Source organism: Myroides sp. C1519 (assembly GCF_038039755.1).
In the GTDB taxonomy this organism is placed as follows: domain Bacteria; phylum Bacteroidota; class Bacteroidia; order Flavobacteriales; family Flavobacteriaceae; genus Flavobacterium; species Flavobacterium phaeum_A.
In genome coordinates, this window is sequence record NZ_JBBPHM010000009.1 from 1 (window position 1) to 115,343 (window position 115,343).

Below are 115,343 nucleotides of genomic sequence, written 5' to 3' on the forward strand. Positions count from 1 at the left end.
TAGCGACACAAATTTCTATAACCCTTTTTTATTTTACAAAAGTCAAGACGACTTCAATAAGTGGGGACAGAATGAAGCTTCTTCAGAAAATAGTATTCAGATAACAAGTACTCAAAGAAGTACTTTACAGCTTACTTCGTTAGGACGCAATTTTTATGTTTTTCAAGATCCTAATTCGGTAGGGCAAATTTCTTCTTCAGGAGGTAGCGCTGGTCTTGAATTCTCATCTAATGTTTCAGGTAATGCTACTAATAGCGGAATCAGATTTAGTTTAGATAGAAGAGTAAGAATGTCATTAGATAAAGATGATACTTTTAAAGTAGGACTATTAAATTATGGAGCTGGAGAATTACAAGAGGATAAAAGAGAGACTTCTAAGTACAATGCATTAAATGTAGTTCATGGACACGTTAAAATTGATGAAATCAATGAAATAAAAGGTACAGCTACGGATAATATTGTTGTTGCTGATAGTAAAGGTGTTTTAAAAACAATTAAAGCCTTGAAAGCAGCAATGCCGAAGTTTTTCTATATGCCATCGGTTATGGTTCCAACTGCAGCGAGTGGTGTAATGCAGGAAGGAGTGTCATTTGATAATTCAACAAGGAAAGGAAAAATTGACTTGTATGCTATATATAAACAACAATTTGGTACTCCTGTGAAGAGTAGTAAAGGAGCAGGTACTCTTCCTGTATTACCTGCAACGGAATTAGGTTTTCATATTACTTATGCTACTCCAGGAGTTTTTACGATAGATTCTATAACTGAAGATGGAAAGATGACTTATACAGTTAGTTCTACAGGAGACGTTAATATTGGTAGTTTTATAAATATTGTATTTTCAGTAAAAGAGGATTAATTATGATTAGAAAAAACATATTTTACGTCACAATGATTTTGTTTTTGTGCTTTAGTTTTAAAGCACAAGCTCAAAATATTACAATTAAAAACTTCAATGAAGTTCTAAGTAACTTAAAGGAATCTGATAAAGTTATTTTTGATGATTATTTATTTAATTCAGATATTCAAACAATCATTTCAGACTATTCTACTTCCACTAAAGATGTAAAAGTATTGATAGTGAGTGATTTTAAAGAATTAGTAGATTTGGAGAGTGTTGATGTTTTAGATAGTATTGAGGCAATGATTTTTACGAATAATTTGAAATTGGAAAATGTTATTAACTTAAAAAAATTCACAGCATTAAAATATATTTTTTTAGGACTTGAAGGAGATTTGAATAAGGATATGGTATTAAGTCAGTTTGAATCTTATAACGGTAAAGAATTAGTTATTGTGTATAATCAGGTTTTACAGCCTAATTAAAAACAAGTCGATGAAAAAAAATATAGTTAAACAAGTGTTATTATTTGGAAGTGTTTTTTTGTCTTTTTTAACTAATATGAGTGTATCTGCACAAGTGAAGAAAGATTTTAAGCAGAGAACTTCAAGTCAAGCGCCCAAACCTTTTAAAAATGAAAAGGTTTATTCGCTACAAGGTGATTTCACAATGATTGGTAATACTAATCTTACGTTAGTTGAGTTTAATGGAGGATCAAATGCAGGGACTATGAAATATGTAGACATAGATAATGATCCAAGCACAATAAACTCTTCATCGAGTACATTAGTGCTTGAAAATCCTGAATGTTCTGAAATCGTTTACGCGGGGTTGTATTGGACTGGTCGTGCTCACGATATTGATAAAAAAAGCATAAGAGAAAGTCCTGATGTCTTTAGTGTTGATAGTTTTTCTGATAGTAGATGGTTTACTTTTAGCAATAGTGATTTTTTTAATAATTATAGATTGTATATAAGTACACAGCATTCCCTATTTGGTAGTAATTTTCCACAATACGATTTTGACATAAATGGAAAGAAACTGTCTATTAGATTTGATTCAAATGGTAGGGTTTCTTATCAAGAAAATGGGTATGGTGTTTTTATAAGTGCTGAAGGTCAGATGTTCAATGGTGGTGGAAATACTGTGATATTTACATTTGATAAACCTTTAGTTGTAAGTGGTGTAGAAATTCACCAAATAACGAGAGATAGTAGAAGTTTATCTTCTTACACTAATAAAAATAACAATGTTCGTCTAAAAATAAATCAAGGCAAATCGTCAGTAAAGACACTTGATAAACGTAGAGTGAAGTTCAAAAAGGATGGTAATAAATATATTGATATAGTAGCAGATCCAAATGATATTTATTATCCAAAGACTACTGAAGGAGCAATGTATGCCGCTTATGCAGATGTCACTGATTATGTTCGTAAAAATGGTGTAGGAGAGTATTTTGTAGCAGATATGGCTTTAAATGAAGGTAATGGTGGAGGAACTGGATATTATGGAGGTTGGGGTATGGTTGTTATTTATAAGAATCAATCTATGAATTGGAGAAATATTACTGTTTTTGATGGTTATGGATATATGTCTAAAGCAGTTGGTTCTGCTACTTTACGTGTTGAAGGTTTTAGGGCAGTTCAAAAAGGAGATGTTAAAATAAAAATGGGGATGATGGCAGGTGAAGGAGATGAAGATATATCTGGGGATTATTTTTATATATGGAATAATTCTCAATGGGGATGGAATGCGTTACAGCATGAAAAGAATTCAAAAAATAATTTCTTTAATTCCTCTATTTATACTGGAGGGAATCCAAGAAACCCAAATATTGATAATAATACAGGTATTGATATTGCAATGTTTGAATTGGATAACAGAGGTAATCAATTAATTGGGAATAATCAAGAATCAACAACATTTGCTTTTGGTTCAAACCAAGATACTTATATTATTCACAATATTGTTTTTGCTGTTGATGCATATGTGCCTGAGGTAATAGGGGAAAATAAAGCTACTACCTTTAAAGAATTTACTCCAAAGCATAATGGCGAGTTAAGACCTGGGCAAGAAATGGAGTTTCAATTAGATATGTATAATAAAGGTAGTGAGGTTGTTAATGATACACGAATAGAAATACCAGTTCCCTTTAATCTTCATTTCGCAGGAGCTGAAATAGCGAAAAATCTTCCAGTAAAAGGTAATGTTAGATGGGTACCACCGATAGGAGGTACAAGCGATCCTAAAGAAACAGCAGGAGGTATGATTGTTTGGGAAATAGGTAATTTACCACTATATATGGATAGAGAAAGATTATTAGGTCAGTTAAAATACAGGTTTGCTGTATCTAATAATTGTGTACTTTTGTCTACAAATATGTGTGGACTTGAAGTTCGTATAAATGGTGATATTACTGGTGTTGGAGCGACTTCAGGAACTAAAGTTAAGTCGGCATTAGTAAAGGATTATGGAAGTAGTTTTTGTTCTGGTCCAGTCTATGACGATTTTATTTCTACAATTCAAATTAGTTCTGAATTTGCACAGCAATGTAATCCACCAGTAGAAAATGGAATAATGCAATTTAAAGCTTTTTGTTCGTTAGCGAATAATGTATTTACAAGAGAAGATATTGTAGCAAATTATCCTATAGGTACTAAATTTTATAAGCAAGTTCCATTAGGAAATAATTTAGAAAGTAACTTAGTAAAAGGTAATTTCCCTGTTTCAAATATTAGTGGAGAGAAAACGATGTATTACGCTGTTGTGCCAGGAATGGAAGATGGTTGCTATGTGAGGTTTGAGACAAGCTTAGATAAAATTGATTCAACTCCTGTTGTACATGATGTATCATATTGTTTTGGCGAAAATATATCTTTACCTGTGGAACTTTCTAAATTAGGGAAAGAGAATAACTACTCATTAATATATTTTGATGTAAAAGGGAATCAATTGAAAGATTTTGTTTTGCCTTTTGAAATAGGTGATTATCAATATTATGTTGCGGAAACTAAAAATGGTTGTACGGGAAAATTAGTGCCTTTTAAAATCACAATAAATCCTTTACCTAATGTAGTTAAAGATGTAAAAAGGATAATTGTTTGTGAAAACTTTAACAAGGAAGTAATTATACCTTCTTCTTCGGGAAAGGAGATTAAATATATATGGGAATATTCTATAACTGGTAACAATTGGAATGTTTTGACTAATAATAGTTTTAATGGTGTTGTTGGAATTGACAATAATAAATTAAACTTGACACATGTTACGAAGGAAATTAATGGAACCTTTGTTAGGTTGAAAGTTGATAACGAAAAGTGTTCAGACACGTCAAACGATGTTATTATTGAAGTTAAGACTTGTAATACAATGACTAACCCAATGTTGCCAAATAAAAGTAGATAAGTTAATAAGTTTATAAATAGAATTATGCAATCAAAAAAATTATTTAAGGTTGCGCTTGTTGGGTTAATGGCTCCAAGTGCAATTGTTGCACAAAAGGATAAGAAAGATCAGGTGTTGCTAAATGAAGGGATAATCTCTATTGCTGAAGGTGGAGTATTATCTACTATTTATGACTTTGACAATACAAAAGGAGGAAATGTAATAAACGACGGTACAGCTTATTACTATAGTAACTTTAACAATGATGATTTATATTATCATAGTGATGGAGCAAAAGAGTCTAAAGCAATCTTTACTCGTTACGAAGATGAAAAAGGAAAGCAAGTAATTTCTGGGTCAAAACCAACAGAGTTTTTTGATGTGGTTTTGGATAATGCAGAAAACTACGTTGCCTTTGATCTTAAAAACGAAATGAACGTAAATGGTTCTATGGATTTTAAAGATGGGATTATTAAAGTGGACTCTCTAAAAGGGGCACTTACATTTCATCAAGGTTCTAAAGCGTTACATCCAAAGGATAGAAGTCACGCTGAGGGGTTCGTAGAGAAAAAAGGAAATGAAGAATTTCAATATCCAAAAGGAGACAAGGGAATTTATCGTTATGCACGTATAAGTGCTCCAGAAAATATAAAGGATGCCTTTGAAGGGAAATATTCACTTGATGACAAGAATTTCTTTAGAGCTCGTTCAGGAAAATCTGGAGTAATTAATTTACTTGATGAACGCGAGTATTGGACTGTTGAAAAAGGGAATGACAATAGTGAGCGTGGTATTATGCTAACGTTGAGTTGGGATGAACGTACAACACCAGCTGAGTTGTTAAAAGATCCGGAAAAGGAATTACACATTGTTCGTTGGGATGCAAGACAGCAAGTTTGGGTTGATGAAGGAGGAGTAGTTGATATGGATAAAAAAGAAATTACTACTGCTGCATCTGTAAAAGGATATGGATTCTTTACCCTTGCTACTGTAAAAAAAGAATTGCTATTGGATGGTGATATAGTTATTTATAACTTAGTAACGCCTAACGGAGATGATAAGAACGATTATTTCTTAATTGACAATATCAATAAGTTTCCAAATAATACAGTGGAAGTGTACAACCGTTGGGGGGTGAAGGTTTATGAAACTAAGGCGTATGATAGTAACGGAAACGTTTTCCGTGGATATTCAGAAGGTCGTGTTACTGTAAACAAAAACGAAAAGTTACCATCAGGTACGTATTTTTACATTGTTAGCTACGAGCATAAAGATGCTAATGGCTCTAAAATGATTAAAAAATCTGGATATTTGCATTTAGATAACAACTAAGAAAAGAATCTATGAGTATTCATAATAAAATAAAGAAGATTGGAATTAGCCTACTTGCAGTAGGCTGTTTCAGTCAAATGTATGCGCAACAAGATCCTCAGTTTACGCAGTATATGTACAATACGAACAATATTAACCCTGCTTATGCTGGGTCGAGAGGTGTTCTTAGTGTATTTGGAATGTATAGAACACAATGGGTAGGATTAGAAGGTGCACCTAAAACAGCTAATGTTTCTGTTGCAACTCCTTTAGGAGAAAGCGGATTGGGATTAGGTGTTAATTTTACTAATGACCGATTGGGTGCAATGGATGAAAACAATATTTCTGTTGATTTATCGTATGCAATCGATTTGAACAGAGATTATAAGTTGGCCTTTGGTATTAAAGGAACAGCTAATTTATTGGATGTAGATTATACGAAATTGAACATTCACAATCCTTTGGATCCTGTTTCTCAAACTAATATCAACAATAAGTTTACGCCAAATTTAGGGGCTGGTCTTTATTTGTATTCAGACAGAGCTTATCTTGGATTGTCAGTTCCGAACTTTTTAACTTCGGATAGATATGACGATAACGATTTAGAAACAATGCGTCAAAAAGCAAACTTCTACTTAATGGGAGGTTATGTTTTTGAATTAAACCCGAGTTTGAAGTTCAAACCAGCTTTCTTAATGAAGGCGGTAGAGGGAGCTCCTTTACAAGTTGACTTAACGGCGAACTTCTTAATCGTTGATAAGTTTACAGTAGGTGCTGCTTATCGTTGGGATGCTTCAGTAAGTGCTTTGGCAGGTTTCCAAGTGAATGATAATCTGTTTGTAGGTTATGCTTATGATGCAGATACAACATCGTTGAGAAATTACAACTCAGGTTCACATGAGATCTTCTTACGCTTCGATATTTTTAGTCGCACAGGAAGAATTAATACTCCTCGTTTCTTCTAATATTGAAGAGTAAAGGATGTTAGAATAATTCTTTTGTAAGGAAAAAAAAGAGTAAAACATAACGTGTTAATATACAGAGCTTCTTTCGGGGAGCTCTTTGTAATAGAAATAGAATCAAATAAAATAAGTGAACTACTTAGTCGGTTTCACTTACAGCAAAGCATCCCCAACTATATGTTTTGCTAATTTTTAAATAAATCCCCACATCAAATTTATGCAGTTAAAGCCCGAGAGATCTATCTCTCAATTTAGGTTATTAATAGTCTTTTCAATAGTTATTTTTCTTTATAGTATTGTAACAAAATTTATAGGTGCACCTTTGTACTTTATTTATTTGGAAGGCTTTTTATTATTGTTCTTTTTAAAACGTAGAGCGAGAAAGCATCACAATGTGCGCTTCGGTGTTTTGTTATTGGTCTTTTTCAGTGCCTTGTTTTATATGTTGTACTACAATCAGATGTATTTACTTATAGCGGTAGTTTGCTGTAATGTAACTAATTTGTCTTGTCTTTTAAAAGAGATTAAGGAAGTACAAGAACGCAAGGATGTTGTAACGTCAATGGAGTTGAACTATATATTGGTAGTTTCACTTGTTTTAATAGCAGCGACGACAGTTAACTTTTCAAAATTGACCTACATTTATCACGAGTTAGAATACAATACTGTCTTTGAGTATTTCTTTTTTAGTACTGTGGGAGTTGGGTTAATTTATTCCATTGTTACTTTAGTTAGACTGTCATACTGTGATTGTCACGAGGTAATTGGAATTAATCAATCAAACTTGGTATTGGAAAAAGTAAAGCCAATGTTACAGTATGATACTTTGCCAATTTGTACAGAAGATAGTCGTAAGGTAATTGAGTTTTTTGAGAAGAGTACGTTGTATTTAGATCGTGACTTTACAGTTGAAATGTTAGCAAAGGAGCTTAATTTTACCAAGGCGCAGTTGTCAGATACACTCAATAGAACAATGGGAGTTAATTTTTACAACTTAGTAGCGAGTTATCGTATTAAGTATGCTAAAAAAATTATGCAAGAACGCCAAGATTTGTTGATTGATGGTGTTATTGTAAATTCCGGTTTTAATTCGAAAACAACGTTTAATAAGTACTTTAAACATTTTGTAGGAATTACACCAACGGAGTTTAAAAATAAGGTGATAAACGGAGAAATATAATTTTTCTGTTTGTGATACAAAGGGATTTTACATTAAGTAAGGTCCCTTTTTTTGTGTAAAAAACTTGTGTTTATTACCTTAAATTGGGTCAAAAAGGTATTTTTAAGCCTATTTTTTATTAAAAAAGTAGGGAATGCTGCTGCTTTGTAAAAGTATGAAAGTAGTTGTTTTTTAAAGTGTAAAATATTGATTATAAGTATTTTATATTTTTAATTATTGCTTTTTTTTCAGTAATTATTTAGTTTTTAGGCGTGTCTTAAAAGGGGTTTGTCCGACAATAGTCCGACAATCCTTCGAGAATACTGGGCTGAGGGTCATTTTGTCGGAGAATACTCAGAGGGCTCTCAGACGACACTCATAGAAGTGTTTGAAGAGGAGGCAATAATTGTTTTTTAGTGCATTTGATATTAAAATAATCACTTTGGCATTTTTGAGGTGTGAGAGAGTTTATTTTGCATTTTCGAGTTATGCTTAAAGAGGAGGGAATAAGTTATATGAAAGAATATAAATTACTTTATTATTAAAACTTCTGCTGTTTGAGTTTCTGTTTTGCGAATGCGTAAATGTGTGGGGTTGATTTTCAGGGTGTTGTGTTTTTGAGGTAAAATGATGTTTGCGAGTAATTAATTTAAGAAGGTTTAGTATTGTTATCTTAAAGGACTGTAGTACTATTGTTTAAGTGTATAAAATATTGTTAATGCTATATAAATTAGCGAAAAGGTGTCTCTGCAAAATATGATATTTTAAATACTTACCCTATATTTGGGAAGCATAAAAAAGAAAATATGAAAATTTTAATATCGCCAGCAAAGAGTTTAGATTATACAAGTGAGGTGCCTGTGCTTACAAGTACAAAACCCATTTTTATAAAAGAATCGAAAGAGATTAATGAAGTGTTGAAATCAAAAACTCCAATGGACTTGGAGGCATTGATGAAGATTTCATCGAATTTGGCTGAATTGAATTGGAAGCGTAATCAAGAGCGTGTTTTTGTGAAGAAGGATGGAAATGAGGAAGATTTTAGACAGGCGGTTTTTGCGTTTAATGGAGATGTTTATGGCGGACTTGATGCTTATTCGTTGAAAGTTGAACAAATAGAAGAATTACAAAATAAGCTTAGGATTTTATCTGGTTTATATGGTATTTTGAAACCGTTAGATGAGATAGAGCCTTATAGATTAGAAATGGGAACTAAGATGCCTGTAGGTGCTAATGCAAACCTGTATGAGTTTTGGAAACCAGTGATTGCAGAATCGCTAAATAAAGAAATGAAGCAAGGAGAGTTATTGGTAAACTTGGCAAGTAATGAGTACTTTAGTGCTGTAGATAAAGCAGCGTTAAAGGCTACATTGATTACTCCGGAGTTTAAAGAACTTAGAGATGGGAAGCTAAAAGTGATTAGTTTCTACGCTAAGAAAGCAAGAGGAATGATGGTTAGATATATCATTGATAATGGTATTGAGGACTTAGATGGCTTGAAAAAGTTTAATGTAGATGGATATGCTTGGAGCGAAGGAGATTCGAAAGGAAATAAATTAGTGTTTACAAGATAAATTTATATTATACCACCAACAAAAACTTATGGAAGCAGTACATTATATTAGCTCAGATGTATTTACAATTGAGAAATTAAATGAAATATTAACACAGGGTCAAAAGATCCAATTGTCAGAGGAAGCACGTGCAAATATTGAAAATTGTCGTACTTATTTAGACAATAAAATGGCGGAGCACAAGGATCCTATTTATGGAATTAATACAGGATTTGGTTCTTTGTGTAACGTGAAAATTGACAATGAAAACTTGTCTAAATTACAAGAGAACTTAATGAAGTCTCACGCTTGTGGAACTGGAGAGTTGGTTCCGGAAGAGATTATTAAAATTATGTTGTTGCTAAAAGTTAAGTCTTTGAGTTATGGTAATTCAGGGGTTCAATTAGCTATAGTAGAGCGTTTGATTGATTTTTATAACAACGATATTTTACCTGTTGTTTATACACAAGGTTCTTTAGGGGCATCTGGAGATTTAGCTCCGTTAGCTCACTTGTCATTGCCTTTAATTGGTGAAGGTGAAGTGTATGCAGATGGATTCCGTCAACCTGCTGCTAAAGTGCTTGAGAAAAACGGATGGGAACCAATAACGATGAAGTCTAAAGAGGGATTAGCTTTGTTGAATGGAACACAGTTTATGAGTGCTTACGGTTGTTATGTAATGATTAAATCTAAGCGTTTGTCTTATTTAGCTGACGTAATTGGTGCAGTTTCTTTAGAGGGGTTTGACGGTAGAATAGAGCCTTTTAACGAGTTGATTCACTTTGTAAGACCTCATAAAGGGCAGATTGAAACAGCGCAGTTTTTCAATGAAATGTTAGATGGATCGGAGTTGATTAAACGACCAAAAGAACACGTACAAGATCCGTATTCTTTTAGATGTATTCCTCAAGTTCACGGTGCGTCAAAAGATGCAATTGACTACGTAGATCGCGTGTTTAAAACAGAAATAAACTCGGTAACAGATAATCCGAATGTGTTCTATAAAGAGGATATTATTGTGTCAGGTGGGAACTTCCACGGACAGCCATTAGCTTTAGCATTAGACTTTTTAGGAATTGCATTAGCTGAATTAGGTAGTATTTCTGAAAGAAGAACATACCAGTTGATTTCTGGTTTAAGAGGATTACCTGCGTTTTTAGTATCTGATCCAGGATTGAATTCAGGATTTATGATTCCGCAGTACACAGCAGCGAGTATTGTTAGCCAAAACAAGCAATTAGCTACTCCGTCAAGCGTTGATAGTATTGTTTCAAGTAATGGACAAGAAGATCACGTGAGTATGGGAGCAAACGGTGCTACAAAGGCATTGCGTATTGTTGAGAACTTAGAGCGTATTTTAGCTATTGAGCTTATGAATGCTTCACAAGCTTTAGAGTTTAGAAGACCTGCTAAATCAAGTGATTTTATAGAATCATTTGTAAAAATATACAGAGAAGAAGTGCCATTTGTAGATGCAGACCGTATTTTACATTATGATATTGAGCGTTCAATTGCGTTCTTAAACTCTTTTCAAATCGATTTAGACGCTTAAAACGTTAAGTAAATCGTGAATTAATTAATAAAAGCCGTATCTTTTCGTAGGAAATAGGTACGGCTTTTATTATATTGCTATATTTGTAAGTGTTTATCAAAAAAACAATAATCATTGAGTAAATTAAATAAACTTAAGATATTGAATGACCCTATTTATGGGTTCATTACGATTCCGAATTCTTTAGTGTACGATTTAATCGAACACCCTTACTTTCAACGCTTGAGAAGAATATCTCAGATGGGGGTATCTTATCTTGTTTATCCAGGAGCTCATCATACGCGTTTTCACCACGCTTTAGGTTGTATGCACTTGATGCAAAAGGCAGTGCAAGTACTTCGATTCAAAAATGTTTCTATTTCTGAAGAGGAAGAGAATGCGCTATATGTGGCTATTTTGCTACACGATATTGGACACGGGCCATTCTCTCACGCAATGGAAGAAAGTATTGTGGAAGGAGTTCATCACGAGGAGATTTCTATTTTATTTATGAATCGCTTGAATCAAGAGTTTAACGGACAATTGAGTTTGGCGATTGAAATATTTCAAGGGAGATATCACCGTAAGTTTATGTTGCAATTGATTTCAGGTCAGTTGGATATGGATAGAATGGATTACCTAAAACGAGATAGTTTTTATAGTGGGGTAGCGGAAGGGAATATCAACTCAGAGCGATTAATTCAAATGTTGAATGTAGTCAATGATGAATTAGTTGTAGAGAAAAAGGGAATTTATTCTGTAGAGATGTTTTTGATAGCACGTCGTATGATGTATTGGCAAGCGTATTTACATAAAACAAGTGTATGTGCTGAGCTAATTTTGGTGCGCATTTTGAAGAGAGCAAAAGAGTTAACGCATAAAGGTGTTGAGCTTTGGTGTAGTGAGTCGCTATTGTTCTTTTTGAAAAATCACATTGATCACGATGATTTTGATACAATGGCATTAGAGAAGTTCGCTTTGTTAGATGATTCTGACATTATGGGAGCTTTGAAGTCGTGGCAGTTTCACAAAGACTTTATTTTAGCAGAATTGAGTAAAATGATTGTGAATCGTGAGTTGTTGCGAATTGAGATTGTTTCTGATAAAGAAGAGACAAAAGCCAAGATGAATGTGATGTTAGATAAAATTACAGAAAAGTATGGTATTTCTAATGAAGCAGCAAAGTATTTTGTGTTTAAAGGCAAGGTTGAAAACCAAGCGTATAGCAAGAGTAAAGAACCGATTATGATTTTGAAGAAAGATGGCTCTGTAAAAGATGTTTTATCGATTTCAGATGAATTAAACTTAAAGTCATTAACTAAATTAGTAACAAAGTACTTTGTTTGTTATCCAAAAAACGTTTTTGAAAGTTAAGTTTCAATTATATTTTATATTTTTGCCACAATGAAAATAGCAGCAGAACAAATAGCGTCAGTATTAGGAGGAGATATTGTAGGAAATCCTGCAATCGAAGTAAGTACTTTAGCTAAAATTGAAGAAGGAACTGAAGGGTCTATTTCTTTTTTAGCAAATCCTAAATACATACATCATATCTACACTACCAAAGCTTCGGTAGTAATTGTTAATAAAACATTTGAACCAGAACACCCAATTGAGGCTACTTTAATTAAGGTAGATGATGCGTATAAAGCATTTTCTAAATTGTTGGAGTATTACAATCAAGTTAAATTAATGAAGTCTGGTATTGAACAACCGTCAGTTATTTCTGAAGGTGTTGAATACGGGGAAGAGTTATATTTAGGTAGTTTTTGCTATTTAGGTAAGAATGTTAAGATTGGTAAAAACGTAAAAATATATCCGAATACATTTGTTGGTGATAACGTAAGAATAGGAGATAACACTGTGCTTTTTGCAGGTGTACGTATCTATTCTGAAACTGTTATTGGTAATAATTGTACAATTCACGCAGGTGTAATTGTTGGATCAGATGGATTTGGATTTGCACCCAATGCTGATGGAACTTATAGTAAAGTGCCACAGATTGGTAATGTAATCATTGAAGATAATGTGGAAATAGGAGCAGCAACGACAATTGATCGTGCTACTTTAGGTTCTACTATTATCCGCAAAGGTGTTAAATTAGACAACCAGATTCAAATCGCTCATAATGTAGAGATTGGAGAAAATACAGTAATCGCATCACAAACTGGTGTTGCGGGATCAACTAAAATTGGGAAACATTGTCTTATTGGAGGACAAGTTGGTATCGTAGGGCATATTGTGATTGGAGATAATGTAAAGATTCAAGCACAAGCAGGTGTGAGTAAAAGTATTGAAAGCAATACTGCAGTTCAAGGAACTCCTGCATTTGCACACGGTGATTTCTTACGTTCATATAGTCATTTCAAGAATTTGACTAAGATAGTAAGTGATGTAGAAGATTTAAAAAAGAAGATATAATTATAGTCTATCAAAATATTTAAAGAGATTTAATTATGGTTAAACAGAAAACCATCCAGAATGAAGTAACATTAAAGGGTGTTGGATTACATACAGGTCAAGAGGTTACTATGACTATTAAGCCAGCTCCAGTGAACAATGGTTTTACGTTCGTTCGTATGGATTTGGAAGGGCATCCTGTTATTGAAGCAGATGCAAATTATGTTGTGACAACACAACGTGGTACAAACCTTGAAAAAAAAGGTGTTAAAATTCAAACAACTGAGCACGTTTTAGCTGCTTTTGTTGGATGTGATTTAGATAATGTTATTATCGAATTAAATGCATCTGAGCCACCGATTATGGATGGGTCTTCTAAATACTTTGTTGAAGCTGTAGAAAAGGCTGGAGTTGTAGAACAAGATGCGGAACGCGATGAGTATATCGTAAAAGAGGTAATTTCTTTTGTAGATGAAACTACAGGAAGTGAGATTATCGTAATGCCTTGTGATAGCTACCAAGTTACAGCAATGGTAGATTTTGGAACAAAAGTGTTGGGTACTCAAAATGCTACTCTTAAATCAATTCACGATTTTAAAGAGGAGATTTCTGAAGCGAGAACATTTAGTTTCCTACACGAATTAGAAGCTTTGTTGGCTCACGGGTTAATCAAAGGAGGAGATTTGAATAATGCTATTGTTTACGTGGATAAAGAGATTTCTCCAGAGACAATGGAACACTTGAAAAAGGCGTTTGGAAAAGACGAAATAAGCGTTAAACCAAATGGTGTTTTAGATAACCTTACTTTACATTATCCTAATGAGGCAGCTCGTCATAAATTATTAGACGTTATCGGTGATTTAGCATTGATTGGAACTCGTATTAGAGGGAAAGTAATTGCTAATAAACCTGGGCACTCAGTGAACACAAGTTTTGCTAAGAAAATGTCTAAGATTATTCGCAATGAAAAGCGTAATCAAGTACCTACTTATGATTTGCATAAAGAACCTTTAATGGATGTGAATCAAATTATGGCCTTGTTACCACACAGACCTCCATTCTTGCTTGTAGATAAGATTTTAGAAATGTCTGAATCTCACGTAGTAGGATTGAAGAACGTAACAATGAATGAGCAGTTTTTCGTTGGTCACTTCCCAGGAGCACCAGTTATGCCAGGGGTTTTAATCTGTGAAGCAATGGCGCAATCAGGAGGAATCTTGATTTTAAGTACAGTACCAGATCCTGAGAATTACTTAACTTATTTCATGAAAATGGATAATGTTAAGTTTAAACATAAAGTTACCCCAGGTGACACTTTAGTCTTTAAGTTAGAATTAATCACGCCTATACGTCGTGGAATTTGTCATATGCAAGGATATGCATATGCAAATGGAAAACTTGTAGCTGAAGCAGAGCTAATGGCTCAAATTTCAAAAATTAAAAATTAAATAAAGAGATAATATGAATCAGCCTTTAGCATACGTTCACCCAGGAGCAAAAATAGCACGTAACGTAGTGATTGAGCCGTTTTCTACAATTCACAATAATGTAGAAATTGGTGAAGGAACTTGGATTGGGTCAAATGTGACTATTATGGAAGGGGCACGCATTGGTAAAAATTGTAAGATATTTCCAGGAGCGGTAATTTCAGCAGAACCACAAGATTTAAAATTTGAGGGAGAAGTTACTACAGTAGAAATTGGAGACAATACAACAATTCGTGAATGCGTAACTATAAATAGAGGTACGAAAGATAGATACAAAACTGTAGTTGGAAAGAATTGTCTTATCCAAGCATATAGTCATATTGCTCACGATTGTATCGTAGGTGATAACTGTATCTTTTCAAATTCAAGTACTTTAGCTGGACACGTAACAGTAGGGGATTTTGTAGTTTTAGCAGGTCTTGTTGCTGTACACCAGTTTTGTACAATTGGTTCTCATTCATTCATTACAGGTGGTACATTGGTTCGTAAAGACGTTCCTCCGTATATTAAAGCAGCTCGTGAGCCAATTTCATATGCAGGTATTAACTCAGTTGGATTGAGAAGAAGAGGGTTTACTCCAGATAAAATTAGAGAAGTTCAAGAAATTTATCGTCTGTTATATCAGAAAAACTATAATACAAGTCAAGCTTTGGAAATTATAGAAACTGAGATGGAGGCTACTCCAGAGAGAGACGAGATTATTATGTTTATCCGTAGTTCTTCAAGAGGAATTATGAGAGGATATTCAGGAATTTATTAGAATTAAGTATTAAACTAAATATATTTAGAAAATGGCAACTACAGCTGATATTAGAAATGGTTTATGTATTAAGTACAACAATGATATTTATAAAATTGTTGAATTCTTACACGTTAAACCTGGAAAAGGACCTGCTTTCGTTAGAACAAAAATGAGAAGTTTGACTAATGGTAGAGTATTAGAAAACACTTTTTCTGCTGGACACAAAATTGATACTGTGAGAGTAGAAACACATAAATTTCAATATTTATACCCAGAAGGGGATCAGTTCCATTTTATGAATGTTGAGAACTATGAACAAATTACTTTATTAAGAGATATCTTAGATGCTCCTGATTTATTAAAAGAAGGAGAAATGGTAATGGTTCAAATTAATACAGATACTGAGTTACCACTTTCAGTTGATATGCCAGCTTCTGTTATTTTAGAAATTACATATACTGAGCCAGGTGTAAAAGGTAATACTGCAACAAATGCAACTAAGCCTGCTACTGTAGAAACTGGAGCTACAATCAACGTTCCTTTGTTTATCAATGAAGGAGATAAAGTTAAGATTGATACAGCTACAGGTGCTTACATGGAGCGTATCAAAGAATAATTTTTTAGAAGATATATCATGCGTTTTGCAAAAGTTCAAGATTTACAGACAATAGCGGAAATTATTGGCTGTAAATTTGTTGGAGATTCTAACTTCCCTGTTTATGGTATAAACGAGATTCACGTTGTACAAGAAGGAGAGGTAGTGTTTGTGGATCATCCAAAATATTATGATAAGGCATTAAACTCTAATGCAAGTATCGTTTTGATTAATAAAGATGTACCTTGTCCGGAAGGAAAGGCTTTATTGATTTCTGACGATCCGTTTAGAGACTTTAATAAATTGTCTAAATTCTTTAACCCTTTTAAACCAGCTACAGAAGTTCGTGCAAAAGATGCTGTAATTGGTGAAGGTAGTGTTATTCAACCAGGTGTGTTTATTGGACACAACGTTGTTATCGGAAAGAACTGTCTTATTCATCCAAATGTTGTTATCTATGATGGTACGGTAATTGGTGATAATGTAGTTATTCACGCAGGTACTATTTTAGGTGCTGATGCTTTTTATTACAAAAAACGTCCAGAAGGATTTGATCCTTTAGTTTCTTGTGGTAGAGTAGTGATAGAAGATAATGTTGGTATTGGTGCCGCTTGTACAATTGACAGAGGGGTAACAGGAGATACTACTATTAAAGAGGGGGCAAAAATTGATAACCAAGTTCATATTGGGCATGATACAGTTGTAGGTAGTCGTAGTTTGATTGCTGCACAATGTGGTATTGCTGGTTGCGTGGTTATTGAGAATGAAGTAACCTTATGGGGACAAGTAGGAACTACAAGTGGTATTACTATTGGTAGTAAGGCTGTTGTATTAGCTCAATCAGGAGTTTCTAAGTCATTAGCTGGAGGTAAAGTTTACTTTGGATATCCTGCAGAGGAGTCAAGAGATAAATTGAAGCAAATGGCTAATATTAAAAGAATTCCAGAATTACTTGCAAAAACTAAAAATATATAGGTTATTTTCTCTAATAGTTGTTTGATTTTTTAGTCAAAATGACAAAATTGAGGTAATGTAATTAATTAATCAGTTAAACTCACTTATAAAGGGATAAAAAGTTTTATAGCTTAATAGAATTGTTTATTTTTGTGTAAGTAAGTTAAATAAATAAAAACAAGATCATGAGTGTTTTAGTAAATAAAGATTCAAAAATAATCGTTCAGGGATTTACTGGAAGTGAAGGTACATTCCACGCTTCTCAAATGATTGAGTACGGAACAAACGTTGTTGGTGGTGTTACTCCAGGAAAAGGTGGTAGTACTCACTTAGATCGTCCAGTATTTAATACAGTTTCAGAAGCAGTTGAGAAAGCAGGTGCTGATACATCTATTATCTTCGTTCCACCAGCATTTGCTGCAGATGCTATTATGGAAGCTGCTGATGCAGGAATTAAAGTTATTATTTGTATCACAGAAGGAATTCCTGTTGCTGATATGATCAAAGCTTACAACTATATCAAAGGTAGAGATTGTAGATTAGTAGGACCTAACTGTCCAGGTGTTATTACTCCAGGTGAAGCTAAAGTTGGTATTATGCCAGGTTTCGTATTCAAAAAAGGTACTGTAGGAATTGTTTCTAAATCAGGAACTTTAACTTATGAGGCTGCTGACCAAGTTGTAAAACAAGGATTAGGAGTTACTACTGCTATTGGTATTGGTGGTGATCCAATTATCGGAACTACAACTAAGGAAGCTGTACAGTTATTAATGGCTGACCCAGAAACTGAAGCAATCATTATGATTGGTGAAATTGGAGGTCAATTAGAAGCTGATGCTGCTCGTTGGGTAAAAGAAAATGGTAACAAAAAACCTGTTATTGGATTCATCGCTGGAGAAACTGCTCCAAAAGGAAGAACAATGGGACACGCTGGTGCTATCGTAGGTGGTGCAGATGATACTGCTGCTGCTAAAAAACGTATTATGGCTGAGTGTGGAATCCACGTTGTTGATTCTCCTGCTGAAATCGGTAAAAAAGTAAAAGAAGTTTTAGGATAGGTCTTTGACTTACTAAAATATATTATATAGGAAAGCCAATACATTTATTTGTATTGGCTTTTTTATTTTCTATATTTTCAATAAATTATTTAGATTATTTTACTGTTTAAATAAGAATAGAAAGTTTACTTATTTTTAAGTGCTTTATGTTTAATATTTTTTCTTTTCAATATAGGAATGTAGTAAGTTAATTAAGGCTAAAATTCTATAATTATAGTGGCCTTATAAGTAATGCTATTTTGTATATGTCTTAAAATAACAAAAGCCTAAACTATTTAGTTTAGGCTTTTGTTTATAATGTATAAATATGAATCTTGTTATTATCTCAATTGAGCACCAACGTTGTTTTCAAGTTGGTATTGGATTTTACCCATTATCTTTTCAACTTGACTATCAGTTAATGTTTTACTTGAATCTTCCATTAAGATAGAAATAGCATAAGATTTTTTACCATCTTCTATTTTGTCTCCTTGGTAAACGTCAAATAATGTAACATCTTTAATAATGTTTTTATCAACTTGTTTAACGATATTGTAGATTTCTCCAAAAGTAACGTTCTCATTGATTAAAAGAGCATAGTCACGTTTAACAGAAGGGTATTTATTAATATCAGTAAATTTAATTTTAGCAGACAACATTTTAATTGTGTTGTCCCAATTAAACTCTGCATAGAATACCTCTTGTTTTATGTCAAACTCTTTAAGAACACCTTTCTTAAGAATACCAAATTCAACAATTAGATCTTTACCTAAGTAGTATGCGATACCTTCAGAGAAGATGTCAGATTCAACAGGTTGAGTTGTTGTTTTTGTTAATCCTAAACGTGCTACAATAGCGTTGATGTAAGCTTTAAATTCAAAGAAATCAACAGGTTTTTGTGTTGAGTTCCAACTTGCTTTAGTAATATTACCAGTTGCAAAAACAGCGAAGCGTTTGTATTCTTCATAACTGTTTAGCATTTTGTGGTAAGTTTTACCAAATTCAAAGAATTTTAAATCTCCACGTTTTCTATTGATGTTGTAAGAAATAGACTCTAAACCTCCAAAAAGTAAAGATTGTCTCATTACACATAAGTCGTGACTTAATGGGTTTAAGATATCTACTTGGAAACTTGAATTGATATTCTCAGATAAATTGCTGTAATCAGGAGTAGTTAATGAGTTATTCATAATCTCATGGAACCCTTGAGCAACCAATTGGTTAGCAATAATATTCTGTACTTTATGATCTTCAGTACGAGAGTTTGCCGCAATTGTAGCGTTTAATTTAGAAGAATAAGTGATATTATTGAAACCATATACACGTAATACTTCTTCGATGATATCAATTTCTCTTGTTACGTCTGCACGGTAAGCAGGTACAGTAATACCAATACCAACGTCAGACATACTATGTACTTTAATGTCTAAAGACACTAAGATTTTCTTGATTGTATCCTTTGGAATTTCTTCTCCAAGTAAGCGAGTAATATTGTTGAAGTTTAAGAATACTGAGTTGTCTTCAATTTTCTTAGGGTATAAATCAACGATATCAGAAGTGATTTCACCTCCAGCTACTTGTTGAATCAATAAAGCTGCGTGCTTTAAAGCATATTCTGTAATAGACGGGTCAATTCCTCTTTCAAAACGGAAAGATGAATCAGTATTTAAACCGTGTCTTTTAGCTGCTTTACGGATAGTTACTGGGTTAAAGTAAGCACTTTCTAAGAAGATTGTTGTCGTGTTTTCAGAAACAGCTGACTTTAATCCTCCAAAAATACCTGCTAAACACATTGGACCGTTTTCGTCACAAATCATCAAGTCATCTTGGTGAAGAGTTCTTTCAACTCCGTCAAGAGTTGTGAATTTTGTTCCAGCGTCAACAGTTTTAACAATAACTTTTCCACCTTTGATTTTAGCTGTATCAAAAGCGTGTAACGGTTGTCCTAAATCGTGTAGTACATAGTTTGTAACGTCAACGATATTGTTTTTAGGAGCAATTCCAATAGCTTTAAGTCTGTTTTGTAACCACTCAGGAGATTGTTTTACTTCAACTCCAGAAATAGTAACTCCGCAGTATCTTGGAGCTTTTTTATAATCATTAACGCTTACGTCAATTTTTAACGTTCTACGTTCTACTTTAAATTTACTAACAGAAGGAGTAATCAACTCTTTGTGTTGAATTTCCTCTTTTGAGTTTTGTAAAAGGCCAGCTCTTAAATCACGAGCAACCCCCCAATGACTCATTGCATCAGAACGGTTAGGAGTTAATCCAATTTCAAAAACTTCGTCAGTTACAACATTGAAAATAGTTGCAGCAGGAGTACCTGGTTCCCATTTGTTATCAAGAACTAAAATACCACTACCGTCTGTTCCAATTCCAAGTTCTACTTCAGAACAAATCATACCAAAGCTCTCTTCTCCACGAATTTTACCTTTTTTGATTTGGAATGCAATTCCTTCTGCATCGAATAATTCTGTACCAATTGTAGCAACAGGTACTTTCTGTCCTTCAGCAACATTAGGAGCACCACAAACGATTTGTACTGGTTCACCCGTTCCTAAATCAACTTTTGTTACGTTTAATTTGTCTGCATTAGGATGTTTTGTACAAGACAATACGTGTCCAACAACAACTCCTTTTAAACCACCTTTTAAACTCTCATAGTGAGTGATTCCTTCCACCTCAAGACCTAAGTCTGTTAAGATTTCTGAAGTTTCGTCTGGTGTAATGTCTAATTTAATGAATTGTTTTAACCAATTGTATGAAATCTGCATTCGAGAATAGTTTTTTATAAGTACGCAAATATAAGCAATGCCTAAGTTTAAGTGAAATTATTTGCGATTAAAAAATCACAAAAAAGTATTAAGATTAGAAATTATAGAAATTTCTGTTTAATTGATTCATTAGGAATCATACAACTTTCCTTTTTTCCATACCATTTATAACGATTTTTAGCTATAAAATCATAACCAATATCTGTAAGTGCTTTGGGAAAAACGGAAAAGATATTTATCAGAGAGTAGGGAAGTCCTAAGTATGAAGCTATCTTAAAAGCTGCTTGGGATTTTAGGTAGTAAGAAATACCTGGTTGGTAAAGCACAATGCTATCCATTTTTTGTCTATCCACACCAATGTAATCCAAAATCTGTTTACCGATTTCAGAATCTAAAGAAGCAAATCTAAACTGATCGTTTTTATCTGCTTTAATAACCTTTTGAACGGTGTTGTCGCAAAGGTTGCAAACACCGTCAAACAAGATTATTTTTTTATTTCGTGGTATATCTAACATTACTTTTTACGTTGTACCATTTCCAATTGATCTAAACTTACTTTAGAAGTAAAGAAACCATAGTTAACAGTAGCTTTATTTTTTTCAATAACGTCAATTGTTCCAACAGAACGACCGTCTATCATACGAACTCTATCTCCAACTTTTAGAGGGAAGTTCGTTTTGTTTTTAACTTGTTCTTGTTGTTTTTTGACCTTCTCTTCTTTCTTTTCTTGGCGAATCACCTCAACTTTTTGCTCTACCTCTTTGATAAGCTCTTTCTGTTGTTGTTCTTTCTCCTTTTTCTCTTTTATGGTAACTTTCTTACGCTTAGAGTTTTCAATTTCAACAACTTTTAATACTTCTCCAAACAGAGTTTTCTTGCTTTTATTGTTGAAGTATTTTTCTGATAGATCATCTAAACGTTGTCCAAGAGAAACTAAGCGTTGATTTGAGTCGAAAAGCTCTTGGTATCTCTCCAATTTTTCTTGAATCTTCGTGTTGATAGATTCCATTTTCTTACTCTCTTCTCTTGCTTTTGTTTCTTCCTCTTTTAGGTTTTGAGAGGTACGTTCTAACTTATGACGCTCTTTTTGCAAATTAGCAATTGTTTTGTCAAAGCGAACTTTATCACCTTCCACTTTTTTCTTAGCTCTATTGATTAAGCTAAAAGGAATACCGTTTTTCTGTGCTACTTCAAAAGTAAATGAACTACCAGCTTGTCCCACGTTTAACTTATACATTGGTTCAAGTGATTTCTCGTCGAACAACATATTGGCATTGGTGGCATTAGGTAATTCATCTGCTAATATTTTTAAATTAGTGTAGTGAGTGGTAATGATACCATAAGCCTCACGATCGTAAAACTCTTCTAAAAATACCTCAGCTAAAGCTCCTCCTAATTCAGGGTCAGACCCAGTACCAAACTCGTCAATTAAAAATAAAGTACGGTCGTTACACTTTTTCAAGAAGTAATTCATATTCTTTAAGCGGTAACTATATGTACTTAAATGGTTTTCAATTGACTGGTTGTCTCCAATGTCAGTTAAAATTCGATCAAATAAGAAGGTTTTACTGCGTTCGTGAACAGGAATAAGTAAACCTGACTGTAACATAAGTTGAAGTAATCCAACAGTTTTTAACGTAATACTCTTTCCTCCAGCGTTTGGTCCAGAGATAACAATAATACGACTATCCTGTTCTAAACTAATTGTTTGAGGATAAGTTGGTTTTCTTTTCTCTTTGTTGTTAACCAATAGAATAGGGTGGTAGGCTTCTCTGAAATACATTTCTCTTTCAGATGTTATTTCAGGTAACAGACCATTAATTTTATTAGCATATTTTGCCTTAGCAGCCGTAATATCAATAAAAGTCAAGAAGTTTTGATAGTCAAACAACAACTCTCTAAATGGGCGAATTGTATTCGTTAATCTTTTTAAGATGCGCACTATTTCTTCTCGCTCTTCGTATTCTAAGTTGTTTAATTCTCTTGAAAAACGGAGTGTAGCCTCTGGTTCAATATAAACGATGCTTCCCGTTTTAGATTGACCAAGTACACTACCTTTCACTTTACGTCTGTGCATTGCCATTACAGCTAATACACGTCTGTTTTCAACCACAGTTTCACGGATATCATCTAAATACCCTGCACTGTTGTATTGCGATAAAGCAGCACCAAAGCTTTGGTTGATTTTTCCTCTTACTAAGTTAATGTTCTTGCGAATATTCATTAAGTCAAGAGAAGCATTATCCTTGATCTCTCCGTATTTGTCCAATACATTTTCAATATCTTTTAAGATACTTTTTTCAAGGGGATAATCAACTGCTTTACTATATAAATTAGGGTAATATTCCTCAAATTTCTTTAAGTAAACAAGTAAGTTCAGTGTTGTTTCTGTCAGTGTAAATATCTTTTTAAAGCTACTTACTTCAAGAAAACTATCTTCAATTCCTAAAAACTTTAATTCGTAGTCAATGCCGTCGAAATAATGATTGGGAATTATATTGTTATTAGTGTATGAAGAAACATATTCAGACGTTTGTTTTAACGCTCGAATAGTAGATTCTTCTGTTTTATATGGTCCGATTTCCAAAGCAGCTTCTTTACCTGCTTCTGTTACACAAAGTGCAGAAACAGTTTCTAAAACTGTATGGAATTCTAAATCTTGTAATGTCTTTTTATTAATTGATGTCATTCTTTGTAAATGAGATTGAATACAAAAATAATACTATTTGGATTAATAATCCTTTTCAAATTAAAAGTTGTACAAAAGGCTGGTAAATATTGTCAGTGTTGCCTTACTAAATGATACTATATAGGCGTAAAAGTGATGAAGCTATTTGGTTGGCAAGTCATATCGTCTTGTTTTATGCAATTCAGGCTATGTGTGATATGTAGAAAATAAAAACATAAGATGCAGACATTTTTCTATAGTAACTCTTCAAATTAGATTAAATGTGGAAAAAATTAGAACAGGTAATCGTAAGAATCACTCAATATGTACATAAGCGATAGATTTATTTACCTAAACCCAACATCTGTCATATAATCATAAACTGAAAAGTTGTATTTTGTAAGCTGTTTAATCAAGCCAGCGATAACATCAATAGGTTGTACTAAAAGAAAATATTATGAAGTATGTTTCAGCGTCAGAAGCGGCAAAAGTAGTCAAGTCCGGAGATAGGATTTATGTACAAGCAGCAGCGGCAACCCCCAATGTTTTAACAAAAGCTATTTCAGATAGAGCAGATGAATTGAAAGGAGTGGAGTTTTGTCATATTCATACAGAAGGAGCGGCACCATATGCAGACCCAGTGTTAGCTGAGAGTTTTCACGTAAATTCATTCTTTATCGGAAAAAATGTACGTCATACTATTGCGGCTGGCAATGGTTCATATACCCCAGTTTTCTTGAGTGAAGTGCCTAATTTGTTTAGAAAAGGAGCTGTTACATTAGACGTTGTTTTAATTCAAGTTTCACCACCAGACGAACACGGTTTTTGTTCGTTGGGAGTATCTGTAGAAGCTACAGTTGCAGCGATGGAATGCGCTAAGGTTGTTATTGCTCAGATTAACTCTTTTATGCCACGAACTTTTGGTGATAGTGTGTTACATATTTCAAAGATTGATATGGCGGTAGAACACAATTGTCCGCTTTATGCTTCTAAGCCTACTGTAATTACGGACACAGAAGCTAAGATTGGTGGTTTTGTGGCCGAACTTATTGAAGATGAAAGTACTTTGCAAATGGGAATTGGGAATATTCCTAATGCGGTATTAGCTCAATTGACAAATCATAAGGATTTAGGATTGCACACAGAAATGTTTTCAGATGGTGTGATTGATTTGATAGAAAGTGGTGTGATAAACTGTTCTAAGAAGGCAGTTACCAAAGGAAGAGCATTAGCAACGTTTTTGATTGGTTCAGAGCGACTATATAAGTTTGTTGACAACAATCCCTTTATCGTTTTGAAAGAGTCTAACTATGTTAATGATACTTCTGTTATTCGTCAAAATCCTAAAGTAGTTGCTATTAACTCAGCTTTAGAAGTTGATTTAACAGGACAAGTATGTGCGGACTCGCTTGGTACAAAAATGTATTCAGGAGTAGGAGGACAGATGGACTTCGTACGCGGTGCATCGTTGAGTAAAGGAGGTAAGGCAATTATAGCGTTGTCTTCTGTTAGTAATCGCGGTGATAATCGAATTGTACCTTTCTTAAAACAAGGAGCTGGAGTTGTTACTACACGTGCTCACGCGCAATATATTGTTACAGAATATGGTGTTGCAGATTTGTATGGAAAGACTTTAAAACAAAGAGTGGAGGCAATGGCAAGTATTGCACATCCTAATTTTAGGGAAGAGGTTTTACGTACGTACTACAATAGTATAAAATAATTAAACTATACGATAGCAAAAAGGAGGTCATTGACCTCCTTTTTTAGTTTACAACTTACATTGTAAACTTATTATTAACCAATAATAATACTCTAAACTTATGCTATCTATTAATTACCCAAACTTTTTACTTCCAGCTACACATAAAATGACTCCAATAGTTACTAGTATCATATTTGGACTTACATATTCGTTTAACAATGTAGCTGCTAATGCTAAACCAAAGAAAGGTTGAAGTAATTGTAATTGACCTACAGATGCAATACCACCTTGTGCTAATCCTTTGTACCAAAATACAAACCCAAGAAACATACTAAATACTCCTAAGTACGCAACGCCAATCCACGCGTCTACACCTACAAATTCGGGATTAGAAGGAGCTGTTAAAAACATAAGAGGTAGTGATACTGGAAGTGATAATACAACTGCCCACGAAATCACTTGCCATCCTCCTAATGCTTTTGATAATTTAGCACCTTCCGCATAACTTAGTCCACAAAGTAAAATGGCAATTAGCATTAGGATATTTCCGATTGTAGAACTTGTTCCTCCTTGTAAAACAGCAAATCCAATTACAATTAAACTACCTACTATTGAGAACAGCCAGAATATTGGTTTAGGTTTTTCACCTCCTCTTATTACTGCAAAAACAGCTGTTGACATAGGTAGTATTCCTAAATAAACTAATGAGTGTGCTGATGTAATATGTTGTAAAGCCAATGCAGATAGCAAAGGAAAACCAATTACTCCGCCTATTGCTACAATAGCTAAAGGTGTTAATTGTGCTCTTGTTGGCTTCTTTTCTTTAAATAATAATAAACAAGCCAATGCTAAAATTCCTGCAATTGCAGCTCTTACAGCAGTTACAAAAATAGGGTCTAAAGCAATAACAGCAGCTTTTGTTGCTGGCATAGAACCACTAAAAAGTAATACGCCTATAAAGCCATTAATCCATCCACTTGAAGTAGAGGTTTGTTTTACGGTGCTTAATGCAGTAGCTTGTTTCATGTCTAACGATTTATTTATAAGACAAAAATACAAGGATACAGTTGATAAGCACAGTAACAATTTTGTATATTTGAATGGATACAGTTTAGAATATTATGGAGCACAATTATTTATATATTGGTATTGCTGAGGCTATAGCTAAGCAAATAAAGAGTGGTGTATTGCGTGAAGGTGATAAGTTAGCTTCTGTACGTATGCTGTGTAGTGAACACAAAGTAAGTATGAATACAGCTAAACGGGTGTATCTTGAATTAGAGTCGCAAGGGTTGATAGAAGCAAAACCTCAGTCGGGGTATTATGTAAGCAATCGCTATTATGATGATATTCCATTGCCCCAAGCGAGTAATCCTATTTTATTAGCTAACAATAAAGAGCCAAAGGAGATAATTAGAAAGGTATATGCTAATATGGGAAACAGAGCATTAACCTTATTTTCTTATAGTACTTTATATGATGATTTTCTGCCATTAGCTAAGATGAAGAAAGAGATTATAGCGGCTTCTCGAACAGTAGCTTATGGAGGAGTAGAATATGATTCTGTGCAAGGAAATATTAATTTAAGAAGAATGATAGCTCAGCGTTCTATTAGTTGGGGAGGGAGTTTGACAGAAGATGATATTATTACAACAAATGGGAGTATGAGTGCTATTTCCTTGTGTATGTTAGCACTTGGCAAACCAGGTGACACAATTGCAATTGAGAGTCCGTGTTATCCAGGCATATTTCAGTTAGCTATTGATTTGGGGTTTAAGGTAGTTGAATTACCAACAGATCCGGTAACAGGAATAAAGATTGATGCATTAAAAGAGGCCTTAGCTTGTATTGATATGTGTTTGTTAATCTCCAATTATAATACTCCTTTAGGAAGTTGTATGCCAGATGAAAATAAGAAAGAGATGGTGGAGTTATTAGATAAACATAATATTCCGCTTATAGAGGATGATGTTTATGGAGATATGTATTTTGGCAATCAACGACCAAAGTGTTGTAAAGCCTTTGATAAAACAGGGAATGTTTTGTGGTGCAGTTCTGTGTCAAAAACTTTAGTGCCGGGTTATCGCGTGGGTTGGGTTTCTGCAGGAAAATATAAGGATAAGATAATACACCAAAAGTTGGTTCACTTAATATCTACTCCCTCTTTAATGCAGGAGGCAGTTGCGAGTTTTATGAAATCTGGCAATTATGATAAACACTTACGTAAGTTAAGGAAGGATATTTATAGCAATTACCAAAAATACTTGAATACTATTATTAATAGTTTTCCTTTGGGAACAAAGGTCAATAGACCACAAGGAGGTTTGTCATTGTGGATAGAGTTTGATGAGCGCATAGACGCAATGGATTTGTACGACTTGGCAATTTCAGAGAAGATAAGCATAGCTCCTGGGCGTATGTTTACAGTACAAGAGCAATTTCAGAATTGTATTCGCCTGTGTATTGGTTTGCCTTGGTCAGATGATGTAGAGATAAAATTAAAGAGGATAGGGGTTTTGAGTAAACAATTACTTAAAAAATAAGGAGGCTGTCTGAAAAGGTTGCATTATTTCCTTAGGACTTAATATTTGTAAGCTTGTACTTATGGGGTATAAATCTAAAGCGTAGTAATCTAAAGAAAGATATCTTTTAAGATAAACTGTAATAAAAAAAGGAGGTCATTGACCTCCTTTTTTTATAAGCTGTTGTAAAGACAACATCTAATATTATTTCTTTTTATAACCGAAAAGTTCTTTTTCTTTAATGATTTTAGAAATACCTTCAGGTAATTTATCTTCCCAGCCATCTGTGTTTTGTTGAAGAAGCTTAAGGACATCTCTTGAGAAGATTGATAAATTCTCTTTTTGATAGTCATCAATATCAATGATTTGTTCTGTTTTCTTAAAGAATTTGTATAGCTCTTTAATGTGTAAAGCTACTTTTAAGTTTGTAGAATCAACGATTTCTCCTTCTTCATTTAGCATAGGATATAAGAAAATCTTCATATCATTTCTAAATAACTTACCAAGTCCTTCTAAAATACCCCCTGTTAAGTTTTTGTAATATTTCTCTTCAAAAATGTTTAACAAGCTACTAACTCCCATTGCTAATGCAATTTTTTGGTCAGTGTATTTAGAGTAGTACTCTGTTAATTTGTAGTACTCTTGATAGTTAGAGATCATTACTGTTTGCCCTAATGAGCACAATAAATCAGCTCTGTGTAAGAAGTCTATTTCATCTAATTCACCTTCAGACAATAAGTTAGAAAGCGTAATTTCAAAGATTACTTTTGTGTTGTTTTCAGACAAGTTATTTGTACTTAAAAACTTAGCAAGAGATTTTCTGTATAAGTTCATATTTACAATTGTAACTGGTCTGTAACTACCTCTTAACGTAAGAATGTTTTGTTTGTACAATGCATTAGCAGGTAAAATACTTCTTCCGTCAGGACCAAACATAACAGCCTCTGTCATTCCATTTTTAACCAAAAGTAAACTCATCAAACGATTGTCTACTTTATCAAACATAGGACCAGAGAAGTTGATACTATCAATCTCGATTTGGTCTTTGTCTAAGTGGTCGTATAGACTATAAATTAATTTCTTAGGATCGTGATGTTGGTAAAAAGCACCATAAATTAGGTTAACCCCTAATATTCCTAATGTTTCTTGTTGTAGTTTAGAGTCAGTTTCTTTGAACTGGATATGAAGAACAATTTTACTGTATTCTTGATCTGATTTTCCTTGGAACATAATTCCAACCCAACCGTGACCTTTGTTCTTTTTAGCGTAGTCAATTGTAGCTACTGTATTGGCATAACTAAAGAAAGTTTTTGTAGGGTTTTCTGCTCTTACCAAGCGGTCCTCAATCTTCTTAGTCTCGTAATCTAACATTTTAATCAGACGGCTTTCCGTTACATATCTTCCGTCATCTTCAACCGTATAAATAGCGTCACTAAAAACTTTATCATAAGCAGACATTGCCTTTGCAACTGTTCTTGAAGAACCACCAGCTCTAAAGAAATGGCGCACTGTTTCTTGTCCTGCCCCAATTTCAGCAAATGTTCCGTATATGTTATTGTTTAAGTTAATGCGAAGAGCTTTGTCTGATATGGCAGGCTGATGCTCTATAAATCTATCTCCTTCTAATACTAAATCTTCTGCAAAATTTTTCATCTGTAAGCTATTTTAAACAAACCTAACAAATATCGTACAACAAAAAAAGATAAACCTTATTTTTGTGGAAAATTATAGCATTTTGGAAGTATATTTTTTGGGAACAGGTACCTCACAAGGTATTCCTATTTTAGGGATTGATCATCCGGTAGCTAAAAGTGAAGATCAAAGAGATAAAAGATTGCGAACTTCTGTTTTAATCAAATGGGATGATACTACTATTTTAGTGGATTGTGGTCCTGATTTTAGACAACAGATGCTAACGGCTGAGTGTAGTTATTTAGATGCGATATTGTTTACGCACGAGCACGCTGATCATATTGCAGGTCTTGACGAAATACGACCTCTAAGCTACCTTTATGGACCAATGCCTCTCTATGCTTCTGAAAGGGTAATGACTGCTTTAGAGAAGAGATATGAGTATATATTCACACAAGAGAATAGATATCCAGGTGCTCCGAGTGTATTAGAACATATTGTGAACTCAAATGAAGCGTTTCAGGTTAAAGATAAAACTATCGTTCCTATAGATATTATGCACGGACCATTGCCTATTTACGGGTATCGCTTTGGAGATTTAGTCTACATAACAGATGCAAAATACATTGCAGAAGAAGAAATAGAGAAAATAAAAGGGTGTAAGGTTTTGATAGTAAATGCCTTGAGGATAAAAGAGCACCCGACTCATTTTAGTTTAGCCGAATCCTTAGCGTTTATTGAGAAGATAAAGCCAGAGAAAGCTTATTTAACACACATTGCGCAAGATTTAGGTTTTCACAAAGAAGTCTCTGCAATTCTCCCAAATAATGTATATTTGGCATATGACAATTTACGAATAAATATTTAAATTTACTTTTCATTATGAGACATAAGGCTTTCTTCTATTTATTCCTTTTTTCAATTGTAATCATGGTATTGTTTTATGCAAACAATAAAAATATGTATCAAATGGAGGAGAAGAAGATAGAAATTGCACACAAGAGAATTGATATTGTACGAGATTCTTTAAAGCAAGTGATTAAAGAGTACAATGAGGCAAATTACTTTTCAGTAGAAAATAACGAAGATGCGCAAGAGTATTTCGATTATAAAAAGATTGATGATAATTTAATTCAAATTAAAGAAGAGATATTAGCTTTAAATCACCAAGAAAATGGTAATCCATTAGTGCCTTACGGTAAAATCAACGAAGATAAATGTATAATCAATAAAGTTAAGATTATCAATCACAGATGGGCTATTGCTGATTTTTATGCGGGGGCTATTCACGGAGAAGTATTGATAAAGTATTTCTTTACAGAAGGTAAGCCAACAGAGTTTAAAACAATTGATACGATTTTATATCCAACAAAATAAACCATAACACTTATTAATATGAGAATATCTTTAAGTTTAACAGCATTGTTATGCTTTTTGTTTGCATCGTGTGATTTTATATTAAAGGAAGATAAAGGTGATACTGCGAAAGAAGTAGTAAATACTAACGGTAGTAGAACAATTGTTTCGCACGATGAAGATGAACACGGTTGTGCTTACACGGCTGGTTATAAATGGAGTTCGATCGAAGAAGATTGTATTCGTATTTTTGAAAAAGGCTTTCGTTTAAATCCGATAGGATTAGGTGAAGATAGTGTAGAGGAGAATGAACTTGAAGACAACGATGTTAGTTGTTTTGTATTATTCTCTGACAACAAAAAGGAAGCGGAGATTTTTTTACCTAATGAAACAGGTGGTTTGTTGTTAGAACAAACAAAGCAGAAAAAGTTATATACAAATGAAGGGTGGGAGTTAGAAACAGAAAAAGACTTAGTTTTAAAGTATAAAGGAGAAGTTAAGTTTACTGCTGCTAAAACAATAGAATTAAAAGTTATTAATTCTGATTTACTACCTGAAGAAGATGAATAAGAAAAAAGGCTGATATAATATTATATCAGCCTTTTTTATATTTATTTCAATAAGAACTTTTTGAAGTCTGCAAAGTTCAATGGGTGAACTCCGTGTCCTACAGGGTATTCTTTATACTCGTGTTCAATGTTTAAACTCTTCAAAATAGTAGGAGTTTGTCTTGCCCAATCTACAGGGATAACTTGATCTACTGTTCCGTGAGAGGCAAAGAACTTTAATTTGCCAAGATTACCTTTTTCAAAACCTTCTTTAATGATGTTACTATTGAAGTATCCACTTAAAGCAACTACTTTATTAATCTTTTCAGGATAAGAAAGTGCAATAGCATAACTTAATATAGCACCTTGACTAAATCCTACAAGATTGATGTCATTGGCATCAATTGGATATTTAGCAATTAGTTCATCAATAAATTTAACGATTAAGTCTCTTGATTCAATAGCCTGATTATCGTCAGAGAATTTATTAGCATCTGCGTCAAAGTGTATAGCATACCAAGCATTTCCGTAAGGAGGAACAGGGTAGGGTGCACGTGCAGAAATTACATAATAATCTTCAGGTAATTCAGAAGCAAAAGAAAATAAGTCTTCTTCATTACTTCCATATCCGTGAAGTAATAAAATAAGAGGGTTCTTTTCTTTCTTAACTTTTGGCTCTTGAATTAAGTATGCAATTGATAATGATGTATCCATAATAATTAAGCTGATAATTTATTAAACCATTTTTGGAAATATACGCCAATTTTTGGAAGTGGCTTAATGTCATTGCTTAAAGCTCCTACAAAGCTGTAAATCCACAGCACGAAGAAACTCAAGTAAAAAGCATAGAAAGCCATTTCAGAAGCGATTAAAGATGCAAGAGTCATCATTATAAAAAAGAACAAGTGTAAACCAATAGTTTGCTTTACATAAAAACCAGCAAAGCGATTTTTAGGTTCTAAGTTCATAAATACCGCAATAATACATCCTACAAATGTTAGGTGTGCTATAATAGCAGTGATTTTTCCCTCTTTAATTTCTTCTTTCGTAAATTGTTTCAGCATTGTAATTTATGTGTTTTATTTTTTGTTGAAGATAGCATTATTACCGTTAATAACACCTATAACTTTTCCTTTCATTGGTTGATTTAAGAAAGCAGAGTTTTTAGATTTTGATAATATAGCCTCTTTTGTGAATGTCCATTCGCTATTTGGGTCAAACAACGTAATATTTGCTTTTGCCCCCTCTGTGATAGTTGCTTTTTCAACTTTAAATATCTCCCTTGCTTTCGTAAGTTTTTCAACAATTACTTCAGTTGGTAAAATAGTTCCTAAAGCACCTAAAGCAGACTCTAATCCAACAGTACCATCTGTTGCTTTTTCAAACTCTAATTTTTTGTGTTCAATATCAAGTGGATTGTGCTCTGATGTAATACAATCAATAGTACCATCAAGAACTCCAGCGATTAATGCTTTTCTATGCGCTTCATCTCTCAATGGAGGTAATACTTTATATCTTGTATCAAAGTCGTTTAATACATCATCTGTCAGAATCAATTGGTGAACAGAAACACTACAAGTAACGTTTAATCCTTTGCTCTTAGCTTCTTTGATTAATTCAACTGATTTTGCAGTAGATATAGTAGGAATGTGCATTTTACCACCTGTGTATTCCAATAAGAATAAGTTGCGTGCAATTTGTAATTCTTCAGCAAGTGCAGGAATACCTTTTAATCCAAGTTTAGTACTTTCAATTCCTTCGTGCGCTACACCTTTTCCTTTGATGCTGCTATCTTGTGAAAAAGCGATAACTAATCCATCAAAATCTTGTGTGTATTGTAAAGCGATTTTAAGGATATTAGCATTTTGTATTGCTTTTTTATAGTCTCCAAATGCAACTGCTCCTGCATTTTGCATATCATATAATTCAGCTAAGTCAACTCCCTCTGATTTTACAGTTAATGCTCCGATAGGGAATACTTCTGTAGCTTTATTAAAAGCTTTATGCTTGATAAAGCTAATGATACTTTGTGTATCAGGAATAGGATTAGTATTTGGTTCTACTGCAATTTGTGTAAAACCACTCTTTGCAGCCACGTCAAGACCATTAGCGATAGTTTCTCTATCTTCAAAACCAGGCTCTCCTAAGCAAACAGAACTATCAAACCATCCTTGAGAAATGTGTAAATTTTCAGCATTGATAACATCACAGTTTGCAACGTTGATATCTTTTGCAATTTTAGTAATTACACCATTTTCAATCTGTAAATCAATAGTTTGGTTGTGGAAAGGACTCTGAGGGTCAATAACTTTGGCAGCTTTTAGAACAATATTCATCTTTGGTATAGTAGTTTATAATTAATGATGTGTTGTTATTTGTACAAAAATAGTTTTTATTTCTATTTTCCATAAGGGAAAACGGGGAAAAAGTGCAAAAAAAAATACATCTATTAATTAGATGTATTTACTTTTTTAGTAGCAAGAACTTTAGAGTTTTCAAAACAATCGCTAAGTGCTTGATATATTTGAAAATCAGTAGCCGTATAGATGAATTTATCACTATAGTTGCAATTTTGTAATGATTTAACGATGTCCTCTCTTGTGATATCTAAAAGTCCACAAACGATTTCACGGTCATACCTTGTTTGCATTAAAGCAATCATATTCTGATCCTCTTTAATAGCTTCAAGTTTTTTAAGTTTTTTAGATTTTCCTTTAAATAGATTATAAACCACATCAACAGGGCTAAAGAATGTACCCATTGCAGTTCCGTAATACGGAGTTTGGTTTCTTCTGTAGAAGTCAAACTGCATTTTTTCGTTTAATGCAATAAGTTTAGTGTCAACTTCCAAATAACCAGTTAGGTCAAACTTCTTGATAACAATTTCATCAAGTTCAATACTTTGTTCAGTAAAGTACACTTTTAAGTTGTCATTGTTAATCCAGTCGTTTGTAACTTTTAGTTTAATTGGTACATAACCAGGAAAAGAAAAATGAATAGAGTCATTAAGACTTGCTTCTACAGAGAAGCTACCATCGCGTTTACTGATGGTTCCTTTGACTTTAGTGATGTTAATTACATTTACATCATCGATCGGTAGAAAAGATTTATCATTTAGAATAGTACCACTTACAGTTGTCTTGTCTTGCGCCAAAACACCCACAGTAGTAAGTATTAGAAATAAAAAAACTGTAAAATTTCTCATAGTTTTTAAGATTGCTTAAAAATAAGAGATATTTTACAGTTTTGTATGTTATTTTAAAAAAATTAACAACTTAGTCTCTTCTTGATCTTCTTGAAGAATCACCGTCATTACTTCTTCTTGATCCTCTTTCATTTCTTGGAGAACGATCAGATGATCTTCTTTCTCCACGTCCTTCAGATGATCTTCTTTCTCCGCGACCTTCAGATGATCTTCTTTCGCCACCGAAAGATCTTCTCTCTCCGCCACGACCTTCAGATGATCTTCTTTCACCACCGCGTCCACGTCCACCACCACGGTTTCCATGATCACGTCTTCCGCTGTTACGTCCACCATCATTATTAGAGATTTCAACGTTAACACGTCTTCCGTTGTAAGTAACTCCGTTAAGAGTTTCCATTACTTTTTCAGCGTGTTCAGCTTCAGTATTAAAGAAAGAGAAACCTTCTTTTACATCAACTTTGAATAAGTCATCACGACCTAATTCTAAAGTATCACGTAAATAATCTTTTAAAGACATCCAATCTAAATCATCTTTAGCACCTAAGTTTACGAAGAAACGTACAGCACCATCAGTAGGAACCTCTTTCGAGTTGTTACGGTTTGCACCACCTACAGTAGATAAACTGTTAGAAGCTTTTTGGTAGTACTCTAAGAATTGGTTAAACTCTACAGAAACTACTTTTTTAATGATTTCTTCTTTGTCGAAGTCTTGTAATAATTCAGAGATAGCAGGTAAGTAAGCCTCGATTTCAGGGCTAACTTCTACTTCTTTGATTCTGTTAGCTAAGTGGAATAATTGAATTTCGCAAATTTCAATTCCAGAAGGAATTGGTTTCTCTTCGAATTTATTTTTGATAATTCTTTCGATTGCAGAAATTTTTCTTAATTCACTTTTGGTAACAATTACCATAGAAACACCTGATTTACCAGCACGTCCTGTACGTCCACTACGGTGAGTGTAAGTTTCGATTTCGTCTGGTAATTGATAGTTGATTACGTGTGTAATGTCATCAACGTCAATTCCACGAGCAGCAACGTCAGTAGCAACTAACATTTGAATTTGCTTAGCACGGAAAGACTTCATAACACCATCACGTTGAGCTTGCGATAAATCTCCATGAAGAGCAGCAGCATTGTAACCATCTTCAATTAATTTTTCTGCAATTGCTTGTGTATCTCTTTTTGTTCTACAAAATACAACTGAGAAAATATTTGGATTTGCATCTGCTAAGCGTTTTAAAGCTAAATAGCGATCTCTTGCAGATACTAAGTAAAACTCGTGACTAACGCTTTTGTTACCTTCGTTTTTATGTCCAACCGTAATTTCTTCCGGTGTTTTCATAAATTCTCTTGCGATTCTCGCAACTTCAGCTGGCATTGTAGCTGAGAATAACCAAGTACTTTTTTCTCTTGGTGTATCCGCTAAAATAGCAGTGATATCTTCGTAGAAGCCCATATTAAGCATTTCATCCGCCTCATCTAATACACAGTACTCGATGTTCTTGATGTTCACCATACCACGGTTGATCATATCTTGCATTCTACCTGGAGTAGCAACAATGATATGAGCACCACGTTTGATGTCTTTTGCTTGTTCTGTAATGCTTGCCCCACCATAAATAGCTACAGTATGAAGTCCTTTTACGTACTTCGAATACTGTTTGATTTCGTTTGCGATTTGCAAACATAACTCTCTAGTCGGCGATAAGATAAGAGCTTGTGTGTTTTTATTAGACACGTCTATCTTTTGAATCAAAGGGAAACCAAATGCTGCGGTTTTCCCAGTCCCCGTTTGGGCTAACGCAACAATATCGGTATTTCTTTCTAATAGTAATGGAATCGCCTTTTGTTGGATCTCAGATGGATTTTCAAAACCTAAATCTTTAATCGCTGATAAAAGAGATTCATTTAATCCTAATTGTTCGAAATTGTTCATATAAATATTAAATAGCCGCAAATGTACTACTATTCTGCGTAAAAAGATACTTTTGATATGGTTATTATTTTTAAAAATTCAAATTTTATGGTTTTAGTGGGAAAAATGTAATATATTAAGTGCTTTGTTTAGAACTTAATAGTCTGTGTTTGTTGCTCTTTTTGAGGCTTTTGTAATTGTTTTCCCTTATCTATAAGGGAGTTGTGATTTAACACTTTTTGGGAGAATCATTGAATATTTTACTTTAAAATATTACTACGTTTTACAAATATTGCTGTTTTTAGAAGCTATTTAATCCGACTTTTTGCTTTCAATAGAGGTTATTTGGTCCTTTTTTTAAAGAAATTTATATTAGAGGTAAAAACAGTGAAATTATTTGTCATTCTATTTTATATTCAACAATGGTGCATTGGATATAGTTTAGATAATTTGATAATAGGTCTTTTAAGTAAATTATTACAATTATTATTCTGTAGTATATGTAATCTGACTTGTGATTTTGGGTATGGTTGTTATACTTTAAAAAGAGTTTAGTAAAAGTTTTGTTTGGAACTTGTTCGGAAAAGATGCCTTTTTTACGAAGGTGATACGAACGATTTCCGAACAGCTTCCGAAGAAAGTACGTTTTAAAGTTATCTATTTTGGAATTTGAAGTGGAATTTGGAGAGATAATTTCTTGAAGAAGAAATGAAATTCTCTGCAAGTTAATCAAATTATTTTTCGAATAGGTGTGAAATAAGAGAAAATGTATTGCTTATCAGTTGGTTAGGGGAGTAGTGTAATGTTGGTTGATTTGATTTTAAGGTAGTGTAGTGCAGCAGATTAATAGGAGAGATTTTAGCATAAAAAAAGCTATCATTTCTGATAGCTCTATATTTTTATTCTGCTTGTAATAAGAATTCTACTAATTGTTTAACAGCTTTTCCTCTGTGACTAATAGCGATTTTTTCTTCCATACTTATTTCTGCAAAAGTTTTATCCATTCCATCTGCTTGAAAAATTGGATCGTATCCAAAACCATCTGTTCCTTTGCGTTGGTCAATGATTTGACCGTTTACAATACCAGTAAAATTATACGTTTCACCTTTGATATGTAATGTAATGACAGTTTTAAAGTTGGCTTTTCTATTGTCTTTGTCTTTCAATTCACGTAACAACTTGTCCATATTGTCCTCGTCGTTTTTTTGTTCCCCTGCATAACGAGCAGAGTAAACACCAGGCGCTCCGTTTAAAGCGTCAACTTCAAGTCCTGAGTCGTCAGCAAAACAATCATAACCATAGTGACGTTTAATAAAATCTGCTTTTAAAAGAGCGTTTCCCTCAATTGTATCAGCTGTTTCTGGAATATCAACAACACATCCGATGTCTTCCAAACTTAATATTTCGATAGAATCAGGTAGTTGATTTTTGATTTCTTTAATCTTGTTTTTGTTGTTTGATGCGAATACTAATTTCATTGTGTTATTGTTAGCTTATGTAATTCCAAATGGTTGTTTTGCTATTTAATAGCTCTATTTTTTGTTTTATATATTGGTTTTCAGGATCTTCTAATGAAGGGTCTTTCTTTAGAAGTTCAACTGCGTGATGTCTTGCATAATGCATTATCTCTTGGTCCTTAACAAGGTCGGCAATTTTTAATGGCAACGTACCACTTTGTTGTGTTCCCATTATATCACCAGGTCCACGAAGTTTTAAATCTACTTCAGATATTTCAAAACCATCATTAGTTCTACACATCGTTTCCATTCTAATTTTAGAATCGTTGCTTAGTTTATCTCCCGTCATTAATATACAATAACTCTGTTCGGCACCACGACCAACACGACCTCTTAATTGGTGTAATTGCGATAAACCAAAACGCTCAGCACTTTCTATAATCATAACAGAAGCATTCGGAACATTTACCCCAACTTCAATAACGGTAGTAGCTACCATAATATTGGTTTCTCCTTTTGCAAAACGCTCCATTTCACGGTCTTTTTCAGCAGGAGTCATTTGCCCGTGTACAATACTCACGCTGTATTCAGGTAATGGGAAATCACGTGATATACCTTCATATCCTTCCATCAAATTCTTGTAATCTAATGTTTCACTTTCATCAATTAAAGGATATACGATATATACTTGTCTGCCTTTAGCGATTTCTTGTTTGATGAAATGCCAAACTGCGAGTCTTTTACCCTCAAAATAATGAGCTGTACTAATTGGTTTTCTTCCAGGTGGTAATTCATCAATTACAGAAATGTCAAGATCTCCATATAAACTCATAGCAAGCGTTCTTGGAATTGGAGTAGCAGTCATTACCAGTACGTGAGGAGGAATAATGTTTTTCTTCCATAATTTCGAACGCTGTTCTACACCAAAACGGTGTTGTTCATCTATAATGGCTAAACCTAAGTTCTTAAAGATAACCTTGTCCTCAAATAAAGCGTGTGTTCCTATTAAGATATGTAGGCTACCTTCAGCAAGCTCTTGGTGAATTACTCTTCGCTCAGCTGTTTTAGTAGATCCTGTTAATAGTTTGACGTTTAAACCTAATGGTTCTGCCAACTCACTTATACCAATAAAGTGTTGAGTAGCTAAGATTTCCGTAGGAGCAACAATACACGCCTGAAAACCATTGTCTAAGGCTAAAAGAGAACTCATAAACGCAACTATGGTCTTACCTGATCCCACGTCACCTTGTAGTAGGCGATTCATTTGGGCAGGCTGGCCAACGTCATTTCTGATTTCTTTAAGCACACGTTTCTGTGCGCCTGTTAGCGGAAAGGGTAGGTGGTTCTTGTAAAATGTATTGAAATAATCACCTACTGTTTCAAAAGGGAAACCTTTTATTTTTCCTTTTCTCGCAATATTCTTAATAAGTAATTGCATTTGCAAGTAGAACAATTCTTCAAACTTTAATCTGAATTGTGCTTTATTCAGTATGTCGTGATCTTTAGGAAAGTGAATGTTAATCAATGCTTCTGGCATTGATATTAACGTTAGTTGCTTTCTGAAATCAGGAGATAAAGTATCAATAAATGAAGTGTGACTCTCATTTAAGAGTTGCGTCATCAACTTAATTAAAGTTTTATTAGAAATTTTAGAGCCAAACTTTTCTGTAGAAGGATAAACCGCTTGCATAGTAGAAGCGATGTTTTTTTTGTGTTCTTCTAAGAGTTCAAGCTCAGGATGAGGCATTGAAAATGTGTAGTTGAAACTATTAAGCTTACCAAAAGCAACATAAGGGGTATTAAGTTGTAAGTTTTCTTGAATCCATTTGAATCCTTGAAACCAAACTAACTCTATTTGCCCTGTACCATCAGTAAAAGTAGCCACTAAACGCTTACCTCTTTTTTGTTCTACTGTTTTTATATGAATAATTTTCCCCACAATTTGTACCTCACTACTGTTACTTTGTAGTTCGTTGATTTTGTAGTATTGCGTACGATCTATGTATCGGTTGGGATATAAGTGTAGCAAGTCTCTATAAGTAAATATACCTAACTCTTTCTTAAACAAGTCTCCACGATGTGGTCCAACGCCTTTAAGGTATTCGATAGGGGTGTCAAGGATATTTCTGCTCATCATTATTCTTATAAATACTGCACTAAGATAAGAGTTTTTGGTTTAGTGGGAAAATAGAGTGTGGAAGAGTTAAGCGGAGAAATAGCTATTTAATCATATTACTATTCTCAGGGGTCTTTTGTATTTTATTAGCTATGAGCAGGATGTAAAAAAGCCATTATTAGGAGCTTATTTTATTCGAAGGTAGGAAAGAAAGACTAATTAGAATAATAACAAATAAGTTGAGTTCACTTGGTTAATGAACTATTTTATTAATGTAATGACTTGTGTTTTAGTTAGGTAAAGGTATTCATTGTAACTGAATGTTAAGCATAGTTTACACTGAGGTAATATAGATAAGAGTGTAATGTTTGGTTTGGTAACACTTTGATAATACTATGTTAATATGTTGCTAAGGCAGTAATTCTAAGTTTGTTAAAACTAAAATATAAAATTATGAAACTTAGTAACAAATTGCCTAAAATAGCTTTAGGTCTATTATTAGCAACATCTTTTGTTGGTTGCGATGAAGACAATTCTTCTAAGGTAGAATTACCAGGTGAAGAAAAACCTGAAACGTCAATTGATTTAAAGAATTTTTCAAAAACGCCAGCTTTTGTATTTGCGATGCCTGGATTTGAGAATTTGGAGATTTTTTCACTTATTTCAAGTGAGGATAAATTAGAACAATCGCCAGATTTTGTTTTTGGAGGACAACCAGATGGTGCAGGTTTTATGAAAGACCCTAATGGTGATGGCTATTTGATGATTACAAATCACGAGATTATGAAGTCTGTTTCACGTGTGTATTTAGATAAAACGTTTAAACCTGTGAAGGGAGAGTATATTGTTGATGGAATTGGAGGAATAACAAGGTTGTGTTCTGCAACATTAGCAAAACCAGAGGTACATGGTTTTGGTCCTGTTTTTTTGACAGCTGGGGAATCAGGTGAAGAAAGTATGGTACACGCTATTAACCCGTTGGGAGATGTTTCATTAAAATCAAGTGTTGACCGTGTATTACCTGCTTTAGGAAAAGCAAGTATGGAGAATGCTGTACCTCTGCCAATAGATGTTTCACTTGGAAAAACGTTTATACTTATTGGCGAAGATCAGGGATATAGTTCAAGTCATCAAAGTGCTGGGCAATTGTTGATGTATGTTGGAAGTAGAGGAGATTTACATAATGGAAAGTTATATGCTTTAAAGCGTAAATCAGGTGGGTATACTGAAATGGATATGGTAAAAGGAAGTGAGTATGATGTTGAATTTGTTGAAATACCAAACGCTAAGAATTTGACAGGAGCACAGATTAATCAAGTGAATATGGATTTAGGTGTTATTCGCTTTTCACGTGTAGAAGATGTTGATTATAGAAAAGGAGCGAAAAAAGGTAATGAAATTTACTTTACAGCTACAGGACAGGCAAGTGGTGGAAACCCAGTAAAAGGGTTTACTATGTGGGGACGTGTATATCGTTTAGTTCTTGATCCTGCAAATATGATGAGTGGTAAACTTGCTGTTATAGCAGAGGGGGATAGTAATCCTGGAAGAGATTTGATTAATCCAGATAACTTGGCTGTAACAGAGAATTATGTATATATCCAAGAAGATGGAGATTCTTACTACGCAGCAGCACAACACGATTCATATATCTGGCAATATAAAATGTCAGATGGTAGTTATAAGCCTTGGTTGAATATGAAACATAATCGCGATGATGCAGAGTGGCAAAAGAATTATAATCAATCTGGTAATTTACAAAAGTTTGGTTCGTGGGAGTTTGGAGCTATGGAAGATATTTCAGAGTTAGTAGGAATTCCAAATACTTTTTCAGTAAATATTCACTCTCACACTTGGCAAAAAGACGAATTTGCTGATGCTGATAAGGCAGGGGTAAATAAAAATAAAGAAGGTGGGCAGGTAGTAATTATCCGCAATGTAGAAAGATAATTTAAAAGATGTGTATTATCCCCTGGTATTGTATTGTGCTTTATCAGGGGAAAATTTTTAGCCTATGTTTAAAATTAAGTATATAGTTTTTTTGTCTTTGTTTATGCTAATTGTAAGCTGTAAACAGTCAGAAAATAGTTATGATAATGTTTCTTTTAATAAGTATTTGCTTGAAAAGGTTGCTGTTTTAGAGCAAGAAGTAGATCATATGCTTGATGCGGTGGAGTTACAAAAGGATAGTATTTATATTCGAGAAGCATTTGTAAAAAGTAGAATAGCCTTTAAAGAAATAGAATGGGCTGTATCTTATTTTTTACCCCATACAAATAAGTCAATAAATGGACCTGCATTGGATCAATTAGATTTAGATGAAAATAAGTTTATACCAGCAGAGGGCTTTCAAGTGATAGAAGAAATGATTTATAGTGATTTTAAAGAGGTCGATTATAAGGAATTGTTGACAGAAGTAAAAATCGTTAAAAATAATGTAAACAGTATTCGTAAGAATTTTGATGTTATTACTATTTCAGATACATCTGTTTTAGAAGCTTTAAAAATGGAGGTGTTTCAGGTTACAACTCTTGGTATAACAGGGTTTGATACTCCAGAGAGTGGATTGCGATTTATTGAAGCTGAGGCGAGTTTGCGCGGTGTTCTTGAGGCTTTATTGTTAACAGAAAAATGGAGAGAGACAGAGAGATTTGCTGAGTTAAACAAGTTGTTGGTTGAAGCTATTGCTATATGTGAATTAAACCCTGATAAAAATGAGTTTGATTACTTGGATTATATTGTAACTTATTTAGATCCAATTGCAAAAGGTGTAGTAACCTTACAAAAGGAGTTAGGTATTCCTTTTAATCAAGGAAATCAAGTGGTAAAAGGAGAGGTAGGATCTTTGTTTGAAAAAGATCTTATTAATTTGAATGCTTTTTTGCCAGATGAATCATATTATATGACACCTGCAAAAATAGCATTGGGTAAGGAGTTGTTTTTTGAACGTAAGTTGTCAAAAAATCACGTGCGTAGTTGCTCTGATTGTCACCATTCAGATAAGGCATTTTCAGATGGGTTAAAAACATCTTTAGATTTGCAAGGAAATCCATTAAAACGAAATACTCCATCTTTAAACTATGCTGCTTATTATCACGGTCAGTTTTGGGATATGAGAAGTGTTACATTAGAGAGCCAATCTTCGGATGTAATTACTAATGAAGATGAGATGCATGGAAACTTAGAAGAAATAGTAGAACATTTGCGAGATTCTGAATCATATAGACATAAGTTTAAAGAAGTTTTTGTAGGTAGTGAACAGATTGAAGTTTGGCAATTAGAGAATGCTTTGGCGTCTTATATTCGCTCGCTATCTGTTTTTAGTTCTCGTTTTGATTTGTATATGAGAGGAGATCAGACTGCCTTGACAAAAAAAGAAAAGAATGGGTTTAATCTATTTGTAGGCAAAGGAGAGTGTGCTACTTGTCATTTTATTCCTGTATTCAATGGAACAGTACCTCCATATTTTACTAATTCAGAACAAGAGGTATTGGGGGTTCCTATGGATAAAGAGGGAACAAAATTAGATATGGATTTAGGTAGATATGTATTTAATACAGATTTAGAGCAGCTAAAATATGCATTTAAAACACCAACTGTTAGAAATGCAGGAGAAAGTGGTCCGTATATGCATAATGGTGTGTATGAAACTTTGGAAGAAGTAATGGATTTTTATAATAAAGGAGGAGGAATAGGGTTAGGGCTTGATGTACCAAATCAAACGTTGCCTGAGTCTCCCTTAGAATTAACAGATGAAGAGATGAGTGATGTAATTACTTTTATGAAAGCATTGAGTGATAGGAAATAACTTTATGTATAAAGACAACTTTTAGGATTGATTCACTTTTCACCTTGTTCCCAAGTTTTGAACCTGATTTGAAATAAATAGGAAGTGATATAAAACAAAAAAACTCTTGCGTATACAAGAGTTTTTTTGTGGGCGATGAGGGATTCGAACCCCCGACCCCCTCGGTGTAAACGAGGTGCTCTGAACCAACTGAGCTAATCGCCCCTATTTGTTTTTTTAAGGGAGTGCAAAGATAGACTTTCCGATTAAAGTAACAAATGTTTTAGTAACTATTTTGAAACTTTTTCAATGTCGTATAACTTAACTTTATTCTCATAGTTAATCATCTTAACTATAATAGGCTCATTTTCACTGTTTCTACCAGAAATAACGTATAGTTTACCTTTTTCAAGTTCAACTTTACTTTCAGAAAAGTCAACTTTCCCATACATTAATGTTTTACGGATATCGTCTTTAGTAACCCATCCTTCTGTAAGTTTTACCTCTGCATCATTTGAATATAGTACAGGTTTACTTCTCAAATCTTTTAAAACTCTACAATTTGGTAAGTAACAAAAGTCTGTTTTCTTTTCACCAAAGAAGAAGAATAAAAACATGGCACCAATTAATAGTCCAAATAAGTAATAAGCTAAACGTTGTGGAAACTTCATTTTTAATTTGTTTTGTGCAAAATTAGTAATTCAACAATGGAAAACTAATCATTTATAAAAAATTTAAAATGCGAATAGATGTATGTCTTTATAATCAAGATTGAACCATTCTGCTACATTGCGATTTGTGATTAATCCTTTATAGCTATAAATTCCTGTTTGCAACACAGAGTCAGAATGTACAGCACCATCTAAATCTCCATTTTCAGCGTATTCAATTAGCATAGGAGTAATGATATTGCTCAAAGCCATTGAAGCAGTTTTACTATAACGAGAAGTAATATTAGGAACTCCGTAGTGTATTACACCAGACTTAACTATCGTAGGGTTTTCGTGCGTTGTTAATTCAGAGGTTTCAAAACATCCGCCAGAATCAATAGAAACATCAATAATGACAGCTCCTTTTTTCATATTTTCAACCATTATTTCACTAACAACGATAGGAGCTCTATTTTTACCTCTTATGGCACCGATAGCAACATCACAACGCATTAATGCTTTTTGAAGTATTTTTTCTTGAATAGTAGAAGTTGAGATTTGTTGAGGAAGGTTGTTTTGTAGTCTGCGCAATTTTTGAATAGAGTTGTCAAATACCTTGACGTTAGCTCCCATTCCTAATGCTGTTTTAGCAGCGTATTCAGCTACTAACCCAGAACCTAAAATAACTACTTCTGTAGGAAGTACACCAGTTACATTACCAAATAATAGGCCTTTACCATTGTTTGTAGTAGTCATTAATTCGGCCGCAATTTGAATAGAAGATATACCTGCTATTTCACTAAGTGTACTAATTGCAGGGTATGCTCCATATTTGTCGTGAATAAAATCAAAACCAATAGCGGAGATTTTCTTTTTTGATAATGCATCAAAATACTCTTTGCTAAGCGTTTTTAGTTGTACAGTGGACCAAATTACAGTATAAGGAGCCATTAACTTGATTTCATCAAGAGTAGGAGGTACTACTTTTACAATAATCTGACAGCTATACACCTTTTTAGGATCACTTGTTAATTCAGCACCCGCTTTACTGTATTCTAAATCGCTATAACTTGCGGCTTCTCCAGCCCCTTTTTCAATAAGTACACGATGTCCGTAAGTGCTTAAGGTTTGCACTGCCTCTGGGGTAATACAAATGCGTTTCTCTGTAGTGAAGTTCTCTTTAGGAACTCCGATAAACATATCACTTCGTTTGCGTTCTACCATTAGACATTCTTCTAAAGGTATAAGGTCTTTCTTTGAAAAAGGAGTTGTCATCGCCATAGTCTTTTCAGTATTTAATTATTTCGTAATACAAGTTTTCTGTTGCCGTTTTCTAATATTTCTATTTCAATTTCAGCGTGTTCGTCTGGTATTATTGTTGGCGTTTTCTCAGGCCATTCAATAAAGCACCAGCTGTTAGAATCAAGGTATTCGTCCATTCCCATATCATAAGCCTCTTCTTCATCATTTAAACGATATAAGTCAAAATGATAAACTCTTTCGTTTGTAGTCTCTGACTTGTATTCATTTACAATAGAGAAGGTAGGGCTACTGGTCATATCCTTAACTCCAATATACTCACTTAATTCTTTAATTAATGTTGTTTTACCAGCCCCCATAGGAGCATTGAATAAAACAATTTTATGTTGTAAGTTGTCAATTACTTTTTTAGCAACTTCTTTGATATCTTTTAACGAGTATACAATCTCAGTCATCTTTACGATTTAGGTGTTAAAACAATAAATGGTACGATTACTTCTTCTAATGAAATACCTCCGTGTTGGTAGGTGTTTTTAAAATAAGAAGCGTAATAGTTGAAATTATTCTGATACGCTAAGAAGTAATCATTTTTTGCAAAAATATAAGAACTACTGATATTAATGTTTGGTAATTGTATTTTTTTAGGGTCTTTTACGTGGTAAACATCTTTGTTTTCAAAGGTAAGGCTCTTGCCAGTTTTGTAACGTAGGTTTAAACTTGTATTTTTATCACCAATTACTTTTGAAGGTGTTTTACAGTTGATAGTACCGTGATCTGTAGTAATAACAAGTTTATAACCTAACTGTTGTGCTTGCTGAATCATCTCAAAAAGAGGAGAGTTTTTAAACCAACTAACAGTTAAAGAACGGTAAGCTTTGTCATTTGACGCAAGCTCTTTAATTACTTCCATTTCAGTTTTTGCGTGAGAAATCATATCTACAAAGTTGTAAACAATAGTAATCAGTTTATTGTCTTTCAGTGATTTAAAGTTGTCTACAAGTTTTTTACCTTCACGTTGGTTAGTGATTTTGAAGTATTCGTTTTTAATATTTAAACGCAAACGTTGTAATTGTGCTTGTAAGAATTCATTCTCAAATAAGTTCTTTCCGCCTTCATCTGTATCATTTTTCCAATATTGAGGCAATTGCTCAGACATCTGCAAAGGAGTTAAACCAGAGAAGATTGCATTACGTGAATATTGAGTAGCCGTTGGTAGAATAGAGAAGAAGCTGTTTTCTGATTCTACTTTATAGTGATTGGTTACGACAGATTCAAAAGCTCTCCATTGGTCATATCTTAAGTTGTCAATTACAACAAACAGAATTTTAGAGTCTTCTTTCTTTAAATCAGGAGCTACCCATTTACGAAATATTTGGTGGGAAAAAACTGGACTGTTTTCAGGATCATTAATCCAGTCTTCATAATTTTTTTCAACAAACTTTCCGAAGAGTGAATTGGCTTCAGCTTTTTGAGTATCTAAGATTGAAATTAAACTTTGATCTTCAATATTTTCCAGCTTTTGTTCCCAATACAACAGTTTTCTATAGATAGAGATCCAATCTTCATAATCACGCGCTTGCATTAAGTCCATAGAGATATTTCTAAACTCTTTTTGGTAACTTAGAGATGATTTTTCAGAAATAAGTCTTGAATCATCTAAGTTCTTCTTTAAAGAAAGTAGAATCTGGTTAGGATTTACAGGTTTGATTAAATAATCTGATATTTTAGCACCAATAGCCTCTTCCATAATGTATTCTTCCTCACTTTTTGTGATCATTATGATAGGTGTATTGTTTTTAATAGCTTTAATTTCATTTAATGTTTCAAGACCTGAAAGTCCAGGCATATTTTCATCTAAGAAAACGATATCAAAATCGTGTTCCTTAAACATTTCAATTGCATCTTGTCCGTTAGTACAAGTACTAACAGCGTAGTTTTTCTTTTCTAAAAAAAGGATGTGTGGCTTTAATAAATCAACTTCATCATCAACCCACAGTATATTAATTTTATTCATAGAAATCATTTTGAGATACTTTGCTGTTTAAAGGTTAGGATGCCTTTTAAACATAAAGTATATTTGAATTTTTAAATAGTATTGATAAATATAGTGATGTATTTTCTTATTACAATACTTAACGATATTTTTGTCAAAGTATTATAAAAACTTTATAAATGTATTTTTCTTTTATTATTCCGGTATATAATCGTCCAGACGAGATTGATGAGCTATTAGAGAGTTTGACTCAACAAACTTATACTAAGGAATTTGAGGTGGTGGTGATTGAAGATGGTTCAAAAATTGATTCCCGTGAAATAGTGAAGAAATATGAAGATAGATTAACTATCTCTTATTTCTATAAGAGCAATTCAGGTCCTGGTGATTCAAGAAATTACGGAATGAGTAGAGCAAAAGGAGAATATTTTATTGTTTTAGACTCAGATTGTATTATTCCAAAGCAATATTTAACTGTAGTTGATAGTTATTTACAAGAGGAGTATGTGGATTGTTTTGGAGGACCAGATGCTGCTTTAGACAGTTTTAGCGATGTGCAAAAAGCAATAAATTTTTCAATGACTTCCGTATTAACAACTGGAGGAATACGTGGTGCAAGTGAACGTATAGGGAAGTTCCAACCCCGTAGTTTTAATATGGGAATTTCTAAGAAAGCTTTTTTAGCATCTGGAGGATATGGAAAAGTACATCCAGGAGAAGATCCAGACTTGACAATCCGCTTGTGGGAATTAGGATTTGACACACAATTGTTTTCAAAAGCATATGTATATCACAAACGCAGAATAGATTGGGATAAGTTTTATACACAAGTTAATAAGTTTGGGAAAGCACGCCCTATTTTAAATCAGCGATATCCATCCTATGCAAAGTTGACCTATTGGTTTCCTATTTTATTTATAGGAGGACTTGCACTTAGTGTATTATTGTTATTCAAAGGTATTTATCTAATCGGCTTGTATATTATATACTTTTTATTGATATTTTTGAGTTGTCTTGTGAAAGAAAAGAGTTTTAAAATAGCTTTTTTTGCAATTATAGCAACTTTTTTACAATTTGTAGGGTATGGTACGGGATTTGTTAAATCAAATTATATATTATTTGTCTTACGTAAAAAAGCAGAAGAGGGATTACCTGAAATGTTTTTTAAATAAAGGATTAAAATATGGCATTAGTAGTAGGATTGACTGGAGGTATAGGTAGCGGAAAAACTACTGTAGCAAAAATGTTTGAAGCAGAAGGAGTTCCAATTTATATTGCAGATGAAAGAGCAAAAGCAATTATGGATAGGTCAGATATTGTTTTAGCAGTTCAAGCATTGTTTGAAGAGGATATAACAGATAGTGGAGTAATAGACCGAAAAAAATTAAGGAGTATAGTTTTTAATAATAAAGAACTTCTTGAAAAGTTAAACGGAGTAATTCATCCTGAAGTAAGAAAAGATTTTATAGACTGGTTAGAAGTACACAAAGATTTTAAGTTTATAATTAAAGAAAGCGCTATTCTTTTTGAGCAAGGATTAGACAAAGAATGTGATTTTGTAGTGTTAGTTACTGCTCCTGAAGAGGTTCGAATAGCCAGAGTAGTTAAAAGAGATGGTGTTTCTTCACAAAATGTACAAGCAATTATGGCAAATCAAATGAAGGATTCATTAAAAGTTCTTAAAAGTGATTACGTAATTGCGAATATTAGTAAAGAACAAGTAAAAAAAGAGGTTAAAATGATAATTGAAGATATTAATTGTAAAATTTAAAGAAATTTAATGGTTAATATTGTGTTAACAAGTATTTAAAGTGATTTTTTAATGTTAATTTTGAAATAAGAATGAGTAAAGTCAGATTTCGGCTTTTAGTGGGAATAATGAGTTTTTCTCTAATAGGAATAATCATTGTTCAGTTATATTGGATTATTAGCTCTTATAAGAATAATGAAGAGCAGTTCAAATACCACGTACAACAAGTGATAGGTAACGTAGCAAATACACTACAACAGGATGAAGCTACAGAATTTTACCGAATGTATAATCAACTTAGAGATAGTATAGGTACGCCACCTAAGCAAAATGAGTTGAAACAATACTATGTGGTAGAAAGAAACCCAATGACCAATGAGCAAATAGTTTACTCTAATATTTTAGTTTTAGAAGACTATAATATAAAGAGTTCGTTCTTTGATAAAAAGTCAGATAGTTTAAAAGTCAAAAACTTTGTATCTAAAAGAAAGACAGAGATCTATAAAGGAGATGACTTTGATAGGAATAATTTAAAGCAGAATTATCCTGATGAGGTTATTGAGAAGACAGGAGATCTGGATGTATTAGATAAAGCACAGTTTGATATTTATTTTAAAGATATTGTAGCTTTAAGAAGTGTAGATGAGCGTATCTCTAAAGCCAAATTGAAAGAACTTCTTGAAAAAGAGTTAAAACAATACGGAGTTAATGCTAAATTTGAATTCGGAGTTTACAATAGAGGATTGGCTACTAAAATTAAATCGGATGAATTTGAGTATGAAGATGATTCTACTTATGGAGTTCCGGTTTTGGTAGATAATGAAAATAAGAGTAAGTATCAATTGTATATTACTTTTCCTGAAAAGAGTAAATATTTATTCTCTTCATTAATAGGAATTACATTTTTATCTATTTTGTTTACAATTGTAATTATCGCAGCTTATTTAAATGCAATAAATCAGTTGATCAAACAAAAGCAAATTTCTGAGATAAAAACAGACTTTATCAATAATATGACCCATGAATTTAAAACACCTATTGCTACTATAAATTTAGCCTTAGATGCAATAAAAAATCCAAAGGTTATAAATGATCCAGAGAAAGTAGACCGCTATCTGCAAATGATTCGTGATGAAAATAAGCGTATGCATGCACAAGTTGAAAATGTGCTGCGTATTTCAAAACTTGAACGTAGAGAGTTTGACGTTGACAAAGAGGCTATGGATGTTCATGAGATTATAGAAGATGCAGTAGAACATGTTAGTCTAATTATTCAAGATAGAGGAGGGGAGATAAATCTTCACTTAGATGCCAGACGTAGTGATGTATTAGGAAATGACTTCCATTTTACAAGTGTTATTGTAAATATCTTGGATAATGCAATTAAGTATTCAGCAGATATTCCTGTTATTGATGTTTATACGGAAAATGTTAAAGAGTACATCCTTATTAAGATAAAAGATAATGGTGTAGGAATGAGTAAACAAGCTCAAAAGCGTATCTTTGACAAGTTCTATAGAGAGCACACAGGAGATTTGCACAACGTTAAAGGACATGGTTTAGGATTAGCTTATGTTCAGCAAATAGTCGAAGTTCACAATTCACAAGTATATGTGGAAAGTGAAAAAGGTAAAGGAAGTACCTTTATAATTAAAATGCCATTAATAAATTAATTGATATATGGAAACAACAAACAACAAAAAAATTTTATTAGTAGAAGATGATCCCAATTTTGGAGCAATCTTAAAAGATTATTTAGCCATAAACGATTTCGAAGTAACTCTTGCCAAAAATGGTATGGAGGGATTTGAAAAATTTAAAAGAGATTCTTTTGATCTTTGCATTTTAGATGTGATGATGCCTTATAAAGATGGATTTACTCTAGCCAAGGAAATCCGTGATAAAAACAAAGAGGTGCCAATCATTTTCTTAACTGCAAAAGCAATGAAAGAAGACGTACTAAAAGGATATAAAGTAGGTGCGGATGATTACTTAAACAAGCCTTTTGATTCAGAAGTATTGTTGATGAAAATCAAAGCAATTATTCATAGAAAATCATCTGAAGTTAAAACAGACAATACTAAATTTGAATTTCAAATCGGTAAGTTTCATTTAAATTCAAAATTGAGATTTTTAACTTTTGAGAATGACGAGCCAATCAAACTTTCTCCAAAAGAAAATGAATTATTGAAAATGTTAGCAATTTATGAGAATGATTTAATGCCTCGTGAAGTTGCATTAACAAAAATCTGGAGAGATGACAACTATTTTACATCTCGTAGTATGGACGTTTACATTGCTAAATTGAGAAAATACTTAAAACAAGACGAAACAGTTGAAATTCTTAACATTCACGGTGAAGGATTTAGATTGGTAGTTAAAGAAAATGAGGATGAGAATTAATCCTTATTGATAAATATAAAAAAAGGGAAGCTATATATAGCTTCCCTTTTTTTATACTATTAATCCTGTATCTTTATTTTAGGAATAGTAACTATTGATAGATATAGTTACTTTGATTTTTTGGGACTAATGATTTTGACATCTTGAAAAGCAATTGCTCCTCGTATAATACTTTGTATTACATCAAATAAGGCATCACTAATCTGTTTTTTTAGTTCATTTTTAGTATATATTAAACTAATTTCTCTTGCTGGTTTAGGGTCTGTAAACTGAACTAAATTAGCTTGATCATCATTGTTAAGACTTAAAGTATGTAAGTAAGGTAGTAAGGTGTAGCCTAAACCTTCTTTTGATAAGTTTATTAATGTTTCAAAACTTCCACTTTGTAGTTTAAAATTGCGAGACTCAGTTTCAATTTTATTATTGCAAATATTGATTATCCCATCTCTAAAACAATGCCCGTCTTGAAGTAATAAAAGCTTTTTCAAATCAAGTGTATCGGCTGTTAGTTCCTTGCCAATATTCTGACGAAACATTGGTGGAATATATCCTACAAATGGCTCATAGTATAATACACGCTCTTTAATATCCGACTCTATTAATGGTGTAGCTACAATTGCAGCATCTAAATAACCCGTTCTTAATTTTTGAATTATCTCTTCTGTTGTATATTCTTCTATAATTAAGTTTACTTTATCGTGTTTACTTAAAAATGTTTTTAAGAACATTGGCAATAAAGTAGGAGCTACAGTCGGTATTATTCCTAATTTAAACTCTCCTCCAATAAATCCCTTTTCTTGATCTATTAAGTCTTTAATTCTATCTGATTCATCAACAATCTTCTGTGCTTGTTCAATAATGATTTGTCCAATAGCAGTAGCTTGTATAGGTTTAGTTGTACGATCAAATATTTGAATTTCTAATTCTTCTTCTAATTTTTGTATTTGCATACTCAACGTTGGCTGAGTAACAAAAGTTTTTTCTGCTGCCAAGGTAAAGTTTTTGTGTTCTGCAACAGCTAAAACATATATTAATTGTGTGATTGTCATTGTTAGTTTATTTTGCTGTAAGTTAAATAAAATAAGGCAAAATGTCTTTATTCGTATTCTATTTTTTCCAGCTCTTTATAGTTCTTCATTAACTTCTTTATTAAGAAGCCGTAAATCACTTTATAATAAAGCCATACGATGCATATGAAAGTAGCACATATAAAAAGAATGATACCCATAAAAACAATAGTCAGTGTTATATTAGAGCTGTATTTTAAATCAGTTGTAAGTATATCAATAATTGTAATTAAGAATGCAATTGTTAAGATACCAAGGTTTGTGTAGATGTAGTAGTTTACTGTCTGCTTGGTTTTTAAAATATGTGTCATTAGTTTTTTGGTAGAATCGGCAACACATATTTTACGATAATTCAGATAGAATAATATGATAAAAAAGACTGACGTAATTACCGATATATAATCAATGTATTCAATTAAAAAATTGAAAACAGGGCCTGTTTCTTGCTTGTTTTCTGCTTCAGAATCAAAATAAAAAACACTAAGTAGGTTTAAGCATATAAACTCAACTATACTAATGACAAATATCCACATCACTATAGATGAAGATTTTTTGTGTATCATTTTGTGTATTTCTTGAACTGATATTTTTGGAAAATTCTGGTTTTCATTCCAGTGTTTTTTCAATAAATCTAACTCCTTCATATTCGTATAGCTTCTATGGATTTAATATTTTTTTCAATTTTGATTTAATTCTATTCATTTTAACTCTCGCATTTACTTCACTAATACCGAGTGTTTCAGCTATTTCTTCATAGTTTTTGTCTTCGAGATACATGAAAACTAAAGCTTTTTCAATGTCATTAAGCTGATGTAAGGCTTTATACAATGATTTGAGTTGTTCTTCTTCTTGATAATTGTATTCTGAATACTCAAATTTATAGTTTGCTGTGTCAAATGGAATAGTATTTATATCGCGTTTTTTCTTTCGATATAAAGAAATGGCAGTATTTAATGCTACGCGATAAGCCCAAGTAGTAAATTTTGAGTCTCCTCTAAATTTGGGATATGCGTTCCATAATTGAATAGAAATTTCTTGAAACAAATCCTTGTGAGAAGCTTCGTCAACTGTATATAGGCGACAAACTTTATGGATAAGATTTTGGTTCTTATCCAATAAGGTTACAAATTCTGTTTCAAATTTTTTGTTCATATGCTATTGGACGGAAGTTTTATCATTTTGTTACAAAACACCTTAATTATTTTACTATTTAAAGATAGGGTGACTTTTATAGAAGTAATAGACTCTTATTAATTTCAAGAAAGCAATGGTTAAATTGTATATTATTTTAAATCTATAGTGTTGATTTTTAGTTAGATGGTTTTTAATATAATTACATAGTTTATTATAATAAAAAAACTCCTTTTTATGTTTTTGAAAAGGAGTTTACATTAAAATAATCAATTATTTTTTTATTAAATCTTCTATTATACTATTCAAGTTCTTTTCTAAATGATTTGTTTCGATAATAACTCCGTTTTGATCTAAAACATAAATTGTAGGAATAGAACGAATACCAAATTTAGAAGCATAATCTTGAGTATCAAGAATATGTGACCATGATAGGTTTTCTTTACTTATAGTGTTTTTCCAATCAATTTTGTCTTCTGTTAAGCCAACACTAAAGATTTTTAGACCTTTATTTTTAAAATTATTATTTAGCTCTTTTACTTTAGGTAATGTTTCGTGACAAGAAGAGCACCAAGGAGCCCAAAAATGTACAATTGTAGCTTTTGCTGAAGTATCATATAAAGTGATTTTTTCATTATCTTGATTCCATCCCTCCAGGTTAGGCATTTTACTGCCAATTACCATTTTGGATGATTGTTGCTTTTCAAGAATATGTTTTATAGCTTCTCCGAGATTTGTAGCTTTAATATCTTCATTAAGGTTGTTGTAGAATGCTGTCGCTTCTTGTATTTCAATATTATTATTTTGTAGACGTTGATAAATTACAATAGCACTTGTCATTGACTTAGGGTTTGTATTGACTTGATAAGTTATTGCATTATTGATATTTTCAACATATCCTTTAAACTCATTAGATAATCTTCTTAAAGTAATAGTGTCATTATCTTTAATAGCAGAAGTTAAAGCATCTTGATTTTTATCTTGATATTCTTTTGCTTCTTTTTGGTACTTTTTAACTTTGATATAAAAGTTACTTAATTCATCGTTATTTTTAGTACCTAAGACGCTGTTAGAGTCTAATTTGTTGGTGTTTAGCTTAACATTGATTGTGCCTTCTTCTAAAATGATTATGTCATTTATATCTTCAGAAAGCATAATCATACTATATAAAGGCCTTTCTGACTTTCCTTTAAATTCAAATTTTTCTTTATGAATAGGAGTAGAGTCAAGAGAAATAAATTGATGTGTATTGGAGTCAAGTACTTTTAGGTAAACCATTTCTCCTTCTTTTACATTTGTTGTTTGTCCTATAATTTTATAATTCTTCTCTTTTGGTGTAAAACTCATAAGAAGTAAAGCCATTAGAATAGATAAAGTATATTTCATTGTTTTAAAAAAGTTATTTTGATTTTTAACTCACTAAATATAATAAAAAAAGGACGAGTAGTTTTAGCTTTAAACCATTCGTCCTTTTTATATTATATTCAAAATTAATTATTTTAATAATTCTTGAATTTTAGCTTCTAATTTTTTACCTCTTAGGTTTTTAGCTACTACTACACCATTTTCATCTAAGATAAAAGTAGCAGGGATAGCTTTAATTTCATATTCTTGAGCGATAGGGTCTTGCCAAAACATTAAGTTTGAAATATGATTCCAAGCTAATTTATCTTTAGCAATAGCTTCAATCCATTTGTCTTTATCTTTATCTAAAGACACTCCAATAATGTTTAAACCCTTATCGTGATATTGATTATAAATTGCTACAACTTTTGGATTTTCAGCTCTACAAGGACCACACCAAGAAGCCCAGAAGTCTATGATTGTAACTTTACCAAGACTTTCTTTTAAAGAAATTGTATTTCCTTCAGGACTTTTAGCAGAAAAGTCAGGTGCTTTGTCTCCTATTTTAATTTTAGCGTCAGGCATTTCATCTAACATAACTTTGAATGCTTTACCGATAGTTGTTTCTTGTAATGCTTTATCAAACTTATTGTATTTTTCAATTAATTCTTCTTTTTGAAAAACCCCAGAAGAAGCATTCTGAGCTAATATAGTTAGTGTAGTGTAAGAATTAGGGTTCTGATCGATATACTCATCTGTATAATCTTCTAACTTCTCAGCTAATTTCATAAAACCATTGATGATACCTTCTGCAGCTTCTCTATCTTCTTTTTCTTTAGCTTGCATAAAAGCAATTTGATTGTCAGCTTGATATTGAATAATGTTTTTGTTTAGTTCTTCTGCTTTTTTAGAAAAAGCTGAAAACTCATCATTATTTTTTGTTCCTGTTGCTCCACTTTTAGTAATATCTTCTAAATTATAAGTAAAAGCTATATTTCCTTTTTCAAGTATAAATGGAACTCTACCTTCTTGTTCAGAGAATGTTATAAAGCTTTGCTCAATATTATCGGCTTTTCCTTTAAAAGCGAAAGCGTTGTTTTTCACTTCAGTAGAATCTACCTTTATTGGCATACCTGTTGTAACGTCTATTTTTTCAATATAAACTTTTGTTCCGTCATTAATTCCATTCGCATCACCGTTTATTGTGTATGAATTAGAATCTCCACAAGAAGCCAGAATTGTAGCAGCTCCAAGTAATGTAAATACTTTTTTCATTTAATTATAATTATTTTATAGGGTTTTTAATATAAAGTATGTTCTACTTTTTAACAAATATACTGAAAATAGTAGAAGTTGTACTTGTTTTAGTTTTAAAGACTTATAGAGTGATGAAATAGTATAATAACATTAACCATCCAATGACCATACAAAGTCCACCAATTGGAGTGATAGGACCTAATATTTTAATTTTTTTTCCAAAAGTTCCACTCAATGTTAGTCCGTAAATACTGAAAGAAAAAAGTAAAACCCCAATACTGATTATATTACTTGCGTGTCGTATAATTTCGGCATTCGGCATTAAACCAAGAATCAATAGAAGAATAGCATGATACATTTGATATTTTACGCCTACTTCAAAACTTTCAAGCTGGTCCTTATTCATATGTTTTTTTAGAGCGTGTGCTCCAAATGCTCCAAATATGATAGCAAGAGCGCCATAGATAGAACCGATTATAAGTGGAGTTGTATTTGTGATTAGCATATTATAAATTAATTTAAAGTTAGTTGTCCTAATATTTCTTCAGACATAAATGGGCCTCCAGGATATCTTGCTGTGTAATCTAAATTTAGCCAGATTTGTCCACGTTCGTCTATGTGATAATGAATTTCTTTTCCTTTACTTTCTTCTTTGAATAGTTCCTGCTTAATTAGATATATCACTTGTTCTAAATCTCCTTTATTAGGAATCAACATTTCAGGATACATATGTTCTTTAGTATGTATTAATCTTGGAGTTCCGCCAATTGCTCTAATTAATGCTGCCATTAAAATTGAGTAGTCGTCACAATCGCCTGAGAAGTGTTGCAATGATTCAGAAGCCGTAGCAATATATTCTCTACCTTTTGGATCATTTACATAGTTCCATCGTGATCTAACCTCTTTAAATATAGCCATTGATTGAATAATTTGACGATATTGATAAGCATTTGGCACATTTGTAAAATGCTTTCTTGTAGTAGCTAAAGCAAAGTTTCTTACTTCTGGTTTATCGTATTCAATAGCACTTATAACCTTACTCTTATTAGGAAAAGGGAGTAGTTTGGAGATAATAATATCTTGTGGAGAAGGATTTTCTGCCATTGAAAATATCATTGCTCTGTAATCTTCATAAACGGAATTATATCCATAGCCTCCAAATAACGATCCATAAATTAAAGCTCCTAAATAAATGAAAATAAGAATAAATAAAACTGTTTTCATTTTTTGTAGCAAAAATTGTAATACGGCTACAATAGCGATAAATAGGACAACACGGTCAATATGATATTGCCAGTCTGGATCAATTAAGTTTTGATGTGCAATTATAAAGATAGGAATCGTAATCAAGACGTTAAGAATAAGTATAACAATATTATCCCAAGGCTTCGGAAGCCTTAGGTACATATACCATTTCTTTTTTGAGGAGTTATTCAATTCTTGATTATGCGTCATTTTATATTTGCTCTATTATAGAACGACTTTTTTGTAATCTGTAGTATGTGGAATAAGGTTTAATTCTTTCAATTGAGTTTGAACTTTGTCAAAATTTTTCTCTGAAAGCTGTTTTTGAGACCATTTAGTTATCATTAACCATTCTTTGATATCTTCAATTTGTAGATTAAACTTAGTTGCTAAAGTTCTGTCAATACTTGGAATATGTTTAAATTCACTTGTAGTCATATTTATACATTCCAATAAGTTGTCTATTAAACGTTTGTTTTTTGATGCAAACGTTTTAGTTGCAACTACAACAAAAGAAGGCCAGGGAGTAGGGCAGTCACCTAAACGTCTAAAAATTTTCTGGTCAACTAATGGTTTAGTCATAAAATGTTCCCACATAAAGTAATCAGCCTCACCATTAGTAAGTGCAACCACAGCATTATCTATATTGTTTACAATGACAAACTCTAAACTATTGATATCCCAATTCATCAGTTTAGCGTGAACGATAGCCATAAGATGAGAGCCTGAGCCGAAGCGACTTATGGCAATTTTCTTTCCTTTTAGGTCTTCTATTTTGGTATACGGTGAGTTTTCTGCAACATGTATCCCCCAAAGTAGAGGAGAAGCCACATATTCTTGAATAATTGTAGAGTTGTTACCATCAATTATATCTTTGATAATCCCTTCAGTCAGAATGACAGCTAAATCAGTTTCCTCATTGCGGAGCATTTGACACATTTTACCTGTTCCTTCAGGAATATCTTGCCAATGTAAATCAATTCCAAGTTCATTAAATTCCCCGTTTTCAATACATAAGTGCCAAGGAAGATTAAAATGTTCTGGCACTCCTACAATATTTACTTTTTTCATTTTTACTTATACATTTTACTGCTAAGATAGTAAAATGCATAATGCTTTGGCGAATAAAATGGGTAGAAATAAAAAAATCTCTACTATAGAAAACAGTAGAGATTTTTGGTGTTTTATTCAGGTTTCATAGAACCTTTATCTTTAAATCTAATGTGGAATTTGAAAGCTTCTTCTAAAATGTGAGGAGTATGTCCTTGGTTAAGTTTTGCTCTTTCAAAGTAATCTCTTAGTTCAGCCTTGTAATCAGGATGAGCACAGTTTTCTATAATAACTTCGGCGCGTTCTCTTGGCGACAAACCTCTTAAGTCTGCTAAACCTTGGTCTGTAACTAAGATATCAACATCATGTTCTGTATGGTCTGTATGTGAAACCATTGGTAACACGTGAGATATAACGTTGTTTTCTTTAGAAGCAGCTTGTGTAACGAAGATACTTAAATAAGCATTTCTTGCGAAATCTCCAGAACCACCAATACCGTTCATCATTTTACTACCACCAATATGAGTAGAGTTTACGTTACCGTAAATATCAAATTCAATAGCTGTGTTAATTGCAATAATCCCCAATCTACGGATTACCTCAGGAGCATTACTGATGTTTTGTGGTCTTAAAACAAGTTTGTCTTTATATTGGTCAAAGTTCTTGATTAATCTTTCATAGCATTCTTCTGTTACTGTAATAGACGAACCTGAAGCGAATACCATTTTACCTGAGTCAATTAAATCAAAAGTACTGTCTTGCAATACTTCAGAGTACATTGTAAGGTCTTTAAAAGGACCATCAATAAATCCAGTTAAAACAGCATTAGCTACTTTACCAATACCAGCTTGAAGTGGAAGTAGAGAATGTGTTAGCTTTCCTTTTTTCACTTCTTCTTCGAAGAACTTTAATAAGTGACCAGAAATGGCAGAAGTTTTAACGTCTGGTTCTGGCAATAGAGCAGGAGTATCTTCAATACTTGAAAATACAATACCAACCACATTATCAGGGTTTAAACGAATGAAAGTTTCTCCAATTCTATCTTCACAATTGTGAATAGGGATAATCTCTCTACGAGGTTGTTTAATAGGCACACAGTTGTCGTGGATACCCTCAATACTCAATGGAATAGCAGAGTTTACCTCAATGATAATTTTCTTTGCAACACTTGCAAAGTACGCTGAGTTTCCAATAGAAGTAGTAGGAATAATAAAACCATCTTCATTAATATAAGTAGCCTCGATAATAGCGACGTCTACTTGTGGTATATGTTTTTCTTGTAACTGTTCTATTGTTTCACTCAAGTGCTGATCGATGTATTTAACCTGTCCACTATTAATAGACTTTCTTAAAACAGCATCAGCTTGAAAAGGCATTCTACGAATTAGAGCATTATTAGTTGCTAAATCAGCATCAGTTGTTTGTCCTAATGATGCACCAGTAATTAAAGTAATTGCAACATTTTCTTCAGCTGCACGTTGAGCAAATGCTGGTAAAACAGATTTACTATCACCGGCTTTAGTAAAGCCACTAGCTCCAACTACAGCTTGATCATGAATTAGGAGAGCTGCTTCTTCTGCAGAAATAATTCGTTCTCTATACGGAGCGAATTTTATTCTCTCTAATCTCGAGTCTTCTTTCGTCATTTCAAATAAAAATTTTAAGCACCTTAAATTTAAGGATATTTATATCAAACAATCAAATAAAAAAGAGTCTTACATAATTTATGTATTAATTAGTAGTATTTACCATATTCAATTCTATTTATGCTGTTAAAATTAAGATAGCAAAACTAAAGTTTTATGTTTTGTATTTTTCACTGAATTTAATTCAAACCTTTAGGAGGGAATGATTGATAGATTCGCAAAAAAAAGCCTTAAAACGGGACTTGTAACCTATAATATTCATTTTTTAGTCAAAAAGTGACGTTATTATGTCGTTGTTGGGACTTGGTTTTTGAAAAATATTTAATAGTAATTAAACTTGTGGAATTACTGGTAGAAATTCCAGACTAAGGAAGATATAAAGTGTAAATAAAAGTTCAGTAATTAATTTGGCAAATATTTTTGAGAGCTATATAAGTGGAGTTATAGCACAATCCTTCGAGGTTTTTCTGAGAGTTGTTTGATAAAATGGCTTTCAGCCCACTATTCTCGAAGGAATGTCCCACTATTGTCGGAGAATTGTCTTAGAAGCATTAGGCAAGAGTAAAGGGGGTTTTTAGCTGTATGCTTTATATATAAAGGAGTAAGAGAGAGGAGAGCATTGAAAAATGTTATATAAGAAAGTCTGTGAATGGATTGTTTTTACCTAAAAAAGGAAGCTGAAATAATAGAAAATGAAGTGTTTATACTCTTTTGTGTACATTTTTTAATTAAAAAATGTAGAGATAGAATCTAAATTAGATTGAAGTGATGGTATATAATGAAATAAAAAAAGCTACATTTTTACAATGTAGCTTTTCTATAATAATATTTGATGGAGCCCTAAAACTATTGAGCTAACTTATCTAATGTATAAATGATCAATTTATCAACTGCAGCATAAGGATCTTCTGAGAAAGTACCATTAGCTCTATTTGCAATAATTGTATTTAAAGAAACCGCATGGTGTCCTAATAACTTACATAAACCATAAATAGCAGAAGTTTCCATTTCAAAGTTAGTAACTCTGTAATTTTCGAACTTAAAGTTGTCAATTTTGTGGTTTAATTCAGGATCTTGAATAGCTAAACGCAATACACGTCCTTGAGGACCATAGAATCCGCCAGCAGTACCAGTAATACCTGTGTAAGTAAGGTCAGATGCTAATTTAGCCTCTAATTCAGGACTGTTTTGTACAAAGTAAGGACGTCCTTTTCTTAAATCCCAATTAGTGTGCTCGATAAAAGCATCCTCCATTGGAACGTTGATGATTTCGTCAATAACGTAAGAACGCATTAGGTTATCAAGACCTAAACCATATTGAGATAATACAAAACTATTAACAGGGATATCAGCTTGAAGTGATCCAGAAGTACCAATACGAACAATATTTACTGAAGTAAGTTCTTTTTTGATTTCTCTTGTTTCAAAGTCAATATTGAATAATGCATCAATTTCGTTGATTGCAATATCAATATTATCAGGACCGATACCAGTAGAGATTACAGAAAGTCTTTTACCTTTATACGTACCTGTTGTTGTTTTAAACTCTCTTTTTTGTGTAGAGAATTCAATATTATCAAAGTGTTTAGTAATACGATCTACACGATATTGGTCACCAACAAAGATGATATCAGTAGCAATATTTTCAGGTCTTAAGTTTAAGTGATAAATACTTCCGTCAGGATTAAGTATTAATTCAGATGATTTTATCTTCATGATCTATTATTTTGATTATGAGCCTACACGTTTAACTTTGTAGCCTTCTTTAATTAAGTATTCCATTATTTTATCTCTGAAATTACCTTGAATGATAATCTCTCCATCTTTAGCACTTCCTCCAACACCACATAAGGTTTTAAGTTTTTTAGCTAAAGTTTTTAAATCGTCATCAGACCCTTCAAAGCCTTTAATTATAGTGGCTATTTTACCACCTCTATTTTTTTTATCTAAATGAGCTTCAAGTCTTTGATCTTTATTATTAAGTGTTTCAACACTTTCTTCTTGTTCAAATTCAAAATCTTTATTGGTAGAAAAGACAAAGCCTCCTAAGTCTTCCAAGCTATTCATTTTTTTGCTCATAGATAATATTAGTATAAATATAGAGTTGTTAATATCTGATTACTATCAAAGATACGAAATAAGTAAAGGTTTAAAAAGACAAATGTCCTAAAAACGATATAAAAAAGGAATACAATAGTAGAATTACTATGTGATTAAAAACAAAGAGGAAGTAAATAAATACTTCCTCTTATGAGTCTTATTATTGTTTGTTTGATTATTTGATCAATCCTAATTCTACAAGTCTTTGGTGTAGAAATTCTCCTGATGTAATATCGTCATACAATTTAGGGTTGTTGTCATCAATACAGTTCTCTAAACAGTTCAATGGCATATCGCTCACTGGGTGCATAAAGAAAGGGATTGAGTATCTTGAAGTACCCCATAATTCTTTTGGTGGGTTAACTACTTGGTGAATAGTAGATTTCAATCTGTTGTTAGAATGTCTTGATAACATATCCCCAACATTGATTACTAATTCATCTTCAGCAGCGATTGCATCAATCCATTGCCCATCGTGGTTTTGTACTTGTAAACCTCTACCTTGAGCTCCCATTAATAGAGTGATCAAGTTAATGTCACCGTGTGCTGCTGCACGCACTGCATTTTTAGGTTCATTTACAATAGGTGGGTAGTGGATAGGTCTTAGAATACTGTTTCCGTTTTTAACAAACTTGTCAAAGTAGAACTCATCTAAGTCTAAGAATAGAGCTAAAGCTCTTAATACATAAACACCAGTTTTTTCAAGCATTTGGTATGTTTCTTTACCAATAGAATTGAAATTAGGAAGTTCTTTTACTTCAACGTTAGCTGGGTAAGTTTCCTCTAATTTCGGATCATTGTCAACATACTGACCAAAGTGCCAGAATTCTTTTAAATCTCCTTCAGTTCTTCCCTTTGCACTTTCTTTTCCAAAGGCTACATAACCTCTTTGTCCTCCAATGCCAGGAATTTCATACTGTTCTTTAGTCTCCAAAGGAAGATTAAAAAAGTTACGAACCTCTGTGTATAGATTTTCAACTAATTGATCATCTAAAAAGTGTCCTTTTAATGCTACGAATCCAATTTCTTCGTAGGCTTTTCCGATTTCATTTACAAACTTTTGTTTACGTACCGGGTCATCCGATAGGAAATCACGTAAGTCAACACTAGGAATGTTTTGCATTTTCTAAGTTGTTATATATGCTTACTTGAGTTATTTGTCGCAAAAGTAAATTATTTTTCCACAAAATGATGTTGATAAGTCTATAAAATTTATTGATTGTAATTAATAAACGACAAAAAAGTGCACTTTGTGACTATTTCATTTCTTTAAAAAACGTATTCTCCCTATAAAATATTTTTAAGAGTAGTGAAAATGTGACGTTTTTTTTTATAAATTGCTTCAATAACTGATAAAATAAGAAAAAGATGAAATTACCAATAGAATTAAAAGGAAACGAATTTGTTGTGTTGGTTACAGTAGAAATAGACCATAAGTATGCAGTAACTAACTTAGAAGAGTTTTATACCACATTGCCAAAAAGTTTTAAACCAATTTTTAAGAAGGCAGAAGGTTCAACTATTCGAATTTATTGCATTTGTGATAAGGAAGATGATTTCATGTTTTGTTTAAGACAAACAGGATACAAGACAACACTATTATAATTTAATAGTGTTTTTTTTTACTTTTGTCCAAAATAATATGATGAGTAAAAAAGTAAATAAAACGAATGCAATTCGTTTTTTAGATAGTAAGAAAATCAATTATGATCTTTTTGAATATGAGATAGAGGATGGTCTTATAGATGGTGAATCTGTATGTGCAAAGTTAAATGTTGCTGCAAATGAATCGTTGAAGACATTAGTAGCGAAGGGTAAAGGGAATTCTTTTTTTGTGTTTGTCGTTGCAATTGATAGAGAACTTGATTTAAAAAAAGCAGCAAAAATATCAGGAGAAAAGAAGATTGAGATGTTAGCTGTCAAAGATTTGCTTGATGTTACAGGGTATATTCGAGGAGGATGCTCGCCAATAGGAATGAAAAAGCATTATCCAACTTTTATAGATGAAAGTGTAAAAGACTTAGCTAAAGTGTATGTAAGTGGAGGAAGAAAAGGAATAAGTATCGGAATAGATCCAAAGGTATTAAAAGATATTACTTTAAGTGAGTTTGGGGATTTGACATAAAAGCTAAGTCATTTAATTAAAAACAGAAATGAAACAGTTATAGTATTGAAAAATAGCTTTGTTGTATTAATTTTATGTTATAATTTGTCAAATGTTGACGTCACGTGATTTTTTATAATTGCAGATGTGTTATCTTTGCAACCGAAAAGAATTAGGGTTTAATAAATTGCAGTGTATATTGTTAAAAAAAGCATAAATTAATGATAAATTTAAAGTTTGGCATTAGTTTGGATTTACCTTTGTACATTGAAAATAGAAAAATATGATATTGGCATTAACAGTTTCATTGTTTCCATCTTGTGGAGTTGACCATGTAAAGGAGAAAAATTATAAAGAGGGCAGTAATAAGCAAATTGATTTGTTGAATAAAAACGATCTTGATGGTACGTTTTTTAAAGCAGTTGCTCAAGATTCACCTCAGGTAGTTTCTATTAGTAGAAAAGGTATTGTTTATTCAAGTACAAAACCAAATCAAAAAATAGTGTTTCCTTTTGTAGAACCTTTGGTTGATGGAGAATGTAGGATATATAAGTCTCAAACTAAACATGAAGAGATTGAAATAGTTATTTATGAAGATGAGACAGCACGTGAATTTGCTGATGGTAGATTTGATCATTCTGTTGCAGTTAGATTAGTTAAGAAAGTTGATGATGTTGAAAACATTAATGATTTCGCTTGTTTTGGACATTATATTTATACAGAAAAATTATCAGGTAACTGGATTTTTCAGTCCTATGAAGATAAAAGGGTAGAGGAATTAGGGATTAATCAAATACCTATGATTTGTATTGATATCAATACAAGAAGTTTTTCTGGAAGTGGTGGTAACCATATGATTTATGGTGATATTCGATGTGAAGGTGATTCTATATTTTTTAAAGTAGTTTTATCTCCGGAATATGTTACAGAAATGTATCAAAAAGAAAAAGAGTTACTTTCGGTATTGGATAGTTGTGATAAGTTTGAATTAAAAGATGATTACTTATATTTATTTGAAGGCAATAAACAAAAATTGACTTTTTTAAGAGATACTTATTCAATGTAAGAATTATAATGATACTTAATAAAAAATGGAGAACTATGAGTTCTCCATTTTTTTTATCTCTTCAATAGACATTAAATCGGGTCTATCTTCTGTTTTTTTGTATGCATCTACAATTTTCTTAACTAAACGGTGTCGTACGATGTCCTTATCATCTAAATACAACATTCCTATACCGTCTACATCTTTTAATATATATAGTGCTTCTTTTAGGCCAGAGGATACTTTGCGTGGTAAATCAATTTGTCCTGGATCACCTGTAATTATAAACTTAGCATTTTTTCCCATACGAGTTAAGAACATTTTCATTTGTGAATGTGTTGTGTTCTGAGCTTCATCTAATATTACAAAAGCGTGGTCTAAAGTTCGTCCACGCATAAAAGCAAGTGGCGCAATTTGAATAACTCCTCTTAAAATATAATCATCTAAAGTTTGAGGAGGAATCATATCTCTTAATGCATCATAAAGTGGTTGCATATAAGGGTCCAACTTTTCTTTCATATCACCAGGTAAAAAACCAAGGTTTTCTCCAGCTTCTACCGCAGGTCTTGTCAGAATTATTCTTTTAACTTCTTTATTTTTTAAAGCTCTTACAGCAAGGGCAACACCTGTATATGTTTTACCCGTACCAGCTGGCCCTACAGCGAAAACCATATCGTTCTTTTCAACAAATTTTACAAGTTTATGTTGATTTGGAGTTAGGGGTTTAATGATTTTACCAGAAACTCCGTGAACAAGAATATCGTTAGACGGGAGTGAAGGTGGAGCGCTATCCATTACTAATCTTTCGATTGCATTTTCATCAATACGATTATATCGCGTAAAATACTTTATAAGTCGGTCAAAACTCTTTTCAAATTCATCAAGAACCTCTGGATCTCCATAAATTTTTAAGAAATTACCTCTTGCAACTAATTTTACTTTTGGATATAGCTTCTTAAGTATATCTAAATGAGTGTCTTGTGGTCCCCAAAAGTCTTTGGGACTAAAATCTGTGAGTTCAATTATCCTTTCGTTCAATACCAATGAGAGTTAATTAAAAAAAATAATCTAATTTTGTAGTTCAAATCTACTATAAAAAAACCATTTTTCTTAAAAATATATTGAAAAATAAAAATGCAAAGAATAATTACACTAACGACAGATTTTGGATATAGAGACCATTATGTAGGAGCTTTGAAAGGGAAGATCTATTCAAATATCATTGGATGTAATTTGGTAGATATCTCACATGGAATAGGAAAATATAATACGGAAGAGGCGGGATTTGTTATTGGTGCAGCTTATAAACAATTTCCTAAGGGAACAATTCATATCATTGCTGTTGATGCGTCTATTACGGAGTATTCTAAAGCACTTTGTGTGAAATATGATGGACATTATTTTATTACATCAGATAATGGAATAATAAGCGTTGTATTAGGGAATAATGATTATGATGAGGCGATTTTCATAAATCACGATGGAATTATGAAATCAAATGATATTTTTGTTTATTGTGCTTATCAATTACACGAAGGAAGAGCTTTGAGAGATATAGGTGTTTTTACAGACACTATTTATGTGCCTAATCGTTTAGCAAGTAACCTTGTTGTGGGAGAAGACCGAATTTCAGGAAAAGTTATATACGAGGATTCTTACGGAAATCTTGTTACAAATATTACAAAAGAGTGCTTTGAATCTTTAGAAAAAGGAAGGGAATATGCCGTACGCTTTAAAGATTATAGAGTGAATAGGGTGAGTCATTATTTCGCAGATTTTAAAAATGCGGATTGGGCATCTTTAAGGGATAGAGCGGGAGAATTAGTCGTTTTATTCAACGATGTTGACTTGTTGACAATTGCTTTGTTTTATTCTAAACCTGATTCACCAGGAGGTACACCTCGTAATTTGATGAACATTAATTTGAACGATAGTATCGTAATTGATTTTAATCAGGAAGAACAAAATTAAAGAAAAAGATATGTTTATAAGAATTGTAAAGTTGACTTTAAAAGAAGATAGAATTAATGATTTTCTTGATCATTTTAATTCAGATAAGGAGAAAATTCGCCATTATCCAGGCTGTCAATTTTTAGAAGTATATCAAGATAAACATCAAGCTAATATTTTCTTTACCTATAGCTATTGGGATGAAGAACAGAGTCTTGAAAATTATAAAAAATCAGAATTGTTTGGACAAATATGGCCTAACGTGAAAACAATGTTCAAAGAAAGGGCAGAGGCTTGGAGCGTAGATAAGGTTGTTACTCTAAATTAATAGTTTTATGAAAGCAATTTGTCTTAGAGAAATAAAGTCCTTCTTTGGTTCATTAACTGGTTATTTAGTTATAATCAGTTTTTTAGCTATTAATGGAGGCTTGTTGTGGTTCGTTGATGGAGATTTTAACGTTTTGCAGAGTGGATTTGCAGACTTATCTCCATTTTTTAATTTAGCACCTTGGGTATTGATTTTTTTAATTCCAGCTGTTACTATGAAGAGTTTTTCAGAGGAAATTAAAAATGGAACTATTGAATTATTGTTGACCAAGCCATTGAGTGTTTGGCAAATAGTTTTAGGGAAATTCTTTGGAGTATTCTTTTTGATTGTTTTAGCTATTTTACCAACGATTGTTTACGTTTTTGTATTAAAAGACTTAGTGTTGCCAGGTCAGTTTTTTGACTTAGGAAGCATAGTTGGGTCTTTTATTGGACTACTTTTTTTAGTTAGTAGTTATGCTGCAATTGGTGTGTTTTCATCTTCAATTACAGAAAACCAAATCGTTGCTTTTATAATTGGAATAGTTTTATGTGCTTTCTTTTCTATAGGAATTGATATGATGTCTGGAGTATTTGGAGAATGGTTTGCAAAAACAGGAATGTTCTATCATTTCAGAAGTATATCAAGAGGTGTTTTAGATACTCGTGATTTGTTGTACTTCGGTTCTGTCGCTACTCTATTTCTTGGATTTACCGTTTTTAAAATTAAAATGCTACGCAAATAATGAAGAAGTTTTATAGAAAGGACGTTTCGTTACTGTTAAGGCTATTCGTTGGGTTGGTAGTTTTAAATGCTTTAGGAGCTTATTTATATGTTCGACATGACTTTACTCAAGATAAGCGTTATACTTTGTCTAAAGCCACTAATAACATTGTAGATAGAATTGAAGAGCCTATAGAGATAGATGTGTTTCTAAAAGGTAACTTTCCACAAGAGTTTAGAAAACTACAAAGCGAGACAAAACAGTTGTTAGAAGAGTTTCAAGCTCGTAATTCTAATGTGCGTTTTAGATTTATAGATCCAAGTGAAGAAGGTGGTTCACAAGAACAAATCTTGGAGGAATTATATAACTTCGGACTAAAACCTGTTACTATTTCTGTTAATGATAAAGGGACTCAGAGTCAGCAATTAGTATATCCTTGGGCTATTGTGTCAAAAGGAGAGAAGGCTACTCGTGTTCAATTGTTGAAAAATTTAATGGGGGCTAATACAGAAGAGAAAGTGATTTCTTCTGTGCAACATTTGGAATATGCTTTTGCAGATGCATTGCATAAAGTTACAGAAGAGAAGAGTAAGAAAATTGCGATTCTAAAGGGTAATGGCGAATTAGAGGATATGTATATCGCAGATTTTTTGATGTCTGTAAGAGAGAGTTATCATATCGCGCCGTTTACATTAGATTCTGTAGCAGTAGCTCCACAAAAAACATTAGAGCAGTTAAAAGAGTATGATCTTGCTGTTATAGCAAAACCGACCAAAGCCTTCACAGAAGAGCAAGTAGAGGTTTTGGATCAGTATATAATGAATGGCGGGAAAACAATGTGGCTGTTGGATCAAGTACAAGCTGATTTTGATAGTTTGAAAAATACTGGTTCCTTGTTAGCTTATAATAAAGACCAGAGTTTAGGGGAGATGCTTTTTAAATATGGTGTGCGTTTGAATGCTAATCTTGTGAAAGATGAGATAGGTACTCCAATTAAGTTGGCTATTGGAAAACAAGGAAGTGAAACACAATATGGGGATTTTGTGTGGAAGTTTGCACCATTTGTTTATCCAGAGTCAGAACATCCGATCGTAAAAAATATAGAAGGAATAAAGCTTGATTTTGCCTCGTCAATTGATACATTGAAAAATGGAGTGAGTAAGACAGTATTGTTAAGTTCATCTAAGTACTCAATGTTGGTTGGAGTGCCAAACGAAATAAGTTTTGAAGTTTTAAATGAAGAAACAACACCCGAGCTTTTTGAAGGTAAAGGGAGTTATATAATGGGGGTTTTATTAGAGGGTAGTTTTACTTCTGTTTATAAAAATAGGGTTCTGCCATTTAGTTTAAAAGAACCTCAATACGAAAGTAAACCAACGCAAATGGTTGTAATTTCTGATGGAGATATTGTTCGTAATCAAGTCGATAGTAAAGGTACTCCGTTAGAATTGGGATATGACCGTTGGGTAAATAAGCTGTATGGAAATAAAGAGTTTTTATTAAATACAGTGAATTACTTATTAGATGATAACGGATTAATAGATTTACGAACAAAAGAAGTAAAGATACCAATGCTTGATAAGATGAAGGTCTCTCAAGTGTATAATACTATACAATTAATGGTTTTAATTATTCCAATTGTGATAGTTATGGTTTTTGGTGTTATATTTATAGTGTTAAGAAAACGTAAGTTCGTTAAAAAGTAGTCTAATATTGCTTTTATAATTGACAATTATCGAATATATTTGTGGCTGTAAAAGCATTTTACATATAAAATAATTATAGTATGAAGTTTATAGTATCGAGTTCCTACTTGTTAAAGCAATTGCAAGTTCTAGGTAGTGTAATCAACAGTAGTAATACCTTACATATTTTAGATAACTTCTTATTTGAGTTAGATAATAATATATTGAAGGTTTCTGCTTCGGATTTAGAAACTACAATGTCAGCTACTTTAGAGATTGAATCTACAAGTCAAGGAAGTATAGCTGTTCCTGCTAAATTGTTGTTGGAAACATTGAAAACATTTCCAGAACAACCTTTGACTTTTTCAGTTAAGGAAAACAATACCATTGAAATCAGTTCTGATGTAGGTAAATATGTGTTAGCTTATGCATTAGGAGAAGAGTTTCCTAAAGCTGAGTCTTTAGAAGATCCTTCTAAAACAGAAGTTCCTGCTGGAGTATTAGCAACAGCAATTAGTAAAACTATCTTTGCTGCTGGAAATGATGATTTAAGACCAGTTATGTCTGGTGTATTTTTTCAATTTTCACCTGCGGGATTAATTTTTGTTGCTACAGATGCTCACAAATTAGTTAAGTATTCAAGAGCAGATATTACTTCTTCAAATGAAGCAAGTTTTATTATGCCTAAGAAACCATTGACTATTTTGAAAAACATCTTAATGTCTTCAGGTGCAGATGTAACAATTGAGTTTAATGAATCAAATGCACAGTTTGCTTTTGAAAATTACTTCTTAACTTGTCGTTTGATTGATGGAAAATATCCTAATTATGAGGCTGTTATTCCAAAAGAAAACCCGAATAAGTTATTGATCAACAGAACACAGTTTTTAAGTTCGGTTAGACGTGTGGCTATCTATGCTAATAAAACTACACATCAATTAAGACTTAAAGTTGCTGGTACTGAGTTAAACATTTCTGCAGAAGATATTGATTATTCAAACAAAGCAGATGAGCGTTTAACTTGTGATTATCAAGGTGATGATATGCAAATTGGATTTAACTCTCGTTTCTTATTAGAGATGTTAAATAACTTGCAATCAGATGAAATCTTATTAGAGATGTCATTGCCTAATAGAGCAGGAATTTTAACTCCGGTAGATGGATTAGAAGATGGGGAATCTGTAACTATGTTGGTTATGCCAGTAATGCTAAACAATTAGTAAATAGTATTCTCTTATCTGAATAGATATATTTAAAAGGATCTTTATTTTATAAAGGTCCTTTTTTTATAGAGTAAATTTTAGAAATGGACGGTATTTTACAAAGTAAGTTAGCTTTTGTTTTTAGATTCTTTTAACTGAGTATATTTCTGTATGGAATTAAAAGCTGTCCATATAATGTAAGAGAGAATAAAAAGCGAACTTGTTAAGGAGATTACAAGTATGAAAATTGTAATTAAAAAAAGGTTGTCAGTACCGGTATATAAATTATTTGCAATACTATTAAATGAGTATATACTAATTTTAATTAGTACAAAAGCTATTATTGCTAAAAATATATTAGTGAAAAATTTCATGTGAAGTACTGTATAGTATTATTGTAGTAAAAAGTATGCCATTCTTTAATAGTAAATAAATTTTATTAAATGCTTATTATTTCTATCTGGAAAATGCAATATTTGCTTAAAGTAATAAAGAGTTTAGTTGTTATTTCTATTACATTGCTAATTCTATATTTGATATATCAGTGAGTGTGCTCTTGTGTGAAAGAGTAGTGTCACCATTGATTGATATACCTAATAATGATTGGAGGATATTTAGATGTCTTTTATACTCTTTTCTATTGGTTAAATACATAAGTTGATTATTGATTATAAGATCTATTTCCTGTGATTTATAATGAAGTAGTTCATTATCATTAATTTGAAATAATCGTTTTATAATCTTTAAATCAATAATGTGTTCTTCTTTAAAATAATGGTGTTTTTTAATGATTTCATTTTTGATATCAATAAGCAAGCTTAAAAAATATTTTTTTAAGCTTTGTGCATTGTATATGCCATTGTTTTCTAATAAAGAGTAAAAACCTAAAGAGGTAACATTATCACTAATGAGATAGTTAATTGCTTTTTGTGTAATGATATTATCACTTTTAAGTAGTTGAATTGATTCTTTAATGTCTGAATTAAATTGTATCATAAGAGGTGTTCTTTTTTTGATTTAAGTTGACTACAAAGGTAGGTTATAATGTTAAAATTGTAAATTTTAATTACATAATTATCTTAAATTATCTAATTTATAACCAAAACTACCTTGTGTTGAGGTTTATTGTAATTAGTGTCTTTTTTTTCTTTTTTATTAGTATTAATGTCTTTTTTAATGAAAATTATCTATTGAAGATAATTGGCAATAATGAAAAATGAACGTTTTTAAAGAGTATCACTTAGAAATAGAGACAGATTTATGTAAAAAGAACTTGTATAATGAATATATTTAATACCTTGAGGTTAATTTATATTTTATGTCTTAAGTTAGTTTATGATTGAGATAGAAGCGAGTATCCACGATCCTTTTTCTTTGGAAATTAAAGTAGGGTTTAAGACGGATAAAGTAGGTGAAAAGAGAGAGTTTGATATTAATACTTGGATGTTTATTCCAAATTCTTTTGATATTAATGCCGCAACTTATTTAAAGCAACAGTTTTATTCAGACGTGAAGTCTAAGGTTAGATTTATTACGCCTGTATTTCATTTAAGGGAGATCGCAGATAATGGTGCTATACCATTAAATAATTTACGTGCATCGATGAATTTATTAAATAAAACAGCAGATGATCTAATTGAAAATAGTATGGAATACGAGTTTCAATTAAAAATGTTTATGGCTATTTTCAGAAGTTCAATAAGAGACAGCGTAAGTGAAATTAAAAACAAAAAATATACAAGTGAGTTATCTGATTTGTGTTCAGAGTATATAAAGAATTTACAAGGAATTATCGATTCTTTTAGAGAAGTAAAAGAATCAATTAAAGAGTTTGAAGGTAATTCTGATATAATGAATTATTATAGCTTTGGTAATGAATTCTTATCCTATTCTTCAGTGAATCATACATTCCAATTGATGGATGTCATAAAGGACGTTAAGGATAATCTTTCTACTGGTATATATAAAGAATTAGTTGATTCAATTATAAGAGAGAAAGAATATAGGAAATCAGAAGGGTTTTTAGATGTATTAATTGGTGATAGGGAAAACAATCAAAAGGTTGTCTATCGTCACGATATGCTTAATAAATACGTTGAATCTGATTTAGTATTGGTGTCTAATAAACGAAAAGATGAAGATGGTGTAATTGCGCAACAAATTTATTATAGTATAGCAGCTGGTGTATCAATGATTTTTGCTACTATGATTGCGTTTTCATTTCAACAAAAATTCGGGAATTTCACAATGCCATTATTTGTAGCTTTAGTAATTAGTTATATGCTAAAGGACAGAATTAAAGAGTTGATGCGATTTTACTTTGCAGGAAAATTAGGCGGTAAATATTTTGATAATAATACTGTGATAAGTGTAAAAGATCAGAAAATAGGATGGATGAAAGAAGCTTCTGATTTTATAACTGAAGATAAAGTTCCAGAAGAGGTTTTGAATCTTCGTGATCGATCGGCTTTATTAGAAGTGGAGAATAGAATTCACAATGAGAAAATAATGCTATACCGAAAAAAAGTGTGTTTAGAAAACAGTAAGGTACTACAAGAAAGTACATATGCTTTTGATGGTATACACGATATTTTAAGATTTAATATTACTCGGTTAACACAAAGAATGAATAATCCTTATGTTTCTCTGTATACACTTAAAAAAGATGGAGAGCCTGATGCGATCTTAGCAGATAAGGTATATTATTTAAATATTATTTCCCAGATTAAATATGAAGATAAAGTTGAATATAAGCGTTTTAGATTAGTATGTCAACGTACAGGAATACAACGAATTGAAGCGTTGATGTAATATTTTTAAGTTAAAAGATATAATCGTCTAAATGGCTCTTAAAAGGGATTGGAATATCTCTTTTAATTTGATCTTCAAATAGAATAAGAGAGTTAGAGTAAGATTGTAATACATCTAACAGTGTATCATTAGACTTTAATTTTACACATAATTTATATATAAGTATATTGCCCTCACTTATTGTAGAATGAAGGGAAAAGTATTCTATTTCTTTACGTGGTATTAAATGTGTGTATAAATCATCAGAAAAACCAACTTCATCATTGTTTTCGTCAATCCAAATGAATGTTTTATTGTGTGATATCTCTTGTATAAATGTAGGGATTCTATAAATATTAGGGTTTTCCTTATAAGCTTGAGTATCTAAACAAATAGAATCATCCAGAGTAGTACAATGACTTATAGCAAGTTTTTGTGTATGTTTAGGATAAATAACAGATTCAGGGTATTCCTTTAGATTGGTAACTAAGAAAAATACCTTCATATTACCAGCATCTAAAGAGGCAGGATAAGCATTTGATAGATAGAACTCTTGATTTTCTGTTTGTATAGTAGTGCTTAAAATATATTCGTTCTCTTCAGTTTTATTAAGTTTTAAGCTATTTAATTCTTTGTAGTTTAAAAGTAGATTTTTGAGCTCAATGTAAGGTTTGTTGCAGGGGTCACTGTTTTCACAATATGAAAAGTAAGAGCTAACTGCAATATTTTTTCTATGACAATCATAAAAAGAAAAATTATTTAAGATAACATCTCCAACTCGTACTGGTGTAGTAAAAGTGTACTTAATTAAGTCGTCTTCATTGTCAGGTGTACAAACTGCTATTTCTTTTAAATTAATGACTTCGTCATAAGTTGTATCCCAAGATATAAAAGTTCTTTGTAAATTTTGAATTTCATAACCTTCTACTATATCAGTAGATGTTTTACTGTCTATAATAGTGTAATTTGTTTCGTTTTTTCTTGCCCAAATGAATAGATTTCTATCACAAAATGTAGTGCTTGTGAATTCAGGTAAGAGTTGTTTTGAAAAGCCTAAAACAATTGATAATTGCTCAAAAGTGTTAGCGAAGTTTTCAGAAAATATAGGAATATAACTATTATGTTTACCTGCAATAAACAACAATCCTTTGTTGTTTATGCAGGTAAAGTATAGAACTTGTATGTCGTCAATAGACTGATGACAATTATAATAGTTGATTTTATTTTTACTTATTAAATAACCATTTTCTATATAAATAACATCTTCATTTTTTAATAGAGAGTAATTGTCCACAGAAGTAATCCTTTCTCCTGTAGATACATTAGGTTTTAAAAAATGCTTGACGTACTTAAACATAAAAACTACTATTTTATAAAAGCAATTTTAGCTGAATCTAAAATGTTTTCACCTGAATAGCGGTAACAGATAAGTTTACCGTCTTTGGCGATGCTAAAATCCAGACAACAAACGTTATCTTTTAATACTGTAGGTTTCTGATTTTCAGAATATGGCATCCAGTAGTGACCAAAGAAAACAGGTTTTTCACCTTGTTTATAGTAGCTTTTCTCTTCTGATTGAAATGGTGTATTGGGCAAATTATCGATTGGGTGTATGCTCATATTGCTATAAGTCATTTCTTGAGGGTTTTCCCACCATTTAATACGGAATTCAGTTCTTAAAATACGATCATTATCAATAAAGCTCAACCCTTCAGGTAGAGTCGCTTCTTTTCCTTTTAAAGCGTGTTCAACAGCTAAATGAAGTTCCGTACCCATAGTACTTGATTCTTCTAATAGTTCATCTGTTAAACAATTATTGACTAACTTCTTTTTAAGGACATCAATCCCTTTATCATCCCAACAAGCGTGTACAGCTCTAAAACTATCATTCTCAAAGAAAAGAGGAAGTGTTTTAAACCATTCAATATACATTTTATACAATTCAGCGTCTTGCATAAAAGCTGCCATTGTAACCGCGTGTTGATTAAAGTTTTTCTTGTTATGTGGACGAAGGTATTCGCCCTTAGAAGATTTTGTGTTGTAACAAATAGCGTTATACTCGTGGTTACCCATTAGAGCAATGGCTTGATTGTTATCAACCATTTTCTTTACTATATCAAGTACTTCAATTACATTAACTCCTCTGTCAATATAATCTCCAATAAAAAGTACTTTTCTTTCAGGATGTTGAAAATAGCCATTAGAAGTGGTGTATCCTAAAGCTGATAAAAGTTGTTTTAAATCGTTACTGTGACCGTGAATATCTCCAATGATATCAAAGTTGGTAAAGTTTGTTGTTATGCCGTTCATAATTAAATTAAATATCAATACTAAAAGTACGATAATTTATTCATATATGACTGTTATTGTGGGTAAATAAAGACATTAAACTTGTAAAGTATCTAAAAAGTAACTTTTTAGTAATACTTGCTTATAGAATTGTAATAATAGAGGTGGAGGGAGGTATAGTAGGAAAAATAAGGATAGGGTATAAAAAAAGCCACTCAATTAAGAGTGGCTTTATAATTAGTTTCCTTTTGCAAGTTCTTTCATTTCTTTTTCGATCATATCATAGAATTGATCGATTTTAGGTAGAAGAACGATTCTTGTTCTTCTGTTTCTCGCTTTGTTTTCTGCGCTGTCATTATCAACTAATGGCACATATTCTCCACGTCCTGAAGCTACTAATTGACCTGGGTTTAAACCAAAATCACTTTGTAATACTTGTACGATAGAAACTGCACGTTTAACACTTAAGTCCCAGTTGTCTCTCATCATAGCGTTTTTGATTGGCACATTATCAGTGTGTCCTTCAACCATAACTTCGAAGTCTGGTTTGCTTTTCGCGATAGCAGCAACTTTAGCTAATACTTTTTTAGCTTTATCGTTAACTTCATATCCTGCTGTTTTAAATAATAATTTATCAGCAATAGAAATGTAAACAACTCCTTTTTCTACGTTTACTTGAATGTCCGGATCGTCAAAACCTACTTCTTTCTTAACGCTTCTTACTAATGCTAAAGTAACAGAGTCTTTCTTAGTAATTGCATCTTGTAAACGAGAGATTTTTAAATCTTTCTCTTTTAAGCTTTCTAAAGATTTCTCAAGGTTTTCAGCCCCTTTAGAAGATAACATTGTTAAGTTACCTACATTGCTAATTAAGTCATTCGTGTTCTTTTTCAAGTGATCAACTTGATTTGCTAATGCGTTCTTTTCTGCTAAAGTAGAATTTAATTTAATAGTACAAGTGTTTAATAAATCTTGAACTTCTTTATTTTTTAATTCTAAATCAGCAATCTTTTGTTTAGTACCACATGATGTCATTACTAAAGCTAAAACTGATAATCCTAAAAATACTTTTCTCATAATTAAAAAAATGATTGAATTGTTATGTCAAATATAGCAAAATGCGTGCAAAATAAGAAGCGATTGAATAATTATTTTGTTTCGAATATTTTAAAATATTCTTTCTGATTCTGAAGATAATACAATTTTACTATAGACTTTGTTTTATAATAATCACATTTTGGCGTTTTACTGACTTTGTTTTTGAAGCTTGAAATACGCTTGTAAAAAGCAAAATGTGAGCGTACAATAGCAAAACAGTGCTTTGGCTGAAACATTAGCATATATCTTACTCCTGCAATACCGTCTAAACATAACCGCAAAAAGATTGTACTAAATTTTCGCTTCTTGGGTAAGTTCTTATATAATGTCAATAGTGAGTTTCGAAAATTTAAATATGTTTTCTTTGGACTTTGGTATTGTAGCGTAGCCCCTCCAACGTGGAAAACTGTGGAAAATCCACAATATTTAATGTGGTGTCCTATATTATGAGCACGCCAGCATAAGTCTATCTCTTCTTGATGGGCAAAGTAGTCTTCATCAAAACCTCCTAATTGTTGGTAAACTTCGTTACGAATGAAGAAACAAGCTCCAGATGCCCAAAAGATATCAGTAATGTCGTTATACTGACCATTGTCTTGTTCTATTGTGTCAAATATCCTCCCTCTACAAAAAGGGAAACCATATGAATCTATAAAACCACCTGCTGCACCTGCATATTCAAAATGTGTTTTTCTTTTATAGTCTAATATCTTGGGTTGAACAATTGCTACTTCTGGTTGACTATCTAATATCTCTTGCACTGGAGGTAACCAATTTGGGGTAACTTCGATATCAGAGTTAACCAAAACTAAGTATGGTTCTTTGATTGACGTTAAACCTTCATTATATCCTTTTGCAAATCCGTAGTTTCCTTGATTTACAATAATGTTAACCGTTGGAAATTCCTTTTTTAATACATCTATAGAGTTATCTGTAGATGCATTGTCGATCACATATATATTAGCTTGTTGTGAATTTTCTATAACAGAAGGTAAAAATTGCTTTAATAACTTTTCTCCATTCCAATTTAAGATAACAACCGCAAATTTTTTATTCATAATACAGTTCTTATAACCCAGTTTTATAATCGGGTAAGTTTTTTAAAAATATGTATTTACTTTGCTTATAATCCATCTTACAGTAGTAGTGATTAAGGCCGTTTGTTACATATAAAAAGTCGGCTCGCAACTGAAAATTGTATCGAGCTATTTGGTCAAATGTTTGTTGCGTAATATTTATTTGTGGAGCTTTGCATTCAATTAGGATTGCAATCTCACCATTGGGTTTAAATACAACTACGTCGTAACGCTTTGTCATTCCGTTAATTCGCACTACTTTTTCTACACTTATTAGTGAAATAGGGTAGTTCTTAACGTATAGTAAATCGTGAACAACGTGTTGGCGAACCCATTCTTCAGGAGTAAGTAGTATAAACTTTTTACGAATAACATCAAAAATAGATAGCTTATTTTCACTATTTTTGAACCTGAAATCAAACGAAAGAAAATTAAGTCTTTGCATAATGCAAAGATATTTTTTTTTCTACATGGATTGAGCAATTTAATAAAACTAATATTTTGGATCAAGTTAAAGAGATAATTAAGGGTATAAAATCAGGGCAAACTGCACCGATATACTTTTTAATGGGCGAAGAGCCTTACTATATAGATAAGATATCTGAATATATTGAACAAAATGTATTGACTGAAGAGGAGAAAGGGTTTAATCAAATGGTGCTTTACGGAAGAGATGTTACTATTCCGGAGATAGTGTCTAATGCAAAGCGTTTTCCTTTGATGGCAGAAAAACAGGTTATTATTGTTAAAGAAGCTCAAGAGTTGGTAAGAACTATAGATCAACTTGAAAGTTATGTTGCAAACGTACAACCTTCTACAGTATTAGTTTTTTGTTATAAATACAAAACATTAGATAAGCGTAAAAAGGTTTATAAGGCTATTGAAAAAGCTGGTGTAATTTTTGAAAGTAAGAAACTAAGGGAGTATCAGATTGAAGGATGGTTAAAAAAACACCTAACTTCTATTGGGTATGATATTGAGCCAAAAGCTTTGGCAATGTTGGTGGAATTCTTGGGTACAGATTTATCTAAGATTGCAAATGAAATTAATAAGCTTACTATTATTTTACCTAAAGGGACTCAAATAACTGGAGATGTTGTTGAAAAAAACATTGGTATTAGTAAAGATTTTAATAATTTTGAATTAATTAAAGCAATTGTAGATCGCAATCAGTTAAAAGCTTATAAGATTGCTAATTACTTTGCTCAGAATACAAGAAATAATCCAATTGTATTAACAATGGGACTTGTGTATTCTTATTTTTCTAAGCTTTTATTATATCACGGGTTAAAAGACAAGTCGTCTGCCAATGTGATGAAACAATTAAAGGTTAGTCAATATGCTATAAAAGACTATGAAATTGGCTTTAGAACTTATAAGATGAAACAAGTAAGTGCAATTATTGCACATTTAAAAGACATTGATTTAAAAAGTAAAGGAGTAGGAGCTCAAGCAATGCCTCACGCTGACTTGTTGAAAGAGATGTTGGTTAAGATTTTTAATTAAAAATACATATAATGGCTTACAAATTAAACAAAAACAGAATTTTAGGATATGCGACGTTGATTATGATTTTAATGGGAGTTCTATTAATCTGTTTAGGTGCATTCAAATACTCTGAAATAGCAGGATGGGGTTTCACAGCAGTTGGAATTGGTTTCTTTGCTATCGCTTGGGTCTTTAACGCATTGAAAGGTAGAGTTTAAATACAATACGAGTCATCTGGAAACAGATGACTTTTTTTATGCCATAAGGTGAAGTATTGAGCGTAGACTATAATGAATAACAAGCAATAGAAAATTGTTTTGAAATGTAAACGTTTGAGCCGTGTCTAAAAGGCTATATTATATAGGTAAAAAAAAATCTTGTAAACGACTCGTCTCACAGTAAGTCGCTTACAAGATTCTATAAAGCACTGCTTTAGATTCCAATATGATGTTCATACTCATCTTCTGTTTTGTCCTCTGCTTGGAATATAGAATTCGCAGGCGAAATAGCCTCGCAAGACGGACAAACGTATGCGTCGATTGATGGATCATAATAGTTGTTTTCGTGATTGTTTTCACAAAAATCTTTTTCTGTAAATAGAGAATAATTTGTCATAGCTGTGAGCTTATTTATTTTGACTACAAATTACTATTTAAAACACAATACTACAATAGATTTAGGGAATATTTTTGTTAATATTTCGGTAAAATATATCGTGTATTATTCAGAAAGTAATCTTCTGTTGAAAGATTAAGTAAATCGCATTTTTACATAAAAAGATGTACTAAAGGACAATTATAACCTCAAAATAGAAAACAGCTTTTTAATCTGAGTAATAAATCTTATTTTTGGCTGGTCTGCTATGAAATTCCACTCGGAATTGTAGTAGGTTAGTAATCATTAAATTCAATATATTTTACTTTATGTCAGACGATAAAAAGGTAATTTTCTCGATGTCGAAAGTGAGTAAAACTTACTCATCGACAAATAAAACTGTTCTTAAGGATATTTATTTAAGCTTTTTCTATGGAGCTAAAATTGGTATTCTTGGTTTAAACGGTTCAGGTAAGTCTTCTTTGTTAAAGATTATTGCAGGGGTAGACAAGAACTATCAAGGAGATGTTGTATTCGCTCCAGGATATACTGTTGGATACTTAGAACAAGAACCACAGTTAGATGAAACTAAAACGGTGATTGAAATCGTTAGAGAGGGAGCTGCTGAAACTGTAGCTATTCTTGACGAGTTTAATCAGATAAATGATATGTTTGGTTTGCCAGAAGTTTATGAAGATGCAGATAAAATGCAAAAACTGATGGATCGCCAAGCTGAGTTACAAGATAAAATTGATGCAGCAGGTGCTTGGGAACTTGATACGAAGTTAGCAATTGCTATGGATGCATTACGTACGCCAGAAGGAGATACACCTATTAGCGTGTTATCTGGTGGAGAAAAAAGACGTGTGGCTTTATGTCGTTTGTTGTTACAAAACCCAGATGTATTATTGTTAGATGAGCCTACCAACCACTTAGACGCGGAGTCTGTACATTGGTTAGAGCAGCACTTACAACAGTATAAAGGAACTGTAATTGCAGTAACCCACGACCGTTATTTCTTAGATAACGTTGCTGGATGGATTCTTGAATTAGACAGAGGTGAGGGTATTCCTTGGAAAGGAAACTATTCTTCTTGGTTAGATCAAAAGTCTAAACGTTTAGCTTTAGAAGAAAAAGTAGCTTCTAAACGTCGTAAAAACCTTGAGCGTGAGTTAGATTGGGTACGTCAAGGTGCTAAAGGGCGTCAAACTAAGCAAAAAGCAAGGTTACAGAATTACGATAAATTATTAAATGAAGACCAAAAACAATTAGAAGAGAAATTAGAGATCTATATCCCTAATGGACCTCGTTTAGGTACAAATGTAATTGAAGCGAAAAATGTTGCTAAAGCATTTGGAGATAAATTATTATATGATGATTTAAACTTTACTTTGCCTCAAGCTGGTATCGTTGGTATTATTGGACCTAACGGTGCTGGTAAGTCTACTATCTTCCGTATGATTATGGGAGAACAAACGCCAGACGGTGGTACATTTGATATTGGAGAAACTGTTAAGATTGCTTACGTTGACCAGTCTCATAGTAATATTGATCCTGAGAAATCTATCTGGGAAAACTTCTGTGATGGTCAAGAATTGATTATGATGGGAGGTCGCCAAGTAAATTCACGTGCTTATTTAAGTCGTTTTAACTTTGGTGGATCAGACCAAAATAAGAAAGTAGCTACATTATCAGGAGGAGAAAGAAACCGCCTTCACTTAGCAATGACGTTAAAAGAAGAAGGTAACGTACTTTTACTGGATGAGCCTACGAATGACTTAGACGTAAATACACTACGTGCTTTAGAAGAAGGTTTGGAAAACTTTGCAGGATGTGCAGTTGTTATTTCCCACGACCGTTGGTTCTTAGACCGTATCTGTACGCATATCTTAGCGTTTGAAGGAGATTCGCAAGTTTACTTCTTTGAAGGGTCGTTCTCAGACTACGAAGAAAACCGTAAGAAACGATTAGGAGATGTTGCTCCAACTCGATTGAAATACAAGAAATTAGTTCGCTAATGAATAGAAAAGCATAATTATAAATTTAATTATGCTTTTTTTATTTTATAATATCCCCAATTAAATTAATAAATGAGAATAGAAATATTAGAAATCAACGCACAATCGCCTGAAGGACTACCGGCAATTTTCACTCCTACATTAGTGAAATTCACTGATAAAACGAACTATTTAATCGATTGTGGTTTTACTTATAATTACCCTGAATTCAAACAAGAGTTAGAGAAATTTGGTGTTTCAATAGCGGATCTAACAGGTATAATTATTTCACACGATGATATAGATCACTTAGAAGGATTACATTGTTTTAAAGAAGAGAATGCAGCTATTAAAGTGATCAGTAGCGATGCTGAGGCAGATTCTGTAGCTGGTGTAATTCCTGCTGAACGATTAGTACAAGTAGAGGGAAGCCTTAATTTTATTCCGCAAGAAATGAAACCAATGATGGAAGGTTTTGTAAAGGAGCTTAAGGCAATTAAACGCTTCCCTGTAGATAGTGTTTTAAAAGATAAGGAAGTGATTAATGATACTTTAGTTGTTGTAGCTACGCCAGGGCATACAAAAGGACATATCTCTTTCTATGATACAGCGAGTAAAACCGTAATTGCAGCAGATGCAATTGTAGTAGAGGAAGGCGAGTTTAATATTGCTAATCCGCAGTTTACTTTAGATATGGATGCTGCTTTGGCATCAGTAGAGCGTATCAAATCACTACAGCCTACAAGAATTATTTGTTATCACGGAGGAATTGTAGAAGACGATATTCAAGATAAGTTACAAAGACTTTTAGATCGTTATAAGCAATAAAATAAGTTTAAATGAGTAAAAGGGTAGCAGTAATGCTATCCTTTTTTTATGGAGTAAAGTGAACGGAAAAGGGGCATTGGAGCTGTTTTTTGAGAAGTGGATTACAGTGTTTTTTGATTAAAACATATCAAATAACTAAAATATATAAGACAGGTGTTACACAAGTTTTAAGGATGTTTTAATATGAGTGCTTGTATAATGTATGTATACTCTATGTATAGTGGTTGTATACTTTCTATGTAAAAATATACAAGCAGATTACATACAATATATAAAGATTATACAAAGGGGCTGTATAATATAGTTATATGAAGTTGATAAGTGCTGTATTTGATTTAAGTAGATGGCTGGTTTGCTAATGTGTATTGATGCCTATTGTGGAGCAATAAGGCAATAAAAAAAGGACTATCAGCCGATAGTCCTTTTGTATATGTTTTTTAAGTTTCGTTTAGATGAAACTAATAAATAAGTTTAATATTAACGCGTTTAAGATGTCGATAAAAAACGCTCCCACCATTGGAATGATTAAAAACGCTTTATATGATGGTCCGAAACGATTTGTAACAGCTTGAATATTGGCAACTGCAGTAGAAGTAGCACCAAGTCCAAATCCACAATGTCCGGCACTTAAAATGATTGCATCATAGTCTTTACCCATTACTCTATAGGTTACATTTGCAGCAAATAACCACATTAAGATAACCTGTACAATTAAGATAACTAATACAGGAAGAGCTAAATCAACAATTAACCAAAGTTTTAAAGACATTAATGCGCAAGCTAAGAAGATTGAAAGTCCAACGTTTCCTAAAATGTCAACAGGTTCATTGTTTATTTTAACTTTCAAAGCGTTGCTTAAAACGTTTCTAATGATTACACCTACAAATAAACACCACACAAACGTTGGTAGTTTAAAAGAGTACTGTGCGTTCCAATCAGCTAATACTTGTCCGAGTACCAAACAAACAGAAAGCATTGTTACCGTAATCATAATAGATTTATAAGTTACTTTTTCTGCAGGGAAAGCTTCGTCAGACATTTCGTGTGTTTCTTCTCTAAATTCAATTTCCTCAGGGCTTAGTTCTGTATAGTTTTTCTTCTTTAATAAGCGATGTGCTAAAGGTCCACCAATTGTTCCACCAAAAATTAAACCGAAAGTAGCACAAGCTAATCCAATTTCCTTAGCTCCAAGTAGTGGGTTTCCACTTGCCATAAAGTCATTAGCCCAAGCACCAGCTGTTCCGTGTCCTCCTGTTAAAGTAATAGAACCAGCAATTAATCCAAATCGAAGGTCGATGTTCATTAATTTTGCCATCAGTACTCCGAGAGAATTTTGACATAAAATGAAAAGAGCTGCAATAACTAAGAATATTACAAGAGCTTTACCTCCTTTGATCAATTTAGAAAAGTCAGCGTTAAGACCAATCGAAGAGAAGAAGATGTACATCATACTATTTTGAAGACCTTCGTGAAAAGTGAACTCTTTGTCAAGTAATGCAAATACACCCCAGCTGAGTAAAGCTACAAGGAACCCCCCAACTACGGGTTCTGGAATGTTATATTTTTTGAAGAAATTAATTTTTTGAACCAAAAAACGACCTAATAAAAGCACTAAACAGGCCAACATAAGCGTTTCGTATATTCCGAATTCCATATAACGATAAGTTTTTTTGTAAATAATTAAGTGAAGAAAATAAATTCTTTGACAGGCAAATATAACTAATCGAGATTGTAAAATAATAGAAAACGATGTATAATTACCATAAAATTAAAAAATTAGTATTTATTTTCAGGTTCTCTTGTTAAAAAGAACTTCAAGCTTTAGAATACATATATTATACCAAATTGAAAGAAATATAAAAATCTTTTTTTAGATACGGTTGAAATAACTATTTTTGCGCATGCAACACAATGTACTTATTTTAGATTTTGGATCGCAATACACTCAGTTGATTGCGCGAAGAGTTCGTGAGTTAAATATATTCTGCGAAATCTTACCTTTTAATGATTTACCACAGGACTTATCAGCTTACAAAGCAGTAATTTTATCAGGAAGTCCTTATTCAGTTCGCTCGGAAGAAGCGTTACACCCTGACTTGTCTAATATTAAAGGAAAAATGCCTTTATTAGCTGTGTGTTATGGTGCGCAATATCTTGCTCATTTCTTTGGAGGAGAGGTTGCACCATCTAATACAAGAGAATATGGTAGAGCGAATTTAGATTTTATAGCTGAAGACGTTTTCTTTAAAGACATTCCTCAAAACAGTCAAGTGTGGATGAGCCACAGTGATACTATTAAAACTTTACCTACTAATGCTGTTCTTTTAGCAAGTACAAAAGACGTTACTAACGCTGCGTACAAAGTTGAAGGAGAGCAAACGTATGCAATTCAATTCCACCCAGAGGTTTATCACTCAACGGATGGAGCTACATTGTTGAAAAACTTTTTAGTAGATATCGCAGGAGTAAAACAAGATTTTACACCTAATGCTTTCGTAGAGGAAACAATTGAAGATTTAAGAAATAAAATCGGAGATGAGAAAGTAGTTTTAGCACTTTCTGGAGGAGTAGATTCTACTGTAGCTGCTGTGTTATTACACAAAGCTATCGGAGAGAACTTACACTGTATCTTTGTAAACAATGGTTTATTACGTAAAAACGAGTTCCAAAGTGTATTAAACCAATACAACGGAATGGGATTGAACGTAAAAGGAGTTGATGCTACAGACCTTTTTATGACTGCATTAGCAGGATTAGAAGATCCAGAGCAAAAACGTAAAGCTATTGGTAAAGCGTTTATCGATGTTTTTGACGCAGAGTCAAAATTAATTGAAGATGCTACTTTCTTAGGACAAGGAACTATTTACCCAGACGTTATTGAGTCTATTTCTGTAAAAGGACCTTCTGCTACTATTAAATCTCACCACAATGTAGGTGGATTACCTGACTTTATGAAGTTGAAAATAGTAGAGCCTTTACGTATGCTTTTCAAAGATGAGGTACGTAGAGTAGGAGCTTCTTTAGGAATTGATCCTGAATTGTTAGGAAGACACCCTTTCCCAGGGCCTGGATTAGCAATTAGAATTTTAGGAGATATTACACAAGAGAAAGTTCGCTTATTACAAGAAGTTGATGCTATTTTCGTAGAAGGATTAAAAGAGCACGGATTGTACAACCAAGTATGGCAAGCTGGAGCTATTTTATTACCTGTAAATAGTGTTGGTGTAATGGGAGACGAGAGAACGTATGAAAAAGTTGTAGCACTTAGAGCAGTTGCTTCTACAGATGGTATGACTGCTGACTGGGTTCACTTACCTTATGAGTTCTTAATGGAAATCTCTAATAAAATTATTAACCGAGTAAAAGGTGTAAATAGAGTGGTTTACGACATTAGTTCAAAACCACCTGCAACAATTGAGTGGGAATAATTAAAATATTTGAATAAGTCGCTGTAACTTTGTTGCAGCGACTTATCGTTTTTTATAAATTCATATTGCTACATGAAAAAGAAATTATTTATAGCCTTAACGGCGTTTGTTTTTACTACTACTGCATCTTTTGGTCAACAGGGATCTTTTGTTCAATACAGAGTGAATAAGGGGGATACTGTTAGTAAAATTGCAAGAGAGAATCAGGTTCCTGTATCTGAAATCTTGAAATATAATCCAGATGCTAAGAGTGGTATAAATGAAAATAGCTTTTTATTAATCCCCACCAAAGAATTTTTAGAAAAGGAGAGTAATAAAAGTTCAAATCCACTGAAAAAAGAAACGGTTAAACAAGCTGTGTCTCCTGCTTCTGCAGATACACATACTGTTCAACCTAAAGAAACGCTTTATAGTATTAGTAAAAAATATGGCGTATCAGTTACTGATTTATACACTTGGAACCCATCTTTAAAAGATGGTGGTTTGAAATCAGGAAGCACTATTTATATTGCAGCGGCTGATACTTCTAAAAAACAAATTTTTGAAAGTAAAGAGGTAGTTGTGTCAAATCAACAACCTAAGCGTATTCCTGCTAAGTTACCTTCGTCTACAGCAGATACTATTAAAGATATTAATAATATCTACTTTAAAACAATTGACGTAGAACCACAAGCTACTTTGTATAGTTTGGCTGTGATTAATAATACTACTGTGCAACGATTATTGGAGTTGAATCCAGAATTGAAAGACGGTTTAAAGAGTGGTCAAAAGATAAAGGTGCCTGCTTATGGATATAAAGCTGGTGAAAAGGTAGTAGAACTTACTGCTGGTAAAGCCAAGCCTACGCCAAGTAATACGACAACTATTATTGTAGAGCCTAAACAGACGTTATATAGTATTAGTAAACAATACGGTGTTTCTATCACTGATTTAGTTAAACAAAACCCAGAGTTAAATCAAGGATTACGCAGTGGAATGGAATTGATTATTCCTACTGATGGTACTCCTGCTGTGAAAAAAGAAGAGTCAAAAGTAGATTTTGATATTCCACAAGCAAGTGTTAGTACGGGAGGATATGTTGATTTTTCAACTTCTGTGGTTCGTTCAAATAGAAAAGAAATAGCTTTATTGTTGCCTTTTAATGCCAATAAAGCAGGTATTGATTTAGATACAAGATTACAGTCTGATGGTTTTTTAAACCTAACATTGGATTTCTATACAGGAGCTTTAATGGCAATTGACTATGCTAAGAATTTAGGTCTGCCATTAACAGTTAATGTGTATGATTCAAATGAGACAAAGAATAGTTCTTCTGTAAAGAGTATTTTTAAAACAGAGAACTTTGACGATACAGATGTTATTATTGGGCCTTTCTTTAAAGCGAATGTTGATGAGGCTGTAAAAGTGTTGCCGAATGATAAAGTGGTTGTAATTTCTCCATTGTCAAATGAGAAAGCTACAGCGTCTAATCGCTTGGTGCAGACTATGCCTTATAGCGATGTATTAAAGAGTCAATTATTAGATCATTTTATCAGAAGTGGTGCTAAAGTAACTGTGGTTGTAGATGATAAAAAGACATCGACAAAACAGTTTATGCAAAGACATTATCCTAATGTAAAAGTAATTAGTACAACCTTGATTAAGGATGTTGATAAAACATTAGTTTCAAGTCAAAATAATGTGTTTATATTGGATTCTAATAGTATTGCATCAGCTTTACTATTAACTGATAAATTGAAAAATAAAGTACGAGATTTCAATGTTCAAGTAGCTTCGTTTGATAAGAATGATATATTTGATTACAGTGAAATTAAAATACAAACATTAGTAGATTTAAAATACACATTCCCATCTGTAACAAGAGATAGTGAAGAGTCTAAAATGGAGTCAGAATTTGCTAAAGAATACAAGGATAAATATAACGTGTATCCAAATAGATTTGCTACACGAGGATATGATGTTACTTTAGATGTTATTTTGAGAATGTTCCAAAAAGATGGTTTCTTGAAAACAGCAGGACAAAAAACACAAGAAGTAGAGAATCGTTTTATCTATAGTAGAAATCCTGAAGGAACAATTAGAAACACAGGTGTTTACTTAATGCAATATAGCGATGATCTAACAGTGAAAGTATTGTAATATGCTTGGTGATCAAAAGTATTTAATAGAGTTAGCTCACGCAAAAATGCCCTTTGGTAAATACGAAGGAAAGTATCTGATAGATCTTCCGGAGTATTATGTGGTTTGGTATCACAACAAAGGATTTCCAAAAGGAAAGTTAGGAGAGCAATTAGCATTGGTTTATGAGTTGAAATTAAACGGCTTAGAGCCAATGATAAGAAATATTCGCAATAACTTTAAGTAAAAGGTTATTAGTATAAAAAGAGAAAGATAAGTTGTTTATAATGACTTATCTTTTTTTTTATAGATATTTTCCGTTAAATCTTAGTGATCTAAAGGTTGTAACAGAAAAATAACAAAAATTGTAAAAAAAACAGAATAGCTTGTTTTTTAGCATTAGAAGTAAAAATTCTATAATTTGATTAATTCAAATTGTCAAAATGATAAAAAAGGACAATATTATTTGCTTTGTGTCAATTATCACAAGGCTTTAAGCAGGGGTAGAACGAATGTGAAAAATGCGAATAACAATAATATGTTGTAAATTTGTCGTGTAAATTCGATTGATTATGATGAATATTCCTACTTCTAATCGTCCACGTGTTGTTATCATCGGTGGAGGATTTGGAGGGTTAGCTTTAGCAAAAAAGCTTAAGAATAAAAACTTCCAAGTTGTGTTGTTAGATAAGCACAACTACCATACTTTCCAACCATTGTTATACCAAGTAGCAACAGGAGGGTTAGAGTCTGGGTCTATTGCGTACCCAATTCGTAAAGTAGTACAAGGTTTTGAAGAGATATACTTTCGTTTAGCGAATGTACAACGTATTGACACAGTCAATAAAAAGGTAGTAGCTGATATTGGTACTATTTTTTATGACTATGTTGTAATTGCTACAGGATCTAAAACAAACTTCTTTGGAAACGAAGCAATTAAGACGAATAGTATGGCGATGAAGACAATTCCTCAGTCGTTAAACATTCGTAGTTTAGTATTAGAGAACTTTGAGTCTGCGTTATTGACTACAGAAGATACAGAGCAACGCGCATTGATGAATTTCGTTATTGTTGGAGCAGGACCTACAGGAGTAGAGTTAGCTGGAGCATTAGCAGAAATGAAGAAGCAAGTGTTGCCTAAAGATTATCCAGACTTAGATTTAAGTAAAATGGAAATCAACGTTATCCAAGGGGCAGGTAAGGTGTTAGACGCAATGTCTGATAATTCATCTAAAAAAGCACAAGAGTTTTTAGAGAAATTAGGAGTAAATGTTTGGTTAAACGAGATTGTAACAGATTACGACGGTAAAGTTGTATCTACTAAATCTGGTAAAACATTTACAGCTGAGACTGTAATCTGGACAGCTGGAGTTATGGGAGCTGCGGTAGATGGATTTGACTCTACTGTAATTCAAAGAGGTAACAGAATTAAGGTGAATGAGTATAACCAAGTAGAAGGTTTTACTGATATTTTTGCTATTGGTGACGTTGCAACAATGATGACAGAAAAAACGCCAATAGGACACCCAATGATGGCACAACCAGCAATTCAGCAAGGGCAATTATTAGCAAATAACTTAATTAACCTTAGAGATGGTAAACCGTTGAAAGCTTTCGTTTACAATGACAAAGGATCAATGGCTACAATCGGACGTAATAAAGCAGTTGTAGATTTACCTAAGTTTAAGTTTAGCGGATTCTTCGCTTGGTTTGTATGGATGTTTGTTCACTTAATGTCATTAATTGGATTTAGAAACAAATTAGTTGTTTTCTGGAACTGGTTATATAACTATTTAATGTTTGACAGACAAGCGCGTTTAATCGTAAGACCATTTAAACGTAAAACAGAGGAGAGCTTCAAAGATCATAATGAAGATTAACTACTCATATAAAGCATATAGTTTATCGTAATTGATTAATAAGTCAACAAACTTATTATAAGAATGAATACCTTCTTTTTGGTTGTTTATTTTTAAAAAATTACTGTAAAAAAGTTTAAAAAATGAATCAGTGATATTCTTGTAAGAATTCCAAAATATAGTATTCTCGTTTATATTTTCCATTACACCTGTATTGAGCATACTAAGGAGTTCTTCAAGTTCATCTGGTTCATTTTTTGCAATATTAGATAGGCAGTATCTCAAAGCGAAGATATTTGCCCCATATCTATATACTTCATTCGGGTGATGGTATGCTGCCATAAACCCAACAAAATTAGCATCACTTTCTTTTGCATATCCCAATTGATGAGAAACTTCGTGAGAAGCAGTAACGATCATTGTTGTTTTGGGTATTAAGTAATTTACTTGAGCTTCATTAGTAAACGGATTGATGTATCCTGAAAACCCCATATAGGTAAGAGGCTTACTAAAAAGCGACTCTTTAATAGAGGTAGGAACATTGCCAAAGTTAAATGTTGATTCAATCTGTTGTAAACCAATTTTTGCATCTCCCAGTATTTCTTCTGTTGTAAATTGATTATTGACCGCTTTAAGGCTATCATTTGTCAAAGACAACTGAATTGTGTTCGTTTCTGTAATAATGCGTTTAGTAAGCGTTATAAGCTCTGTATTGTCATATCCTTGTGCTATTTTAAGTTGCGAATGCAAAGAAGGTCTGAAATTGTTTAATCCCCAGCCTATAGTAAACAGTATATAAAAAGCAATAGAGAATTTTATTGTTCCAACTGCAATTGTTTTCACCCTTATTTTCCATTCTTGCTTACGTCTAAATACGGTTATTAGACTCTTTATAATTTGAAGAATTGCGATGAGGTAAAGCAAATCTCCAATAGAAAAGGGGATCCAATGCGTTATGGAGTCCCACATTGCACTATAATATTTATAAAATCCCGTTGTGTAATATGATTCGATGATATTAGGATAAAGCGTTATGCTTTGAATACCAATAAGGAATAAGATTAAACAAAGTATCCAATAACGTAATTTCATAAGGAGTATAATTTTACAAAAACAAAAGTAAGTGTATTTGTTATAAGTATCAAAAATGAAGTACAAAGTTAAGATAGGGTAAGAGCAACTTTATTTAATGCCAATAAAAAGTTATTTAAAAAGGAGCGTGAACTCATAAGTATGAATGACTTGTATAGTAAAAAAGATAATTGATGTATTTAGATACTTCTGTTAAAGTAATAGAAATGAAAATAACTGTTGAAGTCATATTTTTAGTTTATTTCAGTTATGAAAGTTGACTCCTAATTTGTTACTAATTTCAAAAAAGTATAATATTTTTTTACCGTAAAATAGACATTTCTAAAATTTTGATTTAATATAATTTATTCTTTTGTTTATTTTTTTGATTTATATTGCTTATTTCGTATTTATTTTATGTATTATGTTGTAATTATTCGCAGGAATTAAAAATAAAGTGCATTTATTTTTTGTATTTCACAACAAGGTAGAATTTAATTCATTTAAAAACTTGTGTGGTTAACTAAATATATTTATAATTTGTTAAAATTTAGAAAATAACCAAAATAATATATATTGTATTGTAAATAATATGTTTTTGTTAGCTATTTTAAGTTAAATATATGTGCTGTTTGTATATTTGATAAGATTATGATAGTAAATAAAAACAGCATGAAAAGAATATTACTTACACTATTTGTGTTTGGTTATACTGCGATAGCCTTAGCACAAGAAAAAGGAGGAATTGGAATAGGTATTCCATTGCCTGATCAATCTGCAATATTGCATATTCATTCTTCAGATAAAGGTGTGTTAATACCAAAAGTGTCTCTGGAAAATAATAAAGACATTAAAACTATTAAAGGAGGAGGTATGATGCCTGAAAGTTTATTAGTTTATAATACGAATACAGCTAATGGCTTGACACCTGGGTTTTATTATTGGAAAAAAGATGAAGTAGATACAGCAAATTCAAAGTGGATTAAGCTTTTGACAGATGTTGATAAGGGAACTTTATTAGAAGGACAAAAATTGCCTGAGTTTATTAATCAATTAGGTGCTGATGGGAAGTTATCAGATAACTTCTTATACACTCCAGATAGTGCTAAACCTAATGTTGATACATTGTCTATTAAAATGCCTGAATTAGTAAAAAAACATCAAACACTTACAAAATTAGATGTTCAGTTGCGTAATATATGGCATTTAAAAGATGGTTCTAAGTTAATAGTGCAAACAGATAGACCAATTGACAACGACTTACCAATTATCGATATAGAAGAAAGAATTCCTGTGATTTCATACAAAGATGAAAAAGGATTGACGCAAGATGTTGTTGTGAAAGATTTATTGTCTGTTGGAGAAACACCAATTACTTCTTTAGTTTATTCACAAGGAGATGCAGCTTTGCTATTTACAAATGAGCAGGGAACAACAAATAGTATAGGTTTAAAATTGCCTATAGAAAATCTTCAAACTTTAACCAAGTTTGAATATGATGAAGGTAAAAGTACTATTGCTTATACAGATGAAAAAAGACGCACGCATACGTTTAATATATCAGGAGTTGTAAAAACTCCTTGGTTGTCAAAAGAGAAAGAAGATATAGTACAAGCAAATACAAGAAGTACAAATGTTTTTACAAATGCGGAATGGGTTGGTATTGGTTATGATGAGAAATCTACAATTGGAGGTGAGGCACTTAGAATAAAAGGAGCCATTACAGCAACTAACAGTTACTATGCCGATTATGTTTTTGAAGATTATTTTGATGGTGAATCTCTAATTAAACCTGAATATTCTTTTAATGCTTTAGATGTAGTAGAAGAGTATATAACAACAAATCGTCATTTACCTGGAATTACACCGATTGATGCTTTAGAGAAGAATGAAAAAGGATATTCTTTTAATGTTTCTGAATTAAGTATTCAATTGTTAGAGAAAACAGAGGAGTTGTTTTTGCATACAATAGAACTTAATTCTAAGTTGAAGCAATATGAAAAAGATATAGAATTGCTAAGACAAGAAATACAACAATTAAAAAATAAGTAGGTATTTACTAAAAATAAATATACAATGAAAAATATACATATATATCGAATAATACAACTTCTGTTATTATGTTTTGTTTTTAATGTTTCTTTTGCACAAAATGGTAAGAATTTAGGTACAAAGATTTCGGATAAAACAGAAGTTCAACCAAGTAATTTAAAGAGTAATTCTATTTTAGAATTAGAAAGTAAAGCTAAAGGTTTTTTACTTCCTCGTATGACAACGGCAGAGAGAAATGGAATTAATGTTGATGTAAATAATAGTGTTGATACTGGATTAGCAATTTTTAATATAGATAATGATTGTGTAGAGTATTATACTGCTATTTCTAAAAAATGGGTGAGCTTATGTGGTACATTACCTCCCGCTAAAATAGAGTTTAATGGTATCTGTGATCAGTTACAAATTACTAAGCCAAATGATTTTAAATTTGTAGCAGGTACTCCTATAACAGGGCAGAATGTACAAGTTACTGTACCGGTTAAAATTAATGAAGTAGGTACCTATCAAATAGATGTTTACTCAAGAAAAGAAGGAAAGAGTAACGGATATTATTTTTCTACTACAGGTACGTTTCTAAGTAAAGGTACAATAGAAGTAGCTATTATTGGACAAGGAACTCCTATTGATGGATATGATGATCTGAATCAAGGAGATACGTTTGTAGTTAATTTAAATGGTACTGAGGTCTTGGTTTGTGATAATAAGCAGTATGTAAAAAAAGCAGCTACAAAGTTTACGATTATTCCTAAAGAGTACCAGGTAAAGGGGCCTTTATATTTAGGAGTAAATACAACTAATTTAAATACAGTTGAAATAGGAGTAAATGTAACTGGAATTGGGAAATATATAATTGAATCATTAGGAGATGGAGTTAATGGAGTATCTCTATATGGTGAAGGAGAGTTTACAAGACTTGGAGATAATATTGCTGTTTTAAGAGCAAGTGGAATACCTGTGTCGAATCTCCCTTCTGATAATAAAGGTTTTGAAATTCCAATAAAAACTAATTCTGGTACACAAGGTAGTGTTCCTGTTGGTACACATATTTATGCAAAGGTTGAACCAACTAAACTAACACCAATTTGTGTAAATATTGAAAAAGAAGGGCAATTTGTAAAAGGAAGTGCAATAGATGTAAAAGGAAATGTTCTTAGAGTACCTGTAAAGGTTTTATCACCGGGTAAAGCATCTTTAAAAATGGTTTCAAAAGATGGATTTATTTTTAAATCTGATGAACATAATTTTACATTTGATGCAGATAAAGACAATATCACTGAAGTTGTTTTAAGACCAGAAAGTAAGGTTATACCTTTTACATTAGACTCTACAGAATTTACTTTTGAAACAAATTCAGCTTTAGATTTAACTGGATGTAAACCATTTAGAATTGATTTTGAACAACCAGCAGTTGATTATGAAATTGAGAATTGTAATATTATTCTTAGAAGTAAAAATTACCCAGTTGCAAAACCTCTTCCTGTTGAGAAATTTGGAATTGATATTAAGGTAAAAGTAAAAATTGCAGGACCTTATACAATTGCTACAAAAGATCTATCAAATAGTGGTGTTTCATTTACAGCAAGTGGTGTATTTAAAGTAGAAGAGCAAGGTAAAGTAGTACAAGTAACTTTAGTGCCATCTGGTGAATTCGGAGGAGATCCTAATGCAAGTACACCTTATAATTATTCAATATATAAAAATATTGAGCAGAGTGAAGTTTGTAATTTTACAATTAATGCGGGGTTAAGAATGTTTAATATACTGCATTACGGAAGTTATTCTTTACCTATTCATTTTAATCAAGTTTATAGTACCGAAAATTTTGGACCTAAAGGAAAAATTGCTACAGTATTGGGGATAAATGCTTTTAGTAGAAGAACACAAGCAGCAGGTTTGTCAATTCAAGATGAAGCAATAGCTTTAAAACAATATATTTTAAACAATGAAATAGATATTGTTGTTTTTGATATATTTTATGGTGATCCTTTTGCTCGTAATAGTTCTGGTTCCGAGATTATAGATGTGTTTGCAGATTTGGTTAAACAGAAAAAAATAACATTGTTATATTTTAGCGGTGCTTATCAACGTCCAGATCAGCATATGTCCAGATTAGGTTCTTGGATAAATAATGTTGGGCAAAAGTTTTATCCAAATGATAATCTTCGTCCAAGTTGGACTTATAAAGCTAATTTGTACAATAGTGATAACGGAGTCTATGAAATGGGTGTAACTAAAAAAGAGAGTACTCATAGGTATTTAAATCCAAAATATTTAAGTGCAAGTAATCCTAATTTAGGTGAGGCAATCAGAAGTATTAGTTTAAAAGATAAAAAAATATATGCAGGATATAGTCGATTTTTCTTTAATAATGTGGTTTCTGATAATTTTATTATTTTAAGTGAAAAAGTAGATTTTAAATATTCACAAACAAGTGGATCAGGCTATGTATATTATGCAATGAAAGATTATCCTGTTATAGTAATGAATGGTCAAACTCCTTCTGAAGGTGCGTTTGATAAAGTAACAGGTTTTCCAAGAACTGATGGTAGGGATAAAGGTGTTTCATACGAAGGGTTCCTATATATGTCAATTATTTCAGAAATGATAGAACAAATTAAAGAAGGATTATAAAATTTTAAGCATTTGATTTATGTAGAAAGGTCATCTCTAATTAGAGGTGACCTTTCTTTTTTTTGTATATACGTTAGTTTGTAGCCATTATTATATAATGTAGAGTTATGCGAAATCAATCAGAAATGGAGGTAATTAAGTATTAAATAGTGTTGTTATAGGAGAAATATAATTTCACTAAACTTTTAATTAGAATAGATAAAAATAGATATATTTGTATCAAATTCTAATACGATGAGTAAAGTTAAGAAAGGAGAGAGAACAATCTTCGTTTGTGACGGAAAAAAATGTTGTAGATATAACGATGAAGCAAAAAGTTGTTTCAAAGAGTTATTGGAGGAAAATGGTATGAGTGATAATTACAGCATTTGTAAGATGAAATGCCAAGGGATGTGTAAAAGTGCTCCTGTGGTTTATTTATCTGCTCACGATAAGTATAAGAAAGAAGTTACGAAGAAGAAAGCGAATAAGATATTTGAGAAATATATTAGTGCATAAAATTGTTAGATCGCTTTTTTCAAGTATGTTAGCTTAAATTTAAAATCAATAGATATGCATAGAGTAGTTTATTTAACACTGTTTTTTTTTGTTAGTATATTGAGTCAAGCACAATCAGTTAATTCAGAAGTGTTTTTAAAGAATTTAGCTAATCACTGTGGAAAGTCGTATAAAGGACAAATAATAAGTAATCCAATTCCGAAAGACTTTCAAGATAAGGAATTAGTGATGAAGGTGATATTATGTGAGAAAGGAATAGTAAAAGTACCCTTTTTTGTTGGAGATGATTTATCCCGTACGTGGGTTTTTAGTTTAAAAGACGAACATTTAGAGTTAAAACACGACCATAGAAAAGAAAATGGAATGCCCGATGAGGTTACTATGTATGGGGGAACAGCTACAAATCAAGGATTAGTTGATACGCAATTTTTTCCTGCCGATCAATTTACAGCTAATTTAATTCCAAGTATTGCAGGTAATGTATGGTGGGTTACACTTTCAGATAAAGAATTTACTTACAACTTAAAGCGTGTTGATAGTGATGGAGTATTTAAGGTTGTTTTTGATTTAACTACTTCCATAGAATCGAATAAAACACCTTGGTAAAATTGTAAAGTAAAAAGACTTATTTTAATTTGCTTACTTTTAAGGTAAATTTCGAGAACATGACAGTAGAAGAACTTAATAGTTTAAATAAACCAATATTATTACAATTCTATGCAGATTGGTGTGGACCGTGTAGAATGTTAAAAGAGACAATGGTAAAACTTGAACCCGAGATAGTAAATTTAAATGTTGAGGTTGAGAAAATAAATATTGATGTTAATAGAGAATTAGTAGAGGAGTTTTTTATTCGTTCAGTACCAACACTTGTTTTACTTAATGCTGCAGGAGATATTATATGGAGACAAGGGGGATTACCTTCTCCTCAAAAGATATTGCAAGAAATACTACAAGTAATTTAGAAATTGTATTATAAAAAGGATTATTCGCCCTGAATAATCCTTTTTATATTTTTTTTAATACCTATACGTATTAGTTTTTACTTCTATATTAATAATGTATTTATAATAAATATAACTTTTGTGATAAAAAAATGATTTTTAATTCCTTATATTTGTTAAAATTAGTATTTAAAATTGTCTTGATTGGGAATAGAGACTGTTGCTATAAATTACTATTAAAAGGGAAAATAAGATTGTTTCAATAATTAAGCTTTACACCTTGCTAAACTACATTCAGTGGTGGTACTGAAGTCTGGTTATTGAGATATTAATAAAAAGGATTATGAAAAGTAGTATTGAGGTTATTAAAAAATTAAAGGAATTATTAGAAATAAAAACAGATTTTCAATTAGCTAAGTTGTTAGATGTTAAACCAAACACTGTATCATCGTGGAAGTCACGGGAATCTCTGCATTTTGAAAAGATTATAGCTTTATGCGAAATACACAAGATTGATTTGAATACTCTTTTTTTAGAGGGATCAGAAAATATTAATGGTTTTAATCTTCATAAAAGAAGGGTTAAAATGATATCTGTTGAGCATCATTTTGAATACTGTTTAGATGCTAAAAATGCATTAGCAATTTGTCCTACTTTTATATTTCCAACAGAAGAAGAAATTGATACAGCATTTCAGATATCAAGCGAAAATATGTATCCTACAATTAAGGTAACTTCTTATGTTTTAAGTGAGAAAATCAGTTTACAAGATCTAAAGCCTTGGAATGTATACGTATTAGTCTTAAAAGATAAAGGAATTGTTTGTTATAGGTTCAAACGTAAGACTGATACAAATGAATTATTTTTTATAAGTGATAATGAAAATTACGAAAATTTAATTGTACCAGAGAACCAAGTAAAAGAAGTTTTTTGCGTTCGCGGGGCATTTATCGGTAATAATAAAAATATGAGTTAATAAAACTTTAATTAAAAAAATAAAAAAGGACTTTCTTTTCTTTGAAGAAAGTCCTTTTTTTTTGAATTATTCCCGAGACAAATGATTACTTTTAGTAAAATATTTTTGACTTATGCATTATTACCAACTTTATGACGCCTTAAAAGAACTATATTCAACAGAACAGAATTACCTTGAAAGTTCTGAGTTAGGGATAGAAATTTTTAATTATGACTTTTTATCTCAAAAAGGTAAAAAAGTATTGTATGGTTCTGATGATTTGAGTTGTGGTAAACACGATATTGACTACAAGGAAGAAGTAACTAAAGGTGAAATAGAAGATCATTTGTTGGGATGTCCTGATTTTAATATAAAACAGAATGAACGATTTAAGATATCAGTCTTAAGAACTAAAGAAAGTAAAGTTTCTAAGGGTGTCATTGTGATGTTTCACGGTTTGAATGAGAAAAAGTGGGACAAGTATTTACCTTGGGCGTATGAGTTGGCTAAGCAAACAGGAAAAGCGATTGTTCTATTTCCGATTAGCTTTCACATGGATAGAACTCCAGCGGAGTGGTCTGATCGTAAGTTAATGTTTGGTATTGCTCAGAAAAGAGCAGAAGACTGGAAGACTAATTCAGATACAAGTTATGTCAATGCGGCTATTTCAACGAGAATGGAAGATAATCCTTTACGTCTTTTTTGGTCTGGTTTACAAACGTACTACGACTTTATACAATGGGTAGAGGAAGTAAAGAAGGGAACTTATCCTACCATTGACAAGAATGCTACTATTGACTTGTTTGGTTACTCTATCGGCTCATTTTTATCGCTAATCATCTTAATGGCCAATCCTAAGGGGCTTTTAGACTCTTCTAAGTTGTTGTGTTATTGTGGGGGAATGACAATAGATCGTATGGCTCCAATATCAAAGTACATTATGGATGCTCGTGCAACTATTATGATGCAGAAGACATTTGCACAATTACTGACAACTTCTTTTGTGTCTGAACCAAGATTAGAACACTATCAAGATATATTGAAACATCCAGAGGAGAGTTGGTTTAGAACAATGTTGCGCTATTACCATTATCAGGAGAATAGAGAAAACCGATTTAAAGAGCTTGAAGGACGTATTAAGTCTATAAACTTGATGAAAGATGATATTGCTCCACCCGTAGAGGCATTGAATACGCTTCAAGGGGCCTACCGCACTATAAATATTGAAGTAGATGTAATAGACTATCCGTTCAATTATAGTCATATGATTCCGTTTCCTTTAACTGTGAAGAACGCAGATGAGGTAACAGAGGCGTTCAATATGACCATGGATAAGATGGTGTCTTTTTACAAAGAATAAAATATAAAACAGAAAAGGCGAACTATATAGTTCGCCTTTTCTGTTTTTATAGTCTTACAAGAAGATTGACTTACTTTTTAGCTGGTTTAGCCAAGTAATCAAAGAAGTAATTAGCAATCTTCGTATTCAAGTGAACTCTGTCTATCCCTGACACATTGTGTTCGTGAGATGGGTATAAAAAGAAGTCAACTTGCTTTTGTCCTTTGATAGCTGCTTCAATAAAGTCCATTGTGTGTTGTTGAACAACAACTGGGTCTTGAGCACCGTGTATTAACAATAACTTATTGTCTATTTTATTCGCTTTATTAATCAAGCTTGTCTTTTCATAACCTTCCGGATTTTCTTGTGGCATATCCATATATCGCTCACCGTACATAATCTCGTAGTACTTCCAATCCATTACAGGACCACCAGCAACACCTACTTTGAATATTTCAGGGTGGTTGATAGAAAGCGTAGTAGTCATAAATCCACCAAAGCTCCATCCGTACACACCAATTTTATCTTGGTCAACAAAAGAAAGTGTTTTTAGATAATCAACCCCTTTTAGTTGATCAGCCATTTCATTTTGTCCTAATTGTCTGTGGATTACTTGTTCAAAATCACGTCCTCTGTTGAAACTACCTCTGTTGTCCACGGTAAACACTATATAACCATTTTGTGCCATGTAATGGAAGAACAAGTTAGCACCTCCTAACCAAGAGTTAGTTACCAACTGTGCGTGTGGTCCTCCATAAACGTAAACCATCACAGGATACTTCTTAGACGCATCAAAATTAGTAGGGTAGATAACACGTGCATTCAGATCCGTTTTGTTGTCAGCCGCCTTAATAGTTACCAATTCCATCTTAGGCATAGTAATAACCCCATCATACGGATTCTTAGAAACTAACAAAGCGTCTTCTTTTTTGTTGTCTGTATTGACAACAGCAACCTTATTAGGTGTATCAATGTTATTAAACTGATCGATGAACAAGGTTTTGTTTTTGTTCAATACAACATTATGTGTTCCCGAAAGTGTAGTAATTTGCTCTGTTTTACCCTTTTTAAGGTTTACTTTAAACAATTGTCTATCCAACCCTTTATTAGTAACTCCAGTGTAGAACGCATTTTTACCATCCTCATCAAAACCTAAAAACTCAGAAACAATCACATTTTCGTGTCCTAATTTCTTTTCAAGCTTTCCATCTGTATTGTATAAGTACATTTGTCTGTACCCTTCATTTTCAGAGAAGTGAATAAAAGTCTTATTGTTACCTGGTGTAAACACTAAACCTTGAGATGGCTCAACATAAACACTTGACTTCTCTTCAAACAATGTTTTCTCAAAAGCACCAGTTGCCGCGTTGTATTGGTTGACTTTCAAATGGTTTTGCTGACGGTTTAATACCCCAACATACACATAGTTTCCTGATGGATCCCACGTAACCATAGTTAAGAATTGATCTTCAAAACCTGTTTGTAACGTTACCTTTTCCTGCGTTAAGACATCATAAACAACTAAAGAAACTCTTTCATTGCTCATACCTGCCATAGGGTACTTAATATTTTTGTTTTCAGCCACGCGACCTCCCCATTGTACAAGAGGATAATCAGTCACTAAACTTTGATCTTTGCGGTAATACAACAATTGGTCTTGTTTAGGACTCCACCACATTCCTTTGTTGATTCCAAACTCATTGCGGTGAGTATCACTACTACCATTAACAATATCGTGTGTAGGATCATTGGTAACCTCAATATCAGTTCCATTGTGAGAAGTGATTACAATGTTGTTATCCTTTAACCACGCTAAATAATTGCCATTGCGAGAAGTAATCTCTTGCTCTGCATCCGCATTATATTTAAAGCTATTCGTTACCTTTTGCTCTTTAATATTAACTTGAATCGCATATTTAGCTTTGCGCTCTTTATCAACTTGCGTAAAGCTAATCTCGTTATTGTTTAACCATTGTAAATCATAAGGCAACATACGCAAAGCAAACGATGCATTCTTGATATTCTTATTTAAAATTGTCTCAAGTTCTTTTGCAGTTAGAATAGTCTGGTTTTCCCATTTATTCTCTTTGCTTTTGATCAATAAGCTATCTCTATTAGTAGTAACGATAGAAAAAGCATTGTCACTTTTCCATTTCGGTTGAAGTATCTTTTCAGGAGAAAACTTAAAGTATTGTCCATTAGTTGCTTCCGTAATCGTAAGGTCGCGTTGTGCAAACATTACGTTTCCTGCTAATAATAGAAATAATAATGATTTATTTTTCATGTTGATTTACGAGTTTATATTGTCGCTAATTTAAACTAATTCCGTGCTGAGCACAATTTTTATGCAAGCAAATTAGCTTTCTTTTCTTTTTAACTATAAAATCGTCTTAATATAAGCTATGTGATATTTGTAAAAAAGTATATTCTTAATACCTTTATTACAATAATTAATGTGTAATATAAATAAACAAAGCATATATGAGTAATTCTTTGCAAAAAGTAGCCTATATAACAGGAGGAACAAAAGGAATTGGAAAAGGGATAGCTGAAGCCCTATTACAGAACAATTATAGAGTGGCTATTTCTGGGCGTGAGCTTAGTGTTGTACAAGAGATCGCAGCACAATTAGGCAAATCAGACCAAGTGATTGCTATTCAGTCAGACGTAAGAAACTACCAAGAGGAAGAAAAAGCTATTCAAACGATAGTAGAACAATTTGGTCGTGTAGATGTTGTAATTGCAAATGCTGGATTGGGAATATTTGCTTCTATTGAAGACTTGTCTTTAGAGGATTGGAATGCGATGATAGACACGAATCTAACAGGGGTGTTTCACACACTAAAAGCAAGTATCAAGCAGTTAAAAGAGCACAAAGGGTACTTTATTAGTGTAGCGAGTTTAGCCGGAATCAACTTTTTTGCAAGTGGTGCAGGATATAATGCAAGTAAGTTTGGTGTAGTTGGTTTCTCACAAGCGGCAATGTTAGATCTGAGAAATGCTGATGTAAAGGTTACAACAATTTTACCGGGGTCTGTTACCAGTAATTTCAATAACCACAAACCATCAGAAGCAGATGCTTGGAAGATTCAACCAGAGGATATTGGCGAATTAGTAGTAGATATCTTGAAGATGAATCCTCGTGTATTGCCAAGTAAGATTGAAGTACGTCCTTTAAAAACAAGTAAGTAGTTTTTTTGTATTATATCGTTTCCAATAAGAGAGAATTATGCTATAAGTAAAGCAAGCAGAGCAGTAGTTGTTTATTAATTTTTAAAAATAAAGATATGAGTACAGATTTAGGTAAGTTTATCCTGCGTTTAGGAGTAGGAGGCTTAATGATATTTCACGGGATATTTAAGCTTATTCACGGCCATGATTTTATCATCAATCAATTATCGGCAAATGGTTTGCCCAAATGGTTGTGGTTAGGCGTTCCGGTAGGAGAGATTGTAGCGCCTTTATTTTTGATTGTAGGCTTTGCAACACGTGTTTCAGGTGCTATCATTGCTTTTACAATGTTTATGACGTTCTTTTTAGTTAAAGGAACTGCAGGTTTTGGTATTGATCCCAATACAGGAGGATTAAATGCAGAATTGAATATATTGTATTTAATGAGTGCCTTAGCTATCGCATTTATTGGTCCGGGTAGTTATAGAATATACAAAGGGAAAAGAGGTATATTATCATAAATCAGTGTGATATTAACATCAAGGGATTAAAAGCTTTTTTAGTTATCACTATCTTATATAAAAACAAACCTCAACTTATTGTTGAGGTTTGTTTTTTTTTGCCTTTTGGCGAAGTACATATAAATATAAACTTTCCGTCTTTTCTCTTGCCCAAGGAGTTTTTCTTAAAAACTTCAAAGAAGAGTTTATGCTTGGGTCGTGTGTAAAACAACGAATATTGATTTGATTCCCCAAACCTTCAAAACCGTCGTAATATTCCACTAATTCTTCTAATATATCAACAAGCTTTTTGCCGTGTAATGGGTCTTTCGAAGTCTGCATATTATTCTATTTTCAACAAAGATACAGTTATTCAATATAATGTGTCAAACAATTTGACCTAACAATAAATTATAGTTTGTTCAATAATGGCTTTTTATAAAGCCAATTCACTCTAATAAAGAGAAAAATATTACTTATGAGATATAGTAAAATATTTGCTTTAAATACAATATGATAAAGAGATATTGAGGAATACTTAATGAAAAATAGAAGATTGTATTTGTAATGTAATAAATCCATATTTCAATAAATAGATCAATTGTTGCTTTTGTTCGCAATATGTATTTTTTTATATTAAAGTGTAGCGTAAATAATGTATTTTAGCATAAATGTTTTTTTATTTATAGTTTAATTCGATTTCTACAGGGGTAATTTTTTGTAAATTATAAGAAAAATAAGTAGGCTTTGTTGATTATAAAATTAAAACAGATACAAGAAAGTAGATAGCTAATTTAAAGTGTTGTGCTGTGGGGATAAAGCACCAATTTAATATGAAAAAGAAGTTTTTAATAACCTCAATTACAGGTGTTCTATTACTTGGGGGAACGATTTATGGTCAAAATGATTTAAGCAACTTTAAGTTGCGAAATACGGGGATGGTAACTGTAGCTCCTAATACTGTAGTATCTACAGGTTTTGACTTTATTAATGAAGAAAAATCATCTGTTAAAACAGATGGAATAATCTATTTCTTTAAAGACTTTACTAATAAAGGAGTCTTTGATTTTAGTTCTAAGCTTAAAACATCTACAGTATATTTCCTTTCAAAGGACTCTGCTACGAAAGCTAAAGTATTGCAAGGAGATGAGGTTTCAAACTTCTATAATGTTGTGTTTGACAATCCTACGTACGGAATAGACTTAAAAAACAATATTGAGGTTTTTGGTGTAGCTGATTTTAAAGACGGAATAATCAAAGTTGACTCTACCTTAAATGATAAGACAAAATTATCATATGGTATGGTTAGTTTTCGCAATGGAGCTACGCATAAAAATGTAAGTGATAAAAGTTATGTTGAAGGCGAGGTAGAGAAAGTAGGAAACGAATCTTTTGTATATCCAATTGGTGATAAAAAAATGTATCGTCGTGCTTCTATTTCAGCTCCAAATAATATTAAAGATGCAATAAGCGGAAAATATATAGTTCGTGATATGAAATTCTTTGAAAAGCATACTGCCGTTTCAGGGGCAATAGACAAAATAAATACTGCTGAGTATTGGGAACTAAAGTCAACTAAAACAGGTACAAATAGAGTAGTTCTTACATTGAGTTGGGATGAGCGTATTACACCAGCGGAGTTATTAAATAATCCAGAGAAAAATCTTCACATTGTTCGTTGGGATAAACAGCAAAAAATGTGGGTTGATGAAGGAGGAGTGGTTGATATGGAAAAGAAAGAAATATCTACTTTAGCAGAAGTTAGTGGCTTTGGATATTTTACCTTGGCAAATGTAAAAGATATCTTGTTAGATGGAGACGTTGTTATTTATAACCTGGTAACACCAAACGGTGATGGTATGAATGACTACTTTATCATTGATAACATTAATAAATACCCGAATAATAAGGTACAGATATTTGACCGTTGGGGAGTATTAGTTTATGAAACGACTAATTATGATCCGAAAGGCGATGGTAGTGAGAATGTTTTTAATGGGTATTCAGAAGGAAGGGTTACTTATAACAAGAATAAGAAACTGCCAAGTGGAACTTATTACTACATTGTTATTTATGAATACAAGGATAAAAATGGTAGTCGTATGATTAAAAAAGCGGCTAACTTACACTTAGATACTAATTAGTGAAATTATAATGATAATGGAGCTGTCTCATAACTTGAGACAGCTTTTTTTATTTCTACTATTGATGGTTAGATGCTAAAGTAAGTGTAGTACTGTACTTTTAACTTTTGATTCGGCTACAGATACTAAAGTCTAACAGCATACATCCAATAGTAACTGTTTTCTATTTTATAAAGCTATTATGCTATATTTAGTAGGATGATGTTCGAGACACCTACCACACAAGTACCACACTACTTCGGATTTAAGCCTTTTTCTCGAACATATCTGGTATATGTGTGGTACTTGTTTCGAATATGTCCCGTGTAAGACCCGTATTTGTTTGGATTAAGAGTGCTTGATTGACTTGTGAAAAACTAATTATTATTATTTATTCTTTCTCATTTCTAAAGGGCGTCTTCCTGTAAATTCACAAAAAGCGTTGCTAAAAGCACCAACCGTATTATATCCAACATCATTGGCTATTTCACTAACCGAGTATTCTGTTTTCAATAAAAGTTCTATTGCCTTTAAAATGCGCAGTGCTTTTAGATATTGTAGAAAAGAAATCTGTAGTTCTGCCTGAAATAAACGTGAGACAGAGCGTTCGCTTAAATTGAAGTGATCGCTAATATCTGATAACGTCAACGGCAGTCCAAAGTTGACATCTAAGTAATCCGTTATCTTGACCATTCGCTCATTATCGCTAAAGGGCAATTGCAACTGCATATTCTTACTTACAAAAGTTGGCAGTATATTCTTCAATGCTTGTAAGAAAGCAAAGTTATACGTTTGTTCATCTACCATTTGCTCGTGCCAACATTGCGTATAAGCAATCATTTCAACTACTAAATCAGAAGCGGCATATATTCCCAATTCGTTATAGAACGGATTTTTATCATCGTCATCTGTATAAAAGTAAATAGAGTGAAGAACGGTAGCGGAATGACTTAGGCGCAATACGTGGGGTACACCTTTAGGAATCCAGAAAAAGTAGTGAGCAGGCACAACGTGTGTTACATTGTCTACAATTAAATACGTGATGCCCCCTTCTACATAAGTAAGCTGCCCTTTTTGATGTTGATGTAAAGGGTATCGCTTCTCTGATTTTTCATGTTTGATATAAACACCGTTGGGGACAGTATCGATTAAATCAAGGGAATCAATAATCTTCATTTGAGGTTTGTTTTTTTCTGATACAAAAGTATACAATGATTTTGTCTGGTTTCAATAAAAAATTGACTATTTAAGAAACACAACATATTGCGTCTGCATTATACTTTTGTGCGGTTAAAAATAATTTATGAAATCCGATAGTTTCTACCTCTTTGCATTGCTCGCAAGTGGCATTATCACTGGCTACAGCCAAAATAAAAATCCGTCAGACATTGATAGAGATACCTTAAAAATAACCTTAAAAGAGGTTTGGCAACAAACGGATGTTCGCAGTAAAAAAGCCTTAATACACCAGAAGGAAATAGAAATACGCCAAGAGAACACGAAAGACGCAAAAATGGAGCGTTACCCTGTATTTAACGCTTTTGGTCGTGTAGAAAAGGCAAGTAATATTCCCGTGTACACAAATGGTCTTTTTCACAAACCAGAACAGCACGATGTAATACACACCTTGTACAACAGTGGCGTTTCAATGTACCTCAACTTATACAATGGTAATAAACAGAATCTGGAAATAGAAGAACGAAAGACGCTGGAAGACAAAGCGGTTATTACAGCAGAACAATCTCAGTCTGAGGTTCGCTTAGAAGCAGCTAAAAGTTACCTCGCTCTTGCCAAGGTGATGAGGTTTAAAGAGGTAATGATAGCCGATATCGCAGACCAAAAGAAACAGCTTGGTCAAATGGAAAACCTATACAAGAATGGTGTAGTGCTAAAAAGCGATGTACTTCGTGCTTCAATGGAAATATCTAAAAGAGAAATGACCTTGGTTCAGATTGAAAATGATATTCTAATCGAAAACCAGAAACTCGTACTGCTTATGGGAATAAGCGACTCAGATTTCATTAAACCTCAAGATATATATGCTGAAGTTGCTCCTGTAGAATCGTATGAGGAGGCTTTAGAAATAGCAGAAGAACACGCTCACAAACACTTGTTGTCTGAAGAAGACTTAGCCTTAAGTGAGATAGAGCTTAAAAAGGTGAAAGCAAACACCAAACCAAGTATTGGGTTAATAGGGAACTTTACAATGGCTAATCCACAAATCTTCCTTTATCCTTATAATCCAAGTTGGTATAGTTTAGGAACAATAGGAGTGCAAATATCCTTTCCGATTTCTTCACTTTACCACAACGTTCATAAAAAGCGCAGCCACGTGTTAGAACATCACAAAGAAGAAATACAACACTTACACGTACAAGATCAAATTAAACAAGAGGTGCAAGAGGCTTATCTACGCTACCAAGAATCACTTGTGCAAATTCAGGTGTGTACCAAGAATCAAGAAGAAGCATTTGAAAGTGCTCGAATCATAAAAAACACATATTTCAATAGTACATCTCTATACATCGATTTACTCGATGCAGATGTTCAATATTTACAAACACAATTTGAACTTGAAGCTGCAAAGTTAGACAGCATTTACAAATATTATTCTCTACAATTAGCTAAAGGCTTACTATAATGGACATTAAAACTCGCATCAAAATTACAGACCGTTTTATTACACGTATTACGCGTTATATCGCATCGATAATCATTATCGTTGGTTGTATTTGGGGAATTCACACGCTTTGGATTTATTGGAAGTATGAGCAAACAAACGATGCTCAGGTGCAGGAATATATCAATCCGGTTATTGCCAGAGTAGGTGGCTATTTGACAGAAGTGCGCTTTGAAGAAAATCAAATGGTTAATAAAGGAGATACACTATTGTTAGTAGATAACAGAGAGTATATCTATGACCAAGCACAGACAAGAGCAGAAATAGAAAAACAATATGCACAGATTAAAGAGCTTGATGCGCGTCAATATACTTTATCGCAAACTGCCGCTGCTGCTGAGAGTCAAATTCAAGGACGCGAATCTAAGTTTCACCAACAAGAATTAGACTATAAACGCTATAAGAAGTTATATGATGTAGAGTCTGCTACAGCGCAACAGTTGGAAGAAAAACAAGCTCAGTTAACCATAGATAAGAGTAATTGGGAAAGTAGCATAGAAAGTGCGCGTGCAGCTACAGCTGGTCTTGCAGATATAGAAGCACAGAAGAGAGTGCTTGAAAAGGAAATTAGCCGTTTAGAGCAACTTGAAAAGCATAAGAACCTAAATGTAGATTATACAGTAGTTACTGCGCCATATCGCGGTAGAATGGGTAAACGCAGTATAGATTTAGGACAAATGATTACACCTGGACAAGTATTGACCTATATTGTGAATGATGAAACACCAAAATGGATTGTTGCCAATTTTAAGGAAACACAAATACGCAATATCCAAACAGGCGATGAGGTAGATATTGTGGTAGATGCTTATCCGGATACAGAGTTTAAAGGTCGCGTTATTTCTATCGCACCTGCTACAGGTTCAAGTTTTTCTTTACTACCACCAGATAATGCAACAGGAAACTTTGTGAAGATTGTACAACGTATTCCCGTTCGTATAGAAGTAACATCACCTGCAGATTCTGAAGAACTACTAAAAGCTGGTATGAATGTAAATACTTACATCGCCAAAAAACAAGCTCATGCAAAATAGTGAAGTTCCTAAGTTATTTGCAGATTGGGTACCAGAATGGATGATTCGCATTATTCTGTTTGTACTCCTAATGCCAAGTATTGTATTATTCTTTTTGCCCGCGGCAAATCCAGTTGCAGCGGCAGGTTTTTTTGGATGCGACGTTAGAGATATTCAGTTTTCTGTATCTCTTCTTTATGCAGGGTTTGTTTCGTTCTACAGCCTTGAACGTCGCTTCTTTACCTATTTAGCTACAAAAGAATATTTTATCATATTTAATATATTACAACTTTTAGGGTGTGTAGCACTGTACAATACGCAGGCGTTGTGTATTATTTATCCCGTGCGTTTTTTACAAGGAATGCTCTTTGCAAGTACGGTGAACTTGAGTATCTCTACAATGTATATGCGCCTTGAAAGTTCAAAAGCCAGAGAGATTACCTTTTCGTGTTTCTATGGTATTCTAATTTGTGCAACCCCCGTAAATCAATTGATAACAGCTGATTTTATTGACCAGTACGACTATTCGTTTCTGTTTAAAATGGCAGCTTTATCTTTTGTGCCCGGGTTGTTCTTAGTCTTGATGAGTATGCAGTATGTGCGTCTAAGCAGAAAGCTTCCGTTGTCTAATTTAGATTGGGAGAGTTTTGTGCTCTATGCCGTAGCAGTTGTTCTATTTGGATATATCACTATCTATGGGCAACAATACTATTGGTTTGAAGATGCAGATATACGTTGGGCAGGATTAGGAATACTTTTAGCAATGTTGTTTTTCGTTATTCGTCAAAAGCATTTAAAAAGACCTTATATCAATTGGACAGTGTTGAAATATAGAAACTTTAAAGTAGGGTTGTTCTTGCTTTTTATTCTTTACATCTGTCGTTTTGCCTCAGGAATATCAAATGTACACTTTACAACCTCTTTGCGATTAGACCCCATACACCTATCATACCTAAATATCTTTAATCTGATAGGGTTGGTAGCCGGAGTAACGCTTGCGTGTATGTGGCTTATCAAACGCTTACAAATGCGTTTAATATGGAGTTTAGGCTTTCTGTTCTTATTCATCTTTCACTTTGGAATGTATTTGCAATTTGCACCAACGGCCAATCCAGACTCATATTTTATGTTATTGTTCTGTCAAGGGTTTGGCGTAGGGCTGTTAATGGTACCGACAATTATTTACTGTGTAGCCTCAGTGCCAATTGAATTAGGAGGGTCTGCTGCCGCTGTTTGTTTAGCAATTCGCTATTTAGGCTATACCAGTAGTACAGCTTTGATGAATTACTACAACTTGTATAGTTCCAATCAACATAAAAATAGGTTCTTAGATTATATGAACTTTTCAAATCCTATTTTGCAAAGTAAGTTATCTCAGAATGCGGCAAAACTTCAAGGAAGAGGTTTGCTAAATACACCAGCTGAAAAAGCAAGTGAAAAACTGCTGATGCTTGATTTGAATAAGCAGATTCAATTGCGTTATGCGATGGACTATTATGAAGTCATGTGCTGGTTATTATTGGTGATTTTACTATTAGTAATATTCACCCCATACCTAAGTAAAACTTGGGTGTACTTAAAATCGAAAACACTTTCGCCATTTTAAATTTTCTCTCTCAAAAGCACGTAGGTTAGATACGCTTAGTATTTAATTTATGTGCTTTGTTTTTTATGCGTCATTATCAAGTAAAAAATAATAAAAAGATTGTGTTGCGTTGACTATGTTGTAAAAATGTAATAATTATCATTAAAAAGTTTCGTTTTAATAAACTACAAGACGTTTTACGTGATGTAAATAATAAGGAAGAAGTGCTGAGGTAGGGTAATATTTTAAAAAGTATGCTGTAACTTTTTATATTACAGTAAGATATCTTATTTTGCAGGATAGCGCATTTTGTTGCAAATCATTGTGATTTTAGTTTATTTTTGCGCTTTAATTATAATTATTGCCTAATAGAAATATGCCAAAAGAATTACAATTACAAGTACTACCTGAAGTTGCTGCTTCAGCAGAATTATTGAATCAATATGTAGCCAATAATTTGGGGTGTTCTACGATAGATATTCAGCACATCACCATTTTAAAAAGGTCTATTGATGCCAGACAACGTACTGTAAAGATAAATTTGACAGTTGATGTCTTCTTACAAGGAGAAGAGGTCGTTCATAGACAAATTGATTTCCCTGAATATAAGAATGTAAAGGATGCAAAGCGAGTTATCGTTGTAGGAGCAGGACCTGCAGGTTATTTTGCCGCTTTACAGTTGATTGAGTTAGGTGTAAAGCCTATTGTGATAGAAAGAGGAAAAGATGTAAGAGGAAGACGTAGAGATTTAAAAGCAATAAATATTGACCACGTAGTTAATCCAGAGTCAAACTATTGTTTTGGAGAAGGAGGAGCAGGTACATATTCAGATGGAAAACTGTACACTCGTTCTAAGAAACGTGGAGATGTAAACCGTATTTTAGAATTATTAGTTGCCTTTGGAGCAACACAAGATATATTAGTAGAAGCACATCCGCATATTGGTACGAATAAGTTACCAAAGATTATGCAAGATATGCGTGAGAAGATTATTGAGTTTGGTGGAGAGGTATTATTTGAAACCAAAGTAGTTGATATAGTCGTTAAGAATAGCGAAGTACAAGGGGTTGTTATAGCAAATGGCGATACTATTGAAGCCAATAAAGTTATTTTAGCAACAGGACATTCGGCTCGTGATATCTATGAGATGTTAGACCGCAAGAATATTTTGATTGAAGCTAAGCCATTTGCCTTGGGAGTACGTGCAGAACACCCACAATCACTTATAGACAAAATACAGTACTCTTGTGATTACAGAGGAGAGTTTTTACCACCAGCGCCTTATTCTATCGTAAAACAAGTGAATGGTCGCGGAATGTATTCATTCTGTATGTGTCCAGGTGGTGTAATTGCACCGTGTGCTACAGCTCCAGGTGAAGTTGTAACAAATGGTTGGTCGCCTTCTAAACGTGACCAAGCAACGGCAAACTCTGGAATTGTAGTAGAGTTGAGGTTAGAGGATTTTAAACCATTTGAAAAATTCGGAGCCTTAGCAGGAATGGAGTTTCAAAAGTCAATTGAACAAAGAGCATTTTTGTTAGCAGGGGAAACACAACGTGTACCCGCTCAACGAATGGTTGACTTTTCACAGTCTAAAGTGTCAGAGTCAATTCCTAAAACATCTTACTTACCAGGTACTACATCTGTGGAATTAGGTAGTGTATTTCCAGGCTTCTTAACACAGATAATGAGAGAAGGGTTTCAAGAGTTTGGTAAATCAATGAAAGGATACTTTACCAATGAAGCTATTTTACACGCTCCGGAGAGTAGAACATCATCTCCAGTCCGTATTCCTCGTGATAATAAGACATTAGAGCACCTTCAGATTAAAGGATTATATCCTTGTGCAGAAGGAGCAGGATACGCAGGGGGAATCATCTCAGCGGCAATTGACGGAGAGAAATGTGCTATTATGTGCGTTGAGAGTATGTCATAAAGATTAGATAAAATACCATATAAATAATAAGCCTAACTATTTACTATAATAGTTAGGCTATTTTTATTGTACTATTCTGTACGAGATTACTTTTGTTAGTTCACTATCGTATATCCACTCAATTGTCACGATTACCTTAGCATTAGCTGTGTTATTTGCTCTTAGTTTTTGTATAGATTTCATTCCCTGAAAAGGAACAAACTCAGCTTCAATTCTCTTTAAATCATTTCCTAAGTCTTCTAATTGTTTAAACTTATTACCATGTTTTAAGTAAGCATATTCTAAATTAGAATTACCAATCAAGGCATCCAGGCTAATTTCTCCGACTAACTTATCTAATTGTTCGTATTTTTCTTTTTTATCAATAAACTCAGGATCATCTGAATAAGTAATAGTTACGATTGTGGGCTCAGAAATCTCGATATTCTGATAAGAGTCGTAATCATTTAAAAAAGAGAATAGTTCCTTTTCACTTAGTTTTAATGCTTTATCTGTAGGGGTTTGACAATTAGCAAATAATAAGCTACTAAAAATGGCTATAATATATATTTTTAAATTTCGCATGCGTATTCTTTTAATATCTGAAGCGAATATAAAAGTTATCTAATGTTGAGGTGTGAATTATTATTTTAGATGAGTCTTTTTTTTAGTTAAGGCATGAAAAGTAAAATGAAATAGATAATTATTTTATTTAATGTTCTGTAGTAAGTTATAGCTGTAAAATTTAAATTTGTATAAAATTATGTCCACTTGATTAATTGTTATAAGTATGAGTAGAAATACCCCTGCAAACAGAAAAGCAGCAAGCTTGAAAATAGCTCAAAAAAAGAAGAAAGAAAAAGAAGCTGTGGCTAATAGAAAAGCTGCACTAAAAGCTATTGTCACTCAAATGAATAAGAAGGAGTAAATTAAGGAGGTGTTAGATTATGTCAATGAAACGCTTATAGGTTATAGTAAGTAATTCCTAATTCTTTACTTAAATAAGACAAAACAAGCCTAACTGTTAAAAACAGTTAGGCTTGTTTTGTTTTTGGGCTTATTACTATGAAAGATAGATGTTGTATTGTAATGCTTTTTTTGAAGAGTCATTGATTGCAAAGTGTTTTTATTAACATTTTTTATAAAGTCAAATTATTTAAAAAAAAGTAAATAAAAGAAAGAGAATATTATTGTAATAATGAATATTTATTAGAAATATGTTGTATTAAATCATGTTAAATAGTTTTGTATTTATGTAAAATTCAGAAAGTAAGTATGTTAGGTTATTTTAATATATAACTTTGCTTTGATATTTTAAATAAATCTAAATAAAGATGAAAAACATAACTAAAAACTATCTATTGACCAGTGTATTATTGATACTAATAATGACAATTTCTTGTTCGTCAGCTGATGATCAGCATATAAATCCATCTGAAGATAAAGAGGTAATATATGAGGGAGTAGAACTAAAAGACCTAAAGTTAGGTCAGCGTGGTGCAAAACAGTTGAATTATGATTCTGATTTTCCAATTTCATTTGAAGTTAAGTTAGAGGATAAAACAGATCAATTGTTAACTGTAGACGTTGTATTGAAGGATAAAGAGACTATTCTTTATAATGAAACATTTAAAGAAGTAACTACTATGTTTTCAGAGCATATTATTGTTTTAAAAGATGAGAAAAAATTTGAAGATAATAAAGAGTATATCTTGGAGTTAAAAGTTTCAACGCAAAAAGG

Annotated in this window: 100 protein-coding genes, 1 tRNA gene and 1 pseudogene (1 of these 102 running past the window's edge); 59 read left to right on the forward strand and 43 right to left on the reverse strand. The window is 32.5% G+C overall.

What is annotated here, in order from left to right; genetic code table 11:
* The 15 genes and pseudogenes from AABL81_RS06640 to sucD form a co-directional block, all read left to right on the forward strand.
* Positions 1-859, forward strand: a pseudogene (locus AABL81_RS06640) (hypothetical protein); the annotation flags it as partial.
* Between the two features lie 2 nt (positions 860-861).
* Positions 862-1,326, forward strand: coding sequence for a hypothetical protein (locus AABL81_RS06645; RefSeq protein ID WP_341340642.1), 465 nt, complete (start codon positions 862-864; stop codon positions 1,324-1,326).
* Positions 1,327-1,336: 10 nt separating this feature from the next.
* Positions 1,337-4,246: a hypothetical protein gene (locus AABL81_RS06650; RefSeq protein WP_341340643.1), complete on the forward strand. Its 2,910-nt coding sequence runs from the start codon at positions 1,337-1,339 to the stop codon at positions 4,244-4,246.
* Between the two features lie 24 nt (positions 4,247-4,270).
* Entirely contained in the window at positions 4,271-5,557 is a 1,287-nt protein-coding gene (locus tag AABL81_RS06655; RefSeq protein ID WP_341340644.1) for a gliding motility-associated C-terminal domain-containing protein, read from the forward strand.
* 11 nt (positions 5,558-5,568) lie between these two features.
* A complete protein-coding gene (locus tag AABL81_RS06660) occupies positions 5,569-6,501 on the forward strand; it encodes a PorP/SprF family type IX secretion system membrane protein (protein ID WP_341340645.1) in 933 nt (310 codons plus the stop codon).
* Positions 6,502-6,835: 334 nt separating this feature from the next.
* Positions 6,836-7,678 carry a helix-turn-helix domain-containing protein gene (locus AABL81_RS06665; RefSeq protein ID WP_341340646.1) on the forward strand — a complete coding sequence of 281 codons (843 nt, stop codon included), beginning with the start codon at positions 6,836-6,838 and terminating at the stop codon, positions 7,676-7,678.
* A 785-nt stretch (positions 7,679-8,463) separates the two neighbouring features.
* Positions 8,464-9,231, forward strand: coding sequence for a peroxide stress protein YaaA (gene yaaA / locus AABL81_RS06670; RefSeq protein WP_158211055.1), 768 nt, complete (start codon positions 8,464-8,466; stop codon positions 9,229-9,231).
* 28 nt (positions 9,232-9,259) lie between these two features.
* A complete protein-coding gene (gene hutH, locus AABL81_RS06675) occupies positions 9,260-10,762 on the forward strand; it encodes a histidine ammonia-lyase (RefSeq protein ID WP_341340647.1) in 1,503 nt (500 codons plus the stop codon).
* Positions 10,763-10,876: 114 nt separating this feature from the next.
* Entirely contained in the window at positions 10,877-12,115 is a 1,239-nt protein-coding gene (locus AABL81_RS06680) for an HD domain-containing protein (RefSeq protein ID WP_158211053.1), read from the forward strand.
* Between the two features lie 30 nt (positions 12,116-12,145).
* Entirely contained in the window at positions 12,146-13,162 is a 1,017-nt protein-coding gene (gene lpxD / locus AABL81_RS06685; protein ID WP_158211052.1) for a UDP-3-O-(3-hydroxymyristoyl)glucosamine N-acyltransferase, read from the forward strand.
* 35 nt (positions 13,163-13,197) lie between these two features.
* Entirely contained in the window at positions 13,198-14,589 is a 1,392-nt protein-coding gene (locus tag AABL81_RS06690; RefSeq protein WP_341340648.1) for a bifunctional UDP-3-O-[3-hydroxymyristoyl] N-acetylglucosamine deacetylase/3-hydroxyacyl-ACP dehydratase, read from the forward strand.
* A gap of 13 nt (positions 14,590-14,602) precedes the next feature.
* The gene (gene lpxA / locus AABL81_RS06695; RefSeq protein WP_090408296.1) at positions 14,603-15,388 is read left to right on the forward strand and encodes an acyl-ACP--UDP-N-acetylglucosamine O-acyltransferase; all 786 of its coding nucleotides are present in this window, start codon (positions 14,603-14,605) and stop codon (positions 15,386-15,388) included.
* Positions 15,389-15,419: 31 nt separating this feature from the next.
* Positions 15,420-15,986, forward strand: a complete 567-nt coding sequence (gene efp, locus AABL81_RS06700; RefSeq protein WP_158211050.1) for an elongation factor P — start codon at positions 15,420-15,422, stop codon at positions 15,984-15,986.
* 18 nt (positions 15,987-16,004) lie between these two features.
* A complete protein-coding gene (locus AABL81_RS06705; RefSeq protein WP_341340649.1) occupies positions 16,005-16,940 on the forward strand; it encodes a UDP-3-O-(3-hydroxymyristoyl)glucosamine N-acyltransferase in 936 nt (311 codons plus the stop codon).
* Positions 16,941-17,104: 164 nt separating this feature from the next.
* Positions 17,105-17,977 (forward strand): succinate--CoA ligase subunit alpha, encoded by an 873-nt coding sequence (sucD, locus tag AABL81_RS06710; protein WP_090408306.1) that lies wholly within the window; start codon positions 17,105-17,107, stop codon positions 17,975-17,977.
* A gap of 320 nt (positions 17,978-18,297) precedes the next feature.
* On the opposite strand, the gene pheT is transcribed toward sucD, so the two are convergent.
* The 3 genes from pheT to AABL81_RS06725 all read right to left on the reverse strand — a co-directional run bounded on the left by pheT (position 18,298) and on the right by AABL81_RS06725 (position 23,422).
* The gene (gene pheT, locus AABL81_RS06715) at positions 18,298-20,733 is read right to left on the reverse strand and encodes a phenylalanine--tRNA ligase subunit beta (protein ID WP_158211048.1); all 2,436 of its coding nucleotides are present in this window, start codon (positions 20,731-20,733) and stop codon (positions 18,298-18,300) included.
* 101 nt (positions 20,734-20,834) lie between these two features.
* Positions 20,835-21,248 (reverse strand): thiol-disulfide oxidoreductase DCC family protein, encoded by a 414-nt coding sequence (locus AABL81_RS06720; RefSeq protein ID WP_090410271.1) that lies wholly within the window; start codon positions 21,246-21,248, stop codon positions 20,835-20,837.
* Positions 21,248-23,422 (reverse strand): endonuclease MutS2, encoded by a 2,175-nt coding sequence (locus AABL81_RS06725; protein ID WP_158211047.1) that lies wholly within the window; start codon positions 23,420-23,422, stop codon positions 21,248-21,250. The genes AABL81_RS06720 and AABL81_RS06725 overlap by 1 nt, the downstream gene beginning before the upstream one ends.
* 436 nt (positions 23,423-23,858) lie before the next feature.
* Between AABL81_RS06725 and AABL81_RS06730 the strand changes: the two genes are divergently transcribed.
* Positions 23,859-25,124: an acetyl-CoA hydrolase/transferase family protein gene (locus AABL81_RS06730; protein ID WP_341340650.1), complete on the forward strand. Its 1,266-nt coding sequence runs from the start codon at positions 23,859-23,861 to the stop codon at positions 25,122-25,124.
* Positions 25,125-25,238: 114 nt separating this feature from the next.
* On the opposite strand, the gene AABL81_RS06735 is transcribed toward AABL81_RS06730, so the two are convergent.
* The gene (locus tag AABL81_RS06735) at positions 25,239-26,132 is read right to left on the reverse strand and encodes a DMT family transporter (RefSeq protein WP_341340651.1); all 894 of its coding nucleotides are present in this window, start codon (positions 26,130-26,132) and stop codon (positions 25,239-25,241) included.
* Positions 26,133-26,227: 95 nt separating this feature from the next.
* Here AABL81_RS06735 and AABL81_RS06740 point away from each other — a divergent pair, with 95 nt between their 5' ends.
* Positions 26,228-27,649 carry an aminotransferase-like domain-containing protein gene (locus AABL81_RS06740; protein WP_341340652.1) on the forward strand — a complete coding sequence of 474 codons (1,422 nt, stop codon included), beginning with the start codon at positions 26,228-26,230 and terminating at the stop codon, positions 27,647-27,649.
* 183 nt (positions 27,650-27,832) lie between these two features.
* Here AABL81_RS06740 and AABL81_RS06745 read toward each other — a convergent pair whose 3' ends face one another.
* Complete coding sequence (locus AABL81_RS06745; RefSeq protein WP_158211043.1) at positions 27,833-29,281, reverse strand: TonB-dependent receptor; 1,449 nt, start codon at positions 29,279-29,281, stop codon at positions 27,833-27,835.
* Between the two features lie 82 nt (positions 29,282-29,363).
* Here AABL81_RS06745 and AABL81_RS06750 point away from each other — a divergent pair, with 82 nt between their 5' ends.
* Genes AABL81_RS06750 through AABL81_RS06760 form a run of 3 tightly spaced genes read left to right on the forward strand, consistent with a single transcriptional unit; the run spans position 29,364 to position 31,186 of the window.
* On the forward strand, positions 29,364-30,128 hold the full coding sequence (locus AABL81_RS06750) for an MBL fold metallo-hydrolase (RefSeq protein WP_341340653.1): 765 nt from the start codon (positions 29,364-29,366) through the stop codon (positions 30,126-30,128).
* Between the two features lie 14 nt (positions 30,129-30,142).
* The gene (locus tag AABL81_RS06755; RefSeq protein WP_158211041.1) at positions 30,143-30,637 is read left to right on the forward strand and encodes a hydrolase; all 495 of its coding nucleotides are present in this window, start codon (positions 30,143-30,145) and stop codon (positions 30,635-30,637) included.
* A gap of 18 nt (positions 30,638-30,655) precedes the next feature.
* Positions 30,656-31,186, forward strand: a complete 531-nt coding sequence (locus tag AABL81_RS06760) for a hypothetical protein (protein WP_158211040.1) — start codon at positions 30,656-30,658, stop codon at positions 31,184-31,186.
* Between the two features lie 41 nt (positions 31,187-31,227).
* Here the strand turns inward: AABL81_RS06760 and AABL81_RS06765 are convergent, their stop codons facing one another.
* The 7 genes from AABL81_RS06765 to recG form a co-directional block, all read right to left on the reverse strand.
* Positions 31,228-31,878 (reverse strand): alpha/beta hydrolase, encoded by a 651-nt coding sequence (locus AABL81_RS06765; RefSeq protein ID WP_090410280.1) that lies wholly within the window; start codon positions 31,876-31,878, stop codon positions 31,228-31,230.
* 5 nt (positions 31,879-31,883) lie between these two features.
* A complete protein-coding gene (locus AABL81_RS06770) occupies positions 31,884-32,228 on the reverse strand; it encodes a hypothetical protein (protein ID WP_158211039.1) in 345 nt (114 codons plus the stop codon).
* Between the two features lie 15 nt (positions 32,229-32,243).
* Positions 32,244-33,500 carry a dihydroorotase gene (locus tag AABL81_RS06775; RefSeq protein WP_341340654.1) on the reverse strand — a complete coding sequence of 419 codons (1,257 nt, stop codon included), beginning with the start codon at positions 33,498-33,500 and terminating at the stop codon, positions 32,244-32,246.
* Positions 33,501-33,613: 113 nt separating this feature from the next.
* Entirely contained in the window at positions 33,614-34,369 is a 756-nt protein-coding gene (locus tag AABL81_RS06780; RefSeq protein WP_158211037.1) for a carboxypeptidase-like regulatory domain-containing protein, read from the reverse strand.
* Positions 34,370-34,439: 70 nt separating this feature from the next.
* Complete coding sequence (locus AABL81_RS06785; RefSeq protein WP_158211036.1) at positions 34,440-36,305, reverse strand: DEAD/DEAH box helicase; 1,866 nt, start codon at positions 36,303-36,305, stop codon at positions 34,440-34,442.
* A gap of 878 nt (positions 36,306-37,183) precedes the next feature.
* The gene (locus AABL81_RS06790) at positions 37,184-37,762 is read right to left on the reverse strand and encodes a non-canonical purine NTP diphosphatase (protein ID WP_158211035.1); all 579 of its coding nucleotides are present in this window, start codon (positions 37,760-37,762) and stop codon (positions 37,184-37,186) included.
* A 10-nt stretch (positions 37,763-37,772) separates the two neighbouring features.
* Positions 37,773-39,875, reverse strand: a complete 2,103-nt coding sequence (gene recG / locus AABL81_RS06795; RefSeq protein WP_158211034.1) for an ATP-dependent DNA helicase RecG — start codon at positions 39,873-39,875, stop codon at positions 37,773-37,775.
* A gap of 435 nt (positions 39,876-40,310) precedes the next feature.
* Between recG and AABL81_RS06800 the strand changes: the two genes are divergently transcribed.
* Together AABL81_RS06800 and AABL81_RS06805 are read left to right on the forward strand one after the other, a co-directional pair.
* Complete coding sequence (locus tag AABL81_RS06800; RefSeq protein WP_158211033.1) at positions 40,311-41,807, forward strand: hypothetical protein; 1,497 nt, start codon at positions 40,311-40,313, stop codon at positions 41,805-41,807.
* A 64-nt stretch (positions 41,808-41,871) separates the two neighbouring features.
* Entirely contained in the window at positions 41,872-43,665 is a 1,794-nt protein-coding gene (locus AABL81_RS06805) for a cytochrome-c peroxidase (protein WP_341340655.1), read from the forward strand.
* Between the two features lie 129 nt (positions 43,666-43,794).
* Here the strand turns inward: AABL81_RS06805 and AABL81_RS06810 are convergent.
* From AABL81_RS06810 to porX, 5 genes are all read right to left on the reverse strand, one after another.
* A tRNA-Val gene (locus tag AABL81_RS06810) sits at positions 43,795-43,869 on the reverse strand.
* Between the two features lie 65 nt (positions 43,870-43,934).
* Complete coding sequence (locus AABL81_RS06815; protein WP_158211031.1) at positions 43,935-44,315, reverse strand: DUF4258 domain-containing protein; 381 nt, start codon at positions 44,313-44,315, stop codon at positions 43,935-43,937.
* A gap of 63 nt (positions 44,316-44,378) precedes the next feature.
* Positions 44,379-45,575, reverse strand: coding sequence for an alanine dehydrogenase (locus AABL81_RS06820; RefSeq protein ID WP_341340656.1), 1,197 nt, complete (start codon positions 45,573-45,575; stop codon positions 44,379-44,381).
* A gap of 14 nt (positions 45,576-45,589) precedes the next feature.
* Positions 45,590-46,009 (reverse strand): tRNA (adenosine(37)-N6)-threonylcarbamoyltransferase complex ATPase subunit type 1 TsaE, encoded by a 420-nt coding sequence (tsaE, locus tag AABL81_RS06825; RefSeq protein WP_158211029.1) that lies wholly within the window; start codon positions 46,007-46,009, stop codon positions 45,590-45,592.
* Between the two features lie 2 nt (positions 46,010-46,011).
* Entirely contained in the window at positions 46,012-47,568 is a 1,557-nt protein-coding gene (gene porX / locus AABL81_RS06830; RefSeq protein ID WP_158211028.1) for a T9SS response regulator signal transducer PorX, read from the reverse strand.
* A 158-nt stretch (positions 47,569-47,726) separates the two neighbouring features.
* Here porX and AABL81_RS06835 point away from each other — a divergent pair, with 158 nt between their 5' ends.
* From AABL81_RS06835 to AABL81_RS06850, 4 genes are all read left to right on the forward strand, one after another.
* Positions 47,727-48,719: a glycosyltransferase gene (locus AABL81_RS06835; RefSeq protein ID WP_341340657.1), complete on the forward strand. Its 993-nt coding sequence runs from the start codon at positions 47,727-47,729 to the stop codon at positions 48,717-48,719.
* An 11-nt stretch (positions 48,720-48,730) separates the two neighbouring features.
* A complete protein-coding gene (gene coaE, locus AABL81_RS06840; protein ID WP_158211026.1) occupies positions 48,731-49,318 on the forward strand; it encodes a dephospho-CoA kinase in 588 nt (195 codons plus the stop codon).
* Positions 49,319-49,389: 71 nt separating this feature from the next.
* On the forward strand, positions 49,390-50,970 hold the full coding sequence (locus AABL81_RS06845; protein ID WP_341340658.1) for a sensor histidine kinase: 1,581 nt from the start codon (positions 49,390-49,392) through the stop codon (positions 50,968-50,970).
* 7 nt (positions 50,971-50,977) lie between these two features.
* Positions 50,978-51,700 carry a response regulator transcription factor gene (locus tag AABL81_RS06850; protein ID WP_158211024.1) on the forward strand — a complete coding sequence of 241 codons (723 nt, stop codon included), beginning with the start codon at positions 50,978-50,980 and terminating at the stop codon, positions 51,698-51,700.
* Positions 51,701-51,807: 107 nt separating this feature from the next.
* Here AABL81_RS06850 and AABL81_RS06855 read toward each other — a convergent pair whose 3' ends face one another.
* The 12 genes from AABL81_RS06855 to AABL81_RS06910 all read right to left on the reverse strand — a co-directional run bounded on the left by AABL81_RS06855 (position 51,808) and on the right by AABL81_RS06910 (position 63,663).
* Entirely contained in the window at positions 51,808-52,749 is a 942-nt protein-coding gene (locus AABL81_RS06855) for a LysR family transcriptional regulator (RefSeq protein ID WP_341340659.1), read from the reverse strand.
* Between the two features lie 47 nt (positions 52,750-52,796).
* Positions 52,797-53,411: a hypothetical protein gene (locus tag AABL81_RS06860; protein ID WP_158211022.1), complete on the reverse strand. Its 615-nt coding sequence runs from the start codon at positions 53,409-53,411 to the stop codon at positions 52,797-52,799.
* Positions 53,412-53,424: 13 nt separating this feature from the next.
* Positions 53,425-53,919: an RNA polymerase sigma factor gene (locus tag AABL81_RS06865; RefSeq protein WP_158211021.1), complete on the reverse strand. Its 495-nt coding sequence runs from the start codon at positions 53,917-53,919 to the stop codon at positions 53,425-53,427.
* A 252-nt stretch (positions 53,920-54,171) separates the two neighbouring features.
* A complete protein-coding gene (locus tag AABL81_RS06870) occupies positions 54,172-55,284 on the reverse strand; it encodes a TlpA disulfide reductase family protein (protein ID WP_341340660.1) in 1,113 nt (370 codons plus the stop codon).
* 108 nt (positions 55,285-55,392) lie between these two features.
* Positions 55,393-56,517 (reverse strand): TlpA disulfide reductase family protein, encoded by a 1,125-nt coding sequence (locus AABL81_RS06875; RefSeq protein ID WP_158211019.1) that lies wholly within the window; start codon positions 56,515-56,517, stop codon positions 55,393-55,395.
* Between the two features lie 103 nt (positions 56,518-56,620).
* A complete protein-coding gene (locus AABL81_RS06880; protein WP_158211018.1) occupies positions 56,621-57,004 on the reverse strand; it encodes a DUF423 domain-containing protein in 384 nt (127 codons plus the stop codon).
* An 8-nt stretch (positions 57,005-57,012) separates the two neighbouring features.
* Positions 57,013-57,954, reverse strand: a complete 942-nt coding sequence (locus AABL81_RS06885; RefSeq protein ID WP_158211017.1) for a transglutaminase-like domain-containing protein — start codon at positions 57,952-57,954, stop codon at positions 57,013-57,015.
* 15 nt (positions 57,955-57,969) lie between these two features.
* On the reverse strand, positions 57,970-58,815 hold the full coding sequence (locus AABL81_RS06890; RefSeq protein WP_341340661.1) for a substrate-binding domain-containing protein: 846 nt from the start codon (positions 58,813-58,815) through the stop codon (positions 57,970-57,972).
* Positions 58,816-58,928: 113 nt separating this feature from the next.
* Complete coding sequence (locus AABL81_RS06895) at positions 58,929-60,440, reverse strand: succinate CoA transferase (protein ID WP_158211015.1); 1,512 nt, start codon at positions 60,438-60,440, stop codon at positions 58,929-58,931.
* Between the two features lie 846 nt (positions 60,441-61,286).
* A complete protein-coding gene (locus AABL81_RS06900) occupies positions 61,287-62,156 on the reverse strand; it encodes a nucleoside phosphorylase (protein WP_158211014.1) in 870 nt (289 codons plus the stop codon).
* 15 nt (positions 62,157-62,171) lie between these two features.
* Positions 62,172-62,519 (reverse strand): translation initiation factor, encoded by a 348-nt coding sequence (locus AABL81_RS06905; RefSeq protein WP_158211013.1) that lies wholly within the window; start codon positions 62,517-62,519, stop codon positions 62,172-62,174.
* 196 nt (positions 62,520-62,715) lie between these two features.
* Positions 62,716-63,663 (reverse strand): isopenicillin N synthase family dioxygenase, encoded by a 948-nt coding sequence (locus AABL81_RS06910; protein WP_158211012.1) that lies wholly within the window; start codon positions 63,661-63,663, stop codon positions 62,716-62,718.
* Between the two features lie 245 nt (positions 63,664-63,908).
* Here AABL81_RS06910 and AABL81_RS06915 point away from each other — a divergent pair, with 245 nt between their 5' ends.
* The 3 genes from AABL81_RS06915 (at position 63,909) to AABL81_RS06925 (ending at position 65,710) form a co-directional block, all read left to right on the forward strand.
* Complete coding sequence (locus tag AABL81_RS06915; RefSeq protein ID WP_090410308.1) at positions 63,909-64,145, forward strand: hypothetical protein; 237 nt, start codon at positions 63,909-63,911, stop codon at positions 64,143-64,145.
* A 40-nt stretch (positions 64,146-64,185) separates the two neighbouring features.
* Positions 64,186-64,665, forward strand: coding sequence for a Cys-tRNA(Pro) deacylase (ybaK, locus tag AABL81_RS06920; RefSeq protein ID WP_341340662.1), 480 nt, complete (start codon positions 64,186-64,188; stop codon positions 64,663-64,665).
* Positions 64,666-64,927: 262 nt separating this feature from the next.
* A complete protein-coding gene (locus AABL81_RS06925; protein ID WP_158211011.1) occupies positions 64,928-65,710 on the forward strand; it encodes a hypothetical protein in 783 nt (260 codons plus the stop codon).
* A 33-nt stretch (positions 65,711-65,743) separates the two neighbouring features.
* Here AABL81_RS06925 and AABL81_RS06930 read toward each other — a convergent pair whose 3' ends face one another.
* The gene (locus tag AABL81_RS06930; RefSeq protein ID WP_341340663.1) at positions 65,744-66,727 is read right to left on the reverse strand and encodes a PhoH family protein; all 984 of its coding nucleotides are present in this window, start codon (positions 66,725-66,727) and stop codon (positions 65,744-65,746) included.
* Between the two features lie 96 nt (positions 66,728-66,823).
* On the opposite strand from AABL81_RS06930, the gene AABL81_RS06935 reads away from it, so the two are divergent.
* The 5 genes from AABL81_RS06935 (at position 66,824) to dnaN (ending at position 71,575) form a co-directional block, all read left to right on the forward strand.
* Positions 66,824-67,660, forward strand: coding sequence for an SAM hydrolase/SAM-dependent halogenase family protein (locus tag AABL81_RS06935; protein WP_158211009.1), 837 nt, complete (start codon positions 66,824-66,826; stop codon positions 67,658-67,660).
* A 10-nt stretch (positions 67,661-67,670) separates the two neighbouring features.
* Positions 67,671-67,967, forward strand: coding sequence for a putative quinol monooxygenase (locus AABL81_RS06940; RefSeq protein ID WP_158211008.1), 297 nt, complete (start codon positions 67,671-67,673; stop codon positions 67,965-67,967).
* Positions 67,968-67,974: 7 nt separating this feature from the next.
* Positions 67,975-68,691 (forward strand): gliding motility-associated ABC transporter permease subunit GldF, encoded by a 717-nt coding sequence (gldF, locus tag AABL81_RS06945; protein WP_158211007.1) that lies wholly within the window; start codon positions 67,975-67,977, stop codon positions 68,689-68,691.
* Positions 68,691-70,376 carry a gliding motility-associated ABC transporter substrate-binding protein GldG gene (gldG, locus tag AABL81_RS06950; RefSeq protein WP_341340664.1) on the forward strand — a complete coding sequence of 562 codons (1,686 nt, stop codon included), beginning with the start codon at positions 68,691-68,693 and terminating at the stop codon, positions 70,374-70,376. The genes gldF and gldG overlap by 1 nt, the downstream gene beginning before the upstream one ends.
* An 80-nt stretch (positions 70,377-70,456) precedes the next feature.
* The gene (dnaN, locus tag AABL81_RS06955) at positions 70,457-71,575 is read left to right on the forward strand and encodes a DNA polymerase III subunit beta (protein ID WP_158211005.1); all 1,119 of its coding nucleotides are present in this window, start codon (positions 70,457-70,459) and stop codon (positions 71,573-71,575) included.
* 495 nt (positions 71,576-72,070) lie between these two features.
* On the opposite strand, the gene AABL81_RS06960 is transcribed toward dnaN, so the two are convergent.
* Positions 72,071-72,553, reverse strand: coding sequence for a hypothetical protein (locus AABL81_RS06960; protein WP_158211004.1), 483 nt, complete (start codon positions 72,551-72,553; stop codon positions 72,071-72,073).
* A gap of 339 nt (positions 72,554-72,892) precedes the next feature.
* On the opposite strand from AABL81_RS06960, the gene AABL81_RS06965 reads away from it, so the two are divergent.
* Positions 72,893-74,368 carry a hypothetical protein gene (locus AABL81_RS06965; RefSeq protein ID WP_341340665.1) on the forward strand — a complete coding sequence of 492 codons (1,476 nt, stop codon included), beginning with the start codon at positions 72,893-72,895 and terminating at the stop codon, positions 74,366-74,368.
* Positions 74,369-74,378: 10 nt separating this feature from the next.
* Here AABL81_RS06965 and AABL81_RS06970 read toward each other — a convergent pair whose 3' ends face one another.
* The 5 genes from AABL81_RS06970 to AABL81_RS06990 form a co-directional block, all read right to left on the reverse strand.
* The gene (locus tag AABL81_RS06970) at positions 74,379-75,704 is read right to left on the reverse strand and encodes a hypothetical protein (RefSeq protein ID WP_341340666.1); all 1,326 of its coding nucleotides are present in this window, start codon (positions 75,702-75,704) and stop codon (positions 74,379-74,381) included.
* A gap of 8 nt (positions 75,705-75,712) precedes the next feature.
* On the reverse strand, positions 75,713-76,657 hold the full coding sequence (locus AABL81_RS06975) for a metallophosphoesterase (protein WP_158211001.1): 945 nt from the start codon (positions 76,655-76,657) through the stop codon (positions 75,713-75,715).
* Positions 76,658-76,873: 216 nt separating this feature from the next.
* Complete coding sequence (locus AABL81_RS06980) at positions 76,874-77,713, reverse strand: OmpA/MotB family protein (RefSeq protein WP_158211000.1); 840 nt, start codon at positions 77,711-77,713, stop codon at positions 76,874-76,876.
* A gap of 71 nt (positions 77,714-77,784) precedes the next feature.
* Complete coding sequence (locus tag AABL81_RS06985) at positions 77,785-78,792, reverse strand: glycosyltransferase family 2 protein (RefSeq protein WP_341340667.1); 1,008 nt, start codon at positions 78,790-78,792, stop codon at positions 77,785-77,787.
* Between the two features lie 10 nt (positions 78,793-78,802).
* A complete protein-coding gene (locus AABL81_RS06990; RefSeq protein ID WP_341340668.1) occupies positions 78,803-79,255 on the reverse strand; it encodes a type I restriction enzyme HsdR N-terminal domain-containing protein in 453 nt (150 codons plus the stop codon).
* Between the two features lie 56 nt (positions 79,256-79,311).
* Here AABL81_RS06990 and holA point away from each other — a divergent pair, with 56 nt between their 5' ends.
* Together holA and AABL81_RS07000 are read left to right on the forward strand one after the other, a co-directional pair.
* Entirely contained in the window at positions 79,312-80,316 is a 1,005-nt protein-coding gene (holA, locus tag AABL81_RS06995; RefSeq protein WP_158210997.1) for a DNA polymerase III subunit delta, read from the forward strand.
* Positions 80,317-80,327: 11 nt separating this feature from the next.
* Positions 80,328-80,516, forward strand: a complete 189-nt coding sequence (locus AABL81_RS07000) for a CAL67264 family membrane protein (protein WP_090410321.1) — start codon at positions 80,328-80,330, stop codon at positions 80,514-80,516.
* A gap of 214 nt (positions 80,517-80,730) precedes the next feature.
* On the opposite strand, the gene AABL81_RS07005 is transcribed toward AABL81_RS07000, so the two are convergent.
* Positions 80,731-80,913, reverse strand: coding sequence for a hypothetical protein (locus AABL81_RS07005; RefSeq protein ID WP_341340669.1), 183 nt, complete (start codon positions 80,911-80,913; stop codon positions 80,731-80,733).
* 308 nt (positions 80,914-81,221) lie between these two features.
* On the opposite strand from AABL81_RS07005, the gene ettA reads away from it, so the two are divergent.
* Both ettA and AABL81_RS07015 read left to right on the forward strand, forming a co-directional pair.
* On the forward strand, positions 81,222-82,910 hold the full coding sequence (gene ettA, locus AABL81_RS07010; RefSeq protein WP_158210995.1) for an energy-dependent translational throttle protein EttA: 1,689 nt from the start codon (positions 81,222-81,224) through the stop codon (positions 82,908-82,910).
* A 72-nt stretch (positions 82,911-82,982) separates the two neighbouring features.
* Positions 82,983-83,717 (forward strand): MBL fold metallo-hydrolase, encoded by a 735-nt coding sequence (locus AABL81_RS07015; protein WP_158210994.1) that lies wholly within the window; start codon positions 82,983-82,985, stop codon positions 83,715-83,717.
* A gap of 448 nt (positions 83,718-84,165) precedes the next feature.
* Here AABL81_RS07015 and gltS read toward each other — a convergent pair whose 3' ends face one another.
* Entirely contained in the window at positions 84,166-85,371 is a 1,206-nt protein-coding gene (gltS, locus tag AABL81_RS07020; protein ID WP_158210993.1) for a sodium/glutamate symporter, read from the reverse strand.
* A 247-nt stretch (positions 85,372-85,618) separates the two neighbouring features.
* On the opposite strand from gltS, the gene guaA reads away from it, so the two are divergent.
* From guaA to AABL81_RS07040, 4 genes are all read left to right on the forward strand, one after another.
* Complete coding sequence (gene guaA / locus AABL81_RS07025; RefSeq protein WP_158210992.1) at positions 85,619-87,145, forward strand: glutamine-hydrolyzing GMP synthase; 1,527 nt, start codon at positions 85,619-85,621, stop codon at positions 87,143-87,145.
* 72 nt (positions 87,146-87,217) lie between these two features.
* Positions 87,218-89,284, forward strand: coding sequence for a PBP1 and LysM peptidoglycan-binding domain-containing protein (locus AABL81_RS07030; protein ID WP_158210991.1), 2,067 nt, complete (start codon positions 87,218-87,220; stop codon positions 89,282-89,284).
* A gap of 1 nt (position 89,285) precedes the next feature.
* A complete protein-coding gene (locus AABL81_RS07035) occupies positions 89,286-89,510 on the forward strand; it encodes a DUF3820 family protein (RefSeq protein WP_090408560.1) in 225 nt (74 codons plus the stop codon).
* Positions 89,511-89,835: 325 nt separating this feature from the next.
* The gene (locus AABL81_RS07040; protein ID WP_158210990.1) at positions 89,836-91,143 is read left to right on the forward strand and encodes an NAD(P)/FAD-dependent oxidoreductase; all 1,308 of its coding nucleotides are present in this window, start codon (positions 89,836-89,838) and stop codon (positions 91,141-91,143) included.
* Here AABL81_RS07040 and AABL81_RS07045 read toward each other — a convergent pair whose 3' ends face one another.
* Positions 91,144-92,214, reverse strand: a complete 1,071-nt coding sequence (locus AABL81_RS07045) for a DUF3810 domain-containing protein (RefSeq protein WP_341340670.1) — start codon at positions 92,212-92,214, stop codon at positions 91,144-91,146. It lies immediately after the preceding gene.
* Between the two features lie 651 nt (positions 92,215-92,865).
* On the opposite strand from AABL81_RS07045, the gene AABL81_RS07050 reads away from it, so the two are divergent.
* From AABL81_RS07050 to AABL81_RS07080, 7 genes are all read left to right on the forward strand, one after another.
* A complete protein-coding gene (locus tag AABL81_RS07050; protein ID WP_341340671.1) occupies positions 92,866-94,245 on the forward strand; it encodes a hypothetical protein in 1,380 nt (459 codons plus the stop codon).
* Positions 94,246-94,269: 24 nt separating this feature from the next.
* The gene (locus tag AABL81_RS07055; RefSeq protein ID WP_341340672.1) at positions 94,270-96,879 is read left to right on the forward strand and encodes a hypothetical protein; all 2,610 of its coding nucleotides are present in this window, start codon (positions 94,270-94,272) and stop codon (positions 96,877-96,879) included.
* A 234-nt stretch (positions 96,880-97,113) separates the two neighbouring features.
* On the forward strand, positions 97,114-97,377 hold the full coding sequence (locus AABL81_RS07060; protein WP_090408553.1) for a (2Fe-2S) ferredoxin domain-containing protein: 264 nt from the start codon (positions 97,114-97,116) through the stop codon (positions 97,375-97,377).
* Positions 97,378-97,431: 54 nt separating this feature from the next.
* Entirely contained in the window at positions 97,432-97,983 is a 552-nt protein-coding gene (locus AABL81_RS07065; protein ID WP_341340673.1) for a hypothetical protein, read from the forward strand.
* Between the two features lie 59 nt (positions 97,984-98,042).
* Complete coding sequence (locus tag AABL81_RS07070) at positions 98,043-98,342, forward strand: thioredoxin family protein (protein ID WP_158210985.1); 300 nt, start codon at positions 98,043-98,045, stop codon at positions 98,340-98,342.
* Positions 98,343-98,664: 322 nt separating this feature from the next.
* Complete coding sequence (locus AABL81_RS07075; protein WP_158210984.1) at positions 98,665-99,297, forward strand: helix-turn-helix domain-containing protein; 633 nt, start codon at positions 98,665-98,667, stop codon at positions 99,295-99,297.
* A 112-nt stretch (positions 99,298-99,409) separates the two neighbouring features.
* Complete coding sequence (locus tag AABL81_RS07080; protein ID WP_341340674.1) at positions 99,410-100,636, forward strand: DUF6051 family protein; 1,227 nt, start codon at positions 99,410-99,412, stop codon at positions 100,634-100,636.
* A gap of 70 nt (positions 100,637-100,706) precedes the next feature.
* Here AABL81_RS07080 and AABL81_RS07085 read toward each other — a convergent pair whose 3' ends face one another.
* On the reverse strand, positions 100,707-102,899 hold the full coding sequence (locus AABL81_RS07085) for a S9 family peptidase (RefSeq protein ID WP_341340675.1): 2,193 nt from the start codon (positions 102,897-102,899) through the stop codon (positions 100,707-100,709).
* 197 nt (positions 102,900-103,096) lie between these two features.
* Between AABL81_RS07085 and AABL81_RS07090 the strand changes: the two genes are divergently transcribed.
* Together AABL81_RS07090 and AABL81_RS07095 are read left to right on the forward strand one after the other, a co-directional pair.
* Positions 103,097-103,807 carry an SDR family oxidoreductase gene (locus AABL81_RS07090; protein ID WP_341340676.1) on the forward strand — a complete coding sequence of 237 codons (711 nt, stop codon included), beginning with the start codon at positions 103,097-103,099 and terminating at the stop codon, positions 103,805-103,807.
* A gap of 95 nt (positions 103,808-103,902) precedes the next feature.
* Entirely contained in the window at positions 103,903-104,307 is a 405-nt protein-coding gene (locus AABL81_RS07095; RefSeq protein ID WP_341340677.1) for a DoxX family protein, read from the forward strand.
* Between the two features lie 75 nt (positions 104,308-104,382).
* Here AABL81_RS07095 and AABL81_RS07100 read toward each other — a convergent pair whose 3' ends face one another.
* On the reverse strand, positions 104,383-104,628 hold the full coding sequence (locus AABL81_RS07100; protein ID WP_158210979.1) for a VF530 family protein: 246 nt from the start codon (positions 104,626-104,628) through the stop codon (positions 104,383-104,385).
* 491 nt (positions 104,629-105,119) lie between these two features.
* Here AABL81_RS07100 and AABL81_RS07105 point away from each other — a divergent pair, with 491 nt between their 5' ends.
* A complete protein-coding gene (locus AABL81_RS07105; protein ID WP_341340678.1) occupies positions 105,120-106,430 on the forward strand; it encodes a gliding motility-associated C-terminal domain-containing protein in 1,311 nt (436 codons plus the stop codon).
* Between the two features lie 366 nt (positions 106,431-106,796).
* Here the strand turns inward: AABL81_RS07105 and AABL81_RS07110 are convergent, their stop codons facing one another.
* The gene (locus AABL81_RS07110) at positions 106,797-107,585 is read right to left on the reverse strand and encodes a helix-turn-helix domain-containing protein (protein WP_158210977.1); all 789 of its coding nucleotides are present in this window, start codon (positions 107,583-107,585) and stop codon (positions 106,797-106,799) included.
* Positions 107,586-107,712: 127 nt separating this feature from the next.
* Between AABL81_RS07110 and AABL81_RS07115 the strand changes: the two genes are divergently transcribed.
* The 4 genes from AABL81_RS07115 (at position 107,713) to AABL81_RS07130 (ending at position 113,623) form a co-directional block, all read left to right on the forward strand.
* Positions 107,713-109,050, forward strand: a complete 1,338-nt coding sequence (locus AABL81_RS07115; protein WP_341340679.1) for a TolC family protein — start codon at positions 107,713-107,715, stop codon at positions 109,048-109,050.
* A complete protein-coding gene (locus tag AABL81_RS07120) occupies positions 109,050-110,123 on the forward strand; it encodes an HlyD family secretion protein (RefSeq protein ID WP_341340680.1) in 1,074 nt (357 codons plus the stop codon). Before AABL81_RS07115 ends, AABL81_RS07120 begins: the two co-directional genes overlap by 1 nt.
* Positions 110,113-111,708: a beta-carotene 15,15'-monooxygenase gene (locus AABL81_RS07125; protein WP_158210974.1), complete on the forward strand. Its 1,596-nt coding sequence runs from the start codon at positions 110,113-110,115 to the stop codon at positions 111,706-111,708. The genes AABL81_RS07120 and AABL81_RS07125 overlap by 11 nt, the downstream gene beginning before the upstream one ends.
* A gap of 355 nt (positions 111,709-112,063) precedes the next feature.
* On the forward strand, positions 112,064-113,623 hold the full coding sequence (locus AABL81_RS07130; protein WP_158210973.1) for an NAD(P)/FAD-dependent oxidoreductase: 1,560 nt from the start codon (positions 112,064-112,066) through the stop codon (positions 113,621-113,623).
* 63 nt (positions 113,624-113,686) lie between these two features.
* Here AABL81_RS07130 and AABL81_RS07135 read toward each other — a convergent pair whose 3' ends face one another.
* Positions 113,687-114,187 (reverse strand): hypothetical protein, encoded by a 501-nt coding sequence (locus AABL81_RS07135; protein WP_341340681.1) that lies wholly within the window; start codon positions 114,185-114,187, stop codon positions 113,687-113,689.
* A gap of 205 nt (positions 114,188-114,392) precedes the next feature.
* On the opposite strand from AABL81_RS07135, the gene AABL81_RS07140 reads away from it, so the two are divergent.
* Both AABL81_RS07140 and AABL81_RS07145 read left to right on the forward strand, forming a co-directional pair.
* Positions 114,393-114,530: a hypothetical protein gene (locus AABL81_RS07140; RefSeq protein WP_199269099.1), complete on the forward strand. Its 138-nt coding sequence runs from the start codon at positions 114,393-114,395 to the stop codon at positions 114,528-114,530.
* 406 nt (positions 114,531-114,936) lie between these two features.
* A protein-coding gene (locus AABL81_RS07145; RefSeq protein WP_158210971.1) for a hypothetical protein crosses the window boundary here: on the forward strand, positions 114,937-115,343 show its 5' end (the start). It continues 790 nt past the right edge of the window; the window shows 407 of its 1,197 coding nt (coding positions 1-407); the start codon lies at positions 114,937-114,939; its stop codon lies beyond the right edge, outside the window.

Coding starts and splice junctions, on each gene's coding strand:
- AABL81_RS06645 (WP_341340642.1), top strand. CDS start 862: ATGATTAGAAAAAACATATTTTACGTCACAATGATTTTGTTTTTGTGC.
- AABL81_RS06650 (WP_341340643.1), top strand. CDS start 1,337: ATGAAAAAAAATATAGTTAAACAAGTGTTATTATTTGGAAGTGTTTTT.
- AABL81_RS06655 (WP_341340644.1), top strand. CDS start 4,271: ATGCAATCAAAAAAATTATTTAAGGTTGCGCTTGTTGGGTTAATGGCT.
- AABL81_RS06660 (WP_341340645.1), top strand. CDS start 5,569: ATGAGTATTCATAATAAAATAAAGAAGATTGGAATTAGCCTACTTGCA.
- yaaA (WP_158211055.1), top strand. CDS start 8,464: ATGAAAATTTTAATATCGCCAGCAAAGAGTTTAGATTATACAAGTGAG.
- hutH (WP_341340647.1), top strand. CDS start 9,260: ATGGAAGCAGTACATTATATTAGCTCAGATGTATTTACAATTGAGAAA.
- lpxD (WP_158211052.1), top strand. CDS start 12,146: ATGAAAATAGCAGCAGAACAAATAGCGTCAGTATTAGGAGGAGATATT.
- AABL81_RS06690 (WP_341340648.1), top strand. CDS start 13,198: ATGGTTAAACAGAAAACCATCCAGAATGAAGTAACATTAAAGGGTGTT.
- lpxA (WP_090408296.1), top strand. CDS start 14,603: ATGAATCAGCCTTTAGCATACGTTCACCCAGGAGCAAAAATAGCACGT.
- efp (WP_158211050.1), top strand. CDS start 15,420: ATGGCAACTACAGCTGATATTAGAAATGGTTTATGTATTAAGTACAAC.
- AABL81_RS06705 (WP_341340649.1), top strand. CDS start 16,005: ATGCGTTTTGCAAAAGTTCAAGATTTACAGACAATAGCGGAAATTATT.
- sucD (WP_090408306.1), top strand. CDS start 17,105: ATGAGTGTTTTAGTAAATAAAGATTCAAAAATAATCGTTCAGGGATTT.
- pheT (WP_158211048.1), bottom strand. CDS start 20,733: ATGCAGATTTCATACAATTGGTTAAAACAATTCATTAAATTAGACATT.
- AABL81_RS06720 (WP_090410271.1), bottom strand. CDS start 21,248: ATGTTAGATATACCACGAAATAAAAAAATAATCTTGTTTGACGGTGTT.
- AABL81_RS06725 (WP_158211047.1), bottom strand. CDS start 23,422: ATGACATCAATTAATAAAAAGACATTACAAGATTTAGAATTCCATACA.
- AABL81_RS06730 (WP_341340650.1), top strand. CDS start 23,859: ATGAAGTATGTTTCAGCGTCAGAAGCGGCAAAAGTAGTCAAGTCCGGA.
- AABL81_RS06735 (WP_341340651.1), bottom strand. CDS start 26,132: ATGAAACAAGCTACTGCATTAAGCACCGTAAAACAAACCTCTACTTCA.
- AABL81_RS06740 (WP_341340652.1), top strand. CDS start 26,228: ATGGAGCACAATTATTTATATATTGGTATTGCTGAGGCTATAGCTAAG.
- AABL81_RS06745 (WP_158211043.1), bottom strand. CDS start 29,281: ATGAAAAATTTTGCAGAAGATTTAGTATTAGAAGGAGATAGATTTATA.
- AABL81_RS06755 (WP_158211041.1), top strand. CDS start 30,143: ATGAGACATAAGGCTTTCTTCTATTTATTCCTTTTTTCAATTGTAATC.
- AABL81_RS06760 (WP_158211040.1), top strand. CDS start 30,656: ATGAGAATATCTTTAAGTTTAACAGCATTGTTATGCTTTTTGTTTGCA.
- AABL81_RS06765 (WP_090410280.1), bottom strand. CDS start 31,878: ATGGATACATCATTATCAATTGCATACTTAATTCAAGAGCCAAAAGTT.
- AABL81_RS06770 (WP_158211039.1), bottom strand. CDS start 32,228: ATGCTGAAACAATTTACGAAAGAAGAAATTAAAGAGGGAAAAATCACT.
- AABL81_RS06775 (WP_341340654.1), bottom strand. CDS start 33,500: ATGAATATTGTTCTAAAAGCTGCCAAAGTTATTGACCCTCAGAGTCCT.
- AABL81_RS06780 (WP_158211037.1), bottom strand. CDS start 34,369: ATGAGAAATTTTACAGTTTTTTTATTTCTAATACTTACTACTGTGGGT.
- AABL81_RS06785 (WP_158211036.1), bottom strand. CDS start 36,305: ATGAACAATTTCGAACAATTAGGATTAAATGAATCTCTTTTATCAGCG.
- AABL81_RS06790 (WP_158211035.1), bottom strand. CDS start 37,762: ATGAAATTAGTATTCGCATCAAACAACAAAAACAAGATTAAAGAAATC.
- recG (WP_158211034.1), bottom strand. CDS start 39,875: ATGAGCAGAAATATCCTTGACACCCCTATCGAATACCTTAAAGGCGTT.
- AABL81_RS06800 (WP_158211033.1), top strand. CDS start 40,311: ATGAAACTTAGTAACAAATTGCCTAAAATAGCTTTAGGTCTATTATTA.
- AABL81_RS06805 (WP_341340655.1), top strand. CDS start 41,872: ATGTTTAAAATTAAGTATATAGTTTTTTTGTCTTTGTTTATGCTAATT.
- AABL81_RS06815 (WP_158211031.1), bottom strand. CDS start 44,315: ATGAAGTTTCCACAACGTTTAGCTTATTACTTATTTGGACTATTAATT.
- AABL81_RS06820 (WP_341340656.1), bottom strand. CDS start 45,575: ATGGCGATGACAACTCCTTTTTCAAAGAAAGACCTTATACCTTTAGAA.
- tsaE (WP_158211029.1), bottom strand. CDS start 46,009: ATGACTGAGATTGTATACTCGTTAAAAGATATCAAAGAAGTTGCTAAA.
- porX (WP_158211028.1), bottom strand. CDS start 47,568: ATGAATAAAATTAATATACTGTGGGTTGATGATGAAGTTGATTTATTA.
- AABL81_RS06835 (WP_341340657.1), top strand. CDS start 47,727: ATGTATTTTTCTTTTATTATTCCGGTATATAATCGTCCAGACGAGATT.
- coaE (WP_158211026.1), top strand. CDS start 48,731: ATGGCATTAGTAGTAGGATTGACTGGAGGTATAGGTAGCGGAAAAACT.
- AABL81_RS06845 (WP_341340658.1), top strand. CDS start 49,390: ATGAGTAAAGTCAGATTTCGGCTTTTAGTGGGAATAATGAGTTTTTCT.
- AABL81_RS06850 (WP_158211024.1), top strand. CDS start 50,978: ATGGAAACAACAAACAACAAAAAAATTTTATTAGTAGAAGATGATCCC.
- AABL81_RS06855 (WP_341340659.1), bottom strand. CDS start 52,749: ATGACAATCACACAATTAATATATGTTTTAGCTGTTGCAGAACACAAA.
- AABL81_RS06860 (WP_158211022.1), bottom strand. CDS start 53,411: ATGAAGGAGTTAGATTTATTGAAAAAACACTGGAATGAAAACCAGAAT.
- AABL81_RS06865 (WP_158211021.1), bottom strand. CDS start 53,919: ATGAACAAAAAATTTGAAACAGAATTTGTAACCTTATTGGATAAGAAC.
- AABL81_RS06870 (WP_341340660.1), bottom strand. CDS start 55,284: ATGAAATATACTTTATCTATTCTAATGGCTTTACTTCTTATGAGTTTT.
- AABL81_RS06875 (WP_158211019.1), bottom strand. CDS start 56,517: ATGAAAAAAGTATTTACATTACTTGGAGCTGCTACAATTCTGGCTTCT.
- AABL81_RS06880 (WP_158211018.1), bottom strand. CDS start 57,004: ATGCTAATCACAAATACAACTCCACTTATAATCGGTTCTATCTATGGC.
- AABL81_RS06885 (WP_158211017.1), bottom strand. CDS start 57,954: ATGACGCATAATCAAGAATTGAATAACTCCTCAAAAAAGAAATGGTAT.
- AABL81_RS06890 (WP_341340661.1), bottom strand. CDS start 58,815: ATGAAAAAAGTAAATATTGTAGGAGTGCCAGAACATTTTAATCTTCCT.
- AABL81_RS06895 (WP_158211015.1), bottom strand. CDS start 60,440: ATGACGAAAGAAGACTCGAGATTAGAGAGAATAAAATTCGCTCCGTAT.
- AABL81_RS06900 (WP_158211014.1), bottom strand. CDS start 62,156: ATGAAGATAAAATCATCTGAATTAATACTTAATCCTGACGGAAGTATT.
- AABL81_RS06905 (WP_158211013.1), bottom strand. CDS start 62,519: ATGAGCAAAAAAATGAATAGCTTGGAAGACTTAGGAGGCTTTGTCTTT.
- AABL81_RS06910 (WP_158211012.1), bottom strand. CDS start 63,663: ATGCAAAACATTCCTAGTGTTGACTTACGTGATTTCCTATCGGATGAC.
- AABL81_RS06915 (WP_090410308.1), top strand. CDS start 63,909: ATGAAATTACCAATAGAATTAAAAGGAAACGAATTTGTTGTGTTGGTT.
- ybaK (WP_341340662.1), top strand. CDS start 64,186: ATGAGTAAAAAAGTAAATAAAACGAATGCAATTCGTTTTTTAGATAGT.
- AABL81_RS06925 (WP_158211011.1), top strand. CDS start 64,928: ATGATATTGGCATTAACAGTTTCATTGTTTCCATCTTGTGGAGTTGAC.
- AABL81_RS06935 (WP_158211009.1), top strand. CDS start 66,824: ATGCAAAGAATAATTACACTAACGACAGATTTTGGATATAGAGACCAT.
- AABL81_RS06940 (WP_158211008.1), top strand. CDS start 67,671: ATGTTTATAAGAATTGTAAAGTTGACTTTAAAAGAAGATAGAATTAAT.
- gldF (WP_158211007.1), top strand. CDS start 67,975: ATGAAAGCAATTTGTCTTAGAGAAATAAAGTCCTTCTTTGGTTCATTA.
- gldG (WP_341340664.1), top strand. CDS start 68,691: ATGAAGAAGTTTTATAGAAAGGACGTTTCGTTACTGTTAAGGCTATTC.
- dnaN (WP_158211005.1), top strand. CDS start 70,457: ATGAAGTTTATAGTATCGAGTTCCTACTTGTTAAAGCAATTGCAAGTT.
- AABL81_RS06960 (WP_158211004.1), bottom strand. CDS start 72,553: ATGATACAATTTAATTCAGACATTAAAGAATCAATTCAACTACTTAAA.
- AABL81_RS06965 (WP_341340665.1), top strand. CDS start 72,893: ATGATTGAGATAGAAGCGAGTATCCACGATCCTTTTTCTTTGGAAATT.
- AABL81_RS06970 (WP_341340666.1), bottom strand. CDS start 75,704: ATGTTTAAGTACGTCAAGCATTTTTTAAAACCTAATGTATCTACAGGA.
- AABL81_RS06975 (WP_158211001.1), bottom strand. CDS start 76,657: ATGAACGGCATAACAACAAACTTTACCAACTTTGATATCATTGGAGAT.
- AABL81_RS06980 (WP_158211000.1), bottom strand. CDS start 77,713: ATGAGAAAAGTATTTTTAGGATTATCAGTTTTAGCTTTAGTAATGACA.
- AABL81_RS06985 (WP_341340667.1), bottom strand. CDS start 78,792: ATGAATAAAAAATTTGCGGTTGTTATCTTAAATTGGAATGGAGAAAAG.
- AABL81_RS06990 (WP_341340668.1), bottom strand. CDS start 79,255: ATGCAAAGACTTAATTTTCTTTCGTTTGATTTCAGGTTCAAAAATAGT.
- AABL81_RS07000 (WP_090410321.1), top strand. CDS start 80,328: ATGGCTTACAAATTAAACAAAAACAGAATTTTAGGATATGCGACGTTG.
- AABL81_RS07005 (WP_341340669.1), bottom strand. CDS start 80,913: ATGACAAATTATTCTCTATTTACAGAAAAAGATTTTTGTGAAAACAAT.
- ettA (WP_158210995.1), top strand. CDS start 81,222: ATGTCAGACGATAAAAAGGTAATTTTCTCGATGTCGAAAGTGAGTAAA.
- AABL81_RS07015 (WP_158210994.1), top strand. CDS start 82,983: ATGAGAATAGAAATATTAGAAATCAACGCACAATCGCCTGAAGGACTA.
- gltS (WP_158210993.1), bottom strand. CDS start 85,371: ATGGAATTCGGAATATACGAAACGCTTATGTTGGCCTGTTTAGTGCTT.
- guaA (WP_158210992.1), top strand. CDS start 85,619: ATGCAACACAATGTACTTATTTTAGATTTTGGATCGCAATACACTCAG.
- AABL81_RS07030 (WP_158210991.1), top strand. CDS start 87,218: ATGAAAAAGAAATTATTTATAGCCTTAACGGCGTTTGTTTTTACTACT.
- AABL81_RS07035 (WP_090408560.1), top strand. CDS start 89,286: ATGCTTGGTGATCAAAAGTATTTAATAGAGTTAGCTCACGCAAAAATG.
- AABL81_RS07040 (WP_158210990.1), top strand. CDS start 89,836: ATGATGAATATTCCTACTTCTAATCGTCCACGTGTTGTTATCATCGGT.
- AABL81_RS07045 (WP_341340670.1), bottom strand. CDS start 92,214: ATGAAATTACGTTATTGGATACTTTGTTTAATCTTATTCCTTATTGGT.
- AABL81_RS07050 (WP_341340671.1), top strand. CDS start 92,866: ATGAAAAGAATATTACTTACACTATTTGTGTTTGGTTATACTGCGATA.
- AABL81_RS07055 (WP_341340672.1), top strand. CDS start 94,270: ATGAAAAATATACATATATATCGAATAATACAACTTCTGTTATTATGT.
- AABL81_RS07060 (WP_090408553.1), top strand. CDS start 97,114: ATGAGTAAAGTTAAGAAAGGAGAGAGAACAATCTTCGTTTGTGACGGA.
- AABL81_RS07065 (WP_341340673.1), top strand. CDS start 97,432: ATGCATAGAGTAGTTTATTTAACACTGTTTTTTTTTGTTAGTATATTG.
- AABL81_RS07070 (WP_158210985.1), top strand. CDS start 98,043: ATGACAGTAGAAGAACTTAATAGTTTAAATAAACCAATATTATTACAA.
- AABL81_RS07075 (WP_158210984.1), top strand. CDS start 98,665: ATGAAAAGTAGTATTGAGGTTATTAAAAAATTAAAGGAATTATTAGAA.
- AABL81_RS07080 (WP_341340674.1), top strand. CDS start 99,410: ATGCATTATTACCAACTTTATGACGCCTTAAAAGAACTATATTCAACA.
- AABL81_RS07085 (WP_341340675.1), bottom strand. CDS start 102,899: ATGAAAAATAAATCATTATTATTTCTATTATTAGCAGGAAACGTAATG.
- AABL81_RS07090 (WP_341340676.1), top strand. CDS start 103,097: ATGAGTAATTCTTTGCAAAAAGTAGCCTATATAACAGGAGGAACAAAA.
- AABL81_RS07095 (WP_341340677.1), top strand. CDS start 103,903: ATGAGTACAGATTTAGGTAAGTTTATCCTGCGTTTAGGAGTAGGAGGC.
- AABL81_RS07100 (WP_158210979.1), bottom strand. CDS start 104,628: ATGCAGACTTCGAAAGACCCATTACACGGCAAAAAGCTTGTTGATATA.
- AABL81_RS07105 (WP_341340678.1), top strand. CDS start 105,120: ATGAAAAAGAAGTTTTTAATAACCTCAATTACAGGTGTTCTATTACTT.
- AABL81_RS07110 (WP_158210977.1), bottom strand. CDS start 107,585: ATGAAGATTATTGATTCCCTTGATTTAATCGATACTGTCCCCAACGGT.
- AABL81_RS07115 (WP_341340679.1), top strand. CDS start 107,713: ATGAAATCCGATAGTTTCTACCTCTTTGCATTGCTCGCAAGTGGCATT.
- AABL81_RS07120 (WP_341340680.1), top strand. CDS start 109,050: ATGGACATTAAAACTCGCATCAAAATTACAGACCGTTTTATTACACGT.
- AABL81_RS07125 (WP_158210974.1), top strand. CDS start 110,113: ATGCAAAATAGTGAAGTTCCTAAGTTATTTGCAGATTGGGTACCAGAA.
- AABL81_RS07130 (WP_158210973.1), top strand. CDS start 112,064: ATGCCAAAAGAATTACAATTACAAGTACTACCTGAAGTTGCTGCTTCA.
- AABL81_RS07135 (WP_341340681.1), bottom strand. CDS start 114,187: ATGCGAAATTTAAAAATATATATTATAGCCATTTTTAGTAGCTTATTA.
- AABL81_RS07140 (WP_199269099.1), top strand. CDS start 114,393: ATGAGTAGAAATACCCCTGCAAACAGAAAAGCAGCAAGCTTGAAAATA.